91 protein-coding genes are annotated in these 96,639 nt (G+C 70.8%); 29 read left to right on the top strand and 62 right to left on the bottom strand.

Translation table 11 applies throughout. The features are described 5' to 3' along the window. The first annotated feature begins 519 nt into the window (after window positions 1-519). On the top strand, window positions 520-1,617 hold the full coding sequence (locus AB0K12_RS44500) for an AI-2E family transporter (RefSeq protein ID WP_364574688.1): 1,098 nt from the start codon (window positions 520-522) through the stop codon (window positions 1,615-1,617). Here AB0K12_RS44500 and AB0K12_RS44505 read toward each other — a convergent pair. Then, the gene (locus tag AB0K12_RS44505; RefSeq protein WP_364574690.1) at window positions 1,586-2,383 is read right to left on the bottom strand and encodes a helix-turn-helix domain-containing protein; all 798 of its coding nucleotides are present in this window, start codon (window positions 2,381-2,383) and stop codon (window positions 1,586-1,588) included. The genes AB0K12_RS44500 and AB0K12_RS44505 overlap by 32 nt on opposite strands. Before the next feature lie 20 nt (window positions 2,384-2,403). Further along, entirely contained in the window at window positions 2,404-3,264 is an 861-nt protein-coding gene (locus AB0K12_RS44510; protein ID WP_364574692.1) for a hypothetical protein, read from the bottom strand. 74 nt (window positions 3,265-3,338) lie between these two features. Here AB0K12_RS44510 and AB0K12_RS44515 point away from each other — a divergent pair, with 74 nt between their 5' ends. After that, window positions 3,339-3,746, top strand: a complete 408-nt coding sequence (locus tag AB0K12_RS44515) for a hypothetical protein (protein WP_364574694.1) — start codon at window positions 3,339-3,341, stop codon at window positions 3,744-3,746. Here the strand turns inward: AB0K12_RS44515 and AB0K12_RS44520 are convergent. Then, entirely contained in the window at window positions 3,739-5,514 is a 1,776-nt protein-coding gene (locus AB0K12_RS44520) for a hypothetical protein (protein ID WP_364574696.1), read from the bottom strand. The two genes, AB0K12_RS44515 and AB0K12_RS44520, sit on opposite strands and share 8 nt — an antisense overlap. Continuing rightward, window positions 5,511-6,572: a MoxR family ATPase gene (locus AB0K12_RS44525; RefSeq protein ID WP_364574698.1), complete on the bottom strand. Its 1,062-nt coding sequence runs from the start codon at window positions 6,570-6,572 to the stop codon at window positions 5,511-5,513. The genes AB0K12_RS44520 and AB0K12_RS44525 overlap by 4 nt, the downstream gene beginning before the upstream one ends. Before the next feature lie 249 nt (window positions 6,573-6,821). Here AB0K12_RS44525 and erm point away from each other — a divergent pair, with 249 nt between their 5' ends. Then, entirely contained in the window at window positions 6,822-7,646 is an 825-nt protein-coding gene (gene erm, locus AB0K12_RS44530) for an ErmE/ErmH/ErmO/ErmR family 23S rRNA (adenine(2058)-N(6))-methyltransferase (protein ID WP_364574700.1), read from the top strand. Here the strand turns inward: erm and AB0K12_RS44535 are convergent. Next, a complete protein-coding gene (locus AB0K12_RS44535) occupies window positions 7,635-9,020 on the bottom strand; it encodes a hypothetical protein (RefSeq protein WP_364574702.1) in 1,386 nt (461 codons plus the stop codon). The genes erm and AB0K12_RS44535 overlap by 12 nt on opposite strands. 127 nt (window positions 9,021-9,147) lie before the next feature. Between AB0K12_RS44535 and AB0K12_RS44540 the strand changes: the two genes are divergently transcribed. Then, on the top strand, window positions 9,148-10,734 hold the full coding sequence (locus AB0K12_RS44540; protein ID WP_364574704.1) for a molybdopterin-dependent oxidoreductase: 1,587 nt from the start codon (window positions 9,148-9,150) through the stop codon (window positions 10,732-10,734). On the opposite strand, the gene AB0K12_RS44545 is transcribed toward AB0K12_RS44540, so the two are convergent. The 5 genes from AB0K12_RS44545 to AB0K12_RS44565 all read right to left on the bottom strand — a co-directional run bounded on the left by AB0K12_RS44545 (window position 10,721) and on the right by AB0K12_RS44565 (window position 18,692). Further along, window positions 10,721-12,517, bottom strand: a complete 1,797-nt coding sequence (locus tag AB0K12_RS44545; RefSeq protein WP_364574706.1) for a glycoside hydrolase family 18 protein — start codon at window positions 12,515-12,517, stop codon at window positions 10,721-10,723. The genes AB0K12_RS44540 and AB0K12_RS44545 overlap by 14 nt on opposite strands. Before the next feature lie 96 nt (window positions 12,518-12,613). After that, entirely contained in the window at window positions 12,614-14,053 is a 1,440-nt protein-coding gene (locus AB0K12_RS44550; protein WP_364574708.1) for a carbohydrate-binding protein, read from the bottom strand. Further along, window positions 14,050-15,627, bottom strand: coding sequence for a cellulose binding domain-containing protein (locus AB0K12_RS44555; RefSeq protein WP_364574710.1), 1,578 nt, complete (start codon window positions 15,625-15,627; stop codon window positions 14,050-14,052). Before AB0K12_RS44555 ends, AB0K12_RS44550 begins: the two co-directional genes overlap by 4 nt. 277 nt (window positions 15,628-15,904) lie before the next feature. Beyond that, window positions 15,905-17,734: a M14 family zinc carboxypeptidase gene (locus AB0K12_RS44560; RefSeq protein WP_364574712.1), complete on the bottom strand. Its 1,830-nt coding sequence runs from the start codon at window positions 17,732-17,734 to the stop codon at window positions 15,905-15,907. 91 nt (window positions 17,735-17,825) lie between these two features. Next, the gene (locus AB0K12_RS44565; protein WP_364574714.1) at window positions 17,826-18,692 is read right to left on the bottom strand and encodes a TIGR03619 family F420-dependent LLM class oxidoreductase; all 867 of its coding nucleotides are present in this window, start codon (window positions 18,690-18,692) and stop codon (window positions 17,826-17,828) included. A 105-nt stretch (window positions 18,693-18,797) separates the two neighbouring features. On the opposite strand from AB0K12_RS44565, the gene leuE reads away from it, so the two are divergent. Both leuE and AB0K12_RS44575 read left to right on the top strand, forming a co-directional pair. After that, on the top strand, window positions 18,798-19,469 hold the full coding sequence (leuE, locus tag AB0K12_RS44570; protein ID WP_364574716.1) for a leucine efflux protein LeuE: 672 nt from the start codon (window positions 18,798-18,800) through the stop codon (window positions 19,467-19,469). Between the two features lie 215 nt (window positions 19,470-19,684). Further along, window positions 19,685-20,326: a VC0807 family protein gene (locus AB0K12_RS44575; protein WP_364382891.1), complete on the top strand. Its 642-nt coding sequence runs from the start codon at window positions 19,685-19,687 to the stop codon at window positions 20,324-20,326. Here AB0K12_RS44575 and AB0K12_RS44580 read toward each other — a convergent pair. Then, the gene (locus tag AB0K12_RS44580) at window positions 20,234-21,256 is read right to left on the bottom strand and encodes a hypothetical protein (protein WP_364574719.1); all 1,023 of its coding nucleotides are present in this window, start codon (window positions 21,254-21,256) and stop codon (window positions 20,234-20,236) included. The two genes, AB0K12_RS44575 and AB0K12_RS44580, sit on opposite strands and share 93 nt — an antisense overlap. Further along, window positions 21,240-22,469 (bottom strand): histidine kinase, encoded by a 1,230-nt coding sequence (locus AB0K12_RS44585; RefSeq protein WP_364574721.1) that lies wholly within the window; start codon window positions 22,467-22,469, stop codon window positions 21,240-21,242. Before AB0K12_RS44585 ends, AB0K12_RS44580 begins: the two co-directional genes overlap by 17 nt. A 392-nt stretch (window positions 22,470-22,861) precedes the next feature. Here AB0K12_RS44585 and AB0K12_RS44590 point away from each other — a divergent pair, with 392 nt between their 5' ends. The 8 genes from AB0K12_RS44590 (at window position 22,862) to AB0K12_RS44625 (ending at window position 32,495) form a co-directional block, all read left to right on the top strand. Further along, the gene (locus tag AB0K12_RS44590) at window positions 22,862-23,479 is read left to right on the top strand and encodes a DedA family protein (protein ID WP_364574723.1); all 618 of its coding nucleotides are present in this window, start codon (window positions 22,862-22,864) and stop codon (window positions 23,477-23,479) included. A gap of 37 nt (window positions 23,480-23,516) precedes the next feature. Continuing rightward, entirely contained in the window at window positions 23,517-24,317 is an 801-nt protein-coding gene (locus AB0K12_RS44595; protein ID WP_364574725.1) for a DMT family transporter, read from the top strand. A 71-nt stretch (window positions 24,318-24,388) separates the two neighbouring features. Next, window positions 24,389-25,594, top strand: a complete 1,206-nt coding sequence (locus AB0K12_RS44600; protein WP_364574852.1) for a glycosyltransferase — start codon at window positions 24,389-24,391, stop codon at window positions 25,592-25,594. Further along, the gene (locus AB0K12_RS44605; protein WP_364574727.1) at window positions 25,591-26,301 is read left to right on the top strand and encodes a DUF998 domain-containing protein; all 711 of its coding nucleotides are present in this window, start codon (window positions 25,591-25,593) and stop codon (window positions 26,299-26,301) included. The genes AB0K12_RS44600 and AB0K12_RS44605 overlap by 4 nt, the downstream gene beginning before the upstream one ends. Before the next feature lie 49 nt (window positions 26,302-26,350). Then, entirely contained in the window at window positions 26,351-27,190 is an 840-nt protein-coding gene (locus AB0K12_RS44610; protein ID WP_364574729.1) for a cytochrome P450, read from the top strand. Further along, window positions 27,187-27,927, top strand: a complete 741-nt coding sequence (locus AB0K12_RS44615; protein ID WP_364574731.1) for an isocitrate lyase/phosphoenolpyruvate mutase family protein — start codon at window positions 27,187-27,189, stop codon at window positions 27,925-27,927. Before AB0K12_RS44610 ends, AB0K12_RS44615 begins: the two co-directional genes overlap by 4 nt. Window positions 27,928-27,935: 8 nt before the next feature. Continuing rightward, on the top strand, window positions 27,936-30,878 hold the full coding sequence (locus tag AB0K12_RS44620) for a BTAD domain-containing putative transcriptional regulator (RefSeq protein WP_364574733.1): 2,943 nt from the start codon (window positions 27,936-27,938) through the stop codon (window positions 30,876-30,878). 60 nt (window positions 30,879-30,938) lie between these two features. Then, entirely contained in the window at window positions 30,939-32,495 is a 1,557-nt protein-coding gene (locus AB0K12_RS44625; RefSeq protein ID WP_364574735.1) for an MFS transporter, read from the top strand. Between the two features lie 9 nt (window positions 32,496-32,504). On the opposite strand, the gene AB0K12_RS44630 is transcribed toward AB0K12_RS44625, so the two are convergent. The 7 genes from AB0K12_RS44630 to AB0K12_RS44660 all read right to left on the bottom strand — a co-directional run bounded on the left by AB0K12_RS44630 (window position 32,505) and on the right by AB0K12_RS44660 (window position 40,375). After that, the gene (locus AB0K12_RS44630) at window positions 32,505-33,419 is read right to left on the bottom strand and encodes a serine hydrolase (protein WP_364574737.1); all 915 of its coding nucleotides are present in this window, start codon (window positions 33,417-33,419) and stop codon (window positions 32,505-32,507) included. A gap of 120 nt (window positions 33,420-33,539) precedes the next feature. Further along, window positions 33,540-34,934 carry an FAD-dependent oxidoreductase gene (locus AB0K12_RS44635; RefSeq protein ID WP_364574739.1) on the bottom strand — a complete coding sequence of 465 codons (1,395 nt, stop codon included), beginning with the start codon at window positions 34,932-34,934 and terminating at the stop codon, window positions 33,540-33,542. 49 nt (window positions 34,935-34,983) lie between these two features. Continuing rightward, window positions 34,984-35,769 carry an ABC transporter permease gene (locus AB0K12_RS44640; protein WP_364574741.1) on the bottom strand — a complete coding sequence of 262 codons (786 nt, stop codon included), beginning with the start codon at window positions 35,767-35,769 and terminating at the stop codon, window positions 34,984-34,986. Continuing rightward, window positions 35,766-36,617: an ABC transporter permease gene (locus AB0K12_RS44645; RefSeq protein ID WP_364574743.1), complete on the bottom strand. Its 852-nt coding sequence runs from the start codon at window positions 36,615-36,617 to the stop codon at window positions 35,766-35,768. The genes AB0K12_RS44640 and AB0K12_RS44645 overlap by 4 nt, the downstream gene beginning before the upstream one ends. 2 nt (window positions 36,618-36,619) lie before the next feature. Beyond that, the gene (locus tag AB0K12_RS44650) at window positions 36,620-37,813 is read right to left on the bottom strand and encodes a spermidine/putrescine ABC transporter substrate-binding protein (RefSeq protein ID WP_364574745.1); all 1,194 of its coding nucleotides are present in this window, start codon (window positions 37,811-37,813) and stop codon (window positions 36,620-36,622) included. A gap of 30 nt (window positions 37,814-37,843) precedes the next feature. Then, complete coding sequence (locus AB0K12_RS44655) at window positions 37,844-38,923, bottom strand: ABC transporter ATP-binding protein (RefSeq protein WP_364574747.1); 1,080 nt, start codon at window positions 38,921-38,923, stop codon at window positions 37,844-37,846. Window positions 38,924-38,941: 18 nt separating this feature from the next. Next, entirely contained in the window at window positions 38,942-40,375 is a 1,434-nt protein-coding gene (locus tag AB0K12_RS44660) for a gamma-aminobutyraldehyde dehydrogenase (RefSeq protein ID WP_364574749.1), read from the bottom strand. A 198-nt stretch (window positions 40,376-40,573) separates the two neighbouring features. On the opposite strand from AB0K12_RS44660, the gene AB0K12_RS44665 reads away from it, so the two are divergent. Further along, a complete protein-coding gene (locus AB0K12_RS44665; RefSeq protein ID WP_355422752.1) occupies window positions 40,574-41,065 on the top strand; it encodes an Lrp/AsnC family transcriptional regulator in 492 nt (163 codons plus the stop codon). Here AB0K12_RS44665 and AB0K12_RS44670 read toward each other — a convergent pair. Genes AB0K12_RS44670 through speB form a run of 3 tightly spaced genes read right to left on the bottom strand, consistent with a single transcriptional unit; the run spans window position 41,062 to window position 44,200 of the window. Then, a complete protein-coding gene (locus tag AB0K12_RS44670) occupies window positions 41,062-41,754 on the bottom strand; it encodes a cyclase family protein (RefSeq protein WP_364574752.1) in 693 nt (230 codons plus the stop codon). The genes AB0K12_RS44665 and AB0K12_RS44670 overlap by 4 nt on opposite strands. After that, on the bottom strand, window positions 41,754-43,265 hold the full coding sequence (locus AB0K12_RS44675; protein ID WP_364574754.1) for a cytosine permease: 1,512 nt from the start codon (window positions 43,263-43,265) through the stop codon (window positions 41,754-41,756). The genes AB0K12_RS44670 and AB0K12_RS44675 overlap by 1 nt, the downstream gene beginning before the upstream one ends. Next, window positions 43,262-44,200, bottom strand: a complete 939-nt coding sequence (gene speB / locus AB0K12_RS44680; RefSeq protein WP_364574756.1) for an agmatinase — start codon at window positions 44,198-44,200, stop codon at window positions 43,262-43,264. The genes AB0K12_RS44675 and speB overlap by 4 nt, the downstream gene beginning before the upstream one ends. A 70-nt stretch (window positions 44,201-44,270) precedes the next feature. On the opposite strand from speB, the gene AB0K12_RS44685 reads away from it, so the two are divergent. Beyond that, window positions 44,271-45,764 carry a PucR family transcriptional regulator ligand-binding domain-containing protein gene (locus AB0K12_RS44685; RefSeq protein ID WP_364574758.1) on the top strand — a complete coding sequence of 498 codons (1,494 nt, stop codon included), beginning with the start codon at window positions 44,271-44,273 and terminating at the stop codon, window positions 45,762-45,764. A gap of 2 nt (window positions 45,765-45,766) precedes the next feature. Here the strand turns inward: AB0K12_RS44685 and AB0K12_RS44690 are convergent, their stop codons facing one another. Genes AB0K12_RS44690 through AB0K12_RS44735 form a run of 10 tightly spaced genes read right to left on the bottom strand, consistent with a single transcriptional unit; the run spans window position 45,767 to window position 57,043 of the window. Beyond that, window positions 45,767-46,018 carry a hypothetical protein gene (locus AB0K12_RS44690; protein ID WP_364574760.1) on the bottom strand — a complete coding sequence of 84 codons (252 nt, stop codon included), beginning with the start codon at window positions 46,016-46,018 and terminating at the stop codon, window positions 45,767-45,769. Between the two features lie 36 nt (window positions 46,019-46,054). Further along, on the bottom strand, window positions 46,055-46,957 hold the full coding sequence (locus AB0K12_RS44695) for a hypothetical protein (protein WP_364574762.1): 903 nt from the start codon (window positions 46,955-46,957) through the stop codon (window positions 46,055-46,057). A gap of 35 nt (window positions 46,958-46,992) precedes the next feature. Continuing rightward, window positions 46,993-49,722 carry a glycoside hydrolase family 38 C-terminal domain-containing protein gene (locus AB0K12_RS44700; protein WP_364574764.1) on the bottom strand — a complete coding sequence of 910 codons (2,730 nt, stop codon included), beginning with the start codon at window positions 49,720-49,722 and terminating at the stop codon, window positions 46,993-46,995. After that, window positions 49,719-50,798: a Gfo/Idh/MocA family oxidoreductase gene (locus tag AB0K12_RS44705; RefSeq protein WP_364574766.1), complete on the bottom strand. Its 1,080-nt coding sequence runs from the start codon at window positions 50,796-50,798 to the stop codon at window positions 49,719-49,721. Before AB0K12_RS44705 ends, AB0K12_RS44700 begins: the two co-directional genes overlap by 4 nt. After that, a complete protein-coding gene (locus tag AB0K12_RS44710; RefSeq protein WP_364574768.1) occupies window positions 50,795-51,688 on the bottom strand; it encodes a TIM barrel protein in 894 nt (297 codons plus the stop codon). Before AB0K12_RS44710 ends, AB0K12_RS44705 begins: the two co-directional genes overlap by 4 nt. Beyond that, window positions 51,679-52,872 carry a CehA/McbA family metallohydrolase gene (locus AB0K12_RS44715; RefSeq protein ID WP_364574770.1) on the bottom strand — a complete coding sequence of 398 codons (1,194 nt, stop codon included), beginning with the start codon at window positions 52,870-52,872 and terminating at the stop codon, window positions 51,679-51,681. The genes AB0K12_RS44710 and AB0K12_RS44715 overlap by 10 nt, the downstream gene beginning before the upstream one ends. Continuing rightward, the gene (locus AB0K12_RS44720; protein WP_364574772.1) at window positions 52,869-53,933 is read right to left on the bottom strand and encodes an ABC transporter ATP-binding protein; all 1,065 of its coding nucleotides are present in this window, start codon (window positions 53,931-53,933) and stop codon (window positions 52,869-52,871) included. Before AB0K12_RS44720 ends, AB0K12_RS44715 begins: the two co-directional genes overlap by 4 nt. After that, on the bottom strand, window positions 53,933-54,751 hold the full coding sequence (locus AB0K12_RS44725) for a carbohydrate ABC transporter permease (protein ID WP_364574774.1): 819 nt from the start codon (window positions 54,749-54,751) through the stop codon (window positions 53,933-53,935). The genes AB0K12_RS44720 and AB0K12_RS44725 overlap by 1 nt, the downstream gene beginning before the upstream one ends. Continuing rightward, window positions 54,748-55,674 (bottom strand): sugar ABC transporter permease, encoded by a 927-nt coding sequence (locus AB0K12_RS44730; RefSeq protein ID WP_364574776.1) that lies wholly within the window; start codon window positions 55,672-55,674, stop codon window positions 54,748-54,750. The genes AB0K12_RS44725 and AB0K12_RS44730 overlap by 4 nt, the downstream gene beginning before the upstream one ends. Then, complete coding sequence (locus tag AB0K12_RS44735; protein ID WP_364574778.1) at window positions 55,649-57,043, bottom strand: extracellular solute-binding protein; 1,395 nt, start codon at window positions 57,041-57,043, stop codon at window positions 55,649-55,651. Before AB0K12_RS44735 ends, AB0K12_RS44730 begins: the two co-directional genes overlap by 26 nt. Window positions 57,044-57,300: 257 nt before the next feature. Between AB0K12_RS44735 and iolC the strand changes: the two genes are divergently transcribed. The 5 genes from iolC to AB0K12_RS44760 all read left to right on the top strand — a co-directional run bounded on the left by iolC (window position 57,301) and on the right by AB0K12_RS44760 (window position 63,060). Then, window positions 57,301-58,245, top strand: coding sequence for a 5-dehydro-2-deoxygluconokinase (gene iolC, locus AB0K12_RS44740; protein WP_364574780.1), 945 nt, complete (start codon window positions 57,301-57,303; stop codon window positions 58,243-58,245). Between the two features lie 71 nt (window positions 58,246-58,316). After that, window positions 58,317-59,147 (top strand): deoxyribose-phosphate aldolase, encoded by an 831-nt coding sequence (locus AB0K12_RS44745; protein ID WP_364574855.1) that lies wholly within the window; start codon window positions 58,317-58,319, stop codon window positions 59,145-59,147. Then, window positions 59,144-59,983: a 5-deoxy-glucuronate isomerase gene (gene iolB / locus AB0K12_RS44750; protein WP_364574782.1), complete on the top strand. Its 840-nt coding sequence runs from the start codon at window positions 59,144-59,146 to the stop codon at window positions 59,981-59,983. Before AB0K12_RS44745 ends, iolB begins: the two co-directional genes overlap by 4 nt. After that, window positions 59,980-61,827, top strand: coding sequence for a 3D-(3,5/4)-trihydroxycyclohexane-1,2-dione acylhydrolase (decyclizing) (iolD, locus tag AB0K12_RS44755; protein ID WP_364574784.1), 1,848 nt, complete (start codon window positions 59,980-59,982; stop codon window positions 61,825-61,827). Before iolB ends, iolD begins: the two co-directional genes overlap by 4 nt. A 63-nt stretch (window positions 61,828-61,890) precedes the next feature. Next, complete coding sequence (locus AB0K12_RS44760) at window positions 61,891-63,060, top strand: AI-2E family transporter (RefSeq protein WP_364574857.1); 1,170 nt, start codon at window positions 61,891-61,893, stop codon at window positions 63,058-63,060. A gap of 7 nt (window positions 63,061-63,067) precedes the next feature. Here the strand turns inward: AB0K12_RS44760 and AB0K12_RS44765 are convergent, their stop codons facing one another. Further along, complete coding sequence (locus AB0K12_RS44765; protein WP_364574786.1) at window positions 63,068-63,550, bottom strand: GNAT family N-acetyltransferase; 483 nt, start codon at window positions 63,548-63,550, stop codon at window positions 63,068-63,070. 19 nt (window positions 63,551-63,569) lie between these two features. Between AB0K12_RS44765 and AB0K12_RS44770 the strand changes: the two genes are divergently transcribed. After that, window positions 63,570-64,235, top strand: a complete 666-nt coding sequence (locus tag AB0K12_RS44770) for an HAD family hydrolase (protein WP_364574788.1) — start codon at window positions 63,570-63,572, stop codon at window positions 64,233-64,235. Here the strand turns inward: AB0K12_RS44770 and AB0K12_RS44775 are convergent. Continuing rightward, window positions 64,232-64,753 carry a DivIVA domain-containing protein gene (locus AB0K12_RS44775; RefSeq protein ID WP_364574790.1) on the bottom strand — a complete coding sequence of 174 codons (522 nt, stop codon included), beginning with the start codon at window positions 64,751-64,753 and terminating at the stop codon, window positions 64,232-64,234. The genes AB0K12_RS44770 and AB0K12_RS44775 overlap by 4 nt on opposite strands. A gap of 115 nt (window positions 64,754-64,868) precedes the next feature. Between AB0K12_RS44775 and AB0K12_RS44780 the strand changes: the two genes are divergently transcribed. Then, window positions 64,869-65,591: an ATP-binding cassette domain-containing protein gene (locus tag AB0K12_RS44780; protein ID WP_364574792.1), complete on the top strand. Its 723-nt coding sequence runs from the start codon at window positions 64,869-64,871 to the stop codon at window positions 65,589-65,591. After that, window positions 65,588-66,259 (top strand): hypothetical protein, encoded by a 672-nt coding sequence (locus AB0K12_RS44785; protein ID WP_364574794.1) that lies wholly within the window; start codon window positions 65,588-65,590, stop codon window positions 66,257-66,259. Before AB0K12_RS44780 ends, AB0K12_RS44785 begins: the two co-directional genes overlap by 4 nt. A 158-nt stretch (window positions 66,260-66,417) precedes the next feature. On the opposite strand, the gene rlmN is transcribed toward AB0K12_RS44785, so the two are convergent. Beyond that, window positions 66,418-67,518, bottom strand: coding sequence for a 23S rRNA (adenine(2503)-C(2))-methyltransferase RlmN (gene rlmN / locus AB0K12_RS44790; protein WP_364574796.1), 1,101 nt, complete (start codon window positions 67,516-67,518; stop codon window positions 66,418-66,420). A 119-nt stretch (window positions 67,519-67,637) separates the two neighbouring features. On the opposite strand from rlmN, the gene AB0K12_RS44795 reads away from it, so the two are divergent. Further along, window positions 67,638-68,666 carry a suppressor of fused domain protein gene (locus AB0K12_RS44795; RefSeq protein ID WP_364574798.1) on the top strand — a complete coding sequence of 343 codons (1,029 nt, stop codon included), beginning with the start codon at window positions 67,638-67,640 and terminating at the stop codon, window positions 68,664-68,666. Here the strand turns inward: AB0K12_RS44795 and AB0K12_RS44800 are convergent. From AB0K12_RS44800 to AB0K12_RS44825, 6 genes are all read right to left on the bottom strand, one after another. Further along, window positions 68,663-69,502: a phosphatidate cytidylyltransferase gene (locus AB0K12_RS44800; protein WP_364574800.1), complete on the bottom strand. Its 840-nt coding sequence runs from the start codon at window positions 69,500-69,502 to the stop codon at window positions 68,663-68,665. The genes AB0K12_RS44795 and AB0K12_RS44800 overlap by 4 nt on opposite strands. A 106-nt stretch (window positions 69,503-69,608) precedes the next feature. Next, on the bottom strand, window positions 69,609-70,166 hold the full coding sequence (gene frr / locus AB0K12_RS44805; RefSeq protein ID WP_355422681.1) for a ribosome recycling factor: 558 nt from the start codon (window positions 70,164-70,166) through the stop codon (window positions 69,609-69,611). A gap of 43 nt (window positions 70,167-70,209) precedes the next feature. Beyond that, window positions 70,210-70,908, bottom strand: coding sequence for a UMP kinase (gene pyrH, locus AB0K12_RS44810; RefSeq protein WP_355422849.1), 699 nt, complete (start codon window positions 70,906-70,908; stop codon window positions 70,210-70,212). Window positions 70,909-71,053: 145 nt separating this feature from the next. Continuing rightward, window positions 71,054-71,887 carry a translation elongation factor Ts gene (gene tsf / locus AB0K12_RS44815; protein ID WP_364574803.1) on the bottom strand — a complete coding sequence of 278 codons (834 nt, stop codon included), beginning with the start codon at window positions 71,885-71,887 and terminating at the stop codon, window positions 71,054-71,056. A gap of 990 nt (window positions 71,888-72,877) precedes the next feature. After that, window positions 72,878-73,795: a 30S ribosomal protein S2 gene (rpsB, locus tag AB0K12_RS44820; RefSeq protein ID WP_364574805.1), complete on the bottom strand. Its 918-nt coding sequence runs from the start codon at window positions 73,793-73,795 to the stop codon at window positions 72,878-72,880. 426 nt (window positions 73,796-74,221) lie between these two features. After that, window positions 74,222-74,878, bottom strand: a complete 657-nt coding sequence (locus tag AB0K12_RS44825; RefSeq protein WP_364574807.1) for a helix-turn-helix domain-containing protein — start codon at window positions 74,876-74,878, stop codon at window positions 74,222-74,224. A gap of 72 nt (window positions 74,879-74,950) precedes the next feature. On the opposite strand from AB0K12_RS44825, the gene AB0K12_RS44830 reads away from it, so the two are divergent. Both AB0K12_RS44830 and AB0K12_RS44835 read left to right on the top strand, forming a co-directional pair. Then, complete coding sequence (locus AB0K12_RS44830; RefSeq protein ID WP_364574809.1) at window positions 74,951-76,273, top strand: MFS transporter; 1,323 nt, start codon at window positions 74,951-74,953, stop codon at window positions 76,271-76,273. Between the two features lie 384 nt (window positions 76,274-76,657). Next, window positions 76,658-77,527, top strand: coding sequence for a M23 family metallopeptidase (locus AB0K12_RS44835; RefSeq protein ID WP_364574860.1), 870 nt, complete (start codon window positions 76,658-76,660; stop codon window positions 77,525-77,527). Window positions 77,528-77,532: 5 nt separating this feature from the next. Here AB0K12_RS44835 and AB0K12_RS44840 read toward each other — a convergent pair whose 3' ends face one another. The 9 genes from AB0K12_RS44840 to AB0K12_RS44880 form a co-directional block, all read right to left on the bottom strand. Beyond that, window positions 77,533-78,420: a tyrosine recombinase XerC gene (locus tag AB0K12_RS44840; RefSeq protein ID WP_364574811.1), complete on the bottom strand. Its 888-nt coding sequence runs from the start codon at window positions 78,418-78,420 to the stop codon at window positions 77,533-77,535. Between the two features lie 81 nt (window positions 78,421-78,501). Then, on the bottom strand, window positions 78,502-79,128 hold the full coding sequence (locus AB0K12_RS44845; RefSeq protein ID WP_364574813.1) for a transposase: 627 nt from the start codon (window positions 79,126-79,128) through the stop codon (window positions 78,502-78,504). Further along, window positions 79,129-79,398: a hypothetical protein gene (locus AB0K12_RS44850; RefSeq protein ID WP_364574815.1), complete on the bottom strand. Its 270-nt coding sequence runs from the start codon at window positions 79,396-79,398 to the stop codon at window positions 79,129-79,131. Between the two features lie 794 nt (window positions 79,399-80,192). Further along, on the bottom strand, window positions 80,193-81,425 hold the full coding sequence (dprA, locus tag AB0K12_RS44855; protein ID WP_364574817.1) for a DNA-processing protein DprA: 1,233 nt from the start codon (window positions 81,423-81,425) through the stop codon (window positions 80,193-80,195). A gap of 672 nt (window positions 81,426-82,097) precedes the next feature. After that, on the bottom strand, window positions 82,098-83,648 hold the full coding sequence (locus tag AB0K12_RS44860) for a YifB family Mg chelatase-like AAA ATPase (protein WP_364574819.1): 1,551 nt from the start codon (window positions 83,646-83,648) through the stop codon (window positions 82,098-82,100). After that, window positions 83,649-84,008, bottom strand: a complete 360-nt coding sequence (locus AB0K12_RS44865; RefSeq protein ID WP_364574821.1) for a YraN family protein — start codon at window positions 84,006-84,008, stop codon at window positions 83,649-83,651. 231 nt (window positions 84,009-84,239) lie between these two features. Continuing rightward, window positions 84,240-84,980, bottom strand: coding sequence for an ABC transporter permease (locus AB0K12_RS44870; protein ID WP_364574823.1), 741 nt, complete (start codon window positions 84,978-84,980; stop codon window positions 84,240-84,242). Beyond that, complete coding sequence (locus AB0K12_RS44875) at window positions 84,973-85,854, bottom strand: ABC transporter ATP-binding protein (RefSeq protein ID WP_364574826.1); 882 nt, start codon at window positions 85,852-85,854, stop codon at window positions 84,973-84,975. The genes AB0K12_RS44870 and AB0K12_RS44875 overlap by 8 nt, the downstream gene beginning before the upstream one ends. 82 nt (window positions 85,855-85,936) lie before the next feature. Then, window positions 85,937-86,311 (bottom strand): DUF6069 family protein, encoded by a 375-nt coding sequence (locus tag AB0K12_RS44880; RefSeq protein ID WP_364574828.1) that lies wholly within the window; start codon window positions 86,309-86,311, stop codon window positions 85,937-85,939. A 215-nt stretch (window positions 86,312-86,526) separates the two neighbouring features. Here AB0K12_RS44880 and AB0K12_RS44885 point away from each other — a divergent pair, with 215 nt between their 5' ends. Together AB0K12_RS44885 and AB0K12_RS44890 are read left to right on the top strand one after the other, a co-directional pair. Then, complete coding sequence (locus tag AB0K12_RS44885) at window positions 86,527-87,708, top strand: histidine kinase (protein WP_364574830.1); 1,182 nt, start codon at window positions 86,527-86,529, stop codon at window positions 87,706-87,708. Then, window positions 87,696-88,349 (top strand): response regulator transcription factor, encoded by a 654-nt coding sequence (locus tag AB0K12_RS44890; RefSeq protein ID WP_364574832.1) that lies wholly within the window; start codon window positions 87,696-87,698, stop codon window positions 88,347-88,349. The genes AB0K12_RS44885 and AB0K12_RS44890 overlap by 13 nt, the downstream gene beginning before the upstream one ends. A 9-nt stretch (window positions 88,350-88,358) precedes the next feature. Here AB0K12_RS44890 and AB0K12_RS44895 read toward each other — a convergent pair whose 3' ends face one another. From AB0K12_RS44895 to AB0K12_RS44950, 12 genes are all read right to left on the bottom strand, one after another. Next, the gene (locus AB0K12_RS44895) at window positions 88,359-88,682 is read right to left on the bottom strand and encodes a DUF2469 domain-containing protein (protein ID WP_026215037.1); all 324 of its coding nucleotides are present in this window, start codon (window positions 88,680-88,682) and stop codon (window positions 88,359-88,361) included. Window positions 88,683-88,727: 45 nt separating this feature from the next. Beyond that, window positions 88,728-89,396, bottom strand: coding sequence for a ribonuclease HII (locus AB0K12_RS44900; protein WP_364574834.1), 669 nt, complete (start codon window positions 89,394-89,396; stop codon window positions 88,728-88,730). Window positions 89,397-89,449: 53 nt separating this feature from the next. Beyond that, window positions 89,450-90,043 (bottom strand): signal peptidase I, encoded by a 594-nt coding sequence (gene lepB, locus AB0K12_RS44905; protein ID WP_364574836.1) that lies wholly within the window; start codon window positions 90,041-90,043, stop codon window positions 89,450-89,452. Further along, a complete protein-coding gene (lepB, locus tag AB0K12_RS44910; RefSeq protein ID WP_364574838.1) occupies window positions 90,040-90,897 on the bottom strand; it encodes a signal peptidase I in 858 nt (285 codons plus the stop codon). The genes lepB (AB0K12_RS44905) and lepB (AB0K12_RS44910) overlap by 4 nt, the downstream gene beginning before the upstream one ends. A gap of 140 nt (window positions 90,898-91,037) precedes the next feature. Then, window positions 91,038-91,400 (bottom strand): 50S ribosomal protein L19, encoded by a 363-nt coding sequence (rplS, locus tag AB0K12_RS44915; RefSeq protein WP_345397976.1) that lies wholly within the window; start codon window positions 91,398-91,400, stop codon window positions 91,038-91,040. Between the two features lie 157 nt (window positions 91,401-91,557). Further along, window positions 91,558-92,337, bottom strand: a complete 780-nt coding sequence (gene trmD, locus AB0K12_RS44920; RefSeq protein ID WP_364574841.1) for a tRNA (guanosine(37)-N1)-methyltransferase TrmD — start codon at window positions 92,335-92,337, stop codon at window positions 91,558-91,560. Further along, complete coding sequence (gene rimM / locus AB0K12_RS44925; RefSeq protein WP_364574843.1) at window positions 92,337-92,837, bottom strand: ribosome maturation factor RimM; 501 nt, start codon at window positions 92,835-92,837, stop codon at window positions 92,337-92,339. The genes trmD and rimM overlap by 1 nt, the downstream gene beginning before the upstream one ends. A gap of 73 nt (window positions 92,838-92,910) precedes the next feature. Continuing rightward, window positions 92,911-93,156: an RNA-binding protein gene (locus tag AB0K12_RS44930; RefSeq protein ID WP_043634919.1), complete on the bottom strand. Its 246-nt coding sequence runs from the start codon at window positions 93,154-93,156 to the stop codon at window positions 92,911-92,913. Between the two features lies 1 nt (window position 93,157). Next, window positions 93,158-93,598 (bottom strand): 30S ribosomal protein S16, encoded by a 441-nt coding sequence (gene rpsP / locus AB0K12_RS44935; RefSeq protein ID WP_364574846.1) that lies wholly within the window; start codon window positions 93,596-93,598, stop codon window positions 93,158-93,160. 529 nt (window positions 93,599-94,127) lie between these two features. Beyond that, window positions 94,128-95,684 (bottom strand): signal recognition particle protein, encoded by a 1,557-nt coding sequence (ffh, locus tag AB0K12_RS44940; RefSeq protein WP_364574848.1) that lies wholly within the window; start codon window positions 95,682-95,684, stop codon window positions 94,128-94,130. Window positions 95,685-95,741: 57 nt separating this feature from the next. Beyond that, window positions 95,742-96,302: an ATP/GTP-binding protein gene (locus AB0K12_RS44945; RefSeq protein ID WP_355422846.1), complete on the bottom strand. Its 561-nt coding sequence runs from the start codon at window positions 96,300-96,302 to the stop codon at window positions 95,742-95,744. Between the two features lie 7 nt (window positions 96,303-96,309). Continuing rightward, window positions 96,310-96,639: DUF742 domain-containing protein (locus tag AB0K12_RS44950; protein ID WP_364574850.1), on the bottom strand; the 330-nt coding region annotated here is incomplete at its 5' end.

Here is a 96,639-nt window from a genome sequence, read left to right on the forward strand (position 1 = left end):
TGAGCCAGGATCAAACTCTCCAAACAATGCTTGAAAAGAAGTCCTGGCCAACACTCATGTCCACATGAATGTCAACCAAAGGAATCCGTCAAAAAATGACGGGGTTGTGCATCATGCACTGGCTTTTAACACACTGTTGAGTTCTCAAGAAACGGACGCGTACATCCTCACCGAAACCACAATTCCTTGTGATCCCCGCTCGGAGGCGTTCACTCCGTTCGTTCTGTTGTGTCTTAATCTTTTCAGCCGCTCAAGTCCCTGTCAAATTGACCGGACCGGCTCGACTTTCCAAGAATTAAGCCGCGCCCCCTTTCGGAGACAACCCCTCTAAGTTACCAGCCGATCCGAGTGGACGCGCACGTCTCACCGGAGTGGTGATCTCTTGGAGGTGGCCCCCGAGTGAGCCCGGCGATCACCGCCGTTCTCGTGGGACTGGTGAACTCTATGTACGCCTCCCGGAACCGTCAAATCGATGGTTCGTCCCTCTCCCAGAGGCGGCCCAGGGGTAGGTACGGGGGCGTGCGTGATCAATCCGTGCCGAGGGCGGTGATCATCTTGGTCGGCCTGGCCGCCGGGGTGATCGTGCTCTTCGGCATCCGCGAGGTCGCCTCCATCGCCGGGCCCGTGGTGCTGGCTCTCGTGCTGGTCATCGCGGTCTCCCCGGTACGCGACTGGCTGGCCCGCCGGCACGCCCCCATCTGGCTCCAGGTCGCGCTGCCCTTCCTCATCGTCGTCCTCGTGCTGCTCGCCATGGTCGGCATCATCACCATCTCGGCCACCCAGCTCGCCTCGCTGCTGCCCACGTACACCGACCAGTTCCAGCGGCTCGTGGCCGACGCGCAGCGCTGGGCCGCGGCGCACGGGCTCAGCAACGACGTGCTGAGCAGGGGGCTGCGGGCGTTCGACCCCGGCAGGGTGCTGGGGCTGGCGCAGATCCTGCTCGGCAGCCTGATCGGGGTGCTGTCCGCGCTCTTCCTCATCGTGGTGCTGTTGCTGGCGATGTCGCTGGACGCGCCCGTCACCTCCAAGGTGCTCACGGCCGGCGAGGGGAATCGGCCGCACGTGGTGACGGCGCTGGCGACCTTCGCGCACAAGACGCGGCGGTATTTGATCGTCTCCACGGTCTTCGGATTGATCAACGCGATTCTCGACATGATCGCGCTGTCGTTGTTGGACGTGCCGCTGCCGTTGCTCTGGGGTGTGCTGGCGCTGATCGCCAATTACATTCCGAACATCGGTTTCGTGATCGGGTTGCTGCCGCCCGCCATGCTCGCGCTGCTGGACGGCGGAGTGCGGACGATGCTCCTGGTCATCGCGGCTTATTGCGTCATCAATGTCGTCACGCAGTCGTTCATTCTGCCGAAATTCCTGGGTGACGCCGTGGGGCTTTCCACGACGATGACGTTCATCTCGCTGATCGTGTGGACTTTCGTGCTGGGGCCGCTCGGCGCGATTCTCGCGATTCCGTTGAGCCTGCTGACGCGGGCGTTGCTCATCGACAGCGACCCGAGTGCGAAATGGGCGCAGGCGCTGGTGTCCGGTAAGCGGCCGGCGGGGCCGCCCTCCCCGGGACGAGTGAGGCGGGTCAGAGGAGGTGGCTCATCGGGCCGCCGCTGAGCCGCCGTACGTCGTTGGCCATGTGAGCCTGGTCGGTGTAGCCGGCCGTGGCGGCGACCTGGGCCAGGGGGAGGCCGGTGCGGGCCAGGCGCAGCGCCTGCTGGAAGCGGACGATGCGCTGCAACGTCTTGGGCGCGTAGCCGAACGCGGAGACGCTGCGGCGTTGCAGCTGGCGTTCGCTGAAGCCGAGCGACCAGGCGACCTCGCTGACCGTCTTGCCCTGGCTCAGGGCGGTGGCGATGGCGGGGGCGACGGGGTCGAGGCCCTGGTCGGCGTCGTAGCCGAGGTGGGGGACGAGCAGGCGGCGCCGCACCGCCGCCCGCATGGCGTGCAGCCGCTCCCCCGCCGTGCCCGCGGGGCCGTCGGTCAGCTCGCGGAGGAACGCGTGGCCGCCGGGCAGGTCGGCCAGGGGGACGCGGCGGTCGAGGAGGTCGGCGAGCGGGACGCCGAAGAACGCGCCGACCGCCCCCGGCTTGAACCGAAGGCCGACCATGGTCTCGCCCGCTCTGATGGACGTCGGCATGGGCCCGGTGTCAGGCCCCGCCACGAACGGCCCCTCGTCGCCCCAGATCAGGTCGACGCAGCCGTCGGGCACCACGAGCACCCGCCCACCACCCCGCTGCTCGGGGGTGATGGGAGAGCCGGAGGCGGGCGGACCGGAGGGCGCCGCACCCGGGGCCGGCGGACCCGAGGTGTCGCCGGTGCGGAGCCATTCGCAGGTGATGCGGCCGGTGAGGCCCGAGGCCGGGGGCCGTTCGGCGTACATGGCTCCAACGTACGCCCGCCCTACGACAGATCGCCCAGCCTCCCGTACGCGTGCAGCGTCTGCAGGCGCTGCACGGTGATGTAGCCGCCCCATTCGTGCTCCACCAAAGGCGTCCACATCGTCCAGTTCGGGCCCCAGCCGCCATCCGGGGACTGCGCGGCGAGCAGCGCGTCGAGGTGGGTGTCCAGGATGTCCTGGGGGAAGAGCGGCAGCGGCGACGGCCGGGGCGCGAAGTCGAGCGGATGGTGGACGTGGCCGGGCGCCTCGAGGTCGTAGGTGACGGTGCCGAGCAGGACGTCCCGCAGCCGGTCGAACTCGGCCAGCGCGCGCTCCCTGTCCGGCACGTACGTCAGAAAGGTCAGCGCGGCCATCGCCTCGTACGTGCCGGGCTCCTTGAGGTCGGCCAGCCGCGACCAGCAGAACGCGGTCGCCCCGGCCAGCCACGGATGCGCGACCCCGTGCTCGTGCAGCAGCCCCGCGATGGGCGCGGTGGGGACGAGCGCGCCAGGCGGGTCGTCGTCGGTCTGCCACCAGGGGGCGCGCGGTGCCTCGCGCACGGACGGCAGCACCCACGGCACCCCGCCGTCGGGCGTGGTCACGGAGGCGAGGTAGTCGCAGGCGGCGGCCACCATCGGCGAGTCGAAGGCGTCCAGCTCGTCGAGGATCCACAGCGCCACCTCGACGGGCTCGGGCTGGCTGCCGGCGCCGCGCAGGTCGGGTTCGAGCGCGTGGCCGAAGCCGCCGTCGGGGTTCTGATAGGCGTGCAGCGCGTGCAGTACGGGCTCGCGCGGGCCGCCCCTGAACAGCGCCTGGAAGCGCAGCCGGTCGATGAGGCGTCCGTGGTGGAGCAGGTAGCGCTCGGCCCGGTCGAGTACGTCCATGACGGAGCTCCTTTCAACGTGGGCTTCCGACGCTAACGAGACCGGGAGACCGCGGGCTTGTAACAATCGGACACGTGGACAGACGGCGCTGGGACATCGACGAGCGCTTCACCGGGGTGTGCGACGCGACGGCGATGCTGCCCGCCGTGCACCGGCTCGGGGAGGCGATGGCGTCCGGCGGGTGGGTGACGGAGGACCCTGAGGTGCACCTGCTGCCGCACCTGCGCGGGGTGCCGGGCTGGGAGGTGCTGGACGGCCGGCTGGTCGACGACGGGTTCTACGAGGTGCGGGCCCGCCGGGAGGAGGAGCTGGAGGGCGTCGCGGCGTACCGGGCGGCGATCAGGCTGCTGTCGGTGATCGCGGAGCCGTCCTTCCTGGTACGCCAGGCCGCCCCCGGCGTGTACGAATGCGTGACGGGCGTCCTGGACGGCGACGGCGTCTACCGGTCGCACGGCCACCTGGTGCGCCTGATCGTCACTTGAGGTGGAAGACGGGGCCGCGCGGCCGGAAGGGCAGCGAGGCCCCCTGCGGGATCAGGAAGGCGTGCTCGCGCCGGATCCGCAGCACGTCGCACTCCCCGTCGGTGATCAGCAGGATGGGCCCGTCGGGCGGGAAGTCATCGGCGCGTTCGAGCAGCCGGACGCCGGGCTGGAGGATGGTGCCGCCCCGCCCGCGCACCCTGACCTTGGAGGCGATCTCCTCGACGGGCAGGTAGCCGGCGTCGTAGGCGGTGGCGTCGCAGAACACGACTCGGGCGCGCGGCACGTCGCGGGCGGCGGCGTAGGAGGCGATGGCGCCGAGCGCCTTGCCGAGCAGTTTGACGTCCATGGAGCCAGATGTGTCGAGCACCACCCCGAACGTGGCCTTCCGCACGACCTCCTCGGGCCGGATCCGGCCGGGGCGCGGGATGTGCGGGGTGGCGGCCTGGCGGCGGGAGGCGCGGGCATAGGTGCGGCGCTGCTCCTCGGGCCGGAAGTGCTCGTCGAACCAGCGGGCCAGCCGGGCGTCCCACGGCAGGGGCGGCTGGTCGAGCGCGCGGATCTCCTGTTCGAGCCCGGCGGGCAGCAGGCCGCGGCCGCTGGACTGGTGGTAGGCCAGGCCGGTGGTGAGGGCGTTGCGGTAGTAGTCGTCGAGGTCGACGTAGCCGCCGGCGCGGCGGGGCGGGCGGTCGAGCACGTCGCCGAGCCCGCGCCCGCGCAGGGTGCCGAGCTTGCGCAGCCGGCGCAGGTCGGTGGCGATGCGGTCGTAGACGGCCTCGGCGGACATTCCGGTGAGCGACTGGTCGAACAGCAGCCCTTCCGGCATCTCGCCGACGCCCATCTCGACCAGCCAGCCGTTGATGACGTAGTCGCAGGCGACGTTCCACAGGTACGGCTCGCGCATGCCGGCGCGTTCGCCGTGGCGGAGCGCGGCGTGCAGCATCTCGTGGGCCAGCACGAACCGCCAGCCCGGCTCGGTCTGCCTGCTGAGCGGGTTGATGTAGATCTCGCCCGCTTCGGCGCTGACGGCGGCGATCGAGATGTCCCACGAGCGGGCCAGCTCGGCGTCCGTGACGATCTTCATGCCCGCGGCCAGCGCCCCGAGCAGCGGGTACGACGACACGAACCAGCGCAGCGCGGTGTCCCAAGGTCCCTTGACGTGCCCTTCGACGGAGGAGCGTGGTTCACCGGCGACGTCGAGGGCATGCGTGGCCGCGTCGGCGATGCCGATGGCGAACGACCGGGGGAAGTCGAGGTCGCGGGCCAGCTCGGCGGTGCCGACGCGGAAGTCGGGCTCGCCCGGCGGGCGGTAGGCGTCGGGCACGCTGGTGCGGCGCCACAGCTCCGACAGCGCCACCTCGTCGTGCGGGGGCAGCTCGGCGGGCAGCGGCGCGGGGCAGCGGCCGATCTTGAGTGTGCGCAGGAAGCGTTCGACGGCCAGGCAGCAGGCGGCGTGGTACGCGGGGTCGGGGAGGTCGTCATCGACGTCCTTCGGCGCGCAGGAGCGCGGGTCGGCGTGGCCGAAGGCGAGGTGGAGCAGCAGGTGGGCGAACACCCACGCCCATTCGTCGGCGGGGGCGCGGCGCTTGGGGTGGAAGTGCACGTCGCCGCCGGCGGTGACGTACGCCCATGTGTCGGGGGTGAGGCGGCCGGCGGGGGCCTCGTACAGGGTGCTGTGGAAGACGCGGAACAGCGGCAGCCGGCTGACGGTGTGCCAGCCCTTGAGCACCTCGGCCCGCCAGGGGTCGGTCTTGGCCTTGCGGCGGCTCATGAGCGGGCGGCCATCAGGCGGGGCACGTCTCTGCCGACCTCGACGAGGAACCAGGTGGGCAGCGCGGGCGCGCCGTCGGCGTCGTTGGCGATGACGAGCTGGGCGCACTCCAGCGAGATCTCGGCCAGCTCGACCAGCAGCGTCTTGGCGCGGAAGGCGAGGTCGCGGCCCCGGCCCGAGGCGCCGCGCTTGTCGGCGGGCAGCTCTTTGACGAGGCGGGCGCGGAAGGTCTCGGCCAGGAAGTAGAGCAGGTCGCGCTCCTCGGGCCGGCGCGGCCATGGAGCGTCGCCCTTGAGCACGGCCTCCAGGTCGTACGCGTGCCGCACGGTCTTGACGTAGGCGCGGAAGGCGGAGGCGTGGGCGCTGGTGAGCGTGCCGAAGGCGAGCGTGGCGAGGGTGTCGTCGGAGATGTCGTCGCCGTAGGAGACGAGCACGTCGGAGAGCATGTGCCAGGCGCGCGGCGAGGAGAACGGCTCCTCGGTCTTGGGCGGCGGGCTCCACAGATGGTCGGGCCGCTGCACGAGGTAGTCGATGATCCAGGGGTGGATGCCGTTGGCGGCGGCCCACTTCAGCCAGTCGTCGGACGAGGCCCGCAGGTGGACGTGGACCAGCCGGTTGATGAGCGCGGACGCCATGGGCCTGGCCAGGGCGTTGTCGGTGGCGCGGTTGCCGGCGCCGATGACGACGGAGCCTTCGGGCAGCTCGTAGGCGCCGATGCGGCGGTCGAGGATCAGCGAGTAGAACGCCTTCTGCACCTCGGGGGCTGAGGCGTTGAGCTCGTCGAGGAACAGGCAGTAGGGCTCGGCCCGCGCGATCGACTCGGGCGGCGCGAACCTGCTGCGCCCGCCGACCAGCTCGGGCACGCCGATGAGGTCTTCCGGGGCGAGCTGGGTGCCGAGCAGCGTGACGCAGTCGAGGCCGAGCGAGTCGGCGAACGCGCGGACGAGGGAGCTCTTGCCGATGCCGGGGGCGCCCCACAGGAAGACGGGCCGGACCACGGCGACGTGCAGCAGCAGCTCGGGAAGCTGTGCCGGAGTGACCGTGATCGTCGCCTGCATCACTCCAGACTGCCCAACGACGCTCGCGGCGCGCGAGGCATTTAATGCTTTGCCCGCCCCATCGGCCGCGACCTACAGTGACCGGCATGTCGAGCATGTTCTGCTGTCCGTGCTTCATCCGCATCCGCCGCGGCCGGGCTCTGGCCCGCTAGCGGATGCGATGAGCTGACCTGAGGCTGACGCGTCCGCAGGCGCGCCCGGGGCCCTTCGAGAGACCTGTTCATCTCGAGGCCCAGGAAGGGCAGTGCTGTGGCGCAGAACTTCGCGCACGGAAATCATTCACACACTCAGAAGAAGATCAGGAACGCCGGTGGCGGCCGCACGCCCGCTGATCGGGCGCGGCGCACGCTGTCGCAGAACTTCCTCGTCGACCGGCATGCCGTGCACCTGATGGTCAAGGCCGCCGCCCCGGACGGCCTGGTGCTGGAGCCGGGTCCTGGCACGGGGGCGCTGACGTTCGCGCTGGCGGAGGCGGGCGCGCGGGTGATCGGCTACGAGCTTGACCCGCGGCTGGCCGGGCTGCTGGCCGCGCGGACGCGCAGCGATCCGCGCATCCAGGTGGTCAGGGCCGACTTCGCGCGGGCGCGGGCGCCGCGCGAGCCGTTCGCGGTCGTGGGGAACATCCCGTACGCGGCGACCTCGCGGATCGTGGACTGGTGCCTGCGGGCGCCTGGCCTGACCTCGGCGACGCTGCTCACCCAGCGGGAGTACGCCCGCAAGCGCTCGGGCGACTACGGCCGGTGGAGTCTGGTCACGGTGCTGTCGTGGCCGTGGTTCGACTGGCGGCTGGGTGACACGGTCGGCAGGGAGAGCTTCCGCCCGGTGCCGTCGGTCGACTCGGCGATCCTGCGCGTCGAACGCAGGCCGGAGCCGCTGGTGTCGGGCCGCCGCTCGTACGAGGAGCTGGTCGAGCTGGGCTTCGGCGGGGTGGGCGGCTCGGTGCGCGCCTCGCTGAAGACGCGCTACGCCGGGGTGGACGCCGCGCTGGCGGCGGCCGGGGTGGCCCGCGACGCCGTCGTGGGCCACGTGCATCCCGGCCAGTGGATCACGTTGTGGGAGCGCCTATGCCGGTGAGGTGATCCGCGACTTGGGCGACCTCGAGGAGGCGAGCCCTGGGACCTCCGCGACGCGGCGGTTCCAGGGCAGGGCCAGCGCGAGGATCGGCAGGATCAGGATGGAGGCCCGCGACCAGTAGGTGTGCTGCAGCCACCACCCCTGCGGGTCGAACTGGGTCATGTAGAGATAGCCGTAGGCCGACCAGAACGACGTGGTGAGGATGGCCGCCCAGGCGAACCTGGTGGGCCGCGCGACCAGGAACGGCATGAACCACAGCAGGTATTGGGCGCCGAGCCGGGGCGTCATGATCATGAAGACGATCAGGATGGCCGTCGTCATGTCGATCGGGTCGGCCCGCCGCCACCACAGGATGACGGCGATCACGCTGACGTAGATGAGGTTGGTGCCGAACGAGGCCAGCTCTGGCCGCAGGTCCCAGCTGCCGTCGGTGAACCACGGGGTCCAGCCCCACTCGCCGACGATGGGCCGGATGTCGCGGATGGTGTCGATGACGGCCGGGATCTGGTTGAGCGACGTGCCGGCGAAGATCGGCAGCGTCACCAGGAAGAAGACCGGCACGAGCCCGGTGGTGAACAGCCCCATCACGCGGGCGCGCAGGTTGGGCAGGAGCAGCAGCATGCCGGGGATCAGCCAGATCGGCCAGCTCTTGGCGCACAGCGCGAGGCCCATGAGCAGCCCGGCCAGCGCGCCGCGGCGCAGGTGGGCGCGGTCGTCGGGGCCGGGGAGCAGCGCGCGGTGCAGCATGCCGCGGCGGCCGATCACCCGTGGGATGGAGCCGCGTACGCCGTAGGCCGCGATGCCCTGGCGCACCCTGGCGGCGACGTCGGTGACCATGCCGGGCCTGTGGGGGTCGCCAGGGCCGCGGGCCACCACGAACGCGGCCACGCCGAACACCAGCGCGACCGGCTCGACCTGGCCGTGCACGGAGGCGACGAGCAGGGCGAGCGGGTTGAGCGCGTACTGGAAGGCGCGCAGCGACGCCCTCGGGCCGCCGGCGAGCTTGCCGACCAGCGGGATGAGCACGATGTCGGCGACCACGGTGACCAGCCGGCCGGCGTATTCCCATGGGATGCCCAGCCACAGCAGGATGCCGTAGACGTAGGGGATGGTCGGCAGGAAGTGCCAGCCGCCGTTGCTGGCCAGCACCGGATCCTCGCCGCGCAGCACGGCCTCGCCCGCGGGCTTGAAGCTGTTGACGAAGTCGACGGGCTGCCAGGTGCCGATGGCCGCGACGTACATGATGAGCACGCGCACGGCGATGCCGACCGTGAGGGCGACCCAGAGAGGGGGGCGCCAGTCACGACGTTGCGCGACGATGGCGAGCACGACACCGGCGACGAGGACGATCCCCGTGAGAGCTGCGTAATCCATGGCGCGTCTAGCCTGCCGTAAGCCGGGACCCGCTGCCACTCGGCCGGGTCGAGTGCTGCCAATTCTTATCCCCGACATGCCGACACGTATCCCGATACGACATCACGGTCTGTGTTGAACTTTTTCCATGGGGGGATCGCAGGTCAACCAGGCACTGGTCAGGCTGTATTTCGAGGTACGGGACGGGGAGCGCGACCCGGTCGCGGCCTGGGCGAAACTCACAGCAAACTCACAGCTCTACCACCGCATGCGAGGTGAGCGGCGGGTGCCGCTCGACGACGCGACGGCGGCGGAGCTGGCCGCCGCCGCGATCGTGGACACCGCGGCGCGGCACGGCGCGGAGCGGGTGGCGGCGCTGGCGACCTCGCCGCTGTCGCGGCTGGTGGACGGGCTGGGCGGGGCGGTGCTGACCGAGCATCCGTGCGCGCCCGAGCAGGTGCTCGGCCCCCGGTTCTCCGGCCCTGGGGCCGACGACTGGGCGCGGCAGGCGTACGTGCTGCTGTGGGGCGAGAACAACCGGCTGGTACGCACGGCGGACACGCCCTGGGTGATCGCCGGGCGGTACAAGGGCCAGAAGGTGGTGGCGATCGGCACGCACCCGACCCGGCTGTCGGACGAGACGCTGGTGGTGCGGCCGGGCACGGACGGCGCACTGGCGATGGCCATGGGGCACGTGCTGCTCAAGGAGTTCTTCCTGGACCGCACACCGTTCGCCGGGCACGCGATGGAGCGCACGGACCTGCCGTCCCTGGTGTGGTTGCGGCGGCGGGAGGGCGCGTACGTGCCGGGCGGGCTGACGGGTGAGGTGTGCGACCGGCTGAGCGTGTACGGCGGTGAGGCGGCGGAGGTGCTGCTGCCGCGCTTCGACGACGGCACGGGGGTGCTGCGGCGGGGCGTGCCGGTGGTGCTGGACGGCGGTGAGCCGGTGACGACGGTGTTCGACCTGCTGCTCGCCGTGTACGGGGTGCCGCGCCCCGGGCTGCCGGGGGTGTGGCCGGGCGGGTACGAGGACCGGGCTGAGCCGTACACGCCGGGGTGGCAGGAGGCGTACACGGGGGTGGCGGCGTCGCGGGCGGTGAAGACGGCGCGGGAGCTGGGGGTGACGGCGGAGAAGACCGGCGGCCGGTGCGTCATCGTGCCGGGGCGGCTGGAGACGCCGCACGCGGACACGGCGTACCGGGCGATGCTGGCGCTGCTGGTGCTGACCGGGTGCGGCGGCGGGTGGGCGCAGGCGGGCGGCGCGGGGATCCCGCTGGTGCCGTACCTGTGCCTGCACGCGTGCGGCGAGGACCGCGCCGACGTGGGGGCGCTGAGCTGGGCGCTGGCGGAGGGGTTGTTCGCGCGCAGGACGTCGCGGGCGGTCCTGCTGGAGGCGGTGGCCGGGGGGTGGCCGATGGCGCCGCCACCGCGCGTGCTCGCGCTCCCCCGGCCGATCTATCCGCTGCCGCCCGACGTGGACCTGCTGATCGGCCCCGACGAGCACTGCGACCTGACGCCGCCCGACCCGGAGCTGCTGGCCGGGGCCGTGACCAGGCTGACCGGCGACACGTCCCCCAGGCGGCTCCCCGAGCCGGGCGCGCGGCCCGGGTTCGGGCGGATGCGGCTGATGGTGGACCACGCCTGGATGCACGAGTACGGCGAGGCGCTGCCCACCTACCGGCCTCCCGGTCTCGGCATCCCGATCAAGCCCACCCAGCTCGTCAGGGTGCGGTGAGCCCGTCGAGGTAGGCCCGGTGGCTCCGGGAGAACTCCTTGCCGTTGAAGACGTCCCAGTTGATCGACCAGGCCATCAGCCCGCGCAGGCCGGGGTAGACGCCGCGCGGCCGGTACGGCCCGCAGCCGGTGCCCTTGGCCAGGCAGTCGAACGCCTTGCGCACCTCGGCCACGGTGGTGAACCCGTTGCCGGCGTGGGGCGAGGCGGGCAGCCCGATCGCCACCTGGTCCTGGCGCAGTGGCGGGAACACGTTGGCCGGGTTCCCCGCGATCGGGAAGCCGGCGAGCAGCATGTCGGTCATGGCGACGTGGAAGTCGTGCCCGCCCATCGTGTGGTACTGGCCGTCGAGCCCCATGATCGGGCCCGAATTGTAGTCCTGCACGTGGAGCAGGGTCAGGTGGTCGCGCAGGGCGTGGATGACGGGCAGGTAGGACGCGCTTCTGGCGTCGGCGCCGTTCTGGCCCGGCCCGTAGAACTGGTGGCCGAGCTGGACGAAGAACGTCTCGGGGGCCATGGTGAGCGTGAAGTCGTCCCCGTAGCGGCTCTTGAGCGCCTTGAGCGCCGCGATGAGGTTGACGACGACCGGGGTGGTCGGGCGGGCGAGGTCGGTGTCGCCGGGGTCGAGGTAGAGGGAGTGGCCCTCGAAGTCGACGTCCAGGCCGTCGAGGCCGTAGCGGTCGATGATGGCCGACACGGAGCTGACGAACGCGTCGCGGGCCGCCGCCGTGGTGAGCTGGACCTGGCCGTTCTGGCCGCCGATCGAGATCAGCACCTTCTTGCCCTGCGCCTGCTTGGCCCTGATGGCGGCGATGAAGTCGGACTCGGACTCGACGCCTGGGCATTCGGCGGCGGGGCAGCGGGTGAAGCGGATGTCGCCGGAGGTGACCGAGGTGGGCTCGCCGAAGGCGAGGTTGATGACGTCCCACTCGTCCGGTACGTCGCTCATGCGGATGTAGCCGGAGCCGTTGGCGAACGACGCGTGCAGGTAGCCGACCATGACGCGCTCGGGCAGGCCGGCGTCGCCGCCGCCCTCCGCCGTGGTGCCGGTGACCTGCGTCGAGTACGGCGAGCAGTTGCCCGCCGCGTCGCAGGCCCTGACCCGGAAGGCGTACGACGTCCGCGGTGTCAGGCCGGTCGCGGTGTACGCGGTGCCGGTGACGGCGGCCGGGGCGGCGCCGTCCCTGGAGACCTCGTATGTCGTCACGCCGACGTCGTCCGATGAGGGCGACCAGGTCACGTCGAGGCTGCTCGCGGTCGCGCGGCCGACGGTGACGCTCCCTGGGACGGCAGGGGCCTGGGTGTCCTCGGGGCCGCCGCCGCCCGGGCCGTCCAGCTGGACGTCGTCGGCGAGGTAGGGGCCCTGGCCGTACCAGCCGTTGACGTACACGGTGACCGACGTGGTGGCGGGGCCGGTGGTGAAGGAGGTCCTGAGCTGGGACCAGGCGGCGCCGGGCGAGCCCCACGTGCTGGTGCTGACGCCGGAGCCGGTCGCGCCGAGGAAGACGTACGCGCCCTGCACCCAGGCCGACAGCTGATAGGTGGTGTCCGGCAGGACGGTGATCGCCTGCTCGCAGCGGGCCAGGTCGTTGCCCTGCGGGGTGGCGCGCAGCGCGCGGGCGCCGCCGTGCACGGGTGCGGTCACGGTCTCGGTGCCCGAGCAGGTCCAGCCGGTCAGGCCGGACTCGAAGCCCGGGTTCTGGGCAATGTTCGCGGCGTGTGCGGGGGTGGCGGGGAGTGCGACGAGTGCGGCGGCCAGCAGGACCGCCGGTGCTCGGAATCTCATGCTGTCCTCACTGCGGCCCGCCCCGAGGCGGAGGGGGGACGGGCCGGTCGGTGACGCGGAGGCGGCCCGCCCCTTGCGCAGGGGCGGGCCGGTGGGTCAGAAGCCGGCGGTGATCCTGGTGAAGTCCCAGTCGGCCTGCGCGATGCCGCTGCAGTGCGCGACCACGCCGCCGCCGGGGCAGCCGCGGTCGCGGTTGACCGCCCAGTAGGCGAGCCTGGTCAGGCCCTTCGACCTGGCCCAGTCACGGATCTGGGTCCAGGTGCCGGTGGTGGTCATCTCCTGCTGGTCGGACACGCCGTTCATGCCGGAGATGCCCATGTGGGCGTACGCCTGCGCGTCGGTCCAGCCATAGGCGTTCTTGAGCGCGTTCTTCAGGCCCTCGGAGGCGTTGACGGTGTCCTGGTAGATGTTGGAGCTGCCGAAGTCGAACGGCATGATCGTGAAGTTGTCGATCGGCACGCCGAGTGCCCTGGCCTGGTTGATGAGCCGGACGCCGTGGTTGTTCGGGCCGGTCCGCTCGGTGCCGAACGTGACGACGATCTTGATGTTCGGGTTGTTCTGCTTGACGATCTTGAGGGCGTTCAGGATGCGGTCCTGGACGGTGTAGTTGGCGAACTCGTCGGTGTTCTCGATGTCGAAGTCCACGACGGCCGGGCCGACGGCGTTGATGACCTGCTGCACCGCGTTCGCGTACGCCTGCGGCGAGGAGCAGTTGGGGCCGAGCTTGTTGCCCTGCCAGCCGCCGAAGGAGATCTGGACGTTGCCGCCCTTCGACTTGATCGTGTTGATCGCATGCTGGTCGGCGCCGCCGGTGAGCGGCCTGTTGCCGTCCCAGGCCGGGGTGCAGCCGCCGCTCGACAGGATGAACGCCATCGTGAACGACTTCACGCCGGTCGCGTCCATCACCGTGCCGGGGTTCGGCGGGTTGCCCCAGCCCATGTAGAGGTAGGGGGCGCCGGCCATCTTCGCCGGGTCGGGCCCCGGGCCGGAGCCGCCGCCGGAGGTGGTGACCGTCACGGCGTTGCCGGCCCCGGACAGGTTGCCGGCGGCGTCGCGGGCGCGGACGGTGTAGGTGTAGCTGGTGTTCGCGGCGCGGCCGGTGTCGGTGTGCGACGTGCCGGACACCGTCGTGACCAGGGTGCCGCCCCGGTAGACGTTGTAGCCGGTGACGCCGACGTTGTCGGTGGAGGCGTTCCATGCCAGGGAGACGCTGCTGGAGGTGACGCCGGTCGAGCGGAGGTTGCCGGGCACCGACGGGGCCGAGGTGTCGCTGCCGCCGCCCGAGCCGCGCTTCCACAGCGCGGGCACGTTCGGCGGCTCCCAGCCGGGCTGCGAGGTGTGGCCCTGCAGGCACACGTAGTCGACGCCCTGGTACGTGACGACGGCGCCGGTCGCGTACGAGGTCCACGGCGCCCAGGCGGCGGCAAGCTGCCTGATCTGCTGAGTCGTGGCCTGTGCGGGGGTGGCGAGCCCGGCGCCGGTCAGCACGAGGGCGAGGCCGGTCGCCAGGGCGGTGAGTCTGCTGCGAAAGGTCATGGCATTCCCTGGAGGTGGGGCTTGACGGTCTTGGAGAACTGCCAGTTGTTGCTCGCGTCCCAGTTGATGGACCAGGTCATCGCGCCGCGGATGTCGGGGTAGGCGCGCGGCGGCACGAAGGATCCGCAGCTGCTGCGTTTGGCCAGGCAGTCGAGCGCCTGGTTGACGAGGGCGGGCGCGACGACGCCGCCGCCCGCCGCGCCGGGCCCGGCCGGCAGGCCCAGCGCCACCTGGTCGGGGCGCAGGCCGTTCTCCAGCTGGATGCAGGCCAGGGCGGTCATGAAGTTGACCGAGCCCTGCGCGTACGCCTGCGCCTGGTCGCAGCCGAGCATGGAGCCCGAGTTGTAGAACTGGGTGTGGACGACCGTGAGGATGTCCTTGATCGACAGGGCGAGCTTGAAATACTCCATCCCGGTCGTCTGCATGTCGATGGTCTGCGGGGCCATCGTGATGATGAGGCCGGCGCCGGCCTTGGCGCGCAGCGATCTGAGCGCCTGGGCCATGTAGGTGGCGTTGAGTCCGTTCTCCAGGTCGATGTCCACGCCGTCGAAGCCGTAGCTCTGCATGATCGCGTGGACGGAGTCGGCGAAGCGGGTCGCGGCCGCCGAGTCGGCCACCTGCACCCGGCCGGCCTCGCCGCCGACCGACAGGATGACCTTCTTGCCGCGCTGGTGCAGGGCCTGCACGTCGGCCTTGAACTGGGCGTCGGTGTAGCCGCCGACCGCGGCGGCCAGGCCGCCGTCCACGGCGAAGGTGACCTGGCCTGGAGTGGAGGTGGCCTCGCCGAACGCGACGGCGATCAGGTCGTACTCGCTGGGGACGGCTCCGAGCTTGAGCTCGACGGCGGGGTTGACGAAGTTGTGCCAGTAGCCGGTGAGGAAGTGCTTGGGCAGCGTGCCTCCGCCGCCGGTGCAGCCGCTGGTGGTGGCGGTGACGTCACGTCCCTGCGACTCGCCCTGCGCGTTGTACGCCGTGACGGTGTAGGTGTGCGTCTGGCAGGTGCCGAGCCCGCCGATGGTGGCCGTGGTGCCGGTGACCGTGGCCTTGACGGCGCCGCCCTCGTAGACGCGGTAGCCGGTGACCGTGCCGCTGGACGCGCCCCAGGTCAGGGTGATGGCGCTCGCCGTGGCGGTGGCGTTGACCGGTCCGGGGGCGCCGGGCACGCCGGGGTTCGTGGTGCCGCCGCCGCAGGAGCCGCCGTTGAGCGTGCAGCCGGTGATGCCGGGGAAGTTGCCGGGGTTGCCGTTGAAGCCGAAGCTCGCGCTGGCCCCGGGGGCGAGCGGGCCCGCCCAGCTCGGCGGGGTGAAGGTGTAGTGCTGCCCGCTCCTGGTCATGACGGCGTCCCAGGCGGACGGGATGCTGAAGCCGGACGGCAGGTCGAACTGCACGTTCCAGCTCGGCATGGCGGTGGTGCTGTCGTTGGTGACGGTCACCTTGCCCTCGAAGCCCGAGCCCCAGTCCGACACCTTGACGAACGTCGCGGTGGGGCCCGCGGCCTGCGCGGGCGCGGCGGGGAGCACGGAGAGGCCGAGTGCGGCGGTGGCCAGCGTCAGGAGGATCGCGCGTAATCTCACGGGTCTTTCCTTCTGGTTTTGCGTGCCGTACGGCTTGCGCAGGGGGGTGAGAGCGCAAGCCGTACGGCACGGCCCGCGGAGGTGCACACGGGCCTGGGGGGTGTCTGCGCGAGTAACCTTGCTGCGGTTGTCAGGTCTTGTCCGGACGAAGATTACTTTTAGGAAACTTTCCTAAGGATTGCCGCGATCGTAGCTCTGACACCCGAGGCTTACAAGACCCAAACACGACTCCGCCGCACGAGTCAGCCGACCCGTGCGGCGGAGGAGAGACCGGCTGCTACGGCTGCCGGGTGATCCTGACGTCGTCGATGCCGGCCTCGACCAGGGAGGCCCCTGAGGCGTCGGCGGCGTCGATCAGGATGCGGACGGTCTGGCCCGCGTGCGCGTTCAGGCTCGCCGTGGCCGTGGCCCAGGCGCCGTTGCGGTTGCTTGCCGCGCCGGGCTGGTTGAGCACGGTCGTCGTGGTGCCGCCCACCACGCGGACGCGCAGGTAGTCGGCACTGGAGGCGTTCGAGCCGTGCGCCAAGTAGTACGACAAGGACAGGTTCAGCGCACCCGTCGAGGGCAGCGTGATCGGCGGCGACTGGATCGAGGTGACGCCGCCGTCGACGTCATGGTCACCCGCCGACGAGCCCGCCGGCCGCCCGGTCACCAGGTCGTTCGTGCCGCTCACCGTGGTGCCGAGCTGCTTGGCGCCGCTTGAGGTGGTGGCCTGCGGGTCGCCCCGCTCCCAGAGCCCGGCGCCGGCCGTGTCGGTGCCGTTCGGGTTCGCCGTCCAGCCGGTCGCCGTCTCGAACGTGTCGATGTAGACGGTCTCCGACGGGGTGCCGGTGCCGCAGTACTCGGCCTCCTTGCCGATGATGCGGTAGACGCAGTCCGCGTACTCCAGGAAGCGCAGCACCGCCTCCCTGTTACGGGTGGTCTGCGTGACGATCTGCTCGTCCGGCGGGTAGAAGCCGGGGCTGGAGCCGCGCGGATACATCTCGAACGTGAAGCTGAAGATCTTGTAGACGCCCCACAGCCAGTCGTCGATCGTGCCGTCGGTGATGTAGAGGTCGCTGGCCTGCTCCGGCGTGTACCCGTTCGTGCTCGCCATGTTCTGCCCCAGCGTGGCGTGCGCGTCGCGGTCGTCCTGCGTCAGGCCGGGCGCCGTGTCGCTGAAGGTGTAGCCGTACGGCCAGAGGATCAGCTCGCTGTAGGTGTGCCAGTCGATGTGCGCCTTGATCTGCTGCACCCCGCCCACGACCCGGCTGCGCACCCAGTTGGCCGCCGCCCTGACCTCGGGCGCCGACTCCGCGCTCGCCCCCCGGTACGTCTCGCTGCCCGCCGAGCCCGACGACCCGCCGCAGCAGCCCCAGTTGTAGGCCCAGTTACGGTTCAGGTCGGTGCCGACCGCGGACGAGCCGGAGTTCGGCTGCCGGTTCTTGCGCCAGGAGCGGTAGGAGCCGGTGGCGATGTCGTACTCGCCGCCGTCCGGGTTCAGGTCCGGCATGATCCAGATCTCCCTGGTGTTCACCAGGTTCGTGATCCGGGCGTCGCCGCCGTAGTTGTCGGCCAGCAGGTGCATGATGTAGAGCGCCATCTCGACCGTCAGGTGCTCGCGGGCGTGCTGGTGCGCGGTGAACAGCACCTCGGGCTCGTTCTCGTCGGCGCCCACGTTGTCGCTGATCTTGACCAGGCGCAGCGGCCTGCCCTCGTACGACGTGCCGTACGTCGTCTGGCTGACGATGTCGGGCCGGGCCGCCACCAGCGCGTTGATCTCCGCAGTCATCTCGGCGTAGTTGTGGTAGGCCGAGTCCGCCGGCGGGAAGTCCAGCGCGCCCACCGATGACGGCGGCGCCGGCCGCGGCACCTCCGTCACCCGATAGCCGAGCCGCCTGATGGCAGACACCTCGGACTCCGTCGCCGTGACCAGCACCGAGTCCGGGTCCACCTCCTCGATGGCGGCTCCGGTCGCCGCCACCGCGCTGCGCTGCCGCGCGTCCGCCGGGCCCGCCACCCGATACTGCTTGTTCGGCGGCGGCTCGGCGGTGGCCACCGCGCCTGTCATGCCGGTCAGGCTGATCAGGCTGAGGGCGGCAAGCAGGATGACTAATCGGTGTCTCACCTCGTCCTCCTCGGGCGCTCGGGGTCGGGGTTGACCGGCGCCTGAACTGAGAGTGAAGACGTTGACCGCCGCGGAGAAGGCCCAAATTCCGTCAGCCGGCGGCCAGCTCCGCGATGCGCTCCACCAGGCCGTCGGCGTCGAAGCCGATCGGCTGCCAGTAGACGTGGTCGGCGCCCAGCTCCCTGGCCCGCGCGAGGTCCTCGGCCACCTGCTCGGCCGAGCCGGTGAGCGGCATGCGCTCGTCCAGCGGCCGGTCGCCGATCACACCGTTCACCTGGATGACGAACGGTCCAGCCCCGCCGGCCTTGCGGTACGTCTCCACGCACTGGCCCAGCGCGTCCCAGTCGAACACCACGGCGCTCAGCCCCATCCCGAGCGCGGCCGCCCGCTCGACCGCCGCCGGGGCCGCCGCCCCCGCGAGCAGGGTCAGCCCGGCCGGCTTCGGCCCGACCTGCGACTCGGGGATCGTGTAGAAGCGGCCGGAGAAGCTCACCGGGTCGGGGCCCCAGCACGCGCGCATGGCCGCCACGTGCTCGGCGAACCCGGCCCCGCGCCGCGAGATGGGCACTCCCGCCGCCTCGAACTCCTGCGCCATCCAGCCCTGGCCGAGCCCGATCCACAGGCGGCCGCCGCTCAGCCGGTCGAGCGTCGCGAGGCGCTTGGCCAGCACGACCGGCGGGTGGTAGAGGGCGTCGATGACGCTGGTGCCCAGGCGGATCGTGCTGGTGGTGGCCGCGAGGTAGGCGAGCGTCTCCAGGGGGTCGTACACGATGGCGCTCTCCTCAGGCAGCGGCACCACCTGGTTCAGCCCCAGCATGTACGGCTCCGCCGGCCGCAGCAGCCGCTCGTACGCCCACACCGCGCCGAGGCCCGCGCGCTCGGCACGCTGAGCGACGTCGGCGATCCGCTCAGGGCTCGCCTCAGGTCCCGTGATGGGCAGGCCGATTCCGAAGTCCATGTCGTGCTCCCTTCCGTCACATGGATGGACCTGGGCGGGGCGGGAAAGTCATCGGGCCGCCGGATATCGTGTGATGTCAGCGGTTCGTCCCCAGGAGCAAGCAGCATGTTCTTCGGCATCACCGATTTCTGGGCCTACGCCATCGGCGCCTTCCTGATCATCCTGTTGCCCGGGCCCAACTCCCTGTTCGTGCTCACCCACTCGGCCACGCACGGCGTACGGGCGGGCTACCGGGCCGCGTGCGGCGTCTTCGCGGGCGACACCGTGCTGATGTTCCTCAGCGCCGCGGGCGCCGCCTCGCTGCTGCGCTCCCACCCGGCGCTGTTCGCCGTCGTCAAGTACGCGGGCGCTCTCTATCTCGCCTGGATCGGCCTGCAGATGATCCGCGGCGCGTGGAAGTCGTGGCGCGCTGCCCCCGAGGTGCCTGAGCAGCCCGTGCCGGAGCTGTCCGTGGCCGCGCCGGCCAGGGCCGGGAGCCGCCCGTTCCGCAAGGCGCTGACGATCAGCCTGCTCAACCCGAAGGCGATCCTGTTCTTCGTCTCGTTCTTCGTGCAGTTCGTGGACCCCGGCTACGCCAGCCCGGCGCTGACGTTCGTCATCCTCGGCGCGGTCATCCAGCTCTTCAGCTTCCTCTACCTGACCGCGCTGATCTTCGGCGGCACGTTCCTGGCCACGCAGTTCCGCCGCCGCAGGCGGCTCGGCGCCGGCCTCGCCTCGGGCGTCGGGGCCGTCTTCCTGGGATTCGGGGCGAAGCTGGCCACCGCGTCACTCGGCTGAAAGCCCGGTTCAAGGCGCGGCTGTTTTCGTGGAGACAGATCGAACGCGTCAAAAGAGGCAGTCGCACCACCACTCCTCAGGTACGGTAAGCCACCGGCGTGCTTCCCGGGGACGGCGGCCGATGACGCTCTGGTGACAGCGAGCGATCCATCGGGAAAGCCTGGTCCCCCGAAGCCCGGGTAGTCGCTGATCGTCGGCCTATCTGCGGAGCAGCCTTGAACCATCCACCGGTCACCCTTCCACGCCTCACCGCGCTCGCCCGGCAGGCGGCTCCCCGGCTGCTCGAGGCCGTCGTGGCGCCCCTCGCCGTGTTCTACCTGGCCATGGTGGTTCTCGACTTCAGGTGGGCGCTCGCCCTGACCGTCGCCTGGGTCTACCTGGGGGTGATCTGGCGGCTGATCAGGCGGATCAAGGTGCCCGCGACGATGTTCCTGGCCGCGTTCGCGATCACCGTACGCGCGATCGTGGCGTTCTGGACCGGCACCTGGATGTGGTTCTTCATCCAGCCCGAGATGGGCACGATCTGCATCAGCATCGCCTTCCTCGCCTCCGTGCGGCTCAACAAGCCGCTGGTGGAGAAGCTGACGCTCGACTACATCCACCTGCCGTCGGCGGTGCTCAAGCACGAGCGCGTGCGAAGGTTCTTCGCCAGGATCACCCTGCTGTGGGCGTTCGTGCTGCTGATGAACTCGACGTTGAGCATCTTCCTCGCCGTCTACGAGTCGCTGGCCGGCACGCTCGCCGGGTTCATGCTGCTGCGCACGTCAGCGGTGGCGCTGATCAGCGGCACCGCGATCACGTTCTCGATCATCGCCTTCAAGCGGCTGCTGCACCGCCTGCACGTTGCCCACACCTGAGCCCACACCCGAGCCCACACCTGACCGTTCGACCAGCAGAAACGCCGCGCACAGGCCCATGACCAGCCCGGTCAGCATGCCGAACAGCGCCACGAACTCCTCCACGCCGCCCTCCGCCGCGCTGAGCGGCCCGGCTGCCGCCGCGACCACCATCGCGTAGAGCCCCCAGGCGAACAGCGTGCCCGAGCCCAGCCAGACCAGCACCGCAGGGCGCCAGAACGGGCCGCGCCCCCGCCTGCGCCCCCGCCCGAGCCCCCGCCCGCGCACGAGCGCCACCAGCGCGAGCGCCCCCGCGATCGCCAGCGTCCCGCGCAGCAGATTCTGCACCGCGAGGTACGGCTGCGCCCCGATCACCCACGCCAGCATGACACCGCCGAGCAGCACCGCCACCGGCAGCGCGCCCCAGGCGATCACCCGCTGCAGCGGCCTGGTGAGGCTGGGAAAGGGGTGCGCGAGCCGGGTGGTGAAGACAGAAGGCCAGCGGTCGCGGGCATAGAGCGCGAACGCGGCCATCAGCCCCACACCCTGCCCGATGAACCCGCCGTAGACCATCGCGTACACCCACGGCTCGATGGGGCCGCCGTCGAGCGCGTCCAGCCCGGAGGCGGCCAGCACCACCGGCGCGCTGACGATCACCACCGACAGCAGGCCAGAGCCGACCCACAGCGGCAGCAGCACCAGCCAGGCCGGCAGGCGCAGCCCCCAGCGCATGGTGAAGGCCAGCGCCAGCACCAGGCCGACGGCGTCCATGCCGAACGTCATCGCGTTCATCCCGACCATCGCCGGGTCCGCCATCAGATCGGGGGCGCCGACGCCGACGTAGTGGCCGGCCAGCCAGAGGATCTTCAGCGTGAGATAGGGCAGCATGGCGGCGACCGCCACGATCGCGGCGGTGACGCGGCCGATGCCGGGCCTAGGTGCTTCGGTCATGCTCCGAGCGTGGCGCGGCGGGCTCCCTGGCTCCTCCCGAGCCTCGGGGATCCTCCTCCCCCTCGCGAGGGAGGGTGACGGCGAGCTCGAAGCCGCCGCCCAGGGCGCGCGCGGTCAGCGTGCCGCCTTCCGCCCGTACGCGCTCGCGCAGGCTCGTCAGCCCCAGCCCGCCCCGGCGGGCCGTGGGCCTGCTGCGCGGCGGCCCGTTGCGCACGCATACGTGCTGCGGCGAGACCGACACCGCGACCTCGGCGCCCGGCGCGTGCTTGGCCGCGTTGGTGAGCCCCTCCTGCACCACGGCGGCGGCCAGCTCCGGCATCGGGCCGCCGGCCAGGTCGAGGGTGATCGCCATGCCGGAGCCCGCCGCCCTGCGGACCAGATCGGGCACCGACTCCTCCGCCGGCATCTCCAGGGGCGCCAGGGGCGCCGCCTCGGCGTCGTCGCGGAGCAGCCCGATGATCTGCCTGAGCCGCTCGGTGGCGTCGGACGCCGCCTCGCGCAGCTCGCCGGCCGCCTTGACCTGGGCGGGCGCCAGCCCGGGAGCCAGCTCGAGCCCGCCCGCCCTGACCGCGATCAGCGCCAGGTCGTGGCCGAGCGAGTCGTGCATGTCCCGCGCGATCCGCGCTCGCTCCCGCAGCCTCGCCTGCGCCTCGACCGACAGCCTGGTCTGCGCCCGCTGGTGCAGCAGCCTGCCGCGCAGCACGCCCAGCAGGTAGGGGACCAGGTAGGTGCCGATCACCGCGGTGACCATCGACACCCACAGCGCGAGGTCGCCGCCCATCACCACGACCACGGCCACGCCGACCAGCGTGATCAGGCAGAACGCCACGAGCGCGGGCGCCGTACGGGTCGCCCGGCGGCCGGTCAGGTAGGCGTACCAGATGATGAACGGCGACGTGGGCAGCAGCGGGAGGATCTTGACGGCGCGCCGGGGCAGCAGCCACGTCAGGTCCACCGTCGCGAACCCCTCGCTGAACTTCCACGGCCCGAGCGGCAGCAGCAGCATCAGCGCGGCCAGCGGCCAGCGGCGGCCGACCAGCACCGCCGCCGCGGCCAGGCACCAGCGGGGCAGGGTCACCAGGGCGAACCCGGCGGGGTCGCGGAACGGGTCGGCCCCCATCGCGGCGATGAACACGCAGAGCCCGATCCACAACAACAGGTCGTAGACCACCTGGCGGCGGTTCGCGCGGCGGAGCTGGCGAAGGTACCTCACGCCCGCCGACGTTATCCGCTGCCGGCCGGTACGGGAGACCCCCGAAGGCCAGGTGAGGCGCCTGACGAAAGTAGGGGTGGGGAGCCGTCCACCGCGACGGTAGTGCTAGCCCTACCGGGAAAGCGCCTACCTCCACTCCTGATTCCGGCGCGCGAAACCGGTTTGATCGATGGTGTCATCCGGAGGTCCGGCGCCCTCCCCCGACGAAAGTAGGGGGTGAGGCATGCCTTACGTCCGATGTGCCGTGACCTGCGGAGTTTCTACCTTCCAGGGGTGACGGCCCTGACCCGCCTCCGGGAAAGGGCCGCGTTCGACCCGGGGCATCCCCGATACCCCGGAGACCCCCACACAGACAGGCTGTGTGGTGCCCCTAACGATCGGAGTACACGCTCATGTCGCACGCCATCCTCGACCTGGTCGAGCAGGTGATGTCGTCGCCGTGGCTGTATGTCGCGCTGTTCGGGCTCGCGCTGCTCGACGGGTTCTTCCCGATCGTGCCGGCCGAGACGTCCGTGATCACCGCGGCGGTCTTCGCCGCCTCGGGCCAGACCAACCTGGCCCTGGTCATCGTGGTCGCCGCCCTGGGCGCGTTCGCCGGCGACCACATCTCCTACCTGATCGGCCGCCGGTCGGGGGGACGGCTGCGGGAGAAGAAGGCGTTCGTCTGGGCGCGCAACGCCCTGGCGGAGCGCGGTGGGCTGGTCCTGGTCGTCGCCAGGTACATCCCCGGCGGGCGTACCGCGACCACGCTGACCATGGGCGCCGTACGGCACCCGCTGCGCTCGTTCACCTCCTTCGACGCGATCGCGGCGGGCTCGTGGGGCCTGTACTCCGGGCTGATCGGCTTCTTCGGCGGGATGGCGTTCGAGAACGACCCCATCAAGGGCCTGCTGCTCGGCCTCGGCATCGCGGTGTCCATCACCGTCGTGGTCGAGGTCGTGCGCTGGGTCAGGAAGCGGCGCGCCACCAAGGCTTCCGCTGACCGCCTTCCGGTGGACACGTCCCTTTGACCCTGCCAGGTCACCATCCGTTGGAAAGGAGTGCGCAATGACTGTGCTGGCCGCGGTGATCGCCCTGGTCGGTTCGCTGTTCTTCGCGCTCGGAGCCGCCCTGCAGCAGTTCGAGGCGGTCGGCACCGCCAAGCCTGGGCTGCTCGTCCTGCTGCGCAGGCCGCGCTGGCTGATCGGCGGCGCGTCCATCCTCGCCGGTGGTGGCCTGCACATCGTCGCACTCGGGCTCGGCCCGCTGACCGTCGTCCAGCCGATGGGCGTGGCCAGCCTGCTGTTCGCGCTGCCCCTCGCCGCCACGCTGCACAACCGCAAGCCGGAGCGCAAGGAGCTGGCGGCGGCGGGCGTGGTCGCGGCCGGTCTGGTGGGGCTGGTGCTGCTGGTGCCGGAGTCCGACGGCCCCACCCACCTCGGCCCCGACGGCGTGCTGACGCTGCTCGGCGTGGCCGGCGTCGCGGCGGTCCTGCTGTGGGCCGCCTCGAAGGTCGCCTCGCCCGCCGGCCGCGCGGCCCTGCTCGCCACCAGCTCAGGCGTGCTGTACGGCGCCACCGCGACGCTCATGCGCGTCCTGGTGGACGGCGCATGGAACTGGCTGTACCTGCTGGCGCTGCCGGTCCCCGCCCTGCTGGCGCTCATGATGCTGCAGCGTGCCTACGCCGTCGGGCACTTCGGCGTCTCCTTCGCCGCCCTGCAGATCGCCGACCCGCTGACCGCGGTCGCGTTCGGCGCGCTGCTGCTCGGCGAGCCGCTGCCGACCGGAGTGCTGCCCGTCGTGGCGGCGCTGCTGACCGCCGCCGGCACCGTGGCCCTGGCCAGAACGAGCCCGCTGGAGACCCGCTGATGTCCCTGCACGAAACCCTGCCCCCGCCATGCCCCTCGCAACCGGTGAAAACGGAGTCATCTCACATGGCCATGCCCCTGCACAGCGTCCCCCGCGTCCCCGACCTCGGCCCCGCCCCCGAGCGGCCGCGCCGCGTGCTGATCTCGACCGACACCTACCCGCCCGACGTCAACGGCGCCGCCTACTTCACCCACCGCCTGGCCACCGGCCTGGCCGCACGGGGCAACGAGGTGCACGTGGTCTGCCAGTCGGAGACCGGGCGAGCCGGCGCCGACGTCGAGGAAGGCGTGGTCGTGCACCGATTGCGCTCGGCGCCGATCCTGGTCCACCCGACCATGCGGGTGACCGTGCCGACCAGGCTCGACCGGCTGCTCGCCGACATCAAGCCCGACGTGCTGCACACCCAGGGCCACTTCGTGGTCGGCAGGGCCGCCATCGCCGCCGCCCGCCGCGCCGGCGTGCCGATCGTCGCCACCAACCACTTCATGCCCGACAACCTGTTCCAGTTCGCCCACATCCCCGCGCGGCTGCGCGAGCAGGCGGGCCGGCTCGCCTGGCGCGACTTCAGCCGGATCTTCAAGCGGGCCGACCACATCACCACGCCCACCCCACTGGCCGCCAAGCTCCTCGCCGACCAGGGCTTCCGCAGGGAGGTCGAGCCGGTCTCCTGTGGCATCGACCTGACCAGGTTCCACCCGCGGCCCGAGCCCAAGTCGTGGGCCCGCAGGTCCTTCGACCTGCCCGACCGGCCCACCGTGCTGTTCGTCGGCCGCCTCGACGAGGAGAAGCACCTCGACGAGCTGGTACGCGCCCTGCCGCTGGTGCTCAACGACACCGACGCGCAGCTCGCGTTCGTCGGCAAGGGCAACCAGCGGGAGGTGCTCGAACGCCTCGCCAAGCGCATCGGCGTGCAGGACAGGGTCTTCTTCCTCGGGTTCGTGCCCGACGAGTCGATGCCGCAGGCGTTCGCCGCCGCCGACGTGTTCGGCATGCCGGGCATCGCCGAGCTGCAGAGCATCGCGACGCTGGAGGCCATGGCCTCGGGTCTGCCCGTCGTCGCCGCCGACGCGATGGCGCTGCCGCACCTGGTCGACTCCAACGGCTACCTCTACGAGCCAGGCGACATCGTCACGCTGGCCAGGCACCTGACCACGATCCTGGTGGACGACGAGCTGCGGGCCAAGCTGGGCCGGGCCAGCAGGGAGCTGGCGCTCACGCACGACGACCAGGCGTCGCTCGCCAGGTTCGAGCGCATCTACGACGAGGTCGGCCGATGACGCTGAAGCAGACCTTCTGGAGCACCGTGCTGCTCACCGTGGCATCGGCGGGCGCGCTGGCCTACGCGCAGGTGGCGCTGCCCTCCCAGGTGCTGCTCAGCGACTACGCGCTGGTCTCCGGCGGGCTGCTGCCCGTGCTGGTCGGGATGCTGGCACTCGCGGGAGCGTGCCTGGGTCTCGCGTACGGGCTGGCCGCCTCCGACCCGGCGCGTACCGCGGCGACCCGGGTCCTGCTCCTGGCCGGCGCGGCCGGTCTCATGATGAGCGCGATCTTCCCGACCGACCCGGGCACCTCCCAGGTGGGCTCGCTGTCCGGCGAGATCCACCGCTGGTCGGCGGCCGTCGTCTTCACCTCGCTGCCGGTCGCGGGCTGGACCCTGGCCAGGGGCCGGGGCGGCACGCCGCGCTGGAACGCCGTACGCGCGATGGCCATGGCCTCCGGGGTGTCGCTGGCGGTCTACCTGGCCGCGCACCCGGCCTCGTTCACCTCGCCGCTCATCGGAGGCGCCGCCTACTACGGGCTGCTGGAGCGGGCCGTGGTGCTGGCCGAGATGGGGCTGCTCGTCGCCATGGCGCTGGCCGTCGCGACCGGACGGCCCGCCGCCAGGACCGCGCACGACCCCGCGAGCACGGACACGGGGACGCTCACCGGCCCGCTGGCCGAGCACCCCGAGCGGCCCGGCGAGCAGGAGCGGCTGGCCGCGTGACGGCCACACTTCGACGGGGGCCGAAGGAACGCCGCCCTAGCGTGGGCCCATGCTCATCACACGCCATGCCGACGCCGCGGCGGTTCTCGCCGACCCACGGTACGTGCCGCCGCCCGCCGCCCAGGACGCCCCCGAGGGGACGATGGCCTGGCTGCGTGCCCGGGTGTCGCGGTTCAGCACCGGTGCGACGCACGCCGAGCGCCGCCGCGACCTGCTCGCGCTGCTCGACGGCATCGACCCGGCCGGGTTGCGCGCCGATGCCCGTGACCAGACCCGGAGGCGCGGCGGCGACTGGCGCGGGGTGCCCACGGCGGTGCTCGGGGCCGCGCTCGGCGTCGAGGACACCTCCCCCATAGCCGACGCCGCGGCCGGCTACCTGTCGGGCCCGGGCGACCCGGACGGCTCGATCGCCGACGCCGCCGTCGCGAAGCTGCTCGCCACCGCCGGCATCCCGGCGATCACCCTGCTCCTCCAGGCCCACGCCGCCACCGAGACCCTCATCGAGCACGCCCTGCGCCACCGCGCGCCCGGCCAGGCCGTGGACGCGCTGCTGCACGAGACGCTCAGGCACGATCCGCCGCTGACGGTGACCCGCCGGGTGGACACGCTGACCGGCGACGAGGTGACGATCGACCTGGTCTCCGCCAACCGCGACCCGTCGGTGTTCCCCGACCCCGACCGCTTCGACCCCCACCGCTTCGACCGTCACCACCGGCACTCCCCGCACCCCGAGGATTCGCCGCACTCCGGGGACTGCCCGCACCCCGAGGACTCGCCGCACGGCGGGGGCTCCTCGCACCTGACCTTCGGCTACGGCGTGCGGCCCTGTCCTGGGCCTGCCCATGCGCTCGCGCTGGCCGCCGGTGTCCTGGAAGGGCTGGTCCCGTGAACTTCCATGACCTGCACCGGCCCGGCGACCCCCTCCTGCTGCCCAACGCCTGGGACTACGGCTCGGCCGCGCTCCTGGCCGCCCACGGTTTCCCCGCGATCGGGACGACGAGCCTGGGCGTCTCCGCCGTTCACGGCAGACCGGACGCGGCCGGCGCCACCAAGGCCGAGACGATCGAGCTGGCTGAGACGATCAGCGGACTCGGGGTCCTGGTGACCGTGGACATCGAGGGCGGGTTCAGCGACGACCCCTCCGAGGTGGCCGACCTGGTGTCCTGCCTCGCCGCGCTCGGCGTCGCGGGCGTCAACCTGGAGGACGGCAGGCCCGACGGCACCCTGCGCCCGATCGAGCTGCACCAGCGCGTCATCGAGGCCGCCAAGGGCCACGGGGTGTTCGTCAACGCCCGTACGGACACGTGCTGGCTGGGGACCGGCGACACCCTTGAACGGGTCCGCGCGTACGGGCACGCCGACGGGATCTTCGTGCCGGGACTGAGCGACCCGGGCGCGATCGCCGAGGTGGTGGCGGCCACGCCGCTGCCGGTCAACGTCCTCTACCAGCCGGGTGGTCCTTCCCTCGCGCGGCTGGCCGAGGCCGGCGTGGCCAGGGTGAGCACCGGGTCGCTGCTCTACCGGGCCGCGCTGGGGGCGGCCGTGGCGACCGCGCTCGGCGTACGGGGGGAGCCGGCGCCGCCGATCCCGACGTACCAGGAAATGGTGGCCCGGCTGCCGGGATAATCGGAGGTATGCGCTTCCAGATCCTCGGACCCACCGCCGCGTGGCGGGCGGACGGCAAGCCGGTGGAGCTGGGCGGGCCCCGCGTACGCGCCCTGCTGACCCTGCTCGCCCTCGACGCGGGCCGCATCGTCACCGCAGGGCACCTGGTGGACGGCATGTACGGCGCCCGTCCTCCCGAAGGCGTGGCCAACGCGCTGCAGTCCCAGGTCTCCCGGCTGCGGCGGGCGCTGGGCCGTGACCGCGTCGAGTTCCACCCGGCCGGCTACCGGCTGGTCGCCGACCCCGAGGACGTCGACGCCCGCCGCTTCGAGCTGCTCATCCGCGACGGGCGGCAGGCGCTGGCCGGCGGCGACCCCGAGCGGGCCGCGGCGCTGCTGCGCGACGGGCTCGACCTGTGGCACGGCGCGCCGCTCGCCGACGCCCCGCACGCCGAGGCCGCCGCTGCCGCCCTGGAGGAGCTGCGCCTGACCGCCACCGAGGACCGCGCCGAGGCCGACCTCGCGCTCGGACGGCACCGCGAGCTGGTGGCCGAGCTGACCCGCCTCACCGGCGCCCACCCGCTGCGCGAACGGCTGCGCGCCCAGCTCATGCGCGCCCTGTACGGCAGCGGCCGTCAGGCCGAGGCCCTGACCGTCTACGAGGAGGCCAGGAAACTCCTCGACGAGGAGCTGGGCATCGACCCCGGCCCCGACCTGACCGCCGCCCACCTGGCCGTCCTCCGCGCCGACCCCTCCCTCACACCTCCTGCTCCCTTGACCCCGAGCCCTTACACCACCCCTGCCGTCTCGGCTCCCCCGGCCAATCCCCGCACCGACCCCGCCGGACCGGTGCGGGTGGGGTTGCGGAGTCAGCTGACCAGTTTCGTCGGCAGGGCTGAAGAGCTCGATCGGGTGGGGGCGAGCCTGCGGGACGGGCGGCTGGTCTCCCTCATCGGGGCCGGTGGGGCGGGGAAGACGCGGCTGGCGATGGAGGCGGCGGCCAGGGAGCCGGGCGAGGTGTGCTTCGTACCGCTCGCGCCCGTCTCCGGCGGCGTGCCCCAGGCGGTGCTGGCGGCGCTCGACATCCGCGACGCCCTGCTGCACGGCCACGAGCGCTCCCGCGTCGATCCCGTGGACAGGCTGGTGGCCGCCCTGGCCGACCGGGAGCTGCTGCTGATCCTGGACAACTGCGAGCACCTGGTGACGGAGACGGCCGAGCTGACCGACCACCTGCTGGCCGCCTGCCCCCGCCTGCGCGTGCTGGCGACCAGCCGCGAGGCGCTGGGCATCACGGGCGAGTCGGTCCTGCCGGTGACGCCGCTGCGGCTGCCGCCGCCCGAGGCGGACGACCCGCTTGACTACCCGGCGGTCAGGCTGTTCGCCGACCGGGCGGCGGCGGTCCGTCCCGGGTTCGCGGTGGACGAGGGCAACCGGGCCCACGTCACAGGGATCTGCCGCGCCCTCGACGGCCTGCCGCTGGCGATCGAGCTGGCCGCTGCCCGGCTGCGCACCCTCCCGGTGGCCGAGGTCGCGGCCCGGCTCGACGACCGGTTCCGGCTGCTGACCCGCGGCAGCCGTACGGCGCTGCCCCGCCATCAGACGTTGCGCGCGGTGGTCGCCTGGAGCTGGGATCTGCTGACCGAGGACGAGCGGCGGATGGCCAGGCGGCTGAGCGTGTTCGCGGGCGGCGCTCGGCCGGAGGCGGCCGAGCGGGTGTGCGGGCTGCCGGAGGACGTGCTGTTCTCGCTGGCGGAGAAGTCGCTGGTCGAGTACGTGGACGGCCGCTTCAGGATGCTCGCCACCATCAGGGCGTTCTGCCTCGAACGGCTGGAGGAGTCGGGCGAGGCCGAGGAGATCCGCCACGCCCACGCCCGCCACTACCTGGACTTCATGCTCGCGACCGACCCGCTGCTGCGCACGTCCGAGCAGCTCGTCTGGCTGGCCAGGGTGGACGAGGAGAGCGACGACCTAGACGCGGCCGTGCGCTGGGCCACCGAGGCGGGGCATCTGGAGCTGGGGCTGCGGCTGCTGGCCCACAGCGCCTGCTACTGGTGGATGCGCGGCCACCGCTCGGCCAGCTCCCACCTGGCCGACGGGCTGCTGTCCGCGCTGGGCGAGCGCCGCCTGCCCGGCATGGACGAGGAGTTCGCGATGTGCGTGCTCGTCTCGGCCTGGAGTGGCAGATCGGACGAGGAGCTGGGCTCTCGGCTGAGCGAGGTGCGCACGCTGCTGCCGATCGAGTCGCTGCCGAAGCGGGTGGAGTTCCTGATGATGCTGCTGTCGATGTTCACCGGTCCGCCGTCGGACTTCGAGGTGACGTACGACCTGCTCCGCCACTACGGGGACCGCCTCCCGCCCTGGCAGCAGTCGCTGGCCTACACCGGCCGGGCGTTCCTGCTGCAGGTCCTCGGCCGCACGGACGAGGCGCTGGCCGAGTTCGAGCGCAGCCTGGCCGCGTTCCGGCGGATCGGGGAGCGGTGGGGCATCGTGCTGGTGCTGTCGGGGCTCGGGAACCTGCGGCAGTCGCAGGCCGACCACCGGGGTGCGCTGGCGCTGGCCGACGAGGCGCTGGAGGTGGCGCGGGAGCTGCGGGCGTACACGGAGATCGGGGAGGCGCTGTGCCGGCGCGGCGACGCGCTCGCGCACCTGGGCGACCTCGAAGGCGCGCGGGCCGACTACCGGGAGGCGGCGGAGCTGGCGCGGATGAAGGGCTCGATGGAGATCAGGGCGTGGGCGCTGCTCGGCCTCGGCGAGGCGGCCACCGCGGACGGAGACCTCGGCACGGCCCGCGACCTGCTGGTACGCGCCCGCGAGGCATGCCCCCGCAGCTGGTACAGCACCGAGGACACCTGGGAACGCATCGAAACGGCCCTCACCCGCCTCGACGCGGCCGGCGAGCCGACAGGCGGCGGGGAAGCCGACGACGGCTGGGCCAGCGGCGGCCGGGCCTGCGACGGGGAGACCTCCCGCTGATCCGGTGGCGGTCAGCGGGCGGTAGGCGGGTGGTCAGGGCGCACGCCGAGAGTGGGCGGCATGACAAGCGTGAAGAATCCGTGGGCCTGCCTGGCCATCGCCTGCCTGGCCACGCTGCTGCTCTCCCTCGACCTGACGGTCCTGCACCTGGCCCTGCCCAGCCTGGCCGCCGACCTCGGCGCCGGCTCGACGCAGGTGCTGTGGATCGGCGACATCTACGGCTTCGCCCTGGCGGGCCTGCTGGTCACCATGGGCAACCTGGGCGACCGCGTCGGCCGTAAGCGGCTGCTGCTGATCGGCGCGGCCGCGTTCGGCGCCGCCTCCGTGGTGACCGCGTACGCTCCCACCCCCGAGCTGCTGATCGCGGCGCGGGCGCTGCTGGGCGTGGCGGGCGCGACCATCATGCCGTCCACACTGTCCATCATCAGGAACGTGTTCACCGAACCGGGCGAGCGCACGGCCGCGATCGGCATCTGGAGCGGCATGAGCGCGGCGGGCTTCGCGATCGGCCCGGTGGTGGGCGGCCTGCTGCTGGACCACTTCTGGTGGGGCTCGGTGTTCCTGATCAACGTGCCGGTCATGGCGGTGGTGCTGGTGGGCGGCTGGCTGGTGCTGCCCGAGTCGCGCAACCCGCACGCGGGCCGGCTGGACCTGCTGAGCGTGGGCCTGTCGTTCGCGGGCATCGTGGGCGCCGTCTACGCGCTCAAGGAGGCCGCGAACAAGGGCGTCGACCACGCTGACGTGCTGGTGGCGGGGGCGGGCGGGATCGTCCTGCTCGGGTGGTTCTGGTGGCGGCAGCGGCGGCTGGCCGAGCCGCTGATCGACGTACGGCTCTTCGCCCGCAGGGCGTTCAGCGCGTCGATCCTGACGAACCTGCTGGCGATCTTCGCGATGTCGGCGATGATGCTGATGTTCGCCTGGTACCTGCAGCTCGTGCTGGGCTGGTCGCCGCTGATGGCGGGCCTGGCGCAATTGCCCGGCGGGCTGAGCGGCGCGGTCGGCGGCGTGCTGGCCGCCCGGCTGATCCCGCTGCTGGGCAGGAACGGCGTGGTCGCGCTCGGCCTGGCGATGAACGCGGGCTCGTTCCTCTACTACACGACGCTCGGCACCGAGCTGAACTACCTCACGCTGCTCCCCGCGCTGATCGTGGGCGGGGTCGGCGTCGGGTTCGCTTTCACCGTCAACAACGACAACGTGCTGGCGACGGCGCCACGGCAGCGTGCGGGGGCCGCGGCTGCGGTGTCGGAGACGGCGTTCGAGCTGGGCGGCGCGCTCGGCATCGCGGTGCTGGGCACGGTGCTGACCAGCGCCTACCGGAGCAACCTGGAGCTGCCCGCCAGTTTGACGGGTGGAGTGACGGGCGGGGTGACGGGCGAGGCGGCGGGCGGGGCGGCGCGGGAGTCGCTGGCGAGCGCGATCGCCGTGGCGCAGGGCCTGCCGGCGGGTCAGGCGGCCGACCTCGTACGCGCCGCGCAGGCGGCCTTCCTCGACGGCGTGCACCTGGCGTCGTACGTCACGGCGGGCCTGCTGGCCCTGGTGGCGCTGCTGGCGCTGGTGGGCCTGCGCGGCGTGCCGAAGGTGATTCCGGAGGAGGTCCTGACGGCGGCGCACTCCTGACCGGTGGCGTCAGGGGATGGGGTTGGTGGGGCACGGCCGGACGGTCGTGGGCGACAGGCCGTCGAGCCGGCCCCCGATCATCCGGGCGACGCCCTCGATGGTCTGGATGCCCGTCCCCTCCCCCGGCTGCCGGTCGGTCTGCACCGACAGCAGCAGGTCGCGCCCGGGCCCCGCCACCCGCCCGTAACTGGTCACGGCCCACGTGTTCTGGATGAACGGCCGGGGCGTCCAGCCGTTCTTGAGCGCCACCCGGTCGCCTGGCCTGGCCGCCGCGCTGACGCCCCACGCCTGGTCCTGCTGCACCTGCTCCATCAGCTCCAGCACCGTGCGCCGGTCGGCCCTCGTCAGCCCGCGACCGCCCTTGGCCAGCACCCGCATCAGCCGGATGCGGTCGGCGGGGCTGGTCTTGGTGCCGCCCCAGAACCGGCTGGGCCCCGGCGTGGTCTCCCGCAGTCCGAGCTCGCGGTAGAGGCCGCTCATGGAGCCGGCCACGCGCGACCACAGCGCGTCGGCGGCGCCGTTGTCGCTCTCCTTGATCATGCGTTCCGCCAGGTCGCGCTCGCCCTCGCCGAGCCCTGCGTCGCGCCGGTGCAGCAGCGCGACGAGGATGTCCACCTTCGCGCCGCTGGCGGTGATCATGTCGTTCTGGTGCTCGCCCTGGCCCAGCCGGACGCCGGTGACCAGGTCGAGCGCGCCGTAGACGATGCGGCCGGGACGGCCTGCCAGGTAGCGGGCGATGTCACGCTGCAGCCGGGCGCGCGCCAGGGCCGCGCCGCGCGGGTTGGGGAACGACAGCAGACAGCGCGCCGCCTTGACCGGCGGCCGGACGACCCGCCCCACCGAAGCGGGCACCACGGGCGCGGGCTCGCTCCCGCATCCGGCCACGAGCACCAGGCTCAGCCCGGCCACCCATCTCGCACGCACGCCACCAACCCCCGCAAGCTCGACGGGGGTCGTACGGGAACATGCCCGGCACTCGTGGCCTATCCCTCACACCAGGGGTTTCCTGGCCATACCTTCAGCACGCCGTTGCCAGGAGCGGCGCTAGGAGTCGAAGCCCAGCCCCATCCGGTCGAGCGCGCGCAACCACAGGTTGCGTCTGCCCTGGTGCTGGTCGGCCTGCGCGATCGACCAGCGGGTGAACTGGATGACGCCGGAACGCACCGGCTCGGGCGGGAACGGGATCGGCTTCTCCTGGACCATGCGCAGCTCGGTCCGCTCGGTCGGCTTGCCGGACAGCAGGTCGAGCATGACGTTCGCGCCGAAACGGGTGGCGCCGACGCCCATGCCGGTGTAGCCGGCCGCGTAGACCAGCCGGCCGCCGTGCGCCTGGCCGTAGAAGGCGCTGAAGCGGCTGCAGGTGTCAATCACGCCGCCCCAGCGGTGGGTGAAGCGCACCTCGGCGAGCTGCGGGAACGTGTCGTAGAAGTGGCCCGCGAGCTTGACGAACGTCTCGTCGCGCTGCTCGTACTCGGGCTTGACCAGGCCGCCGTTGTAGTAGACGGCGTCGTAGCCGCCCCACAGGATGCGGTTGTCGTCGGTCAGCCGGTAGTAGTGGAACTGGTTGCCGGAGTCGCCCACGCCCTGCCGGTTGCGCCAGCCCAGCGAGGCGAGCTGGCCGGCGGTCAGCGGCTCGGTCATCAGCACGTAGTCGTACACCGGCACGACGAAGTGCTTGAGGCGGCGCAGCAGCGGCGGGAACACGCCGGTGCCGAGCGCCACCTGGCGGGCGGCGACCGCGCCGTGCGGCGTGCGCAGGGTGATCGTCGTGCCGTCGTCGTCCATCGCGCGTACGGGCGTGCGCTCGTGGACGCGGACGCCGAGCCGCAGGCAGGCCTCGCGCAGACCCCACGCCAGCCGCGCCGGGTCCAGCATGGCGCAGCCGCTGCGCTCCCACAGCCCGCCCAGGTAGGTGGGCGAGCAGACCTCGGCGCGCACCTGGTCCTGGTCGAGCGGCACGTAGTCGAGCCCGAGGTCGGAGATCAGGTCGAGATGCTCGCCGAGCGCGTCGACCTGCCAGGGCTCGGTGGCGACGTGCAGCTCGCCGGTGCGCTCGAAGGAGCAGTCGATGCCGTAGCGCTTGAGCGTGACCTCGATCTCGTCGAGGTTGGCCACGCCGAGGCGTTCGAGCTTGTCGATCTCCTCCGGCCACCGCTCCAGGCCGTTGGCCAAACCGTGGGTGAGCGTCGCCATGCAGAACCCGCCGTTGCGGCCGGTGGCCGCCCAGCCGATCCTGCGGCCTTCGAGCAGGACGACGTCGAGCGAGGGGTCGCGTTCCTTGGCCATCAGGGCCGTCCACAGGCCCGAGAAGCCGCCGCCGACGACGACCAGGTCGGCGGTGGTGTGTCCGAAGAGCCGCGCCTGCGGCTCGGGTCTGGCCGGGCTGTCCAGCCAGTACGGCTTGCGCTCCGCGTCAGCAAGCGCCTTCAGCGGATCCACACATCCCACTTCCCTACATGTTCTTCATGATGTGATCACGGGATCGAACTCAGGTGCGCCGCCGGGCCGCGACCGCGTTGGCGATCGCGATCAGCACCCCGATGCAGAAGATCAGCGTACCCATGACGTTGACCTGCGGCGGGATACCGGTCTTGACCGCGCCGACGATCCACAGCGGGAAGGTGACGGTGGAGCCGTTGACGAAGCTGGTGACCACGTAGTCGTCGATCGACAGGGCGAACGACAGCATCGCGCCCGCCAGCACGCCCGGCATGATCGACGGCAGGGTGACCTGGCGGAACGTCCCCCAGGCGGTCGCGCCCAGGTCCCTGGCCGCCTCCTCCAGGGCCGGGTCGAGCGTGACGACCCGCGCCCGTACCGTCACCACCACGAACGACAGCGAGAACAGCACGTGCGAGACGATGATCGTGAGGGAGTCGCGCGGCACGTTGCCCGAGACGAACAGCGACAACAGCGAGGCGCCCATCACCAGCTCGGGCGTGGAGATGGCGGCGAAGACGAGGAAGTTCGTCACGCCCTTGGCGCGGAAGCGGTGCCGGCCGAGCGCGAGGCCCAGCATGGTGCCGATGACGACCGTGATGACGGTGCTGACCACGGCGATCACCAGCGAGTTGCGCAGCGCCACGGTCAGGTCGGAGATGTCGAACAGCTCGGCGTACCAGCGCAGCGTGAAGCCCTGCCAGCTGGTGTTGGACTTGCTGCGCTTGTCGTTGAAGCCGAACAGGATCATCACGGCGATCGGCGACGACAGCCAGATGATGATCAGCCAGGTGTAGAGGTGCAGCAGCCGGTCGCCGGCTCTGGTGCCCCTCATCGCGCGGCCGCCTCGAGCACGTTCTCGGTGCCGAGCGCCCGCGCGTAGACGAAGATGCCGACCAGCAGCACGGCCATCAGCGTGAACGACAGCGCGGAGGCGGTCGGGTAGTCGAGGTTCGTCAGGTACTCGGTCTGGATGATGTTGCCGATCATCGTGTTGGAGGTGCCGCCGAGTATGGCCGCGTTGATGGGGTCGGCCGTGGCGGGCACGAACGTCATCAGCACCCCGGCGAACACCCCGGGCAGCGACAGCGGCAGCACCACCCGGCGGAAGGCGGCGGCGCGGCTGGCGTACAGGTCCTGGGCGGCCTCGACCACGCGCGGGTCCACGCGTTCGAGCGCCACGTAGATCGGCAGGATCATGAACGGCAGGAAGTTGTACGTCAGCCCGCCGACCACCGCGAACGTGGTGGCCAGCACGTGGAAGTCGCCGGGCAGCAGCCCCCAGTCCTTCAGCGTGCCGAACAGGATGCCGTTGTCCGACAGCAGGAAGTTCCACGAGATCGTGCGCAGCACGAACGAGACGAAGAACGGCAGCAGGAGCAGGAACAGGTAGACGGACTTGCGGTTGCCGGCCTTGAACGCGATCCAGTAGGCCACCGGGTAGCCGATGACCAGCATGGCGACGGTGGCCAGGGCGCCGTACCAGAGCGAGCGGCCGAGCTGGGTGCTGTAGCGGCCGAGCGCTTCGCCGTAGTTGGAGAAGCTGAACGTCATCGCGAAGCCGTCGATGGCGTTGCCGGTCTGCAGCGACACCGACGCCATCGCCACCATGGGGACGACCAGGAAGATCGCCAGCCACAGCCAGCTCGGCAGCGCCAGCAGGTAGGGGGTGAGCCGCCGCATGGTCAGGCCTGGGTGATCGACTGGAAGATCGGGTTGAACACCTGCTCCTGCTGGGTGGTGAGCGTGGTGTACGTGCGCAGCTTGGCGTAGTCGGCCTCGGAGGGGAACATGAGCGGGCTGTCGATCATGTCCTCCAGGGCCTTCTTGTCCTCGCCCTTGGCCGTCTTCGCCTTCTCCCTCAGCAGGTCCTGCACGGCCGGGACCGGGGTGACGAACTGGATGTACTCGTCCAGCTCGGCGGCCACGGCCGGCTGGTAGAGGTAGTCCATCAGCATGAGCGCGTCGACCGGGTTGGCGGCGCCCTTGGGGATGAGCATGTTGTCGGTCCAGATCGTGCCGCCCTCGGCGGGCACCACGAACTTGACGGGCTCGCCGGCGAGCTGGCGCTGGAAGACGTCGCCCGACCAGGCCATGGTCACCCAGACGTCGCCCTTGGATACGGCGTCGATATACGACTGATCATAATATTTCCGCACGATTCCGGCGTCGCGCTGGGCCTTGAGCTTCTCCCCCGCCTTGCGCCAGTCCGCCTCGGTCGACTTCTCCGGGTCGATGCCCAGCGCGATCATCCCGAAGTTGCCGATCTCCTGGGCGTCGTTCATCATGCCGACCCGGCCCTTGTACTTGGGGTCGAACAACGCCTCGATGCTGGTGATGTCCTCTTTGACGTACTCGGTGTTGTACGCGATGCCGGTCACCCCGGACGTGTACGGCACCGTGTACTTGTTGCCCGGGTCGTAGGACCGCTCCTTGTACTTCTGCCCGGCGTTGGCCTGGAAGTTGGGCAGCTTGGAGTGGTCGAGCGGGATCGCGTAGCCCAGCTCGATCATGTGCTGGAGCTGGATGCCGTTGGTCATGACGACGATGTCGTAGCCCAGTGACTGCCCGGCGCGCAGCACCGGGTCGGCCTTGCCGAAGAAGTCGGCGTTCTCCTGGATGACCTCTTTGTACTCGTACGCGATGCCGGTGTCCTTCGAGAACCGCTCCAGCGGAGCCTTGTCCTCGGGCATGTACTCCGGCCAGTTCGCGAAGACGACCTTGCCGTGCTTGGTCTGCTTGGCCCAGAAATCGGCCACCGCGTCCGCCTTCGGCGGCGCCTGCTTCTGTCCCTGCACGCCGCAGGCGGCCAGGGCCAGCCCGGCCGCGGAGAGACCGGCCAGCCTGAAGACGTCACGGCGGGTGCGGGGCTGCGTCATTCCACGCATGAGGAGGGGGTTCATGGGGTGCTATCGACTTCCAATCACGTACGAGTGCTGCGCCTGCCAGGACAGCCACACGGAGTCGCCTCGCTCCGCCGTCGCCGTCGCGTCGTGGGCATTCTGCTGGAACACGGTGATGACGGTCTCCCCGGCACCCTCACCGAGCCGCACCGCGTAACTGTTGTAGGTGCCGAGGTAGACCACCTCGGCCACGGTGCCGCGGACGGCGCTGCGCTCGCGCGCGGGCTCGTCGGTGCCGATGGTGATCTTCTCCGGCCGTACGGTCACCGTCACCTCGCCGTCGTGCCCCGGCACCAGCACCCGGCCGTCGCCGACCTTCAGCTCGCCGTCCCTCGCGGTGCCGGCGAGCAGGTTGGAGGTGCCGATGAAGCCGGCCACGAACGGCGTCGCGGGCCGCTCGTAGATCTCGCGCGGACCGGCGAGCTGCTCGACCAGCCCGTCGTTCATGACGGCGATGCGGTCGCTCATGGTGAGCGCCTCGCTCTGGTCGTGGGTGACGTACACGAACGTGATGCCGACCTCGCGCTGGATGCGCTTGAGCTCGATCTGCATGGCCTGGCGCAGCTTGAGGTCGAGCGCGCCGAGCGGCTCGTCGAGCAGCAGCGCCCTGGGCCGGTTGACCAGCGCCCTGGCCAGCGCCACCCGTTGCTGCTGGCCGCCGGACAGCTCGCGCGGCATGCGCTTCTCCCGGCCGGTCAGATCGACGATCTCCAGCGTCTCGCCGACCCGCCGCCTGGTCTCCTCCTGCGGCGTCCTGCGCTGCCTGAGCCCGAACGCCACGTTGTCCCAGACGCTCATGTGCGGGAAGAGCGCGTAGGACTGGAAGACCATGTTGACGTCGCGCTTGTTCGGCGGGACGTTCGTGACGTCCTGGCCGTGCAGCTTCACCAGGCCCTTGGTGGGCGCCTCGAAGCCCGCGATCATCCGCATGGTCGTGGTCTTGCCGCAGCCGGACGGGCCGAGGAGGGAGAAGAACTCCCCCTCGGCGATGTCCAGCGTCACGCCTTTGACCGCCTGGACGACCTCGCCATGCGAGAGATACTCCTTGACGACGTCTTCAAGCTCAATCGCACTCAGCCCGGTCATATCCAGGATTTTTCCTTGCTATTCGCCGATGTAGTGCATGACGTGCTTGACCCTGGTGTAGTCGTGCAGGCCGAACACCGACAGGTCCTTGCCGTACCCCGAGTGCTTGAAGCCGCCGTGCGGCATCTCCGACACGAACGGGATGTGCGTGTTGACCCACACCACGCCGAAGTCGAGCCGGTTCGACATGCGCATGGCGCGGCCGTGGTCGGAGGTCCACACCGAGCTGCTCAGCCCGTAGCGGACGTCGTTGGCCTTGGCCAGGGCGTCGGCCTCGTCGGTGAAGGTCTGGACGGTGATCACGGGGCCGAAGACCTCGTTCTGCACCATCTCGTCGTCCTGCTTGAGCCCGTCCACGACGGTCGGGGCGAAGAAGTAGCCGCGCTCGCCCACGCGGTGACCGCCGGTGAGCACCTTGGCGTGCGCCGGGACCCGGTCGATGAAGCCCTGCACCCTGGCGAGCTGGTTCTCGTTGTTGAGCGGGCCGTAGAGCGCGTCCTCGACGCCGAGGTCGCCGGTGACCGTGGCGGCCGCGGCCTCGGTGAGCGCGGCCACGAACTCGTCGTGCACGCTCTCCTGCACGAGCACCCGGCAGGCCGCCGTGCAGTCCTGGCCCGCGTTGTAGAGGCCGGCCATCGCGATGTCGGCGGCGGCCTTGCCGAGGTCCTTGACGTCCTCGAACACCACGACCGGCGCCTTGCCGCCGAGCTCCAGGTGCACCCGCTTGAGGTCGTCGGCGGCGCTCTTGGCGACCGACATGCCCGCGCCGACCGAGCCGGTGATGGCCACCATCGCCGCGGTCGGGTGGCCGACGACCAGCGCGCCGGTCTCCCTGTCGCCGGTGACGACGTTGAAGACGCCGGGCGGCAGCACGGAGCCGAGGATCTCGGCCAGCTTGAGCGTGGAGACCGGGGTGGTGTCGGACGGCTTCAGCACGATCGTGTTGCCCGCCGCGAGCGCGGGGGCGATCTTCCAGACCGCCATCATCATCGGGTAGTTCCACGGCGTCACCTGGCCGACGACGCCGATCGGCTCGTGCCTGACGACGCTGGTGTGCTCGGCCAGGAACTCGCCGGCCGTCGGGCCCTCGAGCGTGCGGGCGGCCCCGGCGAAGAACCGGAAGTGGTCGGCGGCGATCGGCGTCTCGTCCTCGGCCATGCGCGCCGGCGGCTTGCCGGTGTTGCGGCACTCGGCCTCGTTGATCTCGTCGGCCCGCGCCTCGATCGCGTCGGCGACCTTCAGCAGCAGCCCGGCCCGCTCGCCCGGGGTGGTACGGCCCCACGACTCGAAGGCGGCGGCCGCGGCGGCGTAAGCGGCGTCGACGTCCTCCTGCCCGGAGACGGGCGCCTGGACGTACGCCTCACCCGTGCAGGGGTCGATGATGTCGGAGAACCGGCCGCTCTTGGCGTCCACGAACTCACCGTTGATGAAGTTCTGCAGACGGGTTGTCATTCGCCCTCCTGGACAGGTGGCTGAGATGCCGCGACTCTGACAGAGCAGGTGCAGCTGGACAAGGGATTTCGTGGTGAAGATATCAAATTGCTACGAATTCGCTTGACAGACCGCCAGGAACTGACAACATGTCGCACCAGGACGGCAACCCAGCGGGAACGCCCCCGTAACGCCGACCCGCTAGGAGGAATCCTCTCGATGACGACGCCGCCGCGCGTACGCCGAAACAACGGCAAATCCGGGCCCGTTGTGCTCGACGACCTGTCCAAGCAGATCATCGAGCAGCTCCAGGCCGACGGGCGCAAGCCGTACGCGGCGATCGGCAAGGCGGTCGGGCTGTCCGAGGCGGCCGTCAGGCAGCGCGTCCAGCGGTTGCAGGACGCCGGGGTCATGCAGATCGTCGCGGTCACCGACCCGCTCACGCTCGGCTTCCCCCGCCAGGCCATGATCGGCGTCAACTGCGAGGGCGACCTGGAGTCGGTCGCCGACGAGCTGGCGGCCATCGACGAGATCGACTACGTGGTGCTCACGGCGGGCTCCTTCGACGTGATCGTCGAGGTGGTCTGCGAAGGTGACGGCCACCTGCTGGAGATCCTCAGCAAGATCCGGGCCATCCCCTCCGTCCGCGCGACCGAGTCGTTCGTCTACCTCAAGCTGCGCAAGCAGACGTACTCCTGGGGCACCCGCTAGCCGACCCGCCGGCCCACCCTGGCCCCGACCTCGGCCCCGACCCTGGCCCCGACCCTGGCCCCGACTCTGGCCACGGCCCGCACGGGTGCGCCGTCCGCGCCCGGCAGCCGCAGCGGCAGCAGGAACACCTCGATCGGGCCCGCCTCCGCGAGCAGCCGGTCGAGCCCGGTCAGGTTCTCGGCGATGACCGCGTGCGCGCCCAGCAGCGCCCGATGCGCGGGGAAGTCGGCGGCGGGCGTCGGGTCCACGCTGAACGCGTCGATGCCCACCGTCCGCACCCCGCGCTCGATGAGCAGCTCCGCCGCCTCCTCCGTCAGGTAGGGGTGCTCGGTGTAGCGTGCGCTCCCCCACCACTGGGACCAGCCGGTGGCGACCAGCACGATCACACCTGCCCCGACGTCCCCGAACGGCTCGGGCCCGATCGGCGCCCGCGGCGGCAGCCCGCGCACGTCCACCACGACCGCCGGCCCGCAGAACCGCTCCAGCGGCAGCTCGTCCAGCGCCGGCAGCGCGTCGTCGATGTGCCGGGGCGCGTCCACGTGGGTGCCGGAGTGGGAGCCGAGGTGCAGACCCAGGACGTTGACGCCGTCGCGGGCCACGGTCAGCGTCGGACCGGTCGAGACCTCGGGATCGCCGGGGTAGACGGGCATCCCGGTCTCGACCGGCACCGACAGATCGACGATCGCCATCAGGCCACCGGCTCGGTGGCCGCGGTGATGGGCAGCACCGGCGTGTCCGCCGCTCTGACCAGGCGCGGCCCCTGCGGCCCGTAGACCTCACGCGGCTCGGGGAAGGCGGTCAGCAGCGCCAGGTAGAGCAGCGCCGCCACCGCCAGGCCCAGCGGCAGCGAGACGTCCACGCCGCCCGCCAGGTCGCCCAGCGGGCCGACGAACTGGCCGGGCAGGTTCACGAACGCCAGCGCCACCCCCGCCGAGACCAGCCACGCGCTCATGCCACGCCAGTTCCAGCCGTGCGTGAACCAGTAGCGGCCGCCGTGCTGGCGCCGGTTGAACACCTGCAGCGCCTCCGGGTCGTACCAGCCGCGCCGCGTCACGTAACCGATCATCATGATCACCATCCAGGGTGCGGTACACGTGATGATCAGTGTGGCGAACGTGGAGATGCTCTGCGTGAGGTTCGCCGCGAACCTGCCGACGAAGATGAACAGGATCGACAGCGTGCCGATGAACACCGTCGCCCGCACCCTGGAGAAGCGCGGGAAGACGCTGGAGAAGTCGAGGCCGGTGCCGTAGAGGGAGGTCGTGCCGGTGGACATGCCGCCGATCAGCGCGATGAGGCAGACCGGGACGAAATACCAGCCGGGCGAGACCGCCAGCAGGCCGCCCACGTAGTTCGGGGCCGCCGGGTCGACGTACGCGGCCGCCTTGGTCGCGATGATGGAGGCCGTGGTGAGGCCGAACAGGAACGGCAGGATCGTGGCGATCTGCGACAGGAACGCCGCCGCCATCACCCTGCGGCGCGGGGTGCTCGCCGGGATGTAGCGCGACCAGTCGCCCAGGAACGCGCCGAACGAGACCGGGTTCGACAGCACGATCAGCGCCGCGCCGATGAACGACGGCCAGAACAGCGGGTCACCCGGCTTGATCGCGCCGGCGTACGACGGGTCGAAGTCGCCGGCGAAGGCGAACACGCCCAGCACGAACAGCGCCGACGCCGCCGCCACCGCGATCTTGTTGACGAACAGCATGAAGCGGAAGCCGTACACGCAGACCACGAGCACCAGGACGGCGAAGACGGCGTACGCGACCGCGTACGACAGGTCGGTGTCCGGCAGCCCCATCAGCCGGTGCGCGCCGCCCACCAGCGCGTCGCCCGACGACCACACCGAGATGGAGAAGAACGCGATCGCCGTCAGCAGCGACAGGAACGAGCCCACCACCCGGCCGTGCACGCCGAGGTGCGCCGATGAGGAGACGGCGTTGTTGGTGCCGTTCAGCGGGCCGAACAGCGACAACGGCGCCAGGATCAGCGCGCCCACGACCAGCCCCATTACGGTCGCGGCCAGCCCCTGCCAGAACGACAGCCCGAACAGGATCGGGAAGGCGCCGAGCACGCAGGTGGCGAACGTGTTCGCGCCGCCGAAGGCCACCCTGAACAGGTCGAGGGGGCGGGCGGTGCGGTCGGCGTCGGGGATGCGCTCGACGCCGTAGGTCTCGATCTCGGTGATGGAGCCGCTCATCCCGTCTCCTCCTCGGTCAGCGCCATCAGGCTGACCAGGTCGTACGCCACGTGGGACGCGGCGATCGAGGTGATCTCCGCGTGGTCGTAGGCCGGGGCGACCTCCACGACGTCGGCCCCAATGAGGTTGCGGCCCGCGAGACCGCGCAGGATCTCCAGCAGCTCGCGGCTGGTCAGCCCGCCCGCCTCCGGGGTGCCGGTGCCGGGGGCGTGGGCCGGGTCGAGCACGTCGATGTCCACCGAGACGTACAGGGGACGGTCGCCGATGCGCTGCCGCAGCAGGTCGATCACCTCGTCCAGGCCGCGCCGCAGCACGTCGGCCGCGGTCACGATGCCGAACCCGAGCCGCCGGTCGTCCTCCAGGTCCTTCTTGCCGTAGAGGGAGCCGCGGATGCCGACGTGGCTGAGCGCCTCGGTGTCGAGCAGGCCCTCCTCGACCGCCCGCCGGAACGGGGTGCCGTGGGTGTACTCGGCGCCGAAGTAGGTGTCCCAGGTGTCGAGGTGGGCGTCGAAGTGCACCAGCGCCACCGGGCCGTGCCTGCGCGCCGCCGCACGCAGCAGCGGCAGGGCGATCGTGTGGTCGCCGCCGATCGTGACCAGCCGGGCGTCCATGCCGCCTGCCGCGTCCTCGATCGTCTCGATGGCGGCGCCGATGTCGAACGGGTTCACCGCGATGTCGCCGGCGTCGGCGACCTGCGCCCGCGCGAACGGGGAGACGTCCAGGCCCGGATGGTACGGCCGCAGCAGCCGCGAGGCCTCCCTGACCGCCGCGGGGCCGAACCTGGCCCCCGGCCGGTAGGAGACGCCGGTGTCGAAGGGCACGCCGACCACCGCCACGTCGGCCCGCTCGACCTGGTCGAGCCGGGGCAGGCGGGCGAAGGTGGCGAACCCCGCGAAGCGCGGGACCTTGGAGGAGTCGACGGGTCCTGTGTTCATGTCCGCCAGTGTTCGTCATGGCTCTGACCTGCGGCAATTGTAGGTGCCACGAAGTACTACGGTGTGTGTTGTGGCTGACCACAAGCTCACCGTCGAAGACCTCCTGCGCTCCCCCGCCCTGCAGCTCCGCCTGCTCGCCGGGGAGGCGGGGCTGTCCCGCTCCGTGTCGTGGGCGCACGTCAGCGAGCTCGACGACCCCACGCCGTGGCTGCTCGGGGCCGAGGTCATCATGACCACCGGCATCGGCCTGCCGCGCGCCGCCGCCCGGCAGCGCGCCTACCTGCAGCGGCTCGACGACGCCGGCGTCTCCGCGCTCGCCCTGTCGGCCCAGCTCCACGTGCCGCCGCTGCATCCCGCCTTCTTCGAGACGGCCGAGGAGCGCGGGATGCCGGTGCTGGAGGTGCCGCTGGCGGTGCCGTTCATCGCGATCGCTCAGGAGGTGGCCGCGGCGCTGCAGGAGGACGCCAGCCACCGGCTCGGCGCCCAGCTCCAGGTCTTCGGCGCGCTGCGCTGGCTCGCCGCCGAGGACCTCGACACCACCACCCTCTTCAAGCGCCTCGAACGCCTGTCCGGCTACGACGTCTACCTGTCCACCCGCAGCGGCCGCCCCCTGCTGCCCGGCATCCCGGTGCCACCGCTCGACGTGCTGCCCGCCGAACCCGACGCGCCACCCACGATCCCGGGCGGCTTCGTCCTGCCCGTCTCCGCCCCTGGCGGCCCCGCCGGGCACCTGGTGGCTCTGGAACGCGAGGGCGCCCGCCCCGCCGGCCTCGCCGTGGTCCAGCACATCGCCACCGTCGCCGCGCTGCAGGTCGCGATGGCCCGCCACGAACGAGAGACGCTCCGAAGGGAGGGCGCGGAAACCCTGGCCGAGCTGCTCCAGGACCTCCTCGACCCGCCCGCCGCCCGCCGCCGTCTCGCCCGCCTCGGCCTCCCCATGGACACCGACACGGTCCTGCTGGTGGCCCGCGACCTCCCGGAAGGCTTCACGGGCGGGGTGCGAGGCGGAGCGGACGAGGCGCTACGCCGCGCACTCGACGACCTCCCGCACCTGATGCTGCGCCGAGGCGACGACCACTACGTCCTGGGCCCGCCCGCCATCGCCTCGGTGGTGGCCGCCGTGCCGGGAGTGGCCGCCGGCCTCAGCCGCCCCTTCCCGCCCGGCACATCCCTGAGAGTCGCCCAACGGGAAGCCGTCTGGGCCGCCACCAACGCCGCCGAATCCGGCAAGCCGTTGGTTCACTACGGCGACGACACCACGGGCCGCTGGCTCCCCGACGACCCGGCCACCCTGTCGGCCCTGGTCGGCCACGTGCTGGGGCCGGTGCTCGCCTACGACGAGGCCCATTCGTCACGGCTGCTGATGTCCGTACGGGTGTGGATGGAACGCAACCGGCACGTGGAGGACGCCGCGTCCGCCCTCCACATCCACCCCAACACCTTGTCCTACCGCCTGCGCCGCTTCACCGACCTGACGGGCCGCGACCTCACCTCGACCAGCGCCTTCGCAGAGGTCTGGCTGGCCATCCGCGCCGCCCGCCAGCTGGGCCTCCTGGGCCCCTGACCTCACCCGAAGACGTCGTCGACCGACTCGGCGGTGATCGCTCTCCTGAAGCACCCGCGCAGGACGTCGAGGTCCTGGCACGACGTGATGCGCCGCCGCACCTCGTCGGACACCATGAGACCCCGAAACTCGAGCACCTCGAGAACCGCCTCGGCCCTACCCTGGATTTTGCCCTCGGCGAATCCTTGGATTTTGCCTTCGGCGAGGAGGCCCTCCACGTACTTGCCCTGGTACGGATACGTCATCGTGCCCATGCCTCGCTACTCACCGTCGCGACGCGGCTCCCGAGGTCACCCGAAGATGTCCTCAGCCGACTCGACGATGAGAGCCCTGCTGAAGCACTCGCGCAGGACGTCGAGGTCCTGGCACGACGTGATGCGCCGCCGCACCTCGTCGGACACCGCGAGGCCCCGAAGTTCGAGCGCATCGAGAACCGCCTCGGCCTTACCTTGGAGCTTGCCTTCGGCGATTCCGAGGGTCTTGCCTTCGGCGAGTCCGCGGGTCTTGCCTTCGGCGATGAGGCCCTCCACGTACTCGCCCTGGTACGGATACGTCATCGTGCTCATGCCTCGGTTCCACTCTTCCTGTGCGTCACCCAGTAGTGACAGATTGACATAGCGAGCGTACCGCCACGCCTGCTCCGTATCGATGTGATCCAGCGCCTGTTGCAGGACGGCGAAGATCGTGGCGAACTTCGGGTGTTCGCTCTGCGTGATGGCGGAGATGATCGCCAGGCCGATGTTCTCTGTGGCCTGGGCGAGGTCGGTGATGACCGGGGTGTTGCCGGCGTGGATGATGAGGGCCTTGAGGATCAGCCCCGGGTGGCCGGTGTGGATCTCGCGAGCGGCCCAGCGGGCCGCCTTCCTGGTCGGGCAGATGACGACCAGGCAGGCCGGGCACCGCTCACGCGCCCGGAAGTTGGCGATGTACTCCAGCCACGCATAGAGCTTGTCATCGTCCTGGTCGCGCTGCGTCTCGACGATGACGCCGAATTTCTCCTCTCCCGTGCCGTAAAGGATGGCGTTGTCAGCCCGGCAGACGCCGGGGTCAGCTTCCGAGAGGTCGGGCGAGGCGAGTCGAGCCGCGCCCTCCTTCGGGACGGGAAGGTCGAACAGCGCCCTCAGCATCTCGCGGGTGTATTCGAGATTAAGGGTCGCGATCTTGTTCAGACCTTCATGTTGGGCCGTGACCATGGCCGAAAGATTACTACATGCGTTCGAGTCATTACTCAGAGTTTACGCAACTGGATGGTCGCGATCTCCCAGGGAGCCAGCGGAAGGCGGACGGCGCCGTCGGTGACCTGCAGCGGAGCGCCGGGGCGGCCTCTGAGGTCGGTGTGACGGGCCTCCCGGACAGTGGAGATGACCGCTTCCGTGGGGTTGGGGGTCATGGCGACGACGCGGAGCTCCAGCCAGCCGTCGCGGTCGCGCAGCGAGGTCATGACCACCCCGTCGCCCGTGACCGACAGGCCGGGGGCGGGCTGCGGCATGGGCAGGGAGCGGTCGCCGAGTCCTGGCACCACGAGCAGGTCGTGACGGAACGCCTCCGCGTGGGGGACGACCTTCTCCCATGACCCGAGGTACGGCATGAGCGCCAGGTTCACCGTCCGCAGCCCTCGCGACTGCGCCGCAGGAGTGGGCAGCTGAGGGCCGGCCGGCTCGGGGCGCAGGGTGTTGCGGTTGCGGGAGAGGTAGCCGACCGAGCGCAGCAGGGTGAGCGCCAACTCGTCGTCGTTCACCTCGTACTCGGTGACGTGCTCAAGGAGCGCGGCCACGCCGCCCGCGGCGACCCAGGAGGAGGCGGGGAAGGTGGGCAGCGGGGTCTCGCCGCAGCCGCCCTCGGAGGTCAGGGGCCGGGTGACGACCGCGAACTGCCCCTCCGCGTGCGACTCGGAGGCGGGCGTGGGCAGCGGGACGTGGAAGCGTACGCGATGGTCGTCGCACCGGTTGTCGAACTCGACGCGCAGCCGGACGAACGGCTCGCCCGCGCGCAGCTCGACCCGCATGGTGACGACGATCTCCTCCATCTCGGCGCGCCGGTTGAGTGCGGGCACCTCGGGGATGCCTTCGATCGCCTCGGCGGCGGTGGGCCAGCGGTAGGTGCGGCGGACGTCCACGGCGGCGACGATCGGCCCGCTGAGGATCATCTCGGTCTCGACGCTCACCGGCTGGGAGACGACGAGGTCGGCGCGCGGCGGCGCGTAGTTGTAGGTGTCGCCGACGTCGCCGCCGTCCACGATGCGGCCGGCGCCGGTGATCCTGGTGCCGTTGTCGCCGACGATGTCGAGCAGGCCGTCCTCGGCGATGGTGACGCGCACCAGCCCGTTGTCGAGCACCTGGGCGTCGCCGCGGACGGGCAGCGGGGCGTCGTCGGAGCGCAGCCAGCACGACGGGTGGTGCTCGCTGGGCAGCGGTTGCGGCGCGTCGGGGTCGTAGACCTCGTCGCGAGGGGCGGGCCTGACCGTGGTGTGGCCGAGCGGCGGCGCGGTGACGAGCGCGGCGACGGTGCGGCGCTGCTCGGCCTCGATGCGGACGCGGGTGACGCCGTCGATGGCGGCCCGCAGGTCGTCCACGTCGAAGACGACGGACGTCTCGCGCGCCACGGTGAAGGTCAGGGTGTCGTCGTCGACCTTCCAGTCGGTGATGTGCTGGCCGTACAGCTCGGTGCCGTGCACGAAGCTGAGCGCGACGGCCGGGTCCATCTCCTGGTCGAGCAGGAGCGTGGGGGCGTACTCGATGGGCTGGGTGGGCAGGGCCTCGCCGGTGGGGTCGGCGATGGGGTCGGTGCCCTCGACGTCGAGGATCACGACGCCGGAGCGCGTCTGGGGCGTCGGGTTGACGATGACGACGGAGTCGGACGGCGCGGCCTCGGCGAGCCGGGCGGTCACCATGTCGCGGACGGCCTGCCCGAGGTGCTCGGCCTCGGCGATGCGGGCGGCGACCTGCTGGGCGGTGTCGTCCACGCCGCAGCCGGTGACGGAGTCGTGGCCGCTGGCGTCGACGAGCCGCCACCAGGCCATGTCGAGGAAGCGTCCTGGCCACTCCTCGCCCCAGAGCGCGGCGAGCGGCTCGGCGTAACGCTCGACCATCCGCTCGGCGCGGCCCATGGCCTGCTTGACGTGGGCGCGCACGGAGATGACGCCGGGCAGGATGTTGGCGCGGGCGTGGGAGCGCAGCTCGCCGTGGACCTGCGGCAGGCCGTCCACGTCCCCGGAGTACGCGCCGATGTAGCCGGACAGGGTGTCCATGCGGGCGCCGATGGCGGCCACCATCTCGGGCAGGCCGCGTACGGGGGCGGAGTGGTCGGTGCCGTACATCGCGAGCAGCGACCCCTCGGGCCCGTGCCACTCGCGCATGGTCCTGACGAACGCCGCCGCCCGCTCCTTGAGCCCCTCACTGTCGTGGAACAGGTGGGCCCCGTTGCCGTAGCCGCCGGCGGGCAGGTATTGGGTGCGGATCGCGGTGCCGTCGGGAGCGGTCCAGGCGAAGGCGTCGGTGGTGACGGAGGACGGCACGCCGCGGTAGACGCAGGCGTGCAGCAGCCCGGCCTTGCGCAGGATCTGCGGCATCTGGGCGGTGTGGCCGAACATGTCGGGCAGGTAGCCGACCGGCATGGCGCCGCCCAGCTTGTCCGCCCTGTCCATGCCGAGCTCCAGGTTGCGGATGATGTTCTCGCCCGAGCACAGGAACTCGTCGAGCAGGATCTGCCACGGCCCCACGGCCAGCCGCCCGGCCTTGACCAGCGCGGCGATGCGGTCGCGGTTCTCCGGACGCACCTCCAGGTAGTCGTCCACGCAGGCGAGCTGGCCGTCGAGGGTGAAGTGGTAGTCGGGCTCGCGCTCCATGGTGTCGAGCACCTCGTCGAGCAGCGCCACCAGACGCAGCCTGAAGCGCTGGAAGGGCTCGTACCACTCCCGGTCCCAGTGGGTGTGCGGTACGACGACGATCTCCGTGCTCACGCTGCTTCCCCTCCAATGGGCAGTCCGTGCTGTACGGCGTAGCGGGCCGCGATCCGCTGTGCCGTGACGATGTCCTCGAGCCCGCCGCCCGCGTCGGTGAGCGGCGGCGTGCCATCGTTCACGTAAGCATGGAAGGCGGCCAGCTGTACCTCGAATGCCTCAGTCACCTCGCGCCATTCCGCACGGCTCTCGCCCGGGGTGACCACGGTGAGCGTGGTGGGGGCGTTCATGAGGTAGGGCGAGGGGAAGACCAGTTCGAGTGAGCCGCTGTCGTGGTGGATCGCGACGGTCTCGCGGTAGGCCGGGTAGTCCTCCAGGTAGTGCCAGCGGAGGGAGAACCTGCCGGTCTCGGGCAGGGGTCCGGAGATCTCGATGGAGCCGGGCGTCTCGCCCCACGTCTCGACGTACGAGATGTCGGCGGGCGAGCCGGTGAAGCGGCGCAGCAGCGACAGGTCGTGGCAGATGGAGCCGAGCGCGACCCCGTACAGGTCGCGTACGGCCTTCGGCGCGTCGGCACCGAGCGCCTGGGAGACCAGCTCGTCCTCGGCGGCCCGCAGCGAGGCCAGCAGCCCGGAATCCACGTCGCGGGCCTGGGTGAGGTTGGCGAAGGCGAGCTGCGACTCCCCGCTCGGGTGCAGCACGGTCACCTCGACGGCCCTGATGGCGGCGGGCCCGCCCAGCTCGGCGAGCAGCTTCTCGGCGCGGCGCACGGCGGGGTCGTACTGCTTCATGTAGCCGACCATGAGCCGCCCTTCGGGCAGCGCCGCCACCTCGGCCCTGGTCAGGGCGAGCGGCTTCTCGCAGAGCACGGCGTAGCCGGCGGACAGCGCTTGCCGCACGGTCTCGCCGTGGGAGCCGGACGCGAGCACGACGACGGCCTCGAACCCGCCGTCGGCCAGCATGTCGGCGACCGCGGTGTAGCGCTTGCCCGCGCCCAGCCGGTCGCCGACGGCGTCGGCCAGCGTCCGCGACAGGTCGCAGACGGCGACCACCTCGAACAGGTCGCGGCGGCGCGACAGCAGCGGCACGTAGACCGCCTGGGTGACGGCGCCGCAACCCACCAGCGCGATTCTCACAGTCCCAAGTCCTTCAGCTTCTGGCGGTTGGCCGCCTGGTCGGCGATGTTCTGGGCGACGCTGCGCCGCCCCGGCAGGGTGTCCTGCTCGACGATGACCCAGCCGGAGTAGTCGATCTCGTCGAGGGTGCGAATGACGGCGGGCAGGTCGAGCTCGCCCTCACCGAGGAGGGCGAAGCCGCCGCGGCCCATCAGCTCGCGCAGGTCCACGCCGTCGGCCAGAGCCTGGGCGAGGATCTTGGTGTCGCCGTCCTTGATGTGCACGTGGGTGACCCGGCTCGCCCACGTGCGCAGGCATTCGACCGGGTCTCCGCCGGCCAGCAGCAGGTGGCCGGTGTCCAGGCAGAGCTCGACGTCGGTCAGCTCGAGCAGCCGCTCGACGTCGTCGGGCGTCTCGACGTACGTGCCGAGGTGGTGGTGGTATGCGGGCTCGAAACCGCGCTCGCGGCAGCGGTCGGCGGCCTGCTGGATGCGGGCGGCGTAGGCCGGCCAGTCGGCGGCGGCCAGGCCGGGAGCGTTCCCGCCGGGCCGCGCGAACCGCTCGGGCGTGCCGGGCGCGGCCAGCGTGGGCCTGGGCGGCAGGTCGCCCTCGGGGGCGGCGGCGAAGAAGTCGAGCGCGCTGTCCAGCCCTACCAGGTCCTGCTCGAACGCCTCCGCGTCGTGGTAGCGCAGGTCCACCCAGCCGCCCGCGAGCAGCAGCCCGGCGCCGGACAGCCGCTCGGCCAGCTCGGAGCCGGTGCCCAGGTAGCCGATCGGCCCTGAGTCGATGCCCTCGTAGCCGGCGTCGGCCAGGGCGCGGACCATCTCGTCGGCGGTCAGCGGCGGCGGGGCGTCGCTCAGCTCGAACACGCCGAAGCTGACGGGGGCGTTCGCGACTTTCCTCACGCGCATAGCGCGATCACCTCGTTCTCGTGGGTTTCCAGCCGGTGCGGCCCGTCGATGGCCGGCAGCAGGGCGCGCTCGCCGCGGACGACCTGGCGGGTGCCGTCGGGGCGGACCAGGACCAGGCCGTCGGCGTCCAGCGCGAGCAGCTCGTCGCCGAGGCGCAGCAGGAGCGGCGCGTCGGGGCCCGCCGAGACGGCGGTGCGCCCGGCCCTGACGGCGTCCAGCACCGCTTCCGTGCCGGGGACGGTGCCCTCGGCGAGCACCCAGGTCGTGGGCGCGCCTGGCAGGCCGTCGGAGCCGTGCCGGTGGAAGTCGCTGCCGCCGATCACGATGACGTCGTCGCGCCAGGCGTCGGCCCAGGCGAGCGGCGCGCCCCAGCGGCGGTCCCACCAGCCGGAGTGCCACACCTCGGCGACGCGGGGACGGCGCTCGATGGGCTGCAGCCAGGCGCAGTCGCCGCCGAGCGGATGGTTGATCGACATCACGCCGCCGGCGCGGTCGGCGTGGTCGTGCCAGGAGTCGACCGGCCTGCGGAAGTCCACCCAGCCGACGTCGCCGAACACGTTCGCGTGGCCCCGGTCGGTGGTGACCTCCTGGCCGGGCAGCAGGTGGATGCCCCGGTCGATCTTGCCGAGCCAGGGGTGGTGGCTGACCGTGTTGTGGTCGGTGACGGCGAGGAAGTCGAGGCCGCGCCCGTGGGCCAGCTCGGCCAGCTCGGCGATGGTCAGGCTGCCGTCGCTGTGCACGGTGTGGGCGTGGAAGTCGCCGGCGAACCAGCGCAGGCCGCCGGCGTCGGGGATGTCCCTGCGGGGCGGGCGCTCGCCGTGCGGCGGCTCGGCGACGACGGGCTCCGGCGGGGCGACGCGCTCGCAGGTGATGTCGAGCGTGTAGTCGAGGCCCTGCGGCGGGATGCGGTGCAGCCGCAGCCACACGTTCCAGGTGCCGGGCTCGGGCTCGCCCGGCAGGTAGCCGGGGGTGGCCCAGTCGCGGGTGATCGTGTACTCGTCACGCGCGCCGCCCGACCAGCCGCGGAACCCGTCCGGCGCGCCGCAGCCGAGGTCGAGCACGCCCCGCGACCTGTCGTAGGACAGCTTCACGTGCACGGCGGCGGTGCCGGGCGGCACCTCGAACGGCACTTCGCGCAGGATCCGCTCCAGGCGGTCGTCCAGCGACCAGTGGCCGGTGGTCATACGAGCTCTCCGTTCCGGTAGACGAGCGCGCGGTCGCGGCGGGGCACGGCGAAGCCGTCGTCGCCGACGGCGGGCTCGCTGCCCTCGGGCACCACGGCCTGCACGTTCACGTCGTTGACGTCGAGGGTCACCAGGTGGGAGGCGCCCAGGTTCTCGACGATGGCCACCTTCCCGCCGAACGCCCCGTCGGCGGGCGCGGCGGAGTAGGCGAGGTATTCCGGACGTACGCCGTACACGATCTTCTCCCCGTCGGACAGCAGCCCCTCGGCCGAGTCGGGGACCGCGACCTTGCAGCCTGCCACGTCCAGCGTGTCACCTCGTACGGTGCCGTCGAGCAGGTTCATCGGAGTGGACCCGATGAACGCGGCGACGAACGTGTTGGCCGGCCGCTGGAACACCTCGGACGGCGTGCCGATCTGCCGGATGTGCCCGGCCTCCATGACGGCCATGCGGTCGGCCATGGCCAGCGCCTCGGCCTGGTCGTGGGTGACGAAGACGGTGGTGACGCCCAGCTCGCGCTGCAGCTTCTTGAGGAACGTCCTGGCCTCTAGGCGCAGCCGGGCGTCGAGGTTGGACAGCGGCTCGTCGAACAGGAACGCCTGCGCCTGCGTGGCCATCACCCTGGCCAGGGCGACGCGCTGCTGCTGCCCGCCGGAGAGCTGGCCCGGCCGCCGGTCCATCAGGTGCTCCAGGCCGAGCCGCGCGCCCACCTCGGCGGCCTTGTCGCGGCGGATGTTCTTGGCGACCTTCTTGATGCGCAGCGGGTAGGCGATGTTGTCGGTGACGTCCATGTGCGGGAACAGCGCGTAGTCCTGGAACACCATGGCCACGTCGCGGCCGCCCGGCTGCACGCCCGTCACGTCGCGCTCGCCGATGACGACGGCGCCGCCGGTGGCGGTCTCCAGGCCGGCGATCGTGCGCAGCAGCGTGGTCTTGCCGCAGCCGGAGGGACCGAGCAGGGCGAAGAACTCGCCGTCGGGGATGGCCAGGTCGAGCGCGTCGAGCGCTGTCACCCCGCCCGGGTAGACCTTGGTCAGCCCGCGTAGTTCGATGGCGGCCATTAACGCTTGATCCCTCCGTGGAAGCGGAAGCCGTACTTCTTGCTGACGAACAGGTACATGAGGACCACCGGGATCGAGTAGAGCAGCCCGAACGTGGACAGCATGCTGAGGTTGGCCTGCCCGCCCTCGGTGTACAGCGTGTAGGTGATCACCGCCGCCGGCTGTTTCTCCACGTCGCTGAGCAGCAGGTACGGCATGAGGAAGTTCCCCCACACGTTGGCCACGGCCCACACGGCGATGGTCGCGAGCCCGGGCCGGACGAGGGGCACCACGACGTGCCGGACGATCTGCAGCGGCGTGGCCCCGAAGACGCGGGCCGACTCCTCGTACGACTTCGGCGTCGAGTCCATGAAGTCCTTGAGCATGAAGATCGCCGCGGGCAGCAGGCCGCCGGTCAGGATGAGGATGAGCCCCAGTTGCGAGTCGATGAGGTTCAGCTCCACCGCGAGCTGGAACAACGGCACCATGGCCGCCGTGCCGGTGATGATCGACGACAGCAGGAGCAGCGCGTACAGCAGGGCGTCGCGGCCGGGCAGCCGCACCCGGCTGAGCGCGTACGCGGCCAGCGCCGAGAAGATCACGACCAGCGCGGCGGTTCCGACCGACAGCACGACCGAGTTCCACAGCGACGGCAGCGCGTACGGGTGCTCGATGACGGCCTGGAAGTTGTCCCAGGTGAAGTCGGGCAGCCGCACCTCGTAGGTGGGGTCGGAGGTGAAGGGCGCGGTGACCAGCCACAGCAGCGGGATCGTGAAGAACGCCAGCAGTACGGCGATCAGCGTGTAGAACCCGATGCGGCCCAGGACGAATCGCGTCATTTCTTGCTCCTGAGCAGCCGCAGGTAGAACACCGCCACGACCAGGTTGATGAGCAGGATGATCGTGGAGACGGCGGCGCCGTAGCCCAGCTCGCCGCCCTGCAGGGCCACCTTGTAGACGTGCACGGCGAGCACCTCGGACTTGCCGTCGGGGCCGCCGGCGGTGAGCAGGAACGGGCTGAAGTCGTTGAACGTCCACAGGCTGATGAGCAGCAGGTTCGTCAGGATGTGGCCCCTGATGTGGGGGAAGACGACGTCCCTGAGCTGCTGCCAGCCGGAGGCGCCGGCCAGGCGGGCGCTCTCCAGGTGGGAGGGCGGCACGTTGCCGAGGGCGGCGCCGTACAACATCATCGAGAACGCGGTGCCGCGCCAGGTGTTGAACACGATGATCGACAGCATCGGGTGGTCGAGCAGCCAGGCCATGCCGGGCATGCCGAGCAGCGCGTTGAGCGTGCCGCCGTCGCGGTCGAGCAGCGCCACCCACAGGAACGCCACGATGGCGCTGGGCAGGATCCAGGCCAGGATGACCAGGCCCTCGACGACCCGCTTGAGGGGGCCGCGCTTGTCGCGCAGCAGCCAGGCGATGGTGAAGCCGAGCCCGACCTGCCCGATGACCGCCGAGCCCAGCACGAACTCGACGGTGAGCCAGGTCGAGCTCCAGAACGTCGGGTTCGCGATCGCGTCGAGGAGGTTGTCCAGCCCGACGAACTGCGGATCCGCCGCGGCGATCCCGGTCAGGCGGTAGTTGGTCAGGCCGAGATAGAGCACCCACAGCGCGGGGAAGACGAGGAAGGCCGCGATGAGCAGCAGGGCTGGGGTCATGAAGACCCCGGCCCTGGCCTTGCCCAGGCCCGCCGCGTCCGAGCTGTAGCGGGCCTTGCCGCTCTCGGTCGCTACTTCAGGAGGCGATGTTGCCTGCGCCACCGACGATTCCCTCAAGCTTCTTCTGGTAGTCGGCCGCGGCCTGGTCGGGCGCCGTGCCGCCGGCGACCGCCGCGGTGGCCTCCTGCAGCGCCACCGACACCTGCGGGTAGACGGCGACCGGCGGGCGGTAGGCCGTCACGGGGAGCACCTTCTCCGAGATGTACGTCAGCAGCGGCTCTCCGGCCAGGATCTCCTTGTTGACGTCCGAGCGCGGGGTGATGCGCACGTTGCCGTCCTTGGTCTCCTCCTTCAGCGCCTCAGGGGAGAGGGTGAAGGCGGCCAGCTCGAACGCCTCCTTGGGGTGCTTGCTGTTGGGGTTGACCGTGCGCAGCGCGCCGCCGGACATGCTGACGAAGTCCTGGCCGCGGATGCCCTTGCCGGGCTCGATGGCGGGGATCATCGCGTAGCCGACGACCTGGTCGCGGTCGGCCATCTTGGCGACGCCCGTCTTGGGGTTGACCACGCCGCGCCAGAAGTAGTCGCCCTCCATCAGGATGCCGATCTTGCCGTCGGCGAACTGCTGGAACGACTTGTCGCGGCCCTTGGCCTCCTGCTGGAGCTTGGGGTCGCCGAGGCCGCCGCCGTAGATCTTCTGGTAAAGGCCGAGTGCGTCCTTGAGCGGCTGGGACGCGCCGGTCCACTTGCCGTCCTGCTGCACCTCGCCGCCCGCGCCGGCGAGCAGCGGCAGCACGCCCTGCATGGAGGTGGCCTCGCCCATGGCGGTGCCGGCGTTGATCTGGATCGGCACGGGCACGCCCGAGCCCTTGAGCTTGGCGCCGGCGTCGAGGATCTCCTGCCAGGTCGTCGGCTGCCAGTCGGCGGGCAGCCCGGCCTTGGCGAAGAGGTTCTTGTTGAAGTAGAGGACGCGGCCGTCGGTGCCGACGGGCAGCGCGTACTTCTTGCCGTTGAACTCGGTCATGCCCTGCACGGCCTCGGGGATCTGGCCCCAGCCGTCCCAGTTGTCGGCCTCGGGTCCGACCAGCTCCGACAGCGGCTTGAGGTAGCCGGCCTCGGCGAACTCGCCGGCCCAGATGCCGTCGATGTCGATGACGTCCGCGCCCTTGCCCGACTTGAGGTCGAGCGAGAGCTTGGTCTTGTACTGCTCGTCGTCGACGCCGCTGGGTACGAACTTGACCGTGACGTTCTTGCCCTTCGCCTTCTGGGCTTCCTCGAACTTGGGGATCACCCAGTCGGCGATGTGCTGCGCGGCGGCGGCGTTCTTGCCGCCCGCGATGGCGTTCTGGGTGATCGTCAGCTCGATGGCGTCACCGCCTTCGCCACCGCCGGAGGACTGGCCGCACGCGGCGAGCCCCAGACCGGCCGCGGTGATGACCGCGACCACACCCAATGACCGTTTCCGCAATGCCATGCAAACCCTCCGACGTGTCCATAAAGGGAGGCAGCCATGGGCCAATATGTCATGACATTCAGATGACGTAAAGACCTGGCCATGATCAAGGAAGTGCCCACATGCTGCGCCTTTTCCCAGGCAGGAGCGATCTTCACGACCCGGCGCCCGCAGAAGTGAGCGACGGGGTTTCGGACGGGGCACACAGCGCAACATAGCGGACATCCGAATGTCATGACAATATGCCATAGTGTCGAGGGTAAGCTCCGTCCCTGGAGGTGCTGTTGTACGACCTGATCACGATCGGCCGCTGCGGCGTCGACGTCTACCCGCTGCAGACCGGGGTCGGCCTGGCCGACGTCGAGACCTTCGGCAAGTTCCTCGGCGGCAGCCCCACCAACGTGGCCGTCGCCGCCGCTCGCCACGGGCTGCGCCCCGCCGTGATCACCGGAGTGGGCGCCGACCCGTTCGGCGACTACGTACGCCGGGCCATCCGCGGCTTCGGCGTGGACGACGCCTTCGTCAGCACCATCGAGGGCGCACCCACCCCCGTGACGTTCTGCGAGATCTTCCCGCCCGACCACTTCCCCATCTACTTCTACCGCGGCGAGCATCCGCCGGACCTGCGCATCGAGCCGTCCATGCTCGACCTCGGCGCGATCGCCCGCACCCCGCTGTTCTGGTTCTCGCTGACCGGGCTCAGCAAGGAGCCGAGCGCCGCCGCCCACGCCGCCGCGCTCGAGACGCGCACCTCCGGCTGGACCGTCTTCGACCTCGACTACCGGGCGAGCCTCTGGGAGTCGCGCGAGGCCGCCCACGAGGCCGCGCGGCGCGCGCTGCCGCACGCGAACGTGGCCGTGGGCAACCAGGAGGAGGTGGAGGTCGCGGTCGGCGTCCGCGACCCCGAGGGCGCCGCGCAGGCGCTGCTCGACGCCGGCGTACGCGTCGCGATCGTGAAGATGGGCCCCGAGGGCGTGTTCGCGCGCACCGCCGAGGAGAGCGCACTGGCCGAGCCGATGAAGGTCGAGGTCGTCAACGGCATCGGCGCGGGAGACGCGTTCGGCGGCGCCGTCTGCCTCGGCCTGCTGCGCGGCTGGCCGCTCGAACGCACGCTGCGCTTCGCCAACGCCGCCGGCGCCTTCGTGGCCGCCCGCCTGGCCTGCGCCGACGCCATGCCCACCACGTCCGAGGTGGACGACCTGCTGAACGGGGCCCGCTCGTGAGCGACATCACGCTGCCCAAGGCGGCCGACTACGGGCGGCTCACCCACATCCGCGCCACCAGCCCCGGCGAGATCGCCGCCGCCGCGGCCCGCAGGGAGCGGCGCGGCCTGCCCGGCGAGGGCGAGCGGCTGCTCATCATCGCCGCCGACCACCCGGCGAGGGGCGCGCTCGGCGTGCGCGACCGGCCGCTCGCCATGGCCAGCCGCGTCGACCTGCTCGACCGGCTGCGCGTGGCGCTGGCCAGGCCCGGCGTGGACGGCATCCTGGCCTCCCCCGACGTCCTGGAAGACCTGCTGCTGCTCGGCGCCCTTGAGGGCAAGCTCGCCTTCGGCTCCATGAACAGGGGCGGCCTGGCGGGCTCGGCGTTCGAGCTCGACGACCGCTTCACCGGCTTCGACGCCGACTCCATCGACGCCATGCGGCTCGACGGCGGCAAGATGCTCTGCCGCATCGACCCGTCCGACCCCGCCACGGTCGCCACGCTGGAGTCGTGCGCGCGGGCGGTCAGCGACCTGGCCAGACGGCGGCTGGTGGCGATGGTGGAGCCGTTCTGGTCGGGCCGTAACGAGTCGGGCGTCGTACGCAACGACCTGTCCCCCGACGCGGTGATCAAGGCCATCAGCATCGCCCAGGCGCTCGGCGTGACCTCCGCCTACACCTGGCTGAAGATCCCCGCGGTGGCCGAGATGGAACGCGTCATGGCCGCCACCACGCTGCCCGCGCTGCTCCTCGGCGGCGACCCGCCCGACATCGACGCCGCCTACGCCGACTGGCACCGCGCCCTGAGCCTGCCCGGGGTGCGCGGCCTGGTCGTCGGGCGCGCCCTGCTCTATCCCCCGGACGACGACGTGGCGGCCGCGGTCGACGGTGCCGCGGCCCTGGTGCGAGAGGTTCGTGCATGACCTACCTTCCTCACGGCAAAGCCGCCCGCGACCCCTGGACGGTGGAGGTCACCCCGTCCTCGGCCGGCTGGACGTATTCCGGGCTGCGGGTGACGGACCTGGGCGAGAGCCCGGTCACGTTCGAGACCGGCGATGAGGAGCTGCTCGTCCTGCCGCTGGCCGGCTCGTGCACGGTCACGATCCCCGGCCAGAGGTTCGAGCTGGCCGGGCGGGCCTCCGTCTTCGACGGGCCGTCCGACTTCGCGTACGTGCCGATCGGCACCGAGGTGACGCTGACCGGCTCCGGCCGCGTCGCACTGCCCTCGGCGCGCGCCACCCGCAGGTTCGACCCGCGCTACGTGCCCGCCTCCGAGGTGCCCGTCGAGATCAGGGGGGCCGGCCAGGCCAGCCGCCAGGTCAACAACTTCTGCGCGCCCGACGCGTTCGAGTGCGACAAGCTGATGGCCGTCGAAGTGCTCACCCCCGGCGGCAACTGGTCCTCCTACCCGCCGCACAAGCACGACACGCCCAACCCGGGCGAGGCGGTGCTGGAGGAGATCTACTACTTCGAAGTCGCCGGCGACGGCCTCGGCTACCAGCGCGTCTACTCCTCCGAGCGGGGCCACATCGACACGCTCGCCGAAGTGGCCTCGGGTGACGTGGTGCTCATCCCGTACGGCTACCACGGCCCCTCCATGGCCGCGCCCGGCTACGACCTCTACTATCTCAACGTCCTGGCGGGCCCCATGGAGCAGCGGTCGATGGCGTTCTGCGACGACCCGCGCCACGCCTGGATCCGCTCCTCCTGGGCGGGCCAGGACATCGACCCCAGACTGCCGTTCGGGAGGACGTCATGATCCGGTTGACCGTCGCGCAGGCCGTCGTCCGCTTCCTGGCGCAGCAGTGGAGCGAGCGCGACGGCGTCGAACGCCGGTTCTTCGGCGGCGTCGTCGGCATCTTCGGCCACGGCAACGTGGCCGGCGTCGGCCAGGCGCTCGCCACCTCGGACGACGAGCTGCCCTACTACCTCAGCCGCAACGAGCAGGCGATGGTCCACACGGCCGCCGCCTACGCCCGCGCGAGCAACCGCCTGTCCACGCTGGTGTGCACCGCCTCGATCGGCCCCGGCGCCACCAACATGATCACCGGCGCGGCGGGCGCCACCATCAACCGGCTGCCCGTGCTGCTGCTGCCCGGCGACATCTTCTCCACCCGGGTGGCCAGCCCGGTGCTGCAGGAGCTGGAGGACCAGCGGTCCTTCGACGTCTCGGTCAACGACTGCTTCAAGCCGGTCTCCCGGTTCTGGGACCGCATCAACCGGCCGGAGCAGCTGCCGTCCGCGCTGCTCGCCGCCATGCGGGTGCTCACCGACCCGGCCGAGACCGGCGCGGTGACGCTGGCGCTGCCGCAGGACGTCCAGGCCGAGGCGTACGACTGGCCGGAGGAGCTGTTCGCCCGCCGCGTCTGGCACATCCCGCGGCCCAGGCCGGAGCGTGCGGCGCTGGCCCGCGCCGCCGCGCTGCTCCGGTCGGCCGAGCGCCCGCTCATCGTGGCCGGCGGCGGCGCCATCTACGGCGAGGCCACCGGCGCCCTGCGCGCGTTCGCCGAGGCGCACGGCGTGCCGGTGGCCGAGACGCAGGCCGGCAAGGGCGCGCTGCCGCACGGGCATCCGCTCGCCGTCGGCGCGGTCGGCGCCACCGGCACCACGGCCGCCAACGCGCTGGCCCGCGAGGCCGACGTGATCATCGGCGTCGGCACCCGCTACAGCGACTTCACCACCGCCTCCCGCACGATCTTCGCGCCCGGCGCCCGCTTCGTGAACGTCAACGTCACCGGCTTCGACGCGGCCAAGCTGTCCGGGCTGCAGCTCGTCGCCGACGCCCGCGAAGGGCTGAACGACCTGTCCGAGGCGGTCGCCGGCTGGAGCACGCCCGACGGCTACCGCGAGCGCGCCGCCGAGCTCAACCGGGCCTGGGACGCCGCCGTGGACGCCGCGTACGCCGTGGAGCGCACCCCGATCTCGCAGGCCGCGCTGATCGGGGCGGTCAACGCGGCGGCCGGCGACGACGGCGTGGTGGTGTGCGCGGCCGGGTCGATGCCCGGCGACCTGCACAAGCTCTGGCGGCCCAGCGGCCCGGGCAGCTACCACGTCGAGTACGGCTACTCCTGCATGGGCTACGAGATCGCCGGCGGGCTCGGCATCAAGCGGGCGGTGCCGGAGCGCGAGGTGTTCGTGCTGGTGGGCGACGGCTCCTACCTGATGATGGCCCAGGAGCTCGTCACCGCCGTCGCCGACGGCGTCAAGCTCATCGTGGTGCTGGTCGACAACTCCGGCTTCGCCTCCATCGGGCGGCTGTCGGAGAGCGTCGGCGCCGAACGCCTCGGCACCGCCTACCAGGCAGGCGACGGCGGCCCGCTGCCCGTCGACCTCGCCGCCAACGCCGCCAGCCTCGGCGCGACCGTGCTGCGCCCCGAGTCGGTCGCCGACCTGCGCAAGGCGCTCGACACGGCGCGGTCGGCGAGCGAGACCACGGTCATCTACGTGCCCACCGACCGCCTGGCCGACGACGTGCCCTCGTCCGAGGCGTGGTGGGACGTGCCCGTGGCGCAGGTCGCCACCACCGACGCCACGCGGACGGCCAAGGAGGAGTACGCGGCCGGCAAGCGCTCCCAGCACGCTCACCTGGCGCCGCCCGCCTAGCCATGATTGCCCCCGATCGGCCTGGGGAACTCCTCTGACCAGGCACGATCGGGGGGCGTGGGGATGAAGCCGTGGCGGCTGCTCGGGTGGATCGCGGTCGTCGCGGTGGTCCTGTTCTGTCTCCATCACCTGCGTACGGTGGCGCTGTCCATCGTCATCGGGGTCTTCCTGACGGCGCTGCTGGTGCCTCCTGCCCGCTGGCTCAGGTCGCGCGGCGCCGGGCCCGCCCTGGCCACCGCCGTCGCCTTCACCGGCGGCCTGGTGGTGGCCGGTGCGCTGTTCGCGCTGCTGGTGCCGCCCACCGTGGCCAGCCTGACGGAGCTGAGCGCGAGCGTCGGCAAGGTGCTCGACGACCTGCACCGGCTGGCGGTCCGGCTGGGGTTCGACGACCGGCAGCTGCTCGCGCAGGCGCGCGACTACCTGTCCTCGCGCAACCGGCAGATCACCACCGGTGCGCTGGCCGGGGTCAGGACGGCGGGCGAGATCGTGGTCGGCGCGGTGCTGGCCGTCATCCTGTCCGTCTACTTCGTGCACTCCGGTGACCGGCTCTTCCACTGGCTGACCGCCCTCGCGCCCGCCCCCGCGCGGCCCAAGCTGGCCGAGACAGGGGCGCTCATCTTCACCGTCATCGGCCGCTACATCAGGGGCGTCGCCATCGTGGGGCTGGTCGACGGGTTCTTCATCGGCGTCGCGCTGTGGATCCTCGGGGTGCCGGTGGCGCTGCCGCTGGCGGTGCTGACGTTCGCGGGGGCGTTCCTGCCGGTGGTGGGGGCGTTCGTCGCCGGGCTGCTGGCCGCCGTGGTCGCGCTCGTCGCCAAGGGATGGCTGGTCGCGCTGATCGTGGTCGCCGTGACCGTCGCCGTGCAGCAGCTCGAAGGGCACGTGCTGGCGCCGCAGATCTACGGCAAGGCGCTCGACCTGCCCGGCGCGGTGATCCTGGTGGCGATCGCGGTGGGCAGCGTGGTGGCCGGGATCGCGGGCGCCTTCCTCGCCGCGCCGGTGACCTCGGTCATCGTCGCCTTGCTGCACCGCGCCCGCGCCGCCGAAGAACCACCCGGCCACGAACCCCCAGGCCGCGGCCCACTCGGCCCCGGCCCGACCGGCCCGCCTCCGCAGCCTGCGGGCCCGCACGGAGACCCGCACGGCACACCCCAGCCCGGCCAGGAACCCCCGAATCCTGGCCCCGGCGGTCAGGAGCCGGGCAGGCTGCGGCCGGTCACCGAGTGCTCGTGAACGCCGTTCAGAGGAGGAGTGCGAGCTCCAGCTCGTGCCGGATCGGGATCCCGTCCGACTCGGCCGGGATGTCCGGCTTCAGGTCGCGCGCCCGGTCCACCGCGTTCCGGTGGAGGGCGACCAGGTCGAACCCGTAGCGCTGGTAGAAGCGCAGTGCGTGGGTGTTGTCGTTCGTGGTGATCAAGGTGAGCCTGGAGAGCCCCTGCGCGACCGCCGCCGCCCGTACGGCGTCGAGCAGCGCCGCACCGACCCCCTTGCCCGGCACCACGGCATTGATGGTGATGATCTCCAGGGAGCCGCCGCGGTCGGCGTACGTGAGCACCCCCGCCACCTCCCCGTCCAGCGCGGCGACGAAGCCGGGCAGCGCGGCGGCGTCGATCAGCTCGCCGCTGCCCAGCGCCATCACGGTGGTGCCCGCCCAGCTGTCGGTGAGCACGCGGGCCACGACACGCTCGTCCTCAGGACCGATGGGACGCACGGATATCGCCATGGCCCCCATTATGTGACGTATGCGATGGGTGACATTCGACTGTTACGGCACTTTGATCGACTGGCGGCACGGCATCCGCACCGGCGCCGAGCTGGTGGCCCCGGGGCAGGGCGAGCGGCTGCTGGAGGCGTACACGCGGCACGAGCCCGAGGTGCAGACCACGAAGCCGGTGCTGCGCTACCGGGACGTGCTGGCCGAGACGCTGCGCAGGGCGTGCGCCCAGGAGAAAGTGGACCTGGCCCCCGACGACGCCTCGATCCTGGGCGAGACGATCCCGTACTGGCCGCCGTTCCCCGACGTCGCGGCCGGGCTGGCGGAGCTGCGCGCGGCGGGCTGGCGGCTCGCGCTGCTCACCAACTGCGACCGCGACCTGGTGGCCGGTGCGCTGCGGCGGCTGCCGGTGCCGTTCGAGGCGGTGGTGACGGCGGAGGAGGCGGGGGCGTACAAGCCGGAGCTCGCGCACTTCGAGGTGTTCAGGAGCGCGTACGAGCCGGAGGCATGGGTGCACGTGGCCCAGAGCTACTTCCACGACCAGGTGCCCGCGCACCGGCTCGGCCTGCCGCGCGTGTGGATCAACCGGCTCGGCCATGAGCCGGAGGACCCGTCGGTGATCCAGCGCGTCCAGCCCGACCTGCACGGCCTGCGCGCCGCCGTCGAGGCCGCGTACGACGAGGCGGCCCGCTAGGAACGCTGATCGAGGACGTCGGCGATGCCCGCGAGGAACGAGTCGACGTCCGCGATCAGGTAACCGGCCCTGAACAGCACGGTCGAGAACTTCGCCGTCCGCACCTCCTTGGCCGTCACCGGGTAGTCGGTCGTGCCGCGCAGCGTGGCCACGATGCGGTCGAGGAAGGCGTCCACCTCGTCCTCGTTGTAGCCGGTGCCCATGCGGCCCGAGCGGAAGCCGACCCGTTCGACGCGGGCGGCCTGCGTCTCGAACCACTCCTCGCGCAGCATGTCGCCGGTCGGCTCGGCCATGGCGAGCCGGACGGGCCGCTTGGCCTGCGTCTCCAGCGCCACCACGAACGCCTCCAGCGCGAAGTCCACCGCGGTCTCCTGGTAGCCGCCGCGCACGGCGCGGAACGTCGCGCTGCGCACCTCGTCGGCGGTGACGGGCTCCATGAGGTGGGAGCCCCGGCCCAGGGTCGACTCGATCCGCCCGATCAGAGCGTCGACCTCGACGGGGTCATAGCCTGAACGCATACCCATGACGCGTGGAAAGCGGTTCAAGCCTCACTCCTCTTGAGATGTGCTGGGGTGTCTCCATTGTCGGACCTTTATCCCGGCCCTGCGACCCGACATATACGGTTACAGGATCATGCGTCTGTCCAGAGTCTCCTTCCGATATCGAAGACGTGACCCTCTCGTCATCGAAGAGGCCGACACACGTCTCGCGCCGGGTGACGTGATCGAGCTGACCGGCGCCAACGGGGCCGGTAAGTCCACCCTGCTGCGCCTGCTCGCCGGGCTCGCGAAGCCCACTGCGGGTGCGATCACCGAACGTCCGGCGGTCGTCGGCTTCGCCCCCGACCGGTTCCCCACAGGGCAGCCGTTCACGGTGACCGCGTACCTGCGGCACATGTCCCGCGTCCGCGGCGGCGCCCGCTGGGAGCCCTGGGCCGAGCGCCTCAACATGGGCCAGCTCCTCGACACCGCGCTCGGCGACCTGTCGAAGGGCAGCGCCCACAAGGTGGGCCTGGCGCAGGCGCTGATGGCCGAGCCGGGGCTGCTGATCCTGGACGAGCCGTTCGCCGGGCTCGACGCCGACACGCGGGCGGCGCTGCCCGCGATCGCCGCCGAGGTGGCCGGGCGGGGCGGCATCGTCATCGCCTCCGACCACCAGGGCGGCCTGCGCGACCTGCCCGGCCTGCGGCAGTGGGCCATGGTGGACGGCCACCTCAAGGAGGGCACGATCGCCCCCGCCGCCGTACGCGCCCACGCCACCGTGGAGGTCACCCTGCCCGCCGAGGAGGTGCCGGGCTTCCTGGCCAGGATGCGCGAGGACGGCTACGCGGCCCGCAGGATCGAGGAGAGCCCATGATCGCGCTGGCCGTCTACCGCGTCGCCGGGTACGTCCGCTCGCACCGGGTCTACCAGGCGCTGCTGCTCACCCTGGCCATGCTGGCGATCCTGCACGGCAGCCGGGCCCCTCGCGGCGAGGAGGCCTCCGTCCTGGCCGACGGGGCCGTGCTGCTGATCCCCGTGCTCGCCTGGGCAGCCCGCAGCCTGCTCGACACCGAGCCCGACCGGCAGCGGGAGATGTCGGCCGTCCAGGTGGGCGGGCGCGGCAAGGAGGTGGCCGCCGGACTGCTTGCGGCGTTTGCGGCGTGTGCGGTGTTCGCGGCACTCGCCCTGCTCTGGGCCCTCCTGCTCGGCGTCACGGAGCGCCCCTCATCGGGCGTGCTGGCGGCGGCAGTGCTCCTGCACGGAGTGTCGGCCCTGACCGGCACCGCCCTGGGCGCCCTCACCAGCAGGGCCGTGCTGCCCTCACCGGCCATCTCGATCATGGCCCTGGTGCTCGGCTACCTGGCCATGCTCCTGCTCAGCGCCACCGCCCCGGCCTGGCTCACCGTGCCGCTGATCGGCTGGATGAAGGCCGCGAACGCCGGCGACCTGGTGACCCGCCTGCCGGAGCTGGGCGCGATCTCCCTGGCCTGGTGCGCCCTCGCCCTGACCGCCTACACCTGGCTCCGCCGCACCCGCACGTAACCTCGACCTCGGCCCTTCGACCAGGCGCCACCCCGCACGGGCCCGCGCGGCGCTTTCCCGCACGGCGCTTTCCCGCGCGGTCCGGTTTCTGTGCGGTCCGGTTTCTGTGCGGGCCGGTTTCTGTGCGGGCCGGGTTTCTGTGCGGGGCTGGGCGGGTTTTATTCGGCGGCGGCGAGCTGGCCGCAGGCGCCGTCGATCTCGCGGCCGCGCGTGTCGCGGACGGTCACCGGCACGCCGTGGAACTCCAGCCGCCGCACGAACGCCCGCTCGTCCTCCGGCCGGGAGGCCGTCCACTTGGAGCCGGGGGTCGGGTTGAGCGGGATCAGGTTGACGTGCACCAGCTTGTTCTTGACCAGCTTGCCGAGCAGGTCGGCCCGCCACTCCTGGTCGTTGACGTCCTTGATCAGGGCGTACTCGATGGAGACCCGCCGCTTGGTCCGCGCCGCGTACGCCCACGCGGCGTCGAGCACCTCGGCGACCTTCCACCGCGTGTTGATCGGCACCAGCGTGTCGCGCAGCTCGTCGTCGGGCGCGTGCAGCGACAGCGCCAGCGTGACCGGCAGCCCTTCGTCGGCGAGCTTGCCGATGGCCGGCACCAGCCCGACGGTGGAGACGGTGACGCCCCGAGCCGAGATGCCGAGCCCGTGCGGCGCGGGCTCGACGAGCCGCCGCACCGCCCCGATGACCTGCTTGTAGTTGGCCAGCGGCTCGCCCATGCCCATGAACACGACGTTGCTGACCCGCCCGGGCCCGCCGGGCACCTCGCCCGCGGCCAGTGCCCTGGCCCCCGCGACGACCTGCTCGACGATCTCGGCGGTCGACATGTTCCTGGTCAGGCCGGCCTGGCCGGTGGCGCAGAACGGGCAGTTCATGCCGCAACCGGCCTGCGACGACACGCACATGGTGACCCGGTCGGGATAGCGCATGAGCACCGACTCCACCAGCGCCCCGTCGAACAGCTTCCACAGCGTCTTACGCGTGGTGCCGCCGTCGGTGGTCAGCTCTCTGACCGGCGTCAGCAGGTCGGGCAGCAGCGTGGCCAGCTTGCCTCTCGCCGCCGCGGGCAGGTCGGTCATCGCCTGCACGTCGGTGGTGAGGCGCTCGAAGTAGTGGCGCGAGAGCTGGTCGGCGCGGAACGCCTTCTCGCCCAGCTCGGTGACCGCCGCCCGCCGGTCGGCCATCGACAGGTCGGCCAGGTGCCGGGCGGGCTTGGCCCGTCGCGGTGCGACGAAGGTGAGCTGACCAGGAGGCTGGGACACTGTGCTGCCTTTGCTTGAGGGGTTTGCGACCAGGGTAGTGAACGTTCGGATCGGAGGTGGAATTCCTGGTCACTGTGAGGCTCGCGTCCTGGTCTCCGGCCGATCTACAGTCATCTCGTATGGCGATTTTTCGGTCGGCATCTGGCGAGGGTGGCACCGAGGTCGTGCTCGCCGCCGGCAACCCGTACGGGAGCCGGACGCTCGTCGTCGAGCGGGACGAGGACTCCTCGGTAGCTTACCTGTGCTCGCCCGACGGCACGGTCCACGGGGCCGTGTGGCTGGCCAACCACCGTCCCGCGCCGCTGGTCGTCGACCTGGCCCGCATCAACGCAGGCCGACCGCCGCTCATGCCGCGCCCCAACACGCTCCACCCCGACGGCCGCCGCCCGCTCGGGCAGCTGAGCCCGCTGTGGTTCGAGGAGGGCGACGGCGTGGCGCTCTATGAGGACGACGAACTGCTCGCGGTCATCCCCGGCTGGGCCGACATGAGCCGCGGCATGCCGGGGTACGCGCGCGACGCGGTGGGCGAGTCGCCGTTCGCCTGGGCGCTGTCGGAGGCGCTCGAAGGGCTGCGGCCCCGTATCTCGAACGCCAGATCCTACTGGCGCTGGCGGCACAGCGAGGGGTCGTGGCCGTCGTTCCAGCAGTTCGTGATGGGTCATCTCGACGGGGTGCTGGGCCCGGCGGGCCGCTATTGGGACGCCAGCGGCGAGCGGCTGCCGACCGTCGGCATCACCGAGCGGCCGCCGCACGGCGAGCGGGGCTTCACCGTGCTGTCGACGGTGGGGATGAGCTGCCAGCGCATGCCGACGGTCGAGCAGTGGATCGACCGGCCCGGCGCGTACGCCAGGGTCGAGCTGGCCGTCGCCACCCGCGACGACCCGCGCGACGCGGCGCTGCTGCTGGTGTGGTTGTGTCAATATCCGTGGCACTCGGTGACCTGGCTGGGCCACGGCCACACGGCCAAGTGGTATCACGAGCCGGCGACGTTCCCGCTGGGGCCGCAGTACTCGGGGGTGCTCATGCAGGCCAACCCACCCCACATGCCCGACATGTCAGGATTCGCGTTCGGGGGCGAGGCCGTCCGCTGGCTCTGGCTCTCCCCCGTCACCGCCCAGGCGATGCAGGCCCACCAGCACTCGAGCTAGAAGAAGATCGTCATCAGCAGCCAGACCGGCACCAGCGTCGTCACCAGCGAGTCGAGCCGGTCCATCAGGCCGCCGTGCCCCGGCAGGATCGTCCCCAGGTCCTTGATGCCGAGATCCCGCTTGATCATCGACTCGATCAGGTCGCCCACGGTCGCGAGCAGCGCGCCCAGCGCCCCGATCAGCGCACCCTGCCACAGCTCGCCGCCCAGCAGCCAGGTCACCAGCCAGCCCCCGACCGCGATGCAGGCCACCAGCGAGCCCGCCAGCCCCTCCCAGGTCTTCTTGGGGCTGATCGCCGTGAGCTGGTGGCGTCCGAACAGCACGCCGGCGATGTAGCCGCCGATGTCGCTCGCCACCGTCACCGCGATGAAGATCAACACCCGGTGGCTGCCGTCGTCGGGCTTGAGCAGCAGCGCCACGAACGCGCTCAGCATCGCCGGGTAGAACAGCGTGAACACCGACGCGGACGCGTCACGTACGTAACCGTCGGTGCCGGCGCTGAACATCCGCCAGATCAGCAGCACGAACGCGAACACCGCGAACGCCGCCAGCATCCACAGCGGCCCGCCCCAGTAGGCGCCGGCCTGCATCGCCACCAGCCCCACCAGCACCGGCGGAACGGGCACCGCGATGTCGCGGGTGGCGAACGCCCTGGTCAGCTCGACCGCACCGACGCCCACGCAACCCACCACGACCAGGAGGAACAGCTCCTTGACCGTGTAGATGGTCCCGAGGACCAGCGCGCCCAGCACCACCCCGACCGCGATCGCGGCAGGCAGGTTCCTTCCGGTACGGCTGCCGCCGCTCGAGCTGGTGCCAGCCGTACGTTCTTCCACAGACCTCTCCATGTGCCACGGCCCCCGCCATCGGCGGCGAGGGCCGCAGGGCAGACCCGCTACGTGAGACGGCCCGCAGGACGCGGCCCGCCGTGCGGCGCGCCGCTCAGACCTCGAGCAGCTCGGCTTCCTTGTGCTTGAGCAGCTCGTCGATCTTGGCGACGTGCTTCTGGGTGAGGTCGTCGAGCTCCTTCTCGGCCCGCCTGACCTCATCCTCACCCGCCTCGCCGTCCTTGATCATCTTGTCGAGGACCTCTTTGGCGGAGCGGCGGATGTTGCGCACCGACACCTTGGCGTGCTCGCCCTTGCTCCTGGCGACCTTGATGTACTCCTTGCGGCGCTCCTCCGACAGCTCGGGGAACGTCACGCGGATCACCTGGCCGTCGTCCGTGGGGTTGACGCCGAGGTCGGAGTCACGGATGGCCTTCTCGATCGCGCCCATCGAGCTCTTGTCATAGGGCTGGATGAGGACCATGCGAGCCTCGGGCACGTGGAAGGACGCCAACTGCTGGATCGGCGTCGGCGTGCCGTAGTACTCGGCGTTGATCTTGTTGAACATCGAGGGGGTGACGCGGCCCGTACGAATGGAAGCGAAGTCCTCCTTCGCCACCGATACGGCCTTGTCCATTTTTTCCTCGGCTTCGAGGAGGGTTTCGTCGATCACAGCGGCTCCCTGTCTTCTAGCTGGCGGTGTCGGGCTCGCTCCGTCATTTGCCTGCGGGACTCACCAGCGTGCCGATTTTCTCACCGCGTACCGCTCGCAGGATGTTGCCCTCGCCCATCAGGTCGAAGACCACGATCGGCAGATCGTTGTCCTTGCACAGGCTGATCGCGGTGGCGTCCATGACCGCGAGGTCGCGCAGCAGCACCTCGCCGTAGTCGAGGTGGTCGAACCGGACCGCGTCGGGGTTCTTGCGGGGATCGGAGTCGTAGATCCCGTCGACCTGCGTGCCCTTGAGCAGCGCCTCGGCGCCGATCTCCAGGGCCCGCTGGGACGCCGCGGTGTCGGTCGAGAAGTACGGCGAGCCCAGCCCAGCGCCGAAGATGACCACGCGCCCCTTCTCGAGGTGCCTGATCGCCCGGCGCGGCAGGAACGGCTCGGCCACCTGCTGCATGGTGATGGCGGTCTGCACGCGTGTCTCCACGCCCCGCCGTTCGAGGAAGTCCTGCAGGGCCAGGCAGTTGATCACGGTGCCGAGCATGCCCATGTAGTCGGCCCTGGCCCGGTCGATGCCGCCCTGCGACAGGGTGGCGCCGCGGAACATGTTGCCGCCGCCGACCACGACCGAGACCTGGACGCCCTCCTTGACCGCCTCGGCGATCGAGTCGGCCAGATGATCGACCACGACAGGGTCGATGCCCAGCGGCTCGCTGCCGGCGAACGCCTCTCCTGACAGCTTCAACATCACCCGCTTCCACCTCAGCGGGCTCTGCGGGTGTTGAGATGAGGAAGCCGCCGTCCGTGTGGATTCGTGGGCTGACTCCCGGTGGTCCTGCACGGCGGCGGCCTCCTTCATTCGGTGGATCGTTGAGCTCGCGGCTTGCCTAAGCCTAAGCCTGACCGACCTTGAAACGGACAAAGCCCAGGACCTCGACGCCGTTCTCCTCGGCGTACTTGCCCACGCTCTTCTTGTTGTCCTTCACGAAGGCCTGCTGGAGCAGCGTGAAGTCCTTGTACCAGCTGTTCACGCGACCCTCGACGATCTTGCCGATGGCGGCCTCCGGCTTGCCCTCCTCGCGGGTCATCTCCTCGAAGAGCTTGCGCTCCTTCTCGATGACCTCGGCGGGCACGGAGTCGGCCTTGAGGTACGCCGGCGCCATCGCCGCGGCGTGCTGCGCGATGTCCTTGGCGACCTCGGCGTTCGGCTTGTCGAGCTGGACCAGCACGCCCACCGCCGGCGGCAGGGCCGGGTCGGTCTTGTGCATGTAGGAGCCGATGTAGCCGCCCTCGAGCACCTCGAAGCGGCGGATCTCGATCTTCTCGCCCAGCGCGGCGTTGGCCGTGTCGAGGTGCTCCTTGACGGTCTTACCGTCGAAGGACGACTCCAGCAGCGCCGTCACGTCGGCCGGCCGGGTCTCCAGCACGTGGGCCACGACCTGGCCCGCGAGCTCCTGGAAGCGCTCGCCCTTGGCCACGAAGTCGGTCTCGCAGTTGAGCTCGAGCAGCGCGGCGGCGGAGTCGCCGTCCTGCTTGAGGGCCACGAGGCCGTTGGACGCGGTGCGGGCCTCGCGCTTGCCCACGTCCTTGGCACCCTTGAGGCGCAGCAGCTCGATGGCGCGGTCGAAGTCGCCCTCGGCCTCCTCGAGCGCCTTCTTGCAGTCCATCATGCCGGCAGCGGTGATCTCGCGAAGCCGCTTGACGTCGGCCATGTTCACGGAAGCCATTGCTCTTTTTCCTTGTGGGATTTCGTCGTCGTCATCATGGTCGGGGCGGGGGCCGGTCTGCGGCCTTCCACCCTGGTTCGTACGGCGGGCGCATGCCGTACGGTGAGCCTTCTGTCGTGCCTTGCACCGAGCCACTGCCCGAAGCCGCTGGCCTGAGCCGTTGCCCGAAACCGTTGCCCGGAGCCGTCGCCCGTGGCCTGGGACCGATATCTCGGCCCTGGACCTCGCACCGCGGCCTCGGACCCCTGGGACCCAGGGCCTCGCACCCGGCTCGCACCGGGCCAGGACCTTCGGTCGGCGTCGCCGCTGCCTCGCCCGGCATACTGCCCAGCCTCGCCTCGGCCTACCGCCTTACCGCCACCAGTCCCGAAGCCCCAAGCACCGGCCCTCGGCCCAGAGCCCGGAGCCTCGGCCCTGAACCGGACCACCAGCCTCAGCCTCGGACCGGACTTCCAGCCTCAGCCCTTGAACCGGCCACCAGCCTCAGCCTCGGACCGGACTTCCAGCCTCGGCCTCAGCCCGAACCACTGGCTTCGGCCCTTGGACCGGAACCTCGGGACACCGGTCCCAAACCCGTCCAATCAGGACCAGGTTCGGCGCGCCCGGCTCCCGGCCCGATCGGCAGGGACCCGAGCCCTGGAGTAGCTCATCCGATGCGGGTGAACCGCTCCGGCGTGCCGTCCCAGCCCGGCCGTTTGCCGGACCAAGACGCACACCTTGCCCGGCTGCCGGAACCCCGGCGGCCACGTGCGGTGCTCAGCCGTCACAGCGGCACCTCTCGGCACCTCTCGGCACAGCCACGAGCCTGCCGACCCTTCGCGGCCCGTCCAGAGCGGAACCGGCCTCGGCCGGTACGCGGCAGTCCGAGCGGCAGCGACCGCCCCTGGCGGGACGACCACCGAGAACCCGTCACCGAACCGGTCCCTTCCATCAGAACATGGATGGACCGGCCCGGGGCAGACCCTCGGAGGTCACCCCGGGGTCGAGGCGTCAGCCCTGCTGCTCGGTCTCGCCCTCGGCGGCCGGAGCGGCGGCCTCGGCCGGAGCCTCGGTCTCGGCGGCCGGAGCCTCGGTCTCGGCGGCAGCGGCCTCAGGAGCGGCCTCGGGAGCGGCGGCCTCACCGGCGGCCTTTTCCGTGCCCTGCTCGATGAGCTCGCGCTCCCACTCGGCCAGCGGCTCGGCGGCGGCCGGCTTCTCGTCACCGCGGGCGGCGCCGGAGCGAGCCATCAGACCGGCCGCGACACCGTCGGCGACGACCCTGGTCAGCAGGCCGACGGCGCGGATGGCGTCGTCGTTGCCCGGGATCGGGTAGTCGACCTCGTCGGGGTCGCAGTTGGTGTCGAGGATCGCGACGACAGGGATGCCAAGCTTCTTGGCCTCGCTGATCGCGATGTGCTCCTTCTTGGTGTCGACGACCCACACGGCGCTGGGCACACGGCCCATGTCACGGATGCCGCCGAGCGTACGCTCCAGCTTGTCCTTCTCGCGGCGACGCATCAGGAGCTCCTTCTTGGTGAGCCCCGAGGCGGCGACGTTGTCGAAGTCGAGCTCCTCGAGCTCCTTCAGACGCTGCAGCCTCTTGTGCACGGTGGAGAAGTTGGTGAGCATGCCACCCAGCCAGCGCTGGTTGACGTACGGCATGCCGACCCGCGCGGCCTGCTCGGAGATGGCCTCCTGAGCCTGCTTCTTGGTGCCGATGAACAGGATCGTGCCGCCGTGGGCGACGGTCTCCTTCACGAAGTCGTAGGCGCGGTCGATGTACGACAGCGACTTCTGAAGGTCGATGATGTAAATGCCGTTGCGCTCGGTGAAGATGAAGCGCTTCATCTTCGGGTTCCAGCGCCGAGTCTGGTGGCCGAAGTGAACGCCGCTCTCGAGCAGCTGTCGCATGGTGACGACGGGGGCCATGTGCTGGTCCTCCAGGTCTGGGCGCCCTGCGGATGGGCGCGGTTTTCGGTTGTGCCGCGGCAGCGCGTCGTCTGCCGCCCTGATGCCCCGAACCCGCTCCAGCCGGGCACCTGGCCCGGACCGATGAAGCGGTCCGCAATGGGGCATGCGAAGTCGGCCTGTGGTGACAGGCCACCGGAAAGTCTACCTCCCACGCCGCGTCAGCCTGACCGCCCCCGGTCAAACGCCCACCACATAACCCCGGCCTACCCACACCCCCATCCCCCGCCCAAACACCCCACCCTCGAAACCGACCAACCGACTTCCTGAACCGCCAGCCTCCGACACGCCCGGCAACGACCAGCACGCCCCACCGGACACCCGAGCCCCCTCACTCCCCACCCCGCCGCCCCACCCCGCCGCCCGCAACCTCCGGCCTCGGGACCTTCACTCCTCGGACATATCCGAAATATCCCCCTCGCGCCGCACTCCCGGGAACCCATGGTCCTCGGTCGGCAACCCCGGCTTCGTCCTGGGCGGCGTCGGGAACAGGTTGACCTGCACCTCCGACACCCTGGCCCCTTCAGGTGCGGTCTCCGCCGACCGGTTGCGCACCAGGTACGGCTCGATGAGCTTCTCGATCTCCTGGTTGAGCCACGCCAGTTCCCGCGCGTCGACCCGAATGCGATGCCGGCCGAACGTGATCGCGTCCCGCCACTCGTCGGGCTCTCGCTCGACCGTCTGCAGCGACCGCTCCGCCTCCTCGTTGGCCGCGCGCCGGAACGCCTCGATCAGCATCTGCTTGGCGGCCCGCACCTCGGGCTGATCCTCGGGCTCGATGCCGACGGAGAATTTCCGCTCCGCGGACTTCCACAGGCGTTCCCTGCCGTCGCCGCGAGGGGGCGCGTCCTCGACGAAGCCGTACTTGGCGAGCATGCGCAGGTGGTAGCTGGCGGCGCTGGGGGTGATCCCCGCGCCCTCGGCCACCTCGGTGGCAGTGGCGCTGCCGTGTGAGCCGAGTCGCTGCAGGATCGCCAGTCTCGCCGGATGTGCCAGCGCCCGCATCGCCTTGGGGTCGCTGAGCGCCGAAATCTCGCCCGTCATGAGCCTAAGGTACCCACTCCCCGAGGTATGAAAGGTTGCCTTCACAAACTATGAAGGATTATCTTCATATCTATGAAGCGTTCCCTTCAGAGTTCCGCGGGCCCTCAGCCCCTGCGCAGACAGCGCGACTACCGCCTGCTGTGGTCGGCCCGGACGATCTCGATCACCGGCTCCGAGGTCTCCAAGCTGGCCATCCCCCTGACGGCCGTGGCGCTGCTGACGGCGTCCCCGGCGCAGATGGGGATGCTGACGGCGGCGGCGTCCGTACCGGTGCTGCTGTTCGGCCTCCAGTCGGGGGCGATCGCCGACCGCCTCACCCGTCACAGGCCGCTGATGATCGCGTGCGAGCTGACGTCCTGCGCCGCAGCCGCCACGGTCCCCCTGGCGTGGCTGCTCGGCATCCTGAACGTGACGTGGCTGATCGTCGTGGCACTGGTCATCGGTACGGCGGGCGTGCTCTTCAAGGCGGCCAACTTCCCGCACATCGCCGCGATAGCGGGCCCCGAGCAGCGAACGGAGGCGATGGCCGGCCTCCAGACGACGTACTCGGTGGCCTCGGTCGCCGGCCCCGGCTTGGCCGGTCTCCTGGTGCAGGTCCTGACGGCGCCGCTGGCCGTACTGGCGGAGGCGCTGTCCTTCCTGACCTCGGCCCTGCTGCTGCGCGCCATCCGTACGCCGGAGCGGAACACCCCCGCCGTCTCCAAGGGCATGTGGCGCGACATCGTGGAGGGCCTGAAGGCGAGCGTCACGCACCCGGTGCTGCGCGCGCTCCTGTTCGCCGGCGTCACGATCAACTTCTTCGCCATGGCGTACACAGCCGTCTACATGCTCTACATGGTCAACACGCTGGGCATCCCCAAGGGATTGATCGGCGTACTGATCGCCTTGGGCGGCGCCGGCGGCCTCCTGGGAGCCTGGCTGACCGCCCGCCTGTCGAAGAAGTACGGCGAGAACCGCGTACTCCTCCTGTCCGTGGTCTTCTTCCCCGCCGAGATCCTCACCGTGGGCCTGCTGACCGGCCCGCTGTGGTGGAAGCTCCTCATGCTCGCTCTAGCCGGTACGGTCGCCGGCGCCATCGTGGTCGCCTTCGCCACCTGCATGGGCGCCATCGTCCTGCGAGAAACGAGCCCGGAACTGCGAGGCCGGGTGAACGCCACGATGACCTTCGCCATCCAGGGCGTACTGGCGCTGGGCGGCCTGGCAGGCGGCCTCGTGGCGGAACTGATCGGCCTACGCCCGGTGATCCTCGTCTGCGCAGGCGGCATAGCCCTGAGCACGTTCTGGATCTGGCTCTCCCCCATCCACCCCAAAGGCCCCCGTCCTACCCGCCCAGCACCCCCACCGACGCCCACCACAACAGCGACCTACATGACCGCGAAACGCCACTCCACCTGACCAAGTCACCCACCGACCAACCCACGTCAAGACCCCATCCACAGCCCCGCCCCGCCAACCCCTGCTTCTCCACAGAACGACGTTCACCACTCCGCGGCCCCCACCTCACCCGCCAAACTCCCGCGCATGAACGTCGAACCCCCCACCCTCAAACCCACCGAGACCACACCCCTGCACAACTTCACCCGCACTCAGGGAGCTTTCTCAAGTGGCCATCACTCCCTGACGGCCCTCGCCAAGGCCGCCCTCCTGGCCACCCTCATCACGACATCCACCCTCCTCCCCACCTCAGCACCCCCGGCCAGAGCCTCTCCCTCGGCTCCCACCTGGCGCTGGCCGTTGAACGGCCACCCCCGCATGATCCGCCGCTTCGCCCCACCGTCCATGCCATGGCTGGCGGGCCACCGCGGCATCGACCTGGCCGCCCCGGTCGCCACTCCGGTCCTGGCAGCCGGCCCAGGCACCATCCGCTTCGCAGGCCCGATAGCGGGCAAAGGCGTGGTCACCATCGACCACCCGAACGGCCTCCGCACCACGTACCTCCCTGTGACCCCTTCCTTGGCCCGCGGCCACCCGGTAGCCCCCGGCACCGAGATAGGCGTGATTGCAGCCCACTCGAAACCGCACTGCCCAGAGTCCTGCCTTCATTGGGGCCTCATCCGCGACGCCCACTACCTCAACCCCCTCCACCTCCTAGGCCACGCCCCCACCCGCCTCCTCCCCTTCTGGGACAGCCCCCACCGCAGCCACAGCCGAGCCACCGGCGGAAACACGGACAACCGCTCACCTGCCACCACCAGCAACCCGACCACCAACACGCAAACCCCCGCCACAACCAAGACGCCAGCGGACCCCACCACCAAGACTCAGGCGGACCCCACGGCCAGCACTCCGGCCGACGCCACGGCCAGCACTGCGACCGCCACCACTGCCGGCACCCGGCCTGATGCCGCTGGTCAGAACGCCTTCACCACAACATCCGCGAAAGGCCTGCCCAGCGACCCGCAGATCACCACGCCCGACCCGGAACCGATCCCCACCCTCATACGAGCCGCCTCGTCCCCGCACCCCGCCGCCCTCGCCATCGCAGCCCTCCTGGCAACCCTCCTCCTCATCACCCTCAGATGCCGCAAACGCAGGGCCAGCCGATCCCGGCCACGCCGCCACACTCCGGCCAGAGGCCAGCACCGGAAGAGCCGCCATGACCGAACCCGAGGTCGAAGAGGCAGAACCCCTGGCCACCAGAGCCGTTGACCACATCAAGCCCTCGGATGCGCCTGCCGGTATGCCGCCCGCAACCGCTCGATCGAGACATGCGTATAGATCTGCGTGGTGTTCAAGGACGCGTGCCCCAGCAACTCCTGAACGCTCCGCAGATCTGCGCCGCCTTCGAGCAGGTGAGTGGCCGCACTGTGCCGCAACCCATGCGGCCCCATGTCCGGCGCCCCGTCAACCTGGGCCACCCTCGCGTGCACCACCCGCCGTACCGTCCCCGCATCGATACGACCGCCCCGCACCCCCAGGAAGAGCGCCGGCCCCGTCCTTTCCCGCACCCAGAGCGGCCGCCCGTGGATGCACCACCGATCCAACGCCCGCAACGCCGGCGCCCCGAACGGCACCACCCGCTCCTTACGCCCCTTGCCCAGCACTCGGATGACGTTCCGTTCCCGATCCACGTCATCGACATCGAGCGCACACAGCTCGCTCACCCGCACCCCGGTGGCGTACAGCAGCTCAAGCATCGCCTGATCGCGCAATTCCTTGGGCTCCCCAGCGGACGCCACCCCCAGCACAGCCTCGGCCTGCCGCTGATCAAGCACCGCAGGCAGTTCCCGCCCCGCCTTGGCGCTGCCCAGCAACAGCCCGGGATCAGTCGCCAGCCACCCTCGCCGATGGCAGTAGGCGGTGAACGTACGGACACAGGCGGTGCGCCGCGCCAACGTGGCCCGCGCCTTCCCCGCCGCATGCTGCCCGGCCAGCCACTCCCTCAGCACCCCGATCTCAAGCGCCTCGATCCGCCCGCCGAGGTGATCGAGCAACGAGTTGACGTCCCCCAGATAAGCCCGAACGGTATGAGGCGAAAGATCCCGCTCCAACCGCAAATACCGCCCGAACTCCGCCACAACCTCTTCCCTATCCACACCCATCCCCCCAATCTCCCCCAAGCCCCGCCCACCACCAACCCCAACACGCAACCCACCCGCTAGATCGTTGATGTGAAATTCGGGTTAGTGATCGTAGGCGATCAGGGATCGTTTCACGGGTGCGCCGATGTTCCAGTTGTGCCAGATGACGACGTTGAGGGCGAGGATGCGCTGGCTGACGCGCGCCCAGAGGCCGTCTGAGTGGCGGGCGTTGTGGCGTTCGAGACCGAGCTGGTTCTTCAGCGTCCAGATGATCGCTTCGATGCGCTGGCGTAACCAGCCAGGGAAGGGCAGGGCGGGTGCGGGCTCGTCCTCGCGGGCAGGCCCGATCAGCCGATGGCCCAGATCGGCGGCGGCTTTCTCGATGCCGGCGCCGGCGAATCCCTTGTCGCACACGATCGGGCACGGCCCGGCTGCGATCGGGGTGACGTGCAGCAGGTGCAGTGCCTGCTTGCGTTCGTCGAGTTCCTTGGGGCAGGCCAGGCTGAAGGCGGTCACCGCGCCGTCGGCGGTGGTGATCAGCATCAGCTTGGCGCCCCAGGAGAAGGCGTGGTGGGACTTGTCCATGCCGTACCCGGCGATCTCGCCCAGGCTTGACCGGTTGACCGTCACCCGCGAAGCGCCGCACCGGACCGGGGTGCCGTCCATCAGCCGGAGCGGTTCGTGCCAGGTCGGGACCTGGCGGGCCAGCCACAAGGCCGCCGCCGACATCTACGGGCCCAGCTTTCGCAACTGCCGGTTGTAGACGGCCTGGGAGGGCAGCCGCGGGAACAGATGACCGATCCGGGCCGCCGCCGTCCGCAGCCAGTAACGTTCCTGATCGCAACGCAGCAGGACCTGCGCCACCGCCACGACCACCGCCTCGGCCGAGGTCAGCACCGGGGGCCGGCCTCGTTTGCGAGGCTGTGCCGGCGAAGGCATCACATGATCGTCCAGATAGACATAGAGTGCCGTCAGAAGGGCGTCCAGCTCAGTCTTCACAAACCGATCTTGGACGCCCTTCGCTGTGCCCGCAGACGATCAGCGAATTTCACATCAACGATCTAGTAGCACCAGAAAGCTCCCACTCCAGAGGGCCGCCAACCATCGATCCGACGCCGGTGAGAACACGCGATGAGAGCCCGCAAGCGTGGCCCGCAAGGAGGGGAGCCCACGAGCAAGCCGGGTGACGAGAGCCCACGAGCAAGCCGGGTGACGAGAGCCCGCGAGCAGAGCCTGCGAGAGACGGGCAAGCAAGTCGTGCCGGCACGGCCCGCGAAAGGCATGCGAGCACGCCAGGCAGGGACGACACACGGGCAAAGCGGGCGTGCACACCAGGCGAGGACGACCCACGGACAATGCCAGCGAGCACGCCAGGCGAGGACGACCCACGAGCAATGCGGGCGAGCAAGATCATGAGGTGGGCCGCGGTGTGTCGACGACGGCCGAATTTCGAACCCCTGCCGGGCGCTCGGGTTCTAGTGCTTGGCGCAACGCACCTGAGCATGGAGGGAGTGGTGACGGCCATCGTTTGATCCATTACGGGCTATGGTCGAGACCGTAGGAGAGGGAAACGATGGCCGCGCATTCATTGTGAGGCCCGGATCCCCGCCGCGAGGGCGTTTCACCGTGAGTGACCGCTACTTCGTCGCCGCTTTCCTGCCCTCCTCACGGACATGCCTCGCCTACGTCGCAAAAGGGCAGCTCCAAGCCTTCCTCCATCCGGCCCTCGTCTTGGACGTGAGAGGTCGCCGCCTTCCGTTACATCGTGGTCTGCTCATGATGCTGGAGATTCGTCACTGTTCGTAGCCCGCGTGCAGGAGATCATCTGGGGGTGGGGGGAGTTCAGTGGGGTCGGGTTCGGGGGCTGGTGGGGGCTGGAGGGCGAGGGTGTCGGGGGCCTTGCGGTACGACGTGGTTTGTTTGCGGAGGCGCCAGCCGCGTGGGGTTCGTTCGATGTAGCCTGCCGCTGCCAAGCCGCCCAAGGCGCTCAGTGCCACGTCCAAAGTCACGCCGGCCGCCACTGCGATCGAGGCCGGTCCGGCGCCGCCGCGGGCGGGGACGGCGTCCAGAACCTTCTTCGTGGGTTCGTTGAGACGGTCTCTCGGGACGGCGGGGGCGCGTACGTGCGGGGCGAGGTCGTCGCCCATCACGCCGACCAGGTCGATCATGTCCTCGGGTGAGGTGATGCAGACGGCCTTGCGTTCGCGGAGGAGCTTGTGGCAGCCCGCGGACATGGACGAGGTGATCGGGCCCGGGACCGCTCCTAGGTGCCGGTTGAGTGACAGGGCGTGGGTGGCCGTGTTGAGTGCGCCGCTGCGGATGGCGGCCTCGACCACCACCGTTCCTCTCGACAGGGCTGCTATCAGGCGGTTTCTGATGAGGAAGCGCGCCCTGGTCGGGTGGACGCCCGGTGGGCATTCGCTGATCACGACGCCCTGTTCCTTGATGGCGGCGAACAGCGTGTCGTGGTTGCTGGGATAGCAGACGTCCACGCCGCAGGCCAGGACCGCGACCGTCGGTGCACCGGCTGCCAGGGCTCCTCGGTGAGCGGCTCCGTCGACGCCGAAGGCTCCGCCGGACACGACGGTCCAGCCCGACTCGCCGAGTCCCACGCCGAACTCGGCCGCCGTGTGCGAGCCGTACGGGGTGGCGGCTCTGGCTCCCACGATGGAGACGGATTTGAGGCAGGAGAAGCGCAGGTCCGCGTTGCCGTGCGCCCACAGGGCCAGGGGACGGCTCGGGCCCAGCTGGTCCAGCTGGGTGGGCCATTCCGCATCGCCGGGGATGATCAGGCGGGCACCGGATCCGGTGCCCGCCGCCAGGTCGGCTGCCGGGTTGGCGGCTGCGAGGCGGGCGTACCAGGTGTGGAGGCGGGCGGTCAGGTCCGGTGGACGTTCCTGCTGGGCTTCCTGGGCCACGAACTCCGGCGGCAGAGCGCGGGAACGGATCGCCTTGACGGCTTGTGGGGCTCCGTATGCGGCGACGAGGCGGCCCATGATCACGTCGCCTACGTCGCAGGCTCGCATCAGCGCCGCCCTGGCCTCCGCCTCACTCAGGCCCCCACCGGCCCTCGGTCCGCACCCGGCACCCGTCCTGGGTCCGCTCTCCGGCCCGGCTCCGGCGTCTGTCCTGGCCTCTGCCCCCGTCCCGCCGGCCCCCGCGACAGTGCCTGTCCTGGCCCCCGTCCCTGGCCCGCCCGCCCCCGCGACAGTGCCTGTCCTGGCCTCTGCCCTCGTCTGGGCTGCGGTTCCCGGCCCGGCGGCAGTGTCCGTCCTGGATGCGGTGTCGGCTCCCATCCGGGCTGCGCTTCCGGTGACGGTTCGGGCCTCAGCAGCTGGCGGTGGTGCCTTGCTCGGACGTTCGGTGATGGGTGCCGGTGCCCGAGTGGCGAGGGGTGGGGGTGAGGACGGGTCGGGGTCCCACGGGCCGAGGGTGAAGAAGGCGTCCCGGACGTTCCGGTTCGACGGATACGAAGGTGTGAAGGGCGCCTCGCTGGAAGCGGGTGCGGGGGCGTCCGAGACGGGTGGAGCGACGTTCATGCTTGCCGTTGAGAAGGGGGTGCCCAGTCGTTCGATGCTGGGGGTCTCTGTCACCTGTGGGAAGGGGGCCGTCGGTGGGGTGGTGCCGCGCAGGGGGCGCCGGTGTGTGGGGGTAAGGGGCATGGGGTCGCTCCTTCAGGCAGGGATCGGGCGAGTGAGTCAGGAGTGGGTGCCGAGCCAGAAGCCCAGCGCGGTGTTGGTCTCGTCTTGGCCGGGGGCGTCTTTCGCGGCCAGATCGGCCAGGGTCCAGGCGACCCGGACCACGCGGTCCAAGCCGCGGGCGGTCAGGGTGCCGCTGTCGAGGCAGGCCGTCATGGGGCGCATGGCCTCGGCCGAAGGGCGGAAGTCGGCGTGCAGGACGGCGGACGGGATCTCGGCGTTGGAGCGCCACTGGGTGCCGGCCAGGCGGGCTGCGGCGCGTTCGCGGGCAGCGAGTACGCGCTCCGCCACCATCTTGCTGTCCTCCACGAACTGCCGATCGGCCAGAAGCTCCCGTCGCGACGACCGGGCGACCGTGACCTTCATGTCGATCCGGTCGAGCAGCGGGCCCGAGAGCCTGCCGATGTAGCGGCGTTTGACCGTCGGTGAGCACCGGCAGGTGTCGTTCTGGTCCTCGGCCTGCGCGCACGGGCACGGGTTGGCAGCCAGGATGAGCATGAACCTGGCGGGGAACGTCACCGAACCCACCGACCGCGACACCGTCACCCGCCCCGACTCCAGAGGCTGCCGCAGGGCATCGAGGACGCTGCGCTGGAACTCGGGCGCCTCATCGAGGAACAGCACGCCTCGGTGCGCCAGCGAGACCGCCCCGGGACGTACGGTCGTGCTGCCCCCGCCGATGATCGCCGCCGCCGTGGCCGTGTGATGCGGGCTGACGAAGGGCGGGCGGCACATCATGGGCGCGTTGGGCGGCAGGGTGCCCGCCACCGAGTGGATGGCGGTGACCTCCAGGGCATGGTCGAGCACCAGGTCGGGCAGGAGGGTCGGGAGGCGTTCGGCGAGCATGGTCTTGCCCGTGCCGGGCGGGCCGAGCATCCACAGGTTGTGGCCGCCCGCCGCGCACACCTCAAGGGCCCGGCGCGCGACCGGCTGGCCCACCACGTCGGCCAGGTCCACGTCGGGGGCGCCGGTGGTCTTAAGCGGCTCGGCGGAGTCCGGCTCTTGCTGCTCCTCGACCACCGGGCTGGGCGGCTCGCCCCCCTTACGCAGCCACTCCACGAGCTGGCGCAGGTCGCCGACCGGGATGACCTTCACATCAGGTACGAGGACGGCCTCCGCCGCGTTCGCCGCCGGGACCACGACCGTGACGTCGCCATGCCTGGCCGCCCCCAGGACGGAGGGGAGCACGCCGCGTACGCCTCTGATGCGCCCGTCGAGCCCCAGCTCCCCCAGGAAGAACGGCTCCGCGATGCGCTCGGCTGGGACCACGCCCGCCGCTCCGAGTATGGCCACGGCGATGGCCAGGTCGAACTGCGAACCGCGCTTGGGCAGGCTGGCCGGGAAGAGGCTGACGATGATGCGCGCGTCGGGCCAGGGGTAGTGGCTGTTGACCATGGCCGATCTGACCCGGTCGCGGGCCTCGCTCAGCGCGGTGTCGGGCAGGCCGATGAGGTGGATGCCGGCCAGGCCGTTGCCCACGTCGGCCTCCACCTCGACCGTGCGGCCCGCGACCCCCACCAGGGCCACACTCCGCGTACGGGCCACGGTCATCTACATCGCCCCCCGTACGTGCCGCAGGGAGAAGTCACCCGCGAACCGTTCGAGGGCGACCACGTCAACGCGCACCGACTCGTACGTACGGGGCTGACCGGACAGCCACTGGGCCGCCAGCATCCGCAGCCTGGCCAGCTTGACCCGGCTCACCGACTCGAGCGCCGAGCCGTGTGACCTGCTCGATCTGGTCTTGACCTCGGCGACGACGAGGGTGCGGCCGTCTTCGGCGATGATGTCGATCTCGCCGTGGCGGCAGCGCCAGTTGCGTTCGAGCACGCGCATGCCCTCGGACTCGAGGTAGGCCGCCGCCAGTTGCTCGCCGCGTCTGCCCAGCTCCTGCTTGCTCTCGGTGACCATCTGCCGGACTCCGTCCTGTCGGTGGATGCGGGGTGCGGCATGACTTTCGCGGATGCAGGCGGAATGGAATCAGCCGAACGGGATTCTGTGGATAGGCGGTCGGTGAGAAAGCAGCCTGTGGATGAGCGACCGGTGACAGAGACGACCGTGGGCAAACGGCCAGCAGTAGTGACGACTGTGGATGGGTGACCAGGCGGCGGCCGTCGATGACTGTTCCGGCCGTGAGTGTGGTCAGGAGAAGCGCCGGCCCTCGTCCCGCCGGTACGCCCACACGGCCGCCACCCCCATGCCCACCGTCCACACACCCAGCATGACCAGCGGCACCACCCCCGGCCGGGCACCGGCCACCGCCCACCAGATCAGCTCGGCCGCACCCCTGGTGGGCACGTACGGCGAGATGACCTGCACGAAGCCCGGCAGAGTCTGCGGCGGCAGCAACAACCCACCGAGAATCGCCATCGGGAAGAACAGCAGCTGCGACACCGCCATCGCCGCCTTGAACACCAGCACGAACCCGACGAACAACCCCATCATCATGAACGGCACGACACTCACCACCAGCGCGCCCAGCCCCAGCAGCAGCCTGCCCGGCGTGATCGTCGCCGCCGTGAACAGCGCCCCCATCACCAGTACGGGCACCACCGAGATCAGCATCACCGCCAGCGTCGACAGGACGCGCCCCGCGAACCGCGGCAGCGGCCCGGCGGGCAAGGTGCGCAGGTAGGGGTTCCACGGCTGCTCCCGATCCTGCGAGACCGCGGTGCCGAGCCCGGTCAGCGCCGACGACATGGCGCCGAACAACATCAGCGAACTCGTCGCCGTGGTCGCCGCCGCCGGGTCCTGACCCGTGTACGGCACCACGAACGCCACCATCGCGACGGCCGGGAAGAACGCGGCGGCGAGCAGGCCCACCGGGGTCCTGATCTGCTCGATGAGCAGGAAACGGGTGTGCGCGAGCACCAGGCTAGACATCAGCGGTCTCCTTGGAGGTGAGGGCGAGAAAGGCCTCTTCGAGCGTGGCCGGCCTGATCTCCAGCCCGGAGAACGCCACCCCACTCCGCACCAGCTCCACCACCAGCCGATCGGCATCGCTGACGACCAGATCGAAACGGCCATCCGCACGCCCGGAGGCGAGCACGCCGGTCAGCGCGGGCAGGTGGCCGGCGGTGAGCGAGACGCGCCACGTACCGACCATGCCGCGCACAGCCCGCATCGTGTCGTCGGCCAGCACGCGCCCCTCGCCGACGACCACGACCCGCTCGGCCAGCGCCTCGATCTCCTCCAGGTAGTGGCTGGTGAGCAGGACGGTGCCGCCGTCCTCGTGGAACGCCCTGATGCCGTCCCAGAGCGCCCGCCGGCCCTCGACGTCCAGCCCGGTCGTGGGCTCGTCCAGGAACACCAGCCGCGGCCTCCCCACGAACGCCAGCGCCACCCCCAGCCGCCGCCGCTGCCCGCCGGACAGGCCGCCGACCTGCCGCGTGGCCAGGTCGTCCAGCCCGCAGCGGCCGAGCAGCTCGGTCGTGGCGACGCTGTCGGGGAAGTGCGCGGCGACGAAGGAGACGATCTCCCCGACGCGCAACGATTCGGGGAGTCCGGTCTCCTGGGGCGTCACGCCGATGCCGCGCCGCACAAGAGGATCGCCCGGCGAGCCGCCGAACAACGTGACCGTGCCCGACGTCGGCCGGCGCAGGCCGGTGAAAAGGTTGATAAGAGTGGATTTGCCGGCGCCGTTCGGGCCGAGCAGCCCGACCAGCTCGCCTGCCCGGATGTCCAGGGAGACGCGGTCGAGCGCGCACACCTCGCCGTAACGGCGGGTGACGTCGATCGCCTGGGCGAGGACTGTCATGAGGATCTCCTGGTACGTACGGGAAGACGACGCTTCAGGGGACGGACGAGCGACCCCGGCGCTCGGCCCGGCATAGGCCGGCTCATCGCCGTCCCAGCCCGCCCACGAGGACGCCGCCGACGACCACATGCATCACGACCAGCACCGACATCGCGCCACCACCGACCGCACCGCCGAGCGGCCCGAGCAGGGACAGGACGAGGACGGCCAGCGCGACGACCGTCCAGACGCGGCCCGGCCTGGACGCGACCCGCTCCAGCACGGCGAGCAGCGCCCATCCCGCCAGCCCGATCGCCAGGCTCGCCACGACCACGGACACGGGCCCGACCTCCTGCACGCCGCCGCCCATGCGCACGGTCAGCGCGACCCCTGCCATGGGCACCGCCACCGCCCACACGACCAGCGCGGCCACAGCGGCACCGCAGACGGTGAGCGGCCTTCGAAGGGACTTGTCCATGACGTCACCTGTCCTCTTTGGGGGTGTTGATGGGGATTGAACTCCACCGGCCTGCCTGAGCCGGCCGGACGATCCGGAGAAGCCGCAGCCAACGATGACCCACGCCTCCAGCCCGTCACATCGGGCGCGAGGCCGCGGCGCCTCCTCCCCCAGTGGCCCGGGCCTCCGACTTTGGTAGGTGATGACCGGGAAGGGCCGCGGGCTAGCCTGGCTCGATGAGCGCGTTCCGACTCCGGTTCTCCCTCGCCGTCGCCGTCGTCCTCCTGGCGATGGGCGCGCTGACCGGCGTGACGTTGTGGAGCCTGGAGGGCGGGCCCACCTGGGGCACGGACGTGGCCATCGCGGTGGCGAGCCTGGCGGCGGCGGTGGCCCAGCTGTGGTGGCCGGTGCACGGCGCGCTCGCCGCGACCGTGCTGGCGACGCTGTCCCCGGTGGCGACGCCGGCGGCGACGATGGGCGCGTTGCAGGTGGCGCAGCGCAGGCGGTTCCCGGTGGCGGCGGGGGTGGCGGCCGCGGGCATGGTGGCTCACCTGATCCAGGGCTGGTGGCGGCCCAATTCGGGCATCTCGCTGTCCTGGTGGTTGCTGCTGATCTGCGCCTCGTACGGCGCGCTGCTCGGCTGGGGCGCGTGGGCCCGTTCGCGCCGCGCCCTGCTCATCTCCCTGCACGAACGCGCCCAGCGCGCCGAGGCGGAGCAGGGCAGGCGAGTGGCCGAGGCGCGGGCGGCCGAGCGCCGCCTGCTGGCCAGGGAGATGCACGACGTACTGGCGCACCGCCTGTCCCTGGTGGCCACGCACGCGGGCGCGCTGGAGTACCGCCCCGACTCCTCCCCCGAGCAGCTCGCGAGGGCGGCGGGGGTGGTGCGGGCGGGCGTGCACCAGGCGCTGGAGGAGCTGCGCAGCGTGATCAGCCTGCTGCATGAGCAGGACGACGAAGGTGACGAGCTGGAGCCGCCTCCCGGCCTGGCCGACGTGCCCACCCTGATCGCGGAGGCGCAAGGGGCGGGCCAGCCGCTACGGCTACGCGACAACGTGACCGGCGCCCCACCGCCCCCGATGGACAAGACCGCCTACCGGGTGGTCCAGGAGGCCCTCACCAACGCCCGCAAACACGCCCCCGGCCTGCCGGTCGAGATCCACCTGCAGGGCGGACCCGGCGACGATCTGCGCATCGAGATCAGCAACCCGCTGCCTCCTGCGGGCACGACCCCCACAGCGACGGGCAGCGGCCTCGGCCTGGTGGGGCTGACCGAGCGAGTACGCCTGGACGGCGGGCAGCTGGACCACGGCAAGAGGGACGGCGAGTTCCGCCTGGCAGCCCGGCTACCTTGGCCGGCGTCTTCGCCCCACGATGCCCCTGGGCCCGAGCGGCGGCCCCCGCTACCATGGCCCGGATGATCCGCGTGCTCCTGGTCGATGACGACGCCCTGGTCCGGGCGGGTCTGTCCATGATGCTCGACGGCGCCGCCAGCATCACGGTCGTGGCCGAGGCGGCCGACGGCCAGGAGGCGATCACCGCCACCGACGCCCACGCCCCCGACGTGGTCCTGATGGACCTGCGCATGCCGCGCGTCGACGGCATCACCGCCACCCGACGCCTGCGAGCGCGGCCGCGGCCGCCGGAGGTGATCGTGCTGACCACGTTCGACACCGACGAGAACGTCCTGCACGCCCTCCGCGCGGGCGCCGCGGGCTTCCTGCTCAAGGACACCTCGCCGCCGCGGATCGTGGAGGCGATCACGCGGGTGGCGGCGGGCGATCCGATCCTGTCACCGCGCATCACCCGGCGCCTGATGGAACGTACGGTCGCGCAGGCGGGCGCCTACGAGCGGGCCAGGGCCGCGCTGTCCGTGCTGACGCCCCGCGAGCACGAGGTGGCTCTGGCGATCGCCCAGGGTCGTACGAACGCCGACATCGCCACCGACCTGGCGATGGGCGTCACGACGGTGAAGGCCCACGTCTCCAGCATCCTGACCAAGCTCGACCTGGACAACCGCACCCAGATCGCCCTCCTCGCCCACGACGCCGGCCTCACGTGAGGCGGCGGGCTACCCCGAGAACCCCTCCTTGGGCATCTCCAGGTCCGCCTTGGCGAGCTCTTCGACGTTGACGTCCTTGAACGTCACCACGCGCACGTTCTTCACGAACCGCGCCGGCCGATACATGTCCCACACCCAGGCGTCCTGCATCTTCACGTCGAAGAAGACGTCGCCGTTCTCCGCGGTACGGACGTCGAGATCGACCGAGTTGGTCAGATAGAACCGCCGCTCAGTCTCCACCACGTATGTGAACAAACCGACGACATCTCGGTATTCGCGGTAAAGCTGCAGCTCCATCTCGGTTTCGTACTTTTCGAGATCCTCTGCGCTCATCGCGGTCCTCCTGTCGTACCGGTCCCCCGGTGCCGGTGTGCCTGCTCAGGCAACCCCGGCCCCCATTTCATTCTCACCCATCCCCCTCGCCACCGTGACGAAGGAGTAACGGTGATCGGGACACGGGCCGTGCGTTTCCAGCGCCAGCCGATGTCCCGGTGTGACGTACCCCTTGTGCTCGGCGAAGCCGTAATGCGGGTAGCGCTCGTCGAGCGCGACCATCAGGCGGTCTCGGGTCACCTTGGCCACGATCGACGCGGCCGCCACGCACGCGGCCACCTGGTCCCCCTTCCACACGGCCAGTGACGGCGCCGGCAGCCCGGGAACCGGGAAACCGTCCGTCAGGATGTACTCCGGGTCACAGGGCAACTGTGCGACAGCTCGCCGCATTCCTGAAACGTTGCACTTGTGCAGACCTTTGGCGTCGATCTCCCCAGGCGGGATGATCACTACGCCTACGTGGGCGACGCGCATGATCTGGTCGTAGAGGCGTTCGCGCACCGACGGGCTCAGCAGTTTCGAGTCGCCGAGCCCCGCGACCGGCTTGCGCAGGATGACGGCGGCGACCACCAGCGGGCCCGCGCACGCGCCACGGCCGGCCTCGTCGACGCCCGCGATGGGAGTGAGGCCGCGGCGGGCGAGCGCACGCTCATAGGCGTAGAGTCCGGAATCGCGCCGGACGACGCTCGGTCGAGGGCGGAACGCAACTGTCATGACACAGGCAGCGTACGCCCCATTCGCCGCAAACCGCGACCTGAAGCGAGAGGCTACTTGACCTTGTCGAAGGTCTCGGGACGGGAGAACAGATAGCCCCGTGACAGCGGCCAGTAACGCACCACGGCCTTGCCGATGACGTCGTCCTCCGAGATGAAGCCGCCCCCCGGCTCCTTGGCGTGGCCCCTGGAGTCGAACGAGGCGCTGCGGTGGTCGCCCATCAGCCACAGCTTGCCTGCGGGCACGGTGACGTCGAACTTGTCGCCGGAGGGGTAGTCGTCGGGGTAGAGGTAGGACTCCTCGTCGAGCGGGGTGCCGTTGACCGTGATGCGCCGCTGCTTGTCGCAGCACACCACCTTGTCGCCGCCGACGCCGATGACCCGCTTGATCGTGTCCTCGCCGTCCCATCCCTTGAACACCACGATGTCGCCGCGCTCAGGCTTGCCCGAGAGTTTGTTGACGAACACCCGGTCGTTGATCTGCAGGGTGTTCTCCATCGACTCCGACGGGATGTAGAACGAACCGATCACGAACGCCTGGAGCAGCAGCGCGATGCCGACCCCCAAGACGAGCAGCAGGACGGTCTCGCGGAACCCGCCCTTTTTCTTCTCTTTCGCCACGCCCTCCGCCTTCTTGGTGAAGGTCACCGACGCCTCCTCAGACGCCGACGAACCAGGACCAAGGGTACGGCGAGCCCGAAGCCGGCGACCACCGGCACAGAGCCGCCGAGCGCCTGCAGCGCGGGCTGTGCGAACGTCTCAGGGATGTCGATGGAGGAGAACCGGTCGAACGGCCAGACGATCACGAAGGCCCGCCCGATGACCTGGCTGACGGGGATGGACCCGCCCCCTGGATCGCCGGTGTGGGAGCGCGAGTCGAGCGAGAGGGACCGGTGGTCGCCCATCACCCACAGCCGTCCCTGCGGCACGGTGATGTCGAAGAACGTGTCGGACGGCACGTTGCCCGGATAGAGGTAGCTCTCCTCGTCGATCGGCGTGCCGTTGACCGTGATGCGGCCCTTGGAGTCGCAGCACTTCACGTGGTCGCCGCCGATGCCGATGACGCGCTTGATGTAGTCCTTCTCGCCGGGCACGAAACCGAAGGCGGTGCCCACCCACCGGAAGAAGCCCGCGACCGCGTTGGACGGCTCCTCCATCTGGAACTCGCCGTCCCAGGAGTCGACGCCGGAGAAGACCACCACGTCACCGCGCTCGATGTCACGAGTGTGGTAGACGAGCTTGTTGACCAGGACCCTGTCGTTCTTGAGCAGGGTGTTCTCCATCGACTCCGACGGAATGTAGAAGGCCTGGACCACAAACGTCTTGATGATCAGGGCCAGCACAAGGGCGACGACGATGAGAACGGGGAGCTCTTTCCAGAACGACCCCTTCTTCTCCTTTTTTTCACCCTTGGCCGGCTTGTGAGTCTCTTCGGCGACCACGTCCACCTCGTCCTCGACAGGGCGGCGCGCAGCGCCGTGCTCCTGGCTTTCGCTAGTCATCGCTGACGAGCCTAGATGATGACTAGGCCCGACAACCCTCGACCGACGTTACACCCACGCACGAGTCGCTCCACATAAAGGAAACGCCGCTGTAAAGCCGAAAGGCCCGCGCGTTAGCGCGGGCCATCGGAAAACGACGCTTACTTGGCGGCCGTCGTCTCACGCTTCTCGCGGATGCGGGCGGCCTTACCGCGAAGGTCACGCATGTAGTAGAGCTTGGCGCGGCGGACGTCACCACGGGTCACGAGGACGATCTTCTCGATGACCGGGCTGTGCACCGGGAAGGTGCGCTCGACGCCGACGCCGTAGCTGACCTTGCGGACCGTGAAGGTCTCGCGGGCGCCGCTGCCCTGCCTGCGCAGGACGAAGCCCTTGAAGACCTGGATCCGGGAACGGTTGCCTTCGACGACTCGGACGTGAACCTCGAGCGTGTCACCGGGGCGGAAGTCCGGCACGTCGCCGCGCAGGGTCGCCTTCTCGAGCTCCTGGATCTTCGTGTGCATGAGAGTCTATTCCTCAAAGTTTCGCGAGCACGCGGAGGTCCACCCGTCCGCACTCGGCACGAGCACGGCGGCGAAGTGGACGCGCTTGCTGTCTCCTGGGGTCCGGGGTCGCTCTTCCCGGGCACGCAACACCGACCGCTGATTGGTCGGCAGCGATTCAGTTTGCCATATCTTCCGGCTGGAGGCGAAACGACAGCTCTTCGAGCAGTTTGCGATCATGCTTGTCGAGCGTCGCGGGGTCGAGCGCCGCCGCCAGCTCCGGCCTGTTCCGTACAGTACGCCGGATCGCCTCGTCGCGCCGCCATCTGGCGACTTTTCCGTGGTGCCCGGACAGCAGCACGGCGGGCACCTCGTGCCCCCGCCACACCGGCGGCTTGGTGTAGACGGGCCCCTCGACGAGGTTCTGCATCGCCCCCGGCGCGAACGAGTCGTCCACCGCCGACTGCGCGTTGCCCAGCACGCCGGGCAGCAGCCTGCCGACGGCCTCCACCATGACCAGCACCGCCACCTCGCCGCCGGCCAGCACGTAGTCGCCGATGCTGACCTCGTCGACGCGCAGGCGGCCGGAGTACTCCTCCATGACCCGCGAGTCGATGCCCTCGTAGCGCCCGCAGGCGAACAGCAGCCACGGCTCCTGCGCCAGCTCCTGGGCCAGCTCCTGGGTGAACGGCCGGCCGCTCGGCGTCGGCACGACCATGCGCGGCGCGCCGCCCGCGATCACATCGTCGATGGCCTCGCCCCACACCTCGGGCTTCATCACCATGCCGGGACCGCCGCCGTACGGCGTGTCGTCCACGGTCTTGTGCACGTCGTGGGCCCAGTCGCGCAGCTGGTGGACGCGTACGTCGAGGGTGCCGCGCTCGCGCGCCTTGCCGATCAGCGAGACGTCGAGCGGCGCGAAGTACTCGGGGAAGATGGAGATGATGTCGAGCCGCATCACAGCAGCCCTTCCGGCGGATCGACGACCAGCCGTCCCGTCTCCAGGTCGACCTCGGGCACCAGCGCCTTGACGAACGGGATCATCGCGTCGTCCTGGCCCTTCCTGCGGACGACGAGGAGGTCCTGGCCGTGGTGCAGCACGTCCTCCACCTCGCCCACGGGCTCGCCCGCGACGGTATGCACGGCCAGCCCGATGAGCTGGTGGTCGTGGAACTCGTCGGGGTCGTCGGGCGGCGTCACGTCGGCCGAGTCGATGACCAGCATGGTGCCCCGCAGCTCTTCGGCGGCGTCGCGGTCGTGGACCCCTTCGAACGCCACCAGCAGCACGCCCTTGTGCCACCGGCGTCCTTCGATCACCAGGGGGCCCCGGTCCGCGGGGTCGGTGGCGATGGGGGTGCCGGGGACGAAGCGCAGCTCGGGATCGTCGGTGCGCACCTCCACGGTCACGTCACCGCGTACCCCGTGCGGGCGGCCTATCCGGCCGACGACCAGCTGCACGTGAACCTGCTCTCTCTTCTCAACGCAAGCGCCCCCATCGGTACGAAGCCGATGAGGGCGCGCAAACCTGACGCTAACGGACTGCTTCGTGCAGATCGAGCAGATCGACCCGTACGTACTTCCCGTCGGCCAGGGCGTTCACGACCGTGCGCAGCGCCTTGGCGGTGCGCCCGCCGCGTCCGATGACCTTGCCCAGGTCCTCGGGGTGCACCCGGACCTCCAGGACGCGCCCGCTGCGAATGCGGCGTGCGCGGACCCGGACATCGTCAGGATGTTCGACGATGCCCTTCACGAGGTGCTCGAGAGCCTCCTCGAGCACGTCAGGCCTCGCCCTCGGTCTGGGTCTCGGCGGGGGCCTCGGCCTCGTCCTTCTTCTTGGCCTTCTTCGGCGTGGTGGCGGCCGTGCCGGTGTCGCCACCGGACAGCGCCTCCTTGGCCGCGGCCTCGTAGAGGGCGTGACGGTCAGGCTTGGGCTCGGCGACCTTCATCGGCTCAGGGGCGGGCTCGCCCTTGAACTTCTGCCAGTCGCCGGTGAGCTTGAGCAGCTTGAGAACCGGCTCGGTCGGCTGCGCGCCGACACCCAGCCAGTAGGCCGCACGCTCGGCGTTGACCTCGATGCGCGAAGGGTTTTCCTTCGGGTGGTACAGGCCGATCTCTTCGATCGCCCGGCCGTCACGCTTGGTGCGGCTGTCGGCGACGACGATGCGGTATTGAGCGTTGCGGATCATGCCGAGCCGCTTGAGCTTGATCTTGACTGCCACGGGTGTGGTCTCTCCTGCATTCGCACGTGGGTGAACGGCGCCTCGCCGAGTGGGGCACGACGCGACGACGCTCCAGGGACAAACGTGTCCGGCGGGAGATGAGAGGGCACCCACCTGGTCACGGTGTTCCAACATGTCATTGTGCCAGATCTACGGCACTGCTCACGACCCGTCACCAAACCCCACCGCAAAGATCCCCCAACCCCTCCCTAAAGCCCCGCAGGCGTCAGCGAGCAAGCGCTCCCAAGGCCGGCAACGAAAGGCAAAAGCCGGCCCCGCCCAGTGGGCGGGCGAAGGCCAGTGGGCGGGTGAAGGCCAGTGGGCGGGTGAAGGCCAGTGGGCGGGTGAAGGCCAGTCGGCGGGTAAAGGCCGAAAGCAGGTTCCGCCCCGCAACCCGGCCGAAAGGCAGAAGCCGAGGATGGGGAACCGGTGACCGCCCGCCCTCCGACCCCCAGTGGGGCTGGAGGACCGATCCCCGTCCGGGAGGCCGGACGGGGGCCGGTGGGTCAGACGTCCGGGTCTGACCCCGTTACTTCTGGCCGGGGAGGCGGAGTTTGGAGGGGTCGAAGCCCGGGGGGAGCTCGACGCCCGGCGGGAGCTTGCCGCCGAGGTTGCCGAGGACGCCGCCGCCCTTCGGGGCCGGCTCGGCCGGTGCGCCGTCGGCGGAGCCGCCCTTGCCCAGCGCGGCCTTGCGCGGGTCGCCGCTGACGCGCCGCCCCTTCTTGGCCTTCTTCTGCTGCTTGGACGCCTTGCCCTTGCCGCCCGGCATGCCGGGGATGCCCATGCCGCCCGCCATCCGCTTCATCATCTTCTGGGCCTCGAAGAAGCGGGTGACGAGGTTGCTCACGGCGCTCACGCTCACGCCGGAGCCGTTGGCGATGCGGGCGCGGCGGGAGCCGTTGATGATCTTCGGGTCCTGCCGCTCGGCGGGCGTCATCGAGCGGATGATGGCCGCGATGCGGTCGAGGTCGCGATCGTCGATGGAGTTGATCTGGTCGCGCATCTGCCCCATGCCGGGCATCATCCCGAGCAGGTTCTTGATGGGCCCCATCTTCTGGACCATCTGCATCTGCTCGAGGAAGTCCTCGAGGGTGAAGTTCTCGCCCGAGGTGAGCTTGCCCGCCATCTTGGCGGCCTGCTCCTCGTCGAACGTCTTCTGGGCCTGCTCGATCAGGGTGAGGATGTCACCCATGTCGAGGATGCGCGAGGCCATGCGGTCGGGGTGGAAGGCGTCGAAGTCTTCCAGCTTCTCACCCGTGGAGGCGAACATGATCGGCCGGCCGGTGATGTGCCGCACCGACAGGGCCGCGCCACCGCGCGCGTCGCCGTCGAGCTTGGTCAGCACCACGCCGTCGAAGCCGACGCCCTCCATGAACGCCTGCGCCGTGACCACGGCGTCCTGGCCGATCATGGCGTCGACCACGAACAGGACCTCGTCGGGCGAGACCGCGTCGCGGATGTCGGCGGCCTGCTTCATCATCTCCTGGTCGATGCCCAGGCGACCGGCGGTGTCGATGACGACGATGTCGTGGTTGAGCCGCCTGGCCTCGTCGATGGACCTGCGGGCCACCTCGATGGGGTCGCCCACGCCGTTGCCCGGCTCGGGCGCGTAGACGGCGACCTGCGCGCGCTCGCCCATGACCTGGAGCTGCTGGACGGCGTTGGGCCGCTGCAGGTCGGCGGCGACAAGCATGGGCGCGTGGCCCTGCTCGCGCAGCCATTTGGCCAGCTTGCCCGCCAGCGTCGTCTTACCGGCACCCTGGAGGCCCGCCAGCATGATGACGGTCGGGGGCGTCTTGGCGAAGCGCAGCCTGCGGGTCTCGCCACCGAGGATCCCGATCAGCTCGTCATTGACGATCTTGACGACCTGCTGCGCCGGGTTCAGCGCCTGGGAGACCTCGGAACCGCGGGCACGCTCCTTGACCTGGGCGACGAACGCCTTGACCACCGGCAGCGCGACATCGGCCTCGAGCAGGGCGATGCGGATCTCGCGGGTGGTGGCGTCGATGTCGGCATCGGACAGCCGCCCTTTGGATCGGAGGGAGGAGAAGACCGATGTCAGCCGGTCGGAAAGCGTCTCGAACACGTGGTTGGCCAGTCCTCGAAGCGAATGTACGTCTAAGACTCCAGCCTAGCCGCTCCGCTAGCCGCCAAAGCCTGGCACGGCCATCCGAACCGTCAGCGCGTGCTCGACGAGCTGGATCAGCGTGTTCTTGACGGAGTCTTTGGAGCGGGCGTCGAGCCGCACCATGGGGATGTGCGGCGCCAGGGTGAGCGCGTCGCGCACCTCGGCGTCGCTGTGCGGATATTGGCCGTCCCACCCGTTCACGCCGACCACGAACGGGAGCTGGGCCTCCTCGAAGTAGTCGATGGCGGGGAAGCTGTCGGCGAGCCTGCGGGTGTCGACCAGCACGACCGCGCCGATGGCGCCCCGCACCAGGTCGTCCCACATGAACCAGAACCGGTGCTGCCCGGGCGTGCCGAACAGGTACAGGATCAGGTCGCGGTCGAGAGACACGCGGCCGAAGTCCATGGCGACGGTCGTGGTCGTCTTCAGCGGCGTCATGCCGAGGTCGTCGATACCGGCGGAGGCGTCGGTCATGACGGCCTCCGTGGTCAGCGGCATGATCTCCGACACCGCGCCGACGAACGTCGTCTTGCCCACCCCGAAGCCCCCGGCGACCACGATCTTCGTCGAGGTCAGACCGGGGCTAGAGCCTGCGAAGTCCACTGAGCACCCTTTCCAGCAGGTTGACGTCCGGTCGACCCGCCTCGAGCTGCGGCTGATGCACCCGAACCAGGCCCTCCGCCGCCATGTCCGCGATCAGAACACGCACCACGCCGAGCGGGATCCGCAACAGCGCCGACACCTCGGCCACCGATCTGACCTGCAGGCAGAGCTGGCTGATCGCCTTGTACTCGGGCGTGATGTGGGAGAACTCCCGGTGCTCGGCGGTCGCCGACGACACCAGGGCCTCCATCGCCAGCTTGACCCGCGGCGCCGTCCGTCCACCGGTCACGGCGTAGGGGCGGACGGGCGA

The sequence above is a fragment of the Nonomuraea sp. NPDC049419 genome (assembly GCF_040676995.1).
GTDB classification, from domain to species: Bacteria; Actinomycetota; Actinomycetes; order Streptosporangiales; family Streptosporangiaceae; genus Nonomuraea; species Nonomuraea salmonea.

Coding starts and splice junctions, on each gene's coding strand:
- AB0K12_RS44505 (WP_364574690.1), bottom strand. CDS start 2,383: ATGTACGCCGAACGGCCCCCGGCCTCGGGCCTCACCGGCCGCATCACC.
- AB0K12_RS44510 (WP_364574692.1), bottom strand. CDS start 3,264: ATGGACGTACTCGACCGGGCCGAGCGCTACCTGCTCCACCACGGACGC.
- AB0K12_RS44520 (WP_364574696.1), bottom strand. CDS start 5,514: ATGAGCCGCCGCAAGGCCAAGACCGACCCCTGGCGGGCCGAGGTGCTC.
- AB0K12_RS44525 (WP_364574698.1), bottom strand. CDS start 6,572: ATGCAGGCGACGATCACGGTCACTCCGGCACAGCTTCCCGAGCTGCTG.
- AB0K12_RS44535 (WP_364574702.1), bottom strand. CDS start 9,020: ATGGATTACGCAGCTCTCACGGGGATCGTCCTCGTCGCCGGTGTCGTG.
- AB0K12_RS44540 (WP_364574704.1), top strand. CDS start 9,148: ATGGGGGGATCGCAGGTCAACCAGGCACTGGTCAGGCTGTATTTCGAG.
- AB0K12_RS44545 (WP_364574706.1), bottom strand. CDS start 12,517: ATGAGATTCCGAGCACCGGCGGTCCTGCTGGCCGCCGCACTCGTCGCA.
- AB0K12_RS44550 (WP_364574708.1), bottom strand. CDS start 14,053: ATGACCTTTCGCAGCAGACTCACCGCCCTGGCGACCGGCCTCGCCCTC.
- AB0K12_RS44565 (WP_364574714.1), bottom strand. CDS start 18,692: ATGGACTTCGGAATCGGCCTGCCCATCACGGGACCTGAGGCGAGCCCT.
- leuE (WP_364574716.1), top strand. CDS start 18,798: ATGTTCTTCGGCATCACCGATTTCTGGGCCTACGCCATCGGCGCCTTC.
- AB0K12_RS44580 (WP_364574719.1), bottom strand. CDS start 21,256: ATGACCGAAGCACCTAGGCCCGGCATCGGCCGCGTCACCGCCGCGATC.
- AB0K12_RS44590 (WP_364574723.1), top strand. CDS start 22,862: ATGTCGCACGCCATCCTCGACCTGGTCGAGCAGGTGATGTCGTCGCCG.
- AB0K12_RS44595 (WP_364574725.1), top strand. CDS start 23,517: ATGACTGTGCTGGCCGCGGTGATCGCCCTGGTCGGTTCGCTGTTCTTC.
- AB0K12_RS44600 (WP_364574852.1), top strand. CDS start 24,389: ATGCCCCTGCACAGCGTCCCCCGCGTCCCCGACCTCGGCCCCGCCCCC.
- AB0K12_RS44605 (WP_364574727.1), top strand. CDS start 25,591: ATGACGCTGAAGCAGACCTTCTGGAGCACCGTGCTGCTCACCGTGGCA.
- AB0K12_RS44610 (WP_364574729.1), top strand. CDS start 26,351: ATGCTCATCACACGCCATGCCGACGCCGCGGCGGTTCTCGCCGACCCA.
- AB0K12_RS44620 (WP_364574733.1), top strand. CDS start 27,936: ATGCGCTTCCAGATCCTCGGACCCACCGCCGCGTGGCGGGCGGACGGC.
- AB0K12_RS44625 (WP_364574735.1), top strand. CDS start 30,939: ATGACAAGCGTGAAGAATCCGTGGGCCTGCCTGGCCATCGCCTGCCTG.
- AB0K12_RS44640 (WP_364574741.1), bottom strand. CDS start 35,769: ATGAGGGGCACCAGAGCCGGCGACCGGCTGCTGCACCTCTACACCTGG.
- AB0K12_RS44645 (WP_364574743.1), bottom strand. CDS start 36,617: ATGCGGCGGCTCACCCCCTACCTGCTGGCGCTGCCGAGCTGGCTGTGG.
- AB0K12_RS44650 (WP_364574745.1), bottom strand. CDS start 37,813: ATGACGCAGCCCCGCACCCGCCGTGACGTCTTCAGGCTGGCCGGTCTC.
- AB0K12_RS44655 (WP_364574747.1), bottom strand. CDS start 38,923: ATGACCGGGCTGAGTGCGATTGAGCTTGAAGACGTCGTCAAGGAGTAT.
- AB0K12_RS44660 (WP_364574749.1), bottom strand. CDS start 40,375: ATGACAACCCGTCTGCAGAACTTCATCAACGGTGAGTTCGTGGACGCC.
- AB0K12_RS44665 (WP_355422752.1), top strand. CDS start 40,574: ATGACGACGCCGCCGCGCGTACGCCGAAACAACGGCAAATCCGGGCCC.
- AB0K12_RS44670 (WP_364574752.1), bottom strand. CDS start 41,754: ATGGCGATCGTCGATCTGTCGGTGCCGGTCGAGACCGGGATGCCCGTC.
- AB0K12_RS44675 (WP_364574754.1), bottom strand. CDS start 43,265: ATGAGCGGCTCCATCACCGAGATCGAGACCTACGGCGTCGAGCGCATC.
- speB (WP_364574756.1), bottom strand. CDS start 44,200: ATGAACACAGGACCCGTCGACTCCTCCAAGGTCCCGCGCTTCGCGGGG.
- AB0K12_RS44690 (WP_364574760.1), bottom strand. CDS start 46,018: ATGGGCACGATGACGTATCCGTACCAGGGCAAGTACGTGGAGGGCCTC.
- AB0K12_RS44695 (WP_364574762.1), bottom strand. CDS start 46,957: ATGGTCACGGCCCAACATGAAGGTCTGAACAAGATCGCGACCCTTAAT.
- AB0K12_RS44710 (WP_364574768.1), bottom strand. CDS start 51,688: ATGCGCGTGAGGAAAGTCGCGAACGCCCCCGTCAGCTTCGGCGTGTTC.
- AB0K12_RS44715 (WP_364574770.1), bottom strand. CDS start 52,872: ATGACCACCGGCCACTGGTCGCTGGACGACCGCCTGGAGCGGATCCTG.
- AB0K12_RS44720 (WP_364574772.1), bottom strand. CDS start 53,933: ATGGCCGCCATCGAACTACGCGGGCTGACCAAGGTCTACCCGGGCGGG.
- AB0K12_RS44725 (WP_364574774.1), bottom strand. CDS start 54,751: ATGACGCGATTCGTCCTGGGCCGCATCGGGTTCTACACGCTGATCGCC.
- AB0K12_RS44735 (WP_364574778.1), bottom strand. CDS start 57,043: ATGGCATTGCGGAAACGGTCATTGGGTGTGGTCGCGGTCATCACCGCG.
- iolB (WP_364574782.1), top strand. CDS start 59,144: ATGACCTACCTTCCTCACGGCAAAGCCGCCCGCGACCCCTGGACGGTG.
- iolD (WP_364574784.1), top strand. CDS start 59,980: ATGATCCGGTTGACCGTCGCGCAGGCCGTCGTCCGCTTCCTGGCGCAG.
- AB0K12_RS44760 (WP_364574857.1), top strand. CDS start 61,891: ATGAAGCCGTGGCGGCTGCTCGGGTGGATCGCGGTCGTCGCGGTGGTC.
- AB0K12_RS44765 (WP_364574786.1), bottom strand. CDS start 63,550: ATGGCGATATCCGTGCGTCCCATCGGTCCTGAGGACGAGCGTGTCGTG.
- AB0K12_RS44770 (WP_364574788.1), top strand. CDS start 63,570: ATGCGATGGGTGACATTCGACTGTTACGGCACTTTGATCGACTGGCGG.
- AB0K12_RS44775 (WP_364574790.1), bottom strand. CDS start 64,753: ATGCGTTCAGGCTATGACCCCGTCGAGGTCGACGCTCTGATCGGGCGG.
- AB0K12_RS44780 (WP_364574792.1), top strand. CDS start 64,869: ATGCGTCTGTCCAGAGTCTCCTTCCGATATCGAAGACGTGACCCTCTC.
- AB0K12_RS44785 (WP_364574794.1), top strand. CDS start 65,588: ATGATCGCGCTGGCCGTCTACCGCGTCGCCGGGTACGTCCGCTCGCAC.
- AB0K12_RS44795 (WP_364574798.1), top strand. CDS start 67,638: ATGGCGATTTTTCGGTCGGCATCTGGCGAGGGTGGCACCGAGGTCGTG.
- pyrH (WP_355422849.1), bottom strand. CDS start 70,908: ATGTTGAAGCTGTCAGGAGAGGCGTTCGCCGGCAGCGAGCCGCTGGGC.
- tsf (WP_364574803.1), bottom strand. CDS start 71,887: ATGGCTTCCGTGAACATGGCCGACGTCAAGCGGCTTCGCGAGATCACC.
- rpsB (WP_364574805.1), bottom strand. CDS start 73,795: ATGGCCCCCGTCGTCACCATGCGACAGCTGCTCGAGAGCGGCGTTCAC.
- AB0K12_RS44825 (WP_364574807.1), bottom strand. CDS start 74,878: ATGACGGGCGAGATTTCGGCGCTCAGCGACCCCAAGGCGATGCGGGCG.
- AB0K12_RS44830 (WP_364574809.1), top strand. CDS start 74,951: ATGAAGCGTTCCCTTCAGAGTTCCGCGGGCCCTCAGCCCCTGCGCAGA.
- AB0K12_RS44835 (WP_364574860.1), top strand. CDS start 76,658: ATGCCATGGCTGGCGGGCCACCGCGGCATCGACCTGGCCGCCCCGGTC.
- AB0K12_RS44840 (WP_364574811.1), bottom strand. CDS start 78,420: ATGGGTGTGGATAGGGAAGAGGTTGTGGCGGAGTTCGGGCGGTATTTG.
- AB0K12_RS44845 (WP_364574813.1), bottom strand. CDS start 79,128: ATGTCGGCGGCGGCCTTGTGGCTGGCCCGCCAGGTCCCGACCTGGCAC.
- dprA (WP_364574817.1), bottom strand. CDS start 81,425: ATGCGAGCCTGCGACGTAGGCGACGTGATCATGGGCCGCCTCGTCGCC.
- AB0K12_RS44860 (WP_364574819.1), bottom strand. CDS start 83,648: ATGACCGTGGCCCGTACGCGGAGTGTGGCCCTGGTGGGGGTCGCGGGC.
- AB0K12_RS44865 (WP_364574821.1), bottom strand. CDS start 84,008: ATGGTCACCGAGAGCAAGCAGGAGCTGGGCAGACGCGGCGAGCAACTG.
- AB0K12_RS44870 (WP_364574823.1), bottom strand. CDS start 84,980: ATGTCTAGCCTGGTGCTCGCGCACACCCGTTTCCTGCTCATCGAGCAG.
- AB0K12_RS44875 (WP_364574826.1), bottom strand. CDS start 85,854: ATGACAGTCCTCGCCCAGGCGATCGACGTCACCCGCCGTTACGGCGAG.
- AB0K12_RS44880 (WP_364574828.1), bottom strand. CDS start 86,311: ATGGACAAGTCCCTTCGAAGGCCGCTCACCGTCTGCGGTGCCGCTGTG.
- AB0K12_RS44885 (WP_364574830.1), top strand. CDS start 86,527: ATGAGCGCGTTCCGACTCCGGTTCTCCCTCGCCGTCGCCGTCGTCCTC.
- AB0K12_RS44890 (WP_364574832.1), top strand. CDS start 87,696: ATGGCCCGGATGATCCGCGTGCTCCTGGTCGATGACGACGCCCTGGTC.
- AB0K12_RS44895 (WP_026215037.1), bottom strand. CDS start 88,682: ATGAGCGCAGAGGATCTCGAAAAGTACGAAACCGAGATGGAGCTGCAG.
- AB0K12_RS44900 (WP_364574834.1), bottom strand. CDS start 89,396: ATGACAGTTGCGTTCCGCCCTCGACCGAGCGTCGTCCGGCGCGATTCC.
- lepB (WP_364574838.1), bottom strand. CDS start 90,897: ATGACTAGCGAAAGCCAGGAGCACGGCGCTGCGCGCCGCCCTGTCGAG.
- rplS (WP_345397976.1), bottom strand. CDS start 91,400: ATGCACACGAAGATCCAGGAGCTCGAGAAGGCGACCCTGCGCGGCGAC.
- trmD (WP_364574841.1), bottom strand. CDS start 92,337: ATGCGGCTCGACATCATCTCCATCTTCCCCGAGTACTTCGCGCCGCTC.